109 protein-coding genes (1 of these 109 only partly in view) are annotated in these 113,302 nt (G+C 57.4%); 54 read left to right on the forward strand and 55 right to left on the reverse strand.

Annotation, left to right across the window (positions count from 1 at the left end; genetic code table 11):
- The 5 genes from U2949_RS12210 to U2949_RS12230 form a co-directional block, all read right to left on the reverse strand.
- Positions 1-198, reverse strand: a 198-nt coding sequence (locus U2949_RS12210; protein WP_321288002.1) for a hypothetical protein, incomplete at its 3' end; no start/stop codon positions are given.
- A 122-nt stretch (positions 199-320) separates the two neighbouring features.
- Complete coding sequence (locus U2949_RS12215) at positions 321-962, reverse strand: thiol:disulfide interchange protein DsbA/DsbL (RefSeq protein WP_086061244.1); 642 nt, start codon at positions 960-962, stop codon at positions 321-323.
- Positions 963-1,051: 89 nt separating this feature from the next.
- Positions 1,052-1,795, reverse strand: coding sequence for an SPOR domain-containing protein (locus U2949_RS12220; protein ID WP_257723369.1), 744 nt, complete (start codon positions 1,793-1,795; stop codon positions 1,052-1,054).
- Between the two features lie 14 nt (positions 1,796-1,809).
- The gene (gene argS, locus U2949_RS12225) at positions 1,810-3,495 is read right to left on the reverse strand and encodes an arginine--tRNA ligase (RefSeq protein ID WP_153228728.1); all 1,686 of its coding nucleotides are present in this window, start codon (positions 3,493-3,495) and stop codon (positions 1,810-1,812) included.
- A 121-nt stretch (positions 3,496-3,616) separates the two neighbouring features.
- A complete protein-coding gene (locus U2949_RS12230) occupies positions 3,617-7,378 on the reverse strand; it encodes a phospholipase effector Tle1 domain-containing protein (protein WP_321288007.1) in 3,762 nt (1,253 codons plus the stop codon).
- Between the two features lie 97 nt (positions 7,379-7,475).
- Here U2949_RS12230 and U2949_RS12235 point away from each other — a divergent pair, with 97 nt between their 5' ends.
- The 3 genes from U2949_RS12235 to U2949_RS12245 all read left to right on the forward strand — a co-directional run bounded on the left by U2949_RS12235 (position 7,476) and on the right by U2949_RS12245 (position 9,129).
- Positions 7,476-7,823, forward strand: a complete 348-nt coding sequence (locus tag U2949_RS12235) for a DUF1840 domain-containing protein (RefSeq protein ID WP_026483854.1) — start codon at positions 7,476-7,478, stop codon at positions 7,821-7,823.
- 86 nt (positions 7,824-7,909) lie between these two features.
- Positions 7,910-8,230 carry a hypothetical protein gene (locus tag U2949_RS12240; RefSeq protein WP_009463574.1) on the forward strand — a complete coding sequence of 107 codons (321 nt, stop codon included), beginning with the start codon at positions 7,910-7,912 and terminating at the stop codon, positions 8,228-8,230.
- A gap of 134 nt (positions 8,231-8,364) precedes the next feature.
- Positions 8,365-9,129: a YwqG family protein gene (locus tag U2949_RS12245; RefSeq protein WP_321288009.1), complete on the forward strand. Its 765-nt coding sequence runs from the start codon at positions 8,365-8,367 to the stop codon at positions 9,127-9,129.
- A gap of 373 nt (positions 9,130-9,502) precedes the next feature.
- Here U2949_RS12245 and leuA read toward each other — a convergent pair whose 3' ends face one another.
- The 3 genes from leuA to U2949_RS12260 form a co-directional block, all read right to left on the reverse strand.
- On the reverse strand, positions 9,503-11,197 hold the full coding sequence (leuA, locus tag U2949_RS12250) for a 2-isopropylmalate synthase (protein WP_026483852.1): 1,695 nt from the start codon (positions 11,195-11,197) through the stop codon (positions 9,503-9,505).
- A 138-nt stretch (positions 11,198-11,335) separates the two neighbouring features.
- The gene (locus U2949_RS12255) at positions 11,336-11,488 is read right to left on the reverse strand and encodes a hypothetical protein (RefSeq protein ID WP_155624357.1); all 153 of its coding nucleotides are present in this window, start codon (positions 11,486-11,488) and stop codon (positions 11,336-11,338) included.
- 39 nt (positions 11,489-11,527) lie between these two features.
- Positions 11,528-12,082, reverse strand: a complete 555-nt coding sequence (locus tag U2949_RS12260) for a hypothetical protein (RefSeq protein ID WP_009460264.1) — start codon at positions 12,080-12,082, stop codon at positions 11,528-11,530.
- 16 nt (positions 12,083-12,098) lie between these two features.
- Here U2949_RS12260 and rpoN point away from each other — a divergent pair, with 16 nt between their 5' ends.
- Positions 12,099-13,484: an RNA polymerase factor sigma-54 gene (gene rpoN / locus U2949_RS12265; RefSeq protein ID WP_321288015.1), complete on the forward strand. Its 1,386-nt coding sequence runs from the start codon at positions 12,099-12,101 to the stop codon at positions 13,482-13,484.
- Between the two features lie 147 nt (positions 13,485-13,631).
- Here rpoN and leuD read toward each other — a convergent pair whose 3' ends face one another.
- The 8 genes from leuD to U2949_RS12305 form a co-directional block, all read right to left on the reverse strand.
- On the reverse strand, positions 13,632-14,270 hold the full coding sequence (gene leuD, locus U2949_RS12270; protein ID WP_321288017.1) for a 3-isopropylmalate dehydratase small subunit: 639 nt from the start codon (positions 14,268-14,270) through the stop codon (positions 13,632-13,634).
- The gene (gene leuC, locus U2949_RS12275) at positions 14,267-15,679 is read right to left on the reverse strand and encodes a 3-isopropylmalate dehydratase large subunit (protein WP_321288019.1); all 1,413 of its coding nucleotides are present in this window, start codon (positions 15,677-15,679) and stop codon (positions 14,267-14,269) included. Before leuC ends, leuD begins: the two co-directional genes overlap by 4 nt.
- Entirely contained in the window at positions 15,676-16,581 is a 906-nt protein-coding gene (locus U2949_RS12280) for a hydroxymethylglutaryl-CoA lyase (RefSeq protein WP_321288021.1), read from the reverse strand. The genes leuC and U2949_RS12280 overlap by 4 nt, the downstream gene beginning before the upstream one ends.
- Positions 16,578-17,789 carry a CaiB/BaiF CoA transferase family protein gene (locus U2949_RS12285; protein ID WP_026483847.1) on the reverse strand — a complete coding sequence of 404 codons (1,212 nt, stop codon included), beginning with the start codon at positions 17,787-17,789 and terminating at the stop codon, positions 16,578-16,580. The genes U2949_RS12280 and U2949_RS12285 overlap by 4 nt, the downstream gene beginning before the upstream one ends.
- Positions 17,790-17,917: 128 nt before the next feature.
- A complete protein-coding gene (locus tag U2949_RS12290; RefSeq protein WP_026483846.1) occupies positions 17,918-19,216 on the reverse strand; it encodes a TRAP transporter large permease in 1,299 nt (432 codons plus the stop codon).
- Between the two features lies 1 nt (position 19,217).
- The gene (locus U2949_RS12295) at positions 19,218-19,736 is read right to left on the reverse strand and encodes a TRAP transporter small permease (RefSeq protein WP_026483845.1); all 519 of its coding nucleotides are present in this window, start codon (positions 19,734-19,736) and stop codon (positions 19,218-19,220) included.
- 58 nt (positions 19,737-19,794) lie between these two features.
- Positions 19,795-20,796, reverse strand: coding sequence for a TRAP transporter substrate-binding protein (locus tag U2949_RS12300; protein ID WP_009460256.1), 1,002 nt, complete (start codon positions 20,794-20,796; stop codon positions 19,795-19,797).
- Positions 20,797-20,831: 35 nt separating this feature from the next.
- A complete protein-coding gene (locus U2949_RS12305) occupies positions 20,832-21,452 on the reverse strand; it encodes an isochorismatase family protein (RefSeq protein WP_026483844.1) in 621 nt (206 codons plus the stop codon).
- A 173-nt stretch (positions 21,453-21,625) separates the two neighbouring features.
- Between U2949_RS12305 and U2949_RS12310 the strand changes: the two genes are divergently transcribed.
- From U2949_RS12310 to bfr, 3 genes are all read left to right on the forward strand, one after another.
- Positions 21,626-22,510, forward strand: a complete 885-nt coding sequence (locus tag U2949_RS12310) for a LysR family transcriptional regulator (RefSeq protein WP_026483843.1) — start codon at positions 21,626-21,628, stop codon at positions 22,508-22,510.
- A 131-nt stretch (positions 22,511-22,641) separates the two neighbouring features.
- The gene (locus U2949_RS12315; RefSeq protein ID WP_009460253.1) at positions 22,642-22,911 is read left to right on the forward strand and encodes a (2Fe-2S)-binding protein; all 270 of its coding nucleotides are present in this window, start codon (positions 22,642-22,644) and stop codon (positions 22,909-22,911) included.
- A 270-nt stretch (positions 22,912-23,181) separates the two neighbouring features.
- Positions 23,182-23,658, forward strand: coding sequence for a bacterioferritin (gene bfr / locus U2949_RS12320; RefSeq protein ID WP_009460252.1), 477 nt, complete (start codon positions 23,182-23,184; stop codon positions 23,656-23,658).
- Between the two features lie 136 nt (positions 23,659-23,794).
- Here bfr and U2949_RS12325 read toward each other — a convergent pair whose 3' ends face one another.
- From U2949_RS12325 to U2949_RS12340, 4 genes are all read right to left on the reverse strand, one after another.
- Entirely contained in the window at positions 23,795-24,418 is a 624-nt protein-coding gene (locus U2949_RS12325) for a hypothetical protein (protein ID WP_009460251.1), read from the reverse strand.
- A 108-nt stretch (positions 24,419-24,526) separates the two neighbouring features.
- Positions 24,527-26,140 (reverse strand): peptide chain release factor 3, encoded by a 1,614-nt coding sequence (locus tag U2949_RS12330; protein WP_257723376.1) that lies wholly within the window; start codon positions 26,138-26,140, stop codon positions 24,527-24,529.
- 97 nt (positions 26,141-26,237) lie between these two features.
- Positions 26,238-26,861 carry a LysE family transporter gene (locus U2949_RS12335; RefSeq protein ID WP_009460249.1) on the reverse strand — a complete coding sequence of 208 codons (624 nt, stop codon included), beginning with the start codon at positions 26,859-26,861 and terminating at the stop codon, positions 26,238-26,240.
- 64 nt (positions 26,862-26,925) lie between these two features.
- Positions 26,926-28,389: a DEAD/DEAH box helicase gene (locus U2949_RS12340; RefSeq protein WP_026483840.1), complete on the reverse strand. Its 1,464-nt coding sequence runs from the start codon at positions 28,387-28,389 to the stop codon at positions 26,926-26,928.
- 426 nt (positions 28,390-28,815) lie between these two features.
- On the opposite strand from U2949_RS12340, the gene U2949_RS12345 reads away from it, so the two are divergent.
- From U2949_RS12345 to U2949_RS12365, 5 genes are read left to right on the forward strand one after another with little or no spacing between them, the layout of a single operon-like run.
- A complete protein-coding gene (locus tag U2949_RS12345) occupies positions 28,816-29,436 on the forward strand; it encodes a LemA family protein (RefSeq protein WP_026483839.1) in 621 nt (206 codons plus the stop codon).
- A gap of 20 nt (positions 29,437-29,456) precedes the next feature.
- Positions 29,457-30,416 carry a TPM domain-containing protein gene (locus tag U2949_RS12350; protein ID WP_257723377.1) on the forward strand — a complete coding sequence of 320 codons (960 nt, stop codon included), beginning with the start codon at positions 29,457-29,459 and terminating at the stop codon, positions 30,414-30,416.
- Between the two features lie 17 nt (positions 30,417-30,433).
- Positions 30,434-30,931: a TPM domain-containing protein gene (locus tag U2949_RS12355; RefSeq protein ID WP_257723378.1), complete on the forward strand. Its 498-nt coding sequence runs from the start codon at positions 30,434-30,436 to the stop codon at positions 30,929-30,931.
- Between the two features lie 15 nt (positions 30,932-30,946).
- Positions 30,947-32,353, forward strand: coding sequence for a DUF2868 domain-containing protein (locus U2949_RS12360; protein WP_257723379.1), 1,407 nt, complete (start codon positions 30,947-30,949; stop codon positions 32,351-32,353).
- Complete coding sequence (locus U2949_RS12365; RefSeq protein WP_321288037.1) at positions 32,350-33,798, forward strand: DUF3482 domain-containing protein; 1,449 nt, start codon at positions 32,350-32,352, stop codon at positions 33,796-33,798. Before U2949_RS12360 ends, U2949_RS12365 begins: the two co-directional genes overlap by 4 nt.
- A gap of 11 nt (positions 33,799-33,809) precedes the next feature.
- On the opposite strand, the gene U2949_RS12370 is transcribed toward U2949_RS12365, so the two are convergent.
- The 3 genes from U2949_RS12370 to U2949_RS12380 all read right to left on the reverse strand — a co-directional run bounded on the left by U2949_RS12370 (position 33,810) and on the right by U2949_RS12380 (position 36,484).
- Positions 33,810-34,253, reverse strand: coding sequence for a DUF488 domain-containing protein (locus U2949_RS12370; RefSeq protein ID WP_257723381.1), 444 nt, complete (start codon positions 34,251-34,253; stop codon positions 33,810-33,812).
- 226 nt (positions 34,254-34,479) lie between these two features.
- Positions 34,480-34,728 carry a GlsB/YeaQ/YmgE family stress response membrane protein gene (locus tag U2949_RS12375; protein ID WP_026483834.1) on the reverse strand — a complete coding sequence of 83 codons (249 nt, stop codon included), beginning with the start codon at positions 34,726-34,728 and terminating at the stop codon, positions 34,480-34,482.
- Between the two features lie 187 nt (positions 34,729-34,915).
- Positions 34,916-36,484 (reverse strand): amidase, encoded by a 1,569-nt coding sequence (locus tag U2949_RS12380; RefSeq protein ID WP_321288040.1) that lies wholly within the window; start codon positions 36,482-36,484, stop codon positions 34,916-34,918.
- A 142-nt stretch (positions 36,485-36,626) separates the two neighbouring features.
- Between U2949_RS12380 and U2949_RS12385 the strand changes: the two genes are divergently transcribed.
- From U2949_RS12385 to U2949_RS12420, 8 genes are all read left to right on the forward strand, one after another.
- Positions 36,627-37,523, forward strand: coding sequence for a LysR family transcriptional regulator (locus tag U2949_RS12385; protein WP_257723383.1), 897 nt, complete (start codon positions 36,627-36,629; stop codon positions 37,521-37,523).
- Positions 37,524-37,568: 45 nt separating this feature from the next.
- Positions 37,569-38,168, forward strand: a complete 600-nt coding sequence (gene thpR, locus U2949_RS12390; protein ID WP_257723384.1) for an RNA 2',3'-cyclic phosphodiesterase — start codon at positions 37,569-37,571, stop codon at positions 38,166-38,168.
- Entirely contained in the window at positions 38,165-39,103 is a 939-nt protein-coding gene (locus U2949_RS12395; protein ID WP_257723385.1) for a LysR family transcriptional regulator, read from the forward strand. The genes thpR and U2949_RS12395 overlap by 4 nt, the downstream gene beginning before the upstream one ends.
- Positions 39,104-39,299: 196 nt before the next feature.
- Complete coding sequence (locus U2949_RS12400) at positions 39,300-39,974, forward strand: DUF4286 family protein (protein WP_257723386.1); 675 nt, start codon at positions 39,300-39,302, stop codon at positions 39,972-39,974.
- A gap of 37 nt (positions 39,975-40,011) precedes the next feature.
- Positions 40,012-40,980: a TRAP transporter substrate-binding protein gene (locus U2949_RS12405; protein WP_035274876.1), complete on the forward strand. Its 969-nt coding sequence runs from the start codon at positions 40,012-40,014 to the stop codon at positions 40,978-40,980.
- Between the two features lie 15 nt (positions 40,981-40,995).
- Complete coding sequence (locus U2949_RS12410) at positions 40,996-41,487, forward strand: TRAP transporter small permease (protein WP_321288045.1); 492 nt, start codon at positions 40,996-40,998, stop codon at positions 41,485-41,487.
- A complete protein-coding gene (locus U2949_RS12415) occupies positions 41,480-42,775 on the forward strand; it encodes a TRAP transporter large permease (RefSeq protein WP_026483827.1) in 1,296 nt (431 codons plus the stop codon). Before U2949_RS12410 ends, U2949_RS12415 begins: the two co-directional genes overlap by 8 nt.
- A gap of 18 nt (positions 42,776-42,793) precedes the next feature.
- Positions 42,794-43,612, forward strand: a complete 819-nt coding sequence (locus tag U2949_RS12420) for an outer membrane protein assembly factor BamB family protein (RefSeq protein WP_321288048.1) — start codon at positions 42,794-42,796, stop codon at positions 43,610-43,612.
- A 42-nt stretch (positions 43,613-43,654) separates the two neighbouring features.
- On the opposite strand, the gene U2949_RS12425 is transcribed toward U2949_RS12420, so the two are convergent.
- Positions 43,655-45,289 carry a DNA cytosine methyltransferase gene (locus tag U2949_RS12425; RefSeq protein ID WP_321288050.1) on the reverse strand — a complete coding sequence of 545 codons (1,635 nt, stop codon included), beginning with the start codon at positions 45,287-45,289 and terminating at the stop codon, positions 43,655-43,657.
- A 56-nt stretch (positions 45,290-45,345) separates the two neighbouring features.
- Here U2949_RS12425 and U2949_RS12430 point away from each other — a divergent pair, with 56 nt between their 5' ends.
- From U2949_RS12430 to U2949_RS12455, 6 genes are all read left to right on the forward strand, one after another.
- Positions 45,346-45,771 carry a very short patch repair endonuclease gene (locus U2949_RS12430; protein ID WP_321288052.1) on the forward strand — a complete coding sequence of 142 codons (426 nt, stop codon included), beginning with the start codon at positions 45,346-45,348 and terminating at the stop codon, positions 45,769-45,771.
- 97 nt (positions 45,772-45,868) lie between these two features.
- Positions 45,869-47,005, forward strand: coding sequence for an ABC transporter permease (locus U2949_RS12435; protein ID WP_035274873.1), 1,137 nt, complete (start codon positions 45,869-45,871; stop codon positions 47,003-47,005).
- Complete coding sequence (locus U2949_RS12440; RefSeq protein ID WP_042484690.1) at positions 46,999-47,796, forward strand: ABC transporter ATP-binding protein; 798 nt, start codon at positions 46,999-47,001, stop codon at positions 47,794-47,796. The genes U2949_RS12435 and U2949_RS12440 overlap by 7 nt, the downstream gene beginning before the upstream one ends.
- Positions 47,796-48,713 (forward strand): MlaD family protein, encoded by a 918-nt coding sequence (locus tag U2949_RS12445; protein WP_035268619.1) that lies wholly within the window; start codon positions 47,796-47,798, stop codon positions 48,711-48,713. The genes U2949_RS12440 and U2949_RS12445 overlap by 1 nt, the downstream gene beginning before the upstream one ends.
- Positions 48,710-49,345, forward strand: a complete 636-nt coding sequence (locus U2949_RS12450; protein ID WP_026483822.1) for an ABC-type transport auxiliary lipoprotein family protein — start codon at positions 48,710-48,712, stop codon at positions 49,343-49,345. The genes U2949_RS12445 and U2949_RS12450 overlap by 4 nt, the downstream gene beginning before the upstream one ends.
- A gap of 4 nt (positions 49,346-49,349) precedes the next feature.
- Positions 49,350-49,691 (forward strand): hypothetical protein, encoded by a 342-nt coding sequence (locus tag U2949_RS12455; RefSeq protein WP_026483821.1) that lies wholly within the window; start codon positions 49,350-49,352, stop codon positions 49,689-49,691.
- Positions 49,692-49,887: 196 nt separating this feature from the next.
- Here the strand turns inward: U2949_RS12455 and U2949_RS12460 are convergent, their stop codons facing one another.
- Positions 49,888-50,568, reverse strand: coding sequence for an HAD family hydrolase (locus tag U2949_RS12460; RefSeq protein WP_009460180.1), 681 nt, complete (start codon positions 50,566-50,568; stop codon positions 49,888-49,890).
- A 206-nt stretch (positions 50,569-50,774) separates the two neighbouring features.
- Here U2949_RS12460 and dctP point away from each other — a divergent pair, with 206 nt between their 5' ends.
- From dctP to U2949_RS12475, 3 genes are all read left to right on the forward strand, one after another.
- The gene (gene dctP, locus U2949_RS12465) at positions 50,775-51,749 is read left to right on the forward strand and encodes a TRAP transporter substrate-binding protein DctP (protein WP_026483820.1); all 975 of its coding nucleotides are present in this window, start codon (positions 50,775-50,777) and stop codon (positions 51,747-51,749) included.
- A gap of 132 nt (positions 51,750-51,881) precedes the next feature.
- Positions 51,882-52,406, forward strand: a complete 525-nt coding sequence (locus tag U2949_RS12470) for a TRAP transporter small permease (RefSeq protein ID WP_321288057.1) — start codon at positions 51,882-51,884, stop codon at positions 52,404-52,406.
- A 2-nt stretch (positions 52,407-52,408) separates the two neighbouring features.
- A complete protein-coding gene (locus U2949_RS12475) occupies positions 52,409-53,731 on the forward strand; it encodes a TRAP transporter large permease (protein ID WP_009460177.1) in 1,323 nt (440 codons plus the stop codon).
- Between the two features lie 895 nt (positions 53,732-54,626).
- Here the strand turns inward: U2949_RS12475 and U2949_RS12480 are convergent.
- The 3 genes from U2949_RS12480 to U2949_RS12490 are packed head-to-tail and all read right to left on the reverse strand — an operon-like array spanning position 54,627 to position 57,727.
- Positions 54,627-54,929: a PhlB family protein gene (locus U2949_RS12480; RefSeq protein WP_026483818.1), complete on the reverse strand. Its 303-nt coding sequence runs from the start codon at positions 54,927-54,929 to the stop codon at positions 54,627-54,629.
- The gene (locus tag U2949_RS12485) at positions 54,929-56,089 is read right to left on the reverse strand and encodes a thiolase family protein (protein WP_026483817.1); all 1,161 of its coding nucleotides are present in this window, start codon (positions 56,087-56,089) and stop codon (positions 54,929-54,931) included. Before U2949_RS12485 ends, U2949_RS12480 begins: the two co-directional genes overlap by 1 nt.
- 21 nt (positions 56,090-56,110) lie before the next feature.
- On the reverse strand, positions 56,111-57,727 hold the full coding sequence (locus U2949_RS12490; protein WP_035274870.1) for an ATP-dependent acyl-CoA ligase: 1,617 nt from the start codon (positions 57,725-57,727) through the stop codon (positions 56,111-56,113).
- 357 nt (positions 57,728-58,084) lie between these two features.
- Between U2949_RS12490 and U2949_RS12495 the strand changes: the two genes are divergently transcribed.
- Complete coding sequence (locus tag U2949_RS12495) at positions 58,085-59,041, forward strand: Bug family tripartite tricarboxylate transporter substrate binding protein (protein ID WP_026483815.1); 957 nt, start codon at positions 58,085-58,087, stop codon at positions 59,039-59,041.
- A 236-nt stretch (positions 59,042-59,277) separates the two neighbouring features.
- On the opposite strand, the gene U2949_RS12500 is transcribed toward U2949_RS12495, so the two are convergent.
- On the reverse strand, positions 59,278-59,946 hold the full coding sequence (locus tag U2949_RS12500; RefSeq protein ID WP_321288060.1) for a GntR family transcriptional regulator: 669 nt from the start codon (positions 59,944-59,946) through the stop codon (positions 59,278-59,280).
- 147 nt (positions 59,947-60,093) lie between these two features.
- Here U2949_RS12500 and U2949_RS12505 point away from each other — a divergent pair, with 147 nt between their 5' ends.
- Positions 60,094-60,978, forward strand: a complete 885-nt coding sequence (locus U2949_RS12505; protein WP_321288062.1) for a LysR family transcriptional regulator — start codon at positions 60,094-60,096, stop codon at positions 60,976-60,978.
- A gap of 106 nt (positions 60,979-61,084) precedes the next feature.
- Entirely contained in the window at positions 61,085-62,332 is a 1,248-nt protein-coding gene (locus tag U2949_RS12510; protein WP_321288064.1) for a D-amino acid dehydrogenase, read from the forward strand.
- Between the two features lie 198 nt (positions 62,333-62,530).
- On the opposite strand, the gene U2949_RS12515 is transcribed toward U2949_RS12510, so the two are convergent.
- On the reverse strand, positions 62,531-63,541 hold the full coding sequence (locus tag U2949_RS12515) for an acyltransferase (RefSeq protein ID WP_321288066.1): 1,011 nt from the start codon (positions 63,539-63,541) through the stop codon (positions 62,531-62,533).
- A 278-nt stretch (positions 63,542-63,819) separates the two neighbouring features.
- Between U2949_RS12515 and U2949_RS12520 the strand changes: the two genes are divergently transcribed.
- On the forward strand, positions 63,820-65,187 hold the full coding sequence (locus U2949_RS12520; RefSeq protein WP_321288069.1) for a DNA recombination protein RmuC: 1,368 nt from the start codon (positions 63,820-63,822) through the stop codon (positions 65,185-65,187).
- A 110-nt stretch (positions 65,188-65,297) separates the two neighbouring features.
- Here U2949_RS12520 and U2949_RS12525 read toward each other — a convergent pair whose 3' ends face one another.
- The 3 genes from U2949_RS12525 to U2949_RS12535 all read right to left on the reverse strand — a co-directional run bounded on the left by U2949_RS12525 (position 65,298) and on the right by U2949_RS12535 (position 68,572).
- The gene (locus U2949_RS12525) at positions 65,298-65,582 is read right to left on the reverse strand and encodes a HigA family addiction module antitoxin (RefSeq protein WP_026483809.1); all 285 of its coding nucleotides are present in this window, start codon (positions 65,580-65,582) and stop codon (positions 65,298-65,300) included.
- A gap of 9 nt (positions 65,583-65,591) precedes the next feature.
- Positions 65,592-65,888: a type II toxin-antitoxin system RelE/ParE family toxin gene (locus U2949_RS12530; RefSeq protein ID WP_026483808.1), complete on the reverse strand. Its 297-nt coding sequence runs from the start codon at positions 65,886-65,888 to the stop codon at positions 65,592-65,594.
- Positions 65,889-66,022: 134 nt separating this feature from the next.
- Complete coding sequence (locus tag U2949_RS12535; protein WP_321288073.1) at positions 66,023-68,572, reverse strand: EAL domain-containing protein; 2,550 nt, start codon at positions 68,570-68,572, stop codon at positions 66,023-66,025.
- A gap of 192 nt (positions 68,573-68,764) precedes the next feature.
- Between U2949_RS12535 and U2949_RS12540 the strand changes: the two genes are divergently transcribed.
- The 5 genes from U2949_RS12540 to U2949_RS12560 all read left to right on the forward strand — a co-directional run bounded on the left by U2949_RS12540 (position 68,765) and on the right by U2949_RS12560 (position 75,025).
- On the forward strand, positions 68,765-69,043 hold the full coding sequence (locus U2949_RS12540) for an acylphosphatase (RefSeq protein ID WP_009460160.1): 279 nt from the start codon (positions 68,765-68,767) through the stop codon (positions 69,041-69,043).
- 164 nt (positions 69,044-69,207) lie between these two features.
- Complete coding sequence (locus U2949_RS12545; RefSeq protein WP_254500078.1) at positions 69,208-70,101, forward strand: MurR/RpiR family transcriptional regulator; 894 nt, start codon at positions 69,208-69,210, stop codon at positions 70,099-70,101.
- Between the two features lie 69 nt (positions 70,102-70,170).
- The gene (locus U2949_RS12550; RefSeq protein WP_009460158.1) at positions 70,171-71,169 is read left to right on the forward strand and encodes a TAXI family TRAP transporter solute-binding subunit; all 999 of its coding nucleotides are present in this window, start codon (positions 70,171-70,173) and stop codon (positions 71,167-71,169) included.
- A 202-nt stretch (positions 71,170-71,371) separates the two neighbouring features.
- Positions 71,372-74,002: a TRAP transporter permease gene (locus U2949_RS12555; protein ID WP_407654185.1), complete on the forward strand. Its 2,631-nt coding sequence runs from the start codon at positions 71,372-71,374 to the stop codon at positions 74,000-74,002.
- Between the two features lie 96 nt (positions 74,003-74,098).
- The gene (locus U2949_RS12560) at positions 74,099-75,025 is read left to right on the forward strand and encodes a pseudouridine synthase (RefSeq protein ID WP_321288080.1); all 927 of its coding nucleotides are present in this window, start codon (positions 74,099-74,101) and stop codon (positions 75,023-75,025) included.
- A 256-nt stretch (positions 75,026-75,281) separates the two neighbouring features.
- On the opposite strand, the gene U2949_RS12565 is transcribed toward U2949_RS12560, so the two are convergent.
- The 6 genes from U2949_RS12565 to U2949_RS12590 all read right to left on the reverse strand — a co-directional run bounded on the left by U2949_RS12565 (position 75,282) and on the right by U2949_RS12590 (position 80,873).
- Positions 75,282-76,271, reverse strand: coding sequence for an asparaginase (locus tag U2949_RS12565; protein ID WP_321288082.1), 990 nt, complete (start codon positions 76,269-76,271; stop codon positions 75,282-75,284).
- A gap of 63 nt (positions 76,272-76,334) precedes the next feature.
- On the reverse strand, positions 76,335-77,018 hold the full coding sequence (locus U2949_RS12570) for an ABC transporter permease (protein WP_021447100.1): 684 nt from the start codon (positions 77,016-77,018) through the stop codon (positions 76,335-76,337).
- On the reverse strand, positions 77,015-77,728 hold the full coding sequence (locus U2949_RS12575; protein ID WP_321288084.1) for an ABC transporter permease: 714 nt from the start codon (positions 77,726-77,728) through the stop codon (positions 77,015-77,017). Before U2949_RS12575 ends, U2949_RS12570 begins: the two co-directional genes overlap by 4 nt.
- A gap of 18 nt (positions 77,729-77,746) precedes the next feature.
- Positions 77,747-78,556 (reverse strand): transporter substrate-binding domain-containing protein, encoded by an 810-nt coding sequence (locus U2949_RS12580; RefSeq protein WP_042484623.1) that lies wholly within the window; start codon positions 78,554-78,556, stop codon positions 77,747-77,749.
- 89 nt (positions 78,557-78,645) lie between these two features.
- Positions 78,646-79,425: an ABC transporter ATP-binding protein gene (locus U2949_RS12585; protein ID WP_009460150.1), complete on the reverse strand. Its 780-nt coding sequence runs from the start codon at positions 79,423-79,425 to the stop codon at positions 78,646-78,648.
- 158 nt (positions 79,426-79,583) lie between these two features.
- A complete protein-coding gene (locus U2949_RS12590) occupies positions 79,584-80,873 on the reverse strand; it encodes a Glu/Leu/Phe/Val family dehydrogenase (RefSeq protein WP_026483801.1) in 1,290 nt (429 codons plus the stop codon).
- Between the two features lie 193 nt (positions 80,874-81,066).
- Between U2949_RS12590 and U2949_RS12595 the strand changes: the two genes are divergently transcribed.
- Positions 81,067-81,771, forward strand: a complete 705-nt coding sequence (locus U2949_RS12595) for a YggS family pyridoxal phosphate-dependent enzyme (RefSeq protein WP_257723414.1) — start codon at positions 81,067-81,069, stop codon at positions 81,769-81,771.
- Between the two features lie 134 nt (positions 81,772-81,905).
- Entirely contained in the window at positions 81,906-82,874 is a 969-nt protein-coding gene (locus tag U2949_RS12600; RefSeq protein WP_321288087.1) for a Bug family tripartite tricarboxylate transporter substrate binding protein, read from the forward strand.
- 29 nt (positions 82,875-82,903) lie between these two features.
- On the opposite strand, the gene U2949_RS12605 is transcribed toward U2949_RS12600, so the two are convergent.
- Positions 82,904-83,590: a Crp/Fnr family transcriptional regulator gene (locus tag U2949_RS12605; protein ID WP_009460136.1), complete on the reverse strand. Its 687-nt coding sequence runs from the start codon at positions 83,588-83,590 to the stop codon at positions 82,904-82,906.
- Positions 83,591-83,765: 175 nt separating this feature from the next.
- Between U2949_RS12605 and U2949_RS12610 the strand changes: the two genes are divergently transcribed.
- From U2949_RS12610 to U2949_RS12645, 8 genes are all read left to right on the forward strand, one after another.
- Entirely contained in the window at positions 83,766-85,733 is a 1,968-nt protein-coding gene (locus tag U2949_RS12610) for an AMP-dependent synthetase/ligase (protein ID WP_042484610.1), read from the forward strand.
- A gap of 14 nt (positions 85,734-85,747) precedes the next feature.
- Positions 85,748-86,533, forward strand: a complete 786-nt coding sequence (locus tag U2949_RS12615) for an ABC transporter ATP-binding protein (RefSeq protein ID WP_009460135.1) — start codon at positions 85,748-85,750, stop codon at positions 86,531-86,533.
- Positions 86,534-86,544: 11 nt separating this feature from the next.
- Entirely contained in the window at positions 86,545-87,474 is a 930-nt protein-coding gene (locus U2949_RS12620) for a branched-chain amino acid ABC transporter permease (RefSeq protein WP_009460134.1), read from the forward strand.
- A gap of 12 nt (positions 87,475-87,486) precedes the next feature.
- Positions 87,487-88,551, forward strand: coding sequence for a branched-chain amino acid ABC transporter permease (locus tag U2949_RS12625; protein WP_009460133.1), 1,065 nt, complete (start codon positions 87,487-87,489; stop codon positions 88,549-88,551).
- A gap of 137 nt (positions 88,552-88,688) precedes the next feature.
- Positions 88,689-89,957 carry an ABC transporter substrate-binding protein gene (locus U2949_RS12630; protein ID WP_407654186.1) on the forward strand — a complete coding sequence of 423 codons (1,269 nt, stop codon included), beginning with the start codon at positions 88,689-88,691 and terminating at the stop codon, positions 89,955-89,957.
- Between the two features lie 50 nt (positions 89,958-90,007).
- Positions 90,008-90,841: an ABC transporter ATP-binding protein gene (locus tag U2949_RS12635; RefSeq protein ID WP_026483795.1), complete on the forward strand. Its 834-nt coding sequence runs from the start codon at positions 90,008-90,010 to the stop codon at positions 90,839-90,841.
- Positions 90,842-91,094: 253 nt separating this feature from the next.
- Positions 91,095-92,375 (forward strand): phenylacetate--CoA ligase family protein, encoded by a 1,281-nt coding sequence (locus U2949_RS12640; protein ID WP_321288091.1) that lies wholly within the window; start codon positions 91,095-91,097, stop codon positions 92,373-92,375.
- An 89-nt stretch (positions 92,376-92,464) separates the two neighbouring features.
- Positions 92,465-93,481, forward strand: a complete 1,017-nt coding sequence (locus U2949_RS12645) for an amino acid ABC transporter substrate-binding protein (protein WP_021447094.1) — start codon at positions 92,465-92,467, stop codon at positions 93,479-93,481.
- Positions 93,482-93,751: 270 nt separating this feature from the next.
- On the opposite strand, the gene U2949_RS12650 is transcribed toward U2949_RS12645, so the two are convergent.
- The 3 genes from U2949_RS12650 to dprA all read right to left on the reverse strand — a co-directional run bounded on the left by U2949_RS12650 (position 93,752) and on the right by dprA (position 96,473).
- On the reverse strand, positions 93,752-94,219 hold the full coding sequence (locus U2949_RS12650; RefSeq protein ID WP_257723400.1) for a hypothetical protein: 468 nt from the start codon (positions 94,217-94,219) through the stop codon (positions 93,752-93,754).
- Positions 94,219-95,139 (reverse strand): hydroxymethylglutaryl-CoA lyase, encoded by a 921-nt coding sequence (locus U2949_RS12655; RefSeq protein ID WP_026483792.1) that lies wholly within the window; start codon positions 95,137-95,139, stop codon positions 94,219-94,221. Before U2949_RS12655 ends, U2949_RS12650 begins: the two co-directional genes overlap by 1 nt.
- 167 nt (positions 95,140-95,306) lie before the next feature.
- Entirely contained in the window at positions 95,307-96,473 is a 1,167-nt protein-coding gene (gene dprA, locus U2949_RS12660) for a DNA-processing protein DprA (protein WP_321288095.1), read from the reverse strand.
- A 167-nt stretch (positions 96,474-96,640) separates the two neighbouring features.
- On the opposite strand from dprA, the gene def reads away from it, so the two are divergent.
- Positions 96,641-97,159 (forward strand): peptide deformylase, encoded by a 519-nt coding sequence (gene def, locus U2949_RS12665; RefSeq protein ID WP_026483790.1) that lies wholly within the window; start codon positions 96,641-96,643, stop codon positions 97,157-97,159.
- 5 nt (positions 97,160-97,164) lie between these two features.
- Positions 97,165-98,106: a methionyl-tRNA formyltransferase gene (fmt, locus tag U2949_RS12670; protein WP_321288098.1), complete on the forward strand. Its 942-nt coding sequence runs from the start codon at positions 97,165-97,167 to the stop codon at positions 98,104-98,106.
- Between the two features lie 12 nt (positions 98,107-98,118).
- Here the strand turns inward: fmt and U2949_RS12675 are convergent, their stop codons facing one another.
- The 8 genes from U2949_RS12675 to U2949_RS12710 all read right to left on the reverse strand — a co-directional run bounded on the left by U2949_RS12675 (position 98,119) and on the right by U2949_RS12710 (position 106,233).
- Positions 98,119-99,054, reverse strand: a complete 936-nt coding sequence (locus U2949_RS12675; RefSeq protein ID WP_026483788.1) for a DMT family transporter — start codon at positions 99,052-99,054, stop codon at positions 98,119-98,121.
- 70 nt (positions 99,055-99,124) lie between these two features.
- Positions 99,125-100,480, reverse strand: a complete 1,356-nt coding sequence (locus U2949_RS12680; RefSeq protein WP_035268539.1) for an amidase — start codon at positions 100,478-100,480, stop codon at positions 99,125-99,127.
- 42 nt (positions 100,481-100,522) lie between these two features.
- Positions 100,523-101,206 carry a DUF2848 domain-containing protein gene (locus tag U2949_RS12685; RefSeq protein WP_009460123.1) on the reverse strand — a complete coding sequence of 228 codons (684 nt, stop codon included), beginning with the start codon at positions 101,204-101,206 and terminating at the stop codon, positions 100,523-100,525.
- Between the two features lie 33 nt (positions 101,207-101,239).
- Positions 101,240-102,523 (reverse strand): TRAP transporter large permease, encoded by a 1,284-nt coding sequence (locus tag U2949_RS12690; RefSeq protein ID WP_321288101.1) that lies wholly within the window; start codon positions 102,521-102,523, stop codon positions 101,240-101,242.
- Positions 102,520-103,140 carry a TRAP transporter small permease subunit gene (locus U2949_RS12695; protein WP_026483785.1) on the reverse strand — a complete coding sequence of 207 codons (621 nt, stop codon included), beginning with the start codon at positions 103,138-103,140 and terminating at the stop codon, positions 102,520-102,522. The genes U2949_RS12690 and U2949_RS12695 overlap by 4 nt, the downstream gene beginning before the upstream one ends.
- Before the next feature lie 131 nt (positions 103,141-103,271).
- Complete coding sequence (locus tag U2949_RS12700; protein ID WP_026483784.1) at positions 103,272-104,318, reverse strand: TRAP transporter substrate-binding protein; 1,047 nt, start codon at positions 104,316-104,318, stop codon at positions 103,272-103,274.
- 111 nt (positions 104,319-104,429) lie between these two features.
- Positions 104,430-105,233 (reverse strand): putative hydro-lyase, encoded by an 804-nt coding sequence (locus U2949_RS12705; protein ID WP_026483783.1) that lies wholly within the window; start codon positions 105,231-105,233, stop codon positions 104,430-104,432.
- Positions 105,234-105,333: 100 nt separating this feature from the next.
- Positions 105,334-106,233: a LysR family transcriptional regulator gene (locus U2949_RS12710; RefSeq protein ID WP_026483782.1), complete on the reverse strand. Its 900-nt coding sequence runs from the start codon at positions 106,231-106,233 to the stop codon at positions 105,334-105,336.
- Between the two features lie 124 nt (positions 106,234-106,357).
- Between U2949_RS12710 and waaC the strand changes: the two genes are divergently transcribed.
- Together waaC and U2949_RS12720 are read left to right on the forward strand one after the other, a co-directional pair.
- Entirely contained in the window at positions 106,358-107,359 is a 1,002-nt protein-coding gene (gene waaC, locus U2949_RS12715; RefSeq protein ID WP_026483781.1) for a lipopolysaccharide heptosyltransferase I, read from the forward strand.
- A gap of 185 nt (positions 107,360-107,544) precedes the next feature.
- The gene (locus U2949_RS12720; protein ID WP_321288104.1) at positions 107,545-108,870 is read left to right on the forward strand and encodes a 3-deoxy-D-manno-octulosonic acid transferase; all 1,326 of its coding nucleotides are present in this window, start codon (positions 107,545-107,547) and stop codon (positions 108,868-108,870) included.
- Between the two features lie 155 nt (positions 108,871-109,025).
- Here the strand turns inward: U2949_RS12720 and U2949_RS12725 are convergent, their stop codons facing one another.
- The 4 genes from U2949_RS12725 to U2949_RS12740 form a co-directional block, all read right to left on the reverse strand.
- The gene (locus U2949_RS12725; protein ID WP_026483779.1) at positions 109,026-109,235 is read right to left on the reverse strand and encodes a cold-shock protein; all 210 of its coding nucleotides are present in this window, start codon (positions 109,233-109,235) and stop codon (positions 109,026-109,028) included.
- 254 nt (positions 109,236-109,489) lie between these two features.
- A complete protein-coding gene (gene galU / locus U2949_RS12730; protein WP_026483778.1) occupies positions 109,490-110,320 on the reverse strand; it encodes a UTP--glucose-1-phosphate uridylyltransferase GalU in 831 nt (276 codons plus the stop codon).
- 343 nt (positions 110,321-110,663) lie between these two features.
- Positions 110,664-111,500 (reverse strand): type III pantothenate kinase, encoded by an 837-nt coding sequence (locus tag U2949_RS12735; protein ID WP_321288106.1) that lies wholly within the window; start codon positions 111,498-111,500, stop codon positions 110,664-110,666.
- 38 nt (positions 111,501-111,538) lie between these two features.
- Entirely contained in the window at positions 111,539-112,408 is an 870-nt protein-coding gene (locus U2949_RS12740) for a biotin--[acetyl-CoA-carboxylase] ligase (RefSeq protein WP_009460113.1), read from the reverse strand.
- A gap of 57 nt (positions 112,409-112,465) precedes the next feature.
- On the opposite strand from U2949_RS12740, the gene U2949_RS12745 reads away from it, so the two are divergent.
- Positions 112,466-113,116: an alpha/beta hydrolase gene (locus U2949_RS12745; RefSeq protein ID WP_321288109.1), complete on the forward strand. Its 651-nt coding sequence runs from the start codon at positions 112,466-112,468 to the stop codon at positions 113,114-113,116.
- 125 nt (positions 113,117-113,241) lie between these two features.
- Positions 113,242-113,302 carry the 5' portion of a D-alanyl-D-alanine carboxypeptidase family protein gene (locus U2949_RS12750; protein ID WP_321288111.1) on the forward strand. The gene runs 1,169 nt beyond the window's last position, so the window shows 61 of its 1,230 coding nt (coding positions 1-61); its start codon is at positions 113,242-113,244; the stop codon falls past the right edge of the window.

Genomic DNA, 113,302 nt, shown 5'->3' on the forward strand with positions numbered 1-113,302 from the left:
AGCAACAGCAACAGCAACAGCAACAGCAACAGCAACAGCAACAGCAACAGCAACAGCAACAACTGCTGCTGCAATAGCAGTCGCACTAGCACTAGCAATAGTTGTAGCCGTCCTAGCAGCAAGGATGCGCTCCACTGTTGCTTTCAGTGCTACGACCAACGTTGACGCAGGAACCATCGTTTTCTGATGGTTTGTCATACCGAATGGCAGCCATCGTCAGCCCGTACCAAACAACCAGCCCGGAAACACCAAGGGCCCTCAAAACCGGAGCGAATCCAGTCTTGAGGGCCCTTGGCTGTATGGTTCAGCCAGATCGCTGATTAGCCATTGGTGACCATTTTCAGCAGCTCTTGAGCCTTGGTGATGCTTTCGTCGTAGCCATTGGCCAGTGCAGGCGAAGTCACAAACTTGCCACCCACGGCCAGGCTGGGTGTGCCCTGGATCTGGTAGGTGTTGGACAGTTCGTTGGCTTTATTGGCCTTGGTCTGTACGCCAAAAGAGTTGAAGGTCTGCTCGAAGCGGGCCTTGTCCACGCCTTGCTGGGCTGCCCAGGCCGTGATGGTCTTGGCATCAAAAATGCGCTCACGTTTCTGGTGAATGGCTTCAAACACCTTGGGATGCAGGTCCAGACGGTCCATGGCTTCCAGGGTGTAGTACAGCTTTTGCAGATCGGTCATGCCGGCATTGAAGGCAACAGGCACACGGCGCAGCACGACATTGTCTGGCAGGCTCTTGGCCCAGGCTTCGACCTTGGGTTCCAGAATGGCGCAGTGTGGGCAGCTGTAGGAGAAGAACTCCAGCACTTCGGTTTTACCGACGCTGTCCGAGGGCTGAGCCGCAGGCAGGGTAACGTAGCCTTGGTCGGCTTGTTGAGCCAGCGCGCTGGTGGCGGGCAACAAGGTCGCCCCAGCCAACAGACTGGCACCGACCAGGGATCGTACAAACAATGCGTTCAGCTTCATGAATCAATTTCCTTAATGGGGAAGATGAGGTCTATGACCTGTGCAATGGCGGAAAAGTTCACCTTGGGGCTGCCTTGGGCACAAATTGCTTAGGGTCGTACCACCGAAGTATCAATTTTTTCCTCGGCCAGACGGCTGCGTGCCCGGTTCATTTCGTCTATGCCCTTGAAGGGACCCATACGTACCCGGTTCACGGTACCGCCATTGACCTGAGCACTTTGCACCGAGGCATCAAAGCCCAACATCAACAAGCGCGCTTTCATGGCTTCAGCGTCTGCATTGTTGCGGAAGGCACCTGCTTGCAGGTAGTAAGGGGTAGAAGTGGTGGCTGGCTTGGTCGCTGGCGGGGGCGCAGCAGGAGCCGGTGTGGCTGGTTTGCTGGTGGCCGGTGTCGGGGTGTTGGGAGCGGCAGGCGCTGTGGCCGGAGGCGTTACCGCAGGAGCGGTATTGCGAGACTCTGGCTGGCGAGCTGGTTCCGTACCCATGGCGGGCAAGGTGGCGATCAGATCACCCAAGGCGTCCGGTGCAGCAGGCTTGGACGGGATGCTGGGCAAATTCACGGGGGGCAAGGTCAAACCGGGAATGGTGTCGCCCGGCGGAGGAGTTTGTCCACTGGAGCTGCCATACAGGTCCCGGTTCGGGTCCAGCAAGTCTCGCCCTTCAGGCAAGGCAACGGTCGGTTTGTCCCGGCTGGCCTTGTCCACAAAGGGCATGGGCACTTTGGTGACAAACAGGGCAACGGCGACTGCCGCGCCCAGACCCAGAATCAGGCCAATCAGAATGCCGGTATAGGTACCGCCGGAACTACTGGATTTTTTACGTGCTCTTGCCATATCTGCCTATGGGTTTACATACGTTCGGGTGCGGACACACCCAGCAGGTTCAGACCATTGCGAATGACTTGAGCGCAGGCCTGGGCCAGACGCAGACGGGCCAGACGCAAGGCGGTGTCGTCTACCGACACGCGCTCGGCGTTGTACCAGGAGTGGAAGTCCGCAGCGCAGTCGCGCAGCCAGAAGGCAATGTGGTGAGGAGCCAATTCGCGAGCGGATTGGGCCAGCACATCGGGGTATTCGGACAGACGCTGCATCAGGGCGATTTCGGTGGGGGCGGTCAAAGGCGTGATGTCGGCCTGAGGCACCTGATCCAGCAGTTCTGCAGACTGGTTCAACATGGAGTTGATACGGGCATGAGCGTACTGGATGTAGTAAACCGGGTTTTCTTCGCTCTTGGACAGGGCCAGATCGATATCGAATACGAATTCGGAGTCGGCACGACGCTGGATCAGGAAGAAGCGCACGGCGTCCTGGCCTACCCATTCGATCAGGTCACGCAAGGTGACGTAGCTGCCTGCGCGCTTGGAAATTTTCACTTCCTGGCCATTGCGCATGACTTTGACCATCTTGTGCAGGATGTAGGCCGGAAATTCCTTGGGAATACCCAGACCCAGACCTTGCAGGCCAGCGCGTACACGGGCGATGGTGCCGTGGTGGTCGGAGCCTTGAATATTGATAGCGTGGTGGAAACCGCGTTCCCACTTGGCCACGTGGTAGGCCACGTCCGGCACGAAGTAGGTGTAACCGCCTTCGGATTTGCGCATTACGCGGTCTTTGTCGTCGCCTGTGCCCAGTTCGGTGGTGCGCAGCCACAGTGCGCCGTCCAGCTCGTAGGTGTGACCGGCGTCGATCAGGGCCTGCACGGTTTTTTCAACCTTGCCGGAGGTGTACAGCGAGCTTTCCAGGTAGAAGTTGTCGAACTTCAGGCCGAAAGCCTGCAAGTCCAGATCCTGTTCGCGGCGCAGGTAGGCCACGGCAAAGCGGCGGATGTCTTCCAGATTGTCCAGATCACCACTGGCGGTGACGGAGGCGCCATCGGCAGCCTGAACGGTTGCACCGGCCTGGTAGTCGCGGGCGATATCCAGAATGTAGTCGCCTTTGTAGCCGTCAGCGGGGAATTGCTCGCTGTCGGGCTCGATGCCACGGGCACGGGCATGCACGCTGGTGGTCAGGTTGTCGATCTGGTTACCGGCGTCGTTGTAGTAAAACTCGCGGGTAACGTCGTAGCCTTGCGAGCTGAACACGCGGCACAGGGAGTCGCCCAGCGCGGCCTGGCGGGCGTGGCCTACGTGCAAGGGGCCGGTCGGGTTGGCCGACACGAACTCCACCATCAGCTTTTCCTGGGTAGGAGCGACGTGGCCGAAGTTCTCGCCCTGCTCGGCAATGGTCTTCAGGACAGCCTGATGCGTGGCGGTGGACAGACGGAAGTTGATAAAGCCCGGGCCTGCAATTTCCGCGCCTGCCAGCAAAGCGGCGGCATTCGGATCGGCCAACAGGGTATCGACGATTTGCTGAGCCAGCTCGCGCGGGTTGCGACCGGCTGGTTTGGCCAATTGCATGGCAATATTGCAGGCGGCATCACCGTGCGCAGCCACTTTGGGGCGCTCCAGCGTGATGTTGGGTTCAGCCTGGGGCAAGATGGCACGGACGGCAGCCTGGAGGCAGGCGATTAATTGAGATTGTTGCTCAGCAAGCATAGGAAAGGTCTGGATTGGTAGAAAGACAACTGCGGCGTGTGGAACACGCCCCAGATGGAAGGCGCGACATTGGCCCGCCGGATAGCCCCACATGATAGCGTGATTTGACGCCAAATTCTTTTCAAGAAGCCTGGCGCTCCCATCCCAGGTGGTTATGTAACCACGTATCGTAAGCGTCCATGTCTACCCAACCCACTTGATTTCCGGGACGGATGCGCCAGCTGTTATGGCGTTTGATCACGGATTCCATGGATTGTTGGGTAGCCTGCCCCAGACGTGGATGCAGGTCTTGATACATCAGGTTTCGACCCGCTCCGTGATAGTCCACACCTCGCAAACTGCCTTTAGTCAGTCGCAGCCCAGGCAGGCGCATGTCCAGTAATACGGGGTGAAGGACGCTAAGGTCTGTGTGCGCCAGTTCCGCCAGCGTCAGACCCGTCGCCCTGGCCTGCCAGTGCATCCAGGCCAGCGCTACCTTATCCAGATCGCTGATGGTTTCTTCGTTTTCATCAGGCAGCACACCGCCGCCAATTTGGCTGTGTGCGCCGATAAAAGGCATTTCCACGGTGTTCATGGCTTCTGCCAGGGCGCTTAAAGGGAAGTAGGCGCGGTGTTCATGCAGGGCGACGGCATGAGCAACCCAGCTCCAGGCGTCAGACACGCCCAGGCGGTATCGGGAGTTGCTGCCGCCTCCCAGCCCGAACTGGGCCACGGTGTCGAACAGCCCTAAAAAACGGGGCGTGATGCAGGCACGGATGGCGCCGCGCTGCGGATCATTCAGCACAAACCAGCCCTGCTGCACGTGGTCCAGAATTCGATTGGAAAAGTCTCGAGCCAGTGCCGCTCCCCGAGAGAAACCCAGCAAGTCCACGGGTACAGCGCTAGGAGCCGGGCCTTGTTCCTGCATGCGATTCAGAAAATTGTTCCATTGCGACTCTAGAATCTGCCCTGCTCGCCAAGCAGTCAGTGCATCCCAGTTAAGGGTGACTGGATCACCCGGCCCTGCGGCGTAATGCACCGCCCCATCCTGATACAACTGCGACAGTTTCCACACATTGCTATTGGTAATAGGAGCTTGTCGAGTGCCATCAAAGGCGAACAGGAGCAGGCCGGTGGGGTCAATATGACGCAAAGGCTGTTGCTGTGCGTAACCCACGGCCTGGGTTTGTGGCCAGGGCCCCAACGGATCCACTTCCAGATACTGTCCGTGATCGGGTAGATAGGTACGCAAGAGATTGTCGTGCCAGCCGGTAGCCGATTCCGCGTACTGCCCCGGCAGACGTAGATTGAATTCCAGGGTTTCAAGCAAAGGCTCGGCCCGTCCTAAAGGGTTCAGGTCGGCAGCCCAAACCGGCTGGGTTTGCTGATCGCTAATCAGCCGCACAGCTCCCATCAAATCACTATGCAGGTAATACAACTGCCCTTGTCCGTCTGGCTGATAAACAATCATGCCTATTGGGGTCAGCCCGGCATACAGATAGCGCCGGGAAATGAGCTTGCCGGGTGTAGCTGGTAAATCCAGTTCAGCCATTAATTGCTGGCCGTGAAAGAAGAAGGCACGCTCCTGATTGCCTTGCTTGCGCCAGATGCGTTGGCCAAAGGCATCGTGCCGGTATTCGACCAGTGTGGAGCTTGCTGTTTGCACACGCTTCAAGCGGCGGTTAGGGCCGTAGTCCAGATTCAGGTTTCCGACGGCTTTCGCCGTGCCGGAGGAAGAACGCTGAATGGAGGCGACTGGCTTCGGGTGGCGTGCAGCTAGTTCACCGTTGTGGCTCCAGGCCAGCCACTGTTCGGGTTCTGTCTTGTCTTGGCGGAAAGCGATTAGCCGGCTTTGGGCGTCGTAGTGCAAGAGCCAATGACGGGTTTGCTGTAGCCGCGGGTAATCATGACGATCCTCCAGCACCCTGCCTTGGTCATCCAGACGGCGGGCTTGTGTCCAGACAGGTTTGCCATCCGGCTGCAAAAGCATCAAATCCACCGCTTGCCCGGTGCTGTTCGCATGGCTGATCAGTTGCAGGCCATTGCCCCAGGCATAGCCCACCTCTTGTGCGTGGATCACGGTCTGGCTTTGCCCGGTTTGCTTGATCCACTCCAGAGACAGCAATCGTCCGCTTTTGTCCCAGTGATAGCGTAGCTGGCCACCTTCCGGCAGGGTGTGCCGCGTCAGCTTGCGCTGCTCGTCGTACTCAAAGCGCTCGGTCCAGTGTTGGCCGGGACTATGGCGGCGTTCCAAGCGGCGCTCTTGTAGTAAACCGGCCCGCAGTTTGAGCCATTGCGTTTCTGTGGGATGACGAATGCGCAGCGCGCCAGGCCCGAGCCAGTCCAGCTCACTGCGTTCAGTGTCCTGACCTTGTTGATGTTCCAGACTGCTCAGGCGTCCCTGTTGGTCGTACTGAATTTGGAGCGCGCCTCCTTCGGCATATTCGAGGTGCGTCAGTTTGCCATTCGGGTTCCAGCGCCGTGTTTCGCTTCCATGCTGGCTGGTAGCCCAGCTTTGCAAGCGCCCTTTTTCATCCAGCTCCAAACGTAATGCTCCCCAGCCGCCCTGCCTTTTCTCCAGTCGAGAGAGCGTTCCATTTGCCCGGCGTTGCGCTGTCCAAGGTCCGGCCTGCAACCAGCGCCCTTGTGGGTCATATTGCCATTCCGTGCTGTGGGCCGGGCAGTCCCTACACAAGCGGCTTTCCAGTTTTTGTAGCCGCTGCTGGCCTTGATAGTCTCGGTAATGGAAGCGATGTCGCTCCGTACCTATGGACCATTCACTCAGACCTGGCTCATAGCGTGCCGTCCAGTCTTGATTGAAGGCGTGGGAGATCAAACGATTGACTCGGCCTTGGGCGTCGTACTCCCATTGTTGGATTGGCTGAGGGGCTTGCCCCGGTGCTTGCAGGCTGCTGCCACCCAAACGGTGCAACCAAGGTGCGGGGGCTGGATGATAGAGGCGTTGCATGCCGTCCGGACGGCTGACGCTGGCCAGCCAGATTTGTTGATCCTGCTGTTCCAGAAGCACGCGAAACGGCCCGGCCGGGGTTTTAATATTGATAGCCGTAGCCGTAGCCGTAGCCGTAGCCGTAGCCGTAGCCGTAGCCGTAGCCGTAGCCGCCCCCGTCGTCGCTGCTGCTACCGCGGCCGTTCCCGCTGCCCTTACCGCCCTTGTGACATGGGTTAGGGAACTGGTTTGGGTTTGGGAGTGAACCTGTCTTGAAGCCTGAGCCTGAGTTTGGTTTTGTCCTGGTTCTTGGCCCTGCTCCGGCCCTGGTAGCGACACCGACTCCTGCGTTTGGCTTTCCCAGTCAAACACCAGCGCTTGGCCCAAATGATTACGGACAGTGTTAACTGCATACGCCTGCGGATGCGTGCCCGCAAAACGTTCTATATCCAGCCACTGCTGGGTAGATATACGCACATGGATTAACCAGCCCTGCTCATCAAACCGCAGAATCAAACCATTCGGCCCTTGCCAGAACCAGCCCGAACTTTGCCGCTGTGCAGGTGGGTACAAGCGCGTTTGTCTTCCATCCGGCATGAACAAGGCATGGCCTTGCTGCCGCAATTGCAGGTCGTAACTCAAGGCCCAGCCAGTTTGCCCAAGTGTCGGAGTGGGGTCTCGCCCCTGCCCATTCCAATGACGCTGCAATTGCAGCAAAGGCCAGGCCTGGCTTAGCGGCAGATCCGTATCGCTTTGGTATTTTTGTCCGCTGAGCAAATCCACTGGATTGAGCAAACCCATATCCGTCGCAGGCTCGGCCTGTTCTCCCAAGGCGGCCGCAGGTGCGCAGCGGGTGGAAGACGGAGGCAATGGGCATTCGAGCGAGCTTTGTGACCAGGCCAGGGACGGCAAGGTGGTCAAGAGCAAGATTAACCATGACAGAAACGCGGCAGGCATGAAGGACTCTCCAAGACGGGGAAAATCCTGCTATCTTGCAGGGGTGTGTATCCTGAAAGTCGAATCGGAAACACAAAGATCCATAAGGAGAAACCGTATGCTAGTCGTCTTTAAAAGCAAAGCCGCCGCCGATGTTCTGATGTTCTCTGAACATGCCATGCCTATTCTCCGGGCCGCGGGGCGTTCCTATCCTGATGGTTTGCCCGAGCGTGGCGTGTTCACGGCAGAGCAACTGTCCGAAGCTATTGGCAATATTGAGCGAGCGATCGGGCAGGACCGGGAAAACAAGCATTCGCCCCACGAGGACGAAGACGATGAAAAGGAACACCCGATGTCGCAGGCCGTGAGTTTCAGCCAACGCGCCTATCCTTTGCTGGATATGTTGCGTCAGGCGAATAACACTGGCGTGCCGGTGATGTGGGAACCGGCAGATAGCTCCTGGTAGTCCCTGGAATGTCGGCCTGCCGACAATTTGGCAGGCCTTCTTTGCTTAAGCTCCAAAGTTGATCTATTTTTTTTCGGAGATCGTCTATGAGCGCTATGGTGCTTGTGATCTTTAGTCCTCGCCAGCACATAGAGCTGGTCACTCCTATACAAACCATTGATGCGGACAGCGGCAAGCAATCGCGTGACTGGTTTGATCGCACCTGGCAAGAGCTTGGCTGTGAACCCCTGCGGGCCAGCGGCAAAGTGCTGTTGCTGGACAAGATTATGGGCGTGGCCGATGCCCTGGGTTACACGCTGCTGTCGCAAGACGATGAGCGCGCCCAGGAATTTGCACGCCATTGCTTGCAAGCGGTGGGCTCCATGCAAGTTACCGTGGATTTGCCGGGTTTGGCGGTCACGTACTGATCTGCGGCAAGGCAAACGAAAACCGGCTCTTGGGCCGGTTTTTTTCCTTCTGATTCTTCGGCAAGGGTTGCCGTGTGTGCTGTGACACCCTTATCCTTGCCTGCACCATCTTCAACTTCTTCCTTCCCAGCGCCATGGATCTGAACACGCTAGAAAAGTACCTTGATGCCTCACCTGTGCTGCAAGCGCATAAACAGTATTTCCTGGACCTGGCGCAATCGGCGGTTGCCATCCGTTTGGGGAAAGGCCAGGGTCAGCCTTTGCAAAGCCGCTTTGGTGGCCAACCTATGGTTCCTCCAGGCTTTACTTGGCCCGAGCATCCGGACGGTGAATATTTATTTGTCGGCCAGATCAATTTTGCGGAGCTTCCGGAAGGACCGGATCGCCCAGCGGACTTGCCCACGGGCGGGCTGCTGTCGCTGTTTTACGGTATGGATCAGGAAGACGTCATTTTCTGGCGCGACGAGGACTATCTGAAGGCTTTTTACTGGCCGGAAACCACTGACTTTCAAGAACTTCAGGCCCCTCATGATTGGGGTACAGCAAGTCGGGAAGTGCTGTTCGAAAACTGCATTGATATTCCTCGCCATGAAGAGCTGCGCAAGGATTGGCCAGTGGATATGGACGAGCTGTATGGCTGGTTTGAGGAGCTGGAAGAAAGCGGCGATTTGCCGCGCGACTATCTGCTGGGTCGCCCCTCTTGGGACAGCCTGGGCTATGACCCTACGCCGACGCAGGACGACTATCCCAGTCAGTCGCCATGGCGTTCACTGCTGACCCTGCAGTCCCATGATGAGTTGAACTGGTGCTGGCAGGATGGTGCCCGCTTGATGGCCTTTATTGAAGAGGACAAGCTGCGCGCCAAGGACTTCAGCCGTCTTCAAGTGGATTGCGGCTAAATAGCGGGCAAGCGCCGTGTGGTGAGATTGGCCGTTTAGAGGCATATTGGCACAGCCATTTGTACTGTGCCGCGAGCATTGGCTTTACGCTCTGGTGCCGAACAGCCGAACAGCCGAACAGCCGAATAGCTGAGCCAACTGGGCCAGTCAAACTGACCAGGTCTGGTCAGGTCCGGTCCGACCTGGCCGAGTCCGGTTTATCTACGGGGTGGGGCCACAATCTAATGGCCCGCCCACGAAAAACCCGCCTTGTGGGCGGGTTGCGGACAGAGCGACGATAAGCCGGGCTGCGAAAGCGGGTCAGGCGCGGTTATGGTGAACCGGGCGGGCGCTTGGGTGGGATCACCACCCAAGTCGCGACATGAAGACGGTATTAAGCCGTGGTGGCCTCGGCTTCTTGCTGGGCGATGGTGTGGCGGTTAACCGCACTCAAGATCGCCAGGAAGGAAGAAGTCACGATGTCGGCGTGGATGCCCACACCAAAGCCCGATGGGCTGTCACCGATACGCATTTCCACGTAAGCGGCAGCGCGGGTTTCAGCACCGGAACCGATGGCGTGCTCGTTGTAGTCCATGATCTTGATGGACAGATCCAGGGCATTCACAAAGGCAGAGATCGCGCCTTCGCCCGAGCCCTTCAAGGTGCGAACCTGGCCGTCGTGCTCCACATCCACTTCAATCGTGAATTGCTGGCCGCTGTCGGCGTGAGGCTGGCTGATGATGTTGTGCTTGAGCAGCCTGTAGTGCTTCTTGCAGTTCAGGTATTCAGATTCGAAAATGCCGTACACATCTGCAGGCGTCACTTCCTTGCCGGAAGAGTCGGTCACGCGCTGAATGGCGCGGCTGAATTCGATTTGCATGCGGCGTGGCAATACCAGACCGTGCTCTTGTTCCAGCAAGTAGGACACACCACCCTTGCCCGACTGGCTGTTGACGCGGATCACCGCATCGTAGCTGCGGCCCAGATCGGCCGGGTCGATAGGCAGGTAAGGGACTTCCCAGATTTCGTCGGCTTTTTGTTGAGCCAAACCTTTCTTGATGGCGTCCTGGTGGGAGCCGGAGAAGGCGGTAAAGACCAGGTCGCCTGCGTAAGGGTGGCGTGGGTGCACGGGCAACTGGTTGCAGTACTCGGCGGTGCGACGCACTTCGTCGATGTCCGAGAAGTCCAGTTCAGGGTCCACGCCCTGGGTGTACAAGTTCAGGGCCAAGGTCACCAGGCAAACGTTGCCGGTGCGCTCGCCGCTACCGAACAAGCAGCCTTCGATACGGTCCGCGCCAGCCATCACAGCCAGTTCAGCGGCAGCGACCGCAGTGCCACGGTCGTTGTGCGGGTGCACGCTCAAGGTGACGTTGTTGCGCTGTTCCAGATTGTTGTGCATCCATTCGATCTGGTCGGCGTACATATTGGGTGTGGTGGCCTCAATCGTAGCGGGCAAGTTCAGGATGACACGTTCGTCAGCGGCTGGGCCCCAGGCTTTCACGACGGCGTTGCACACCTCCAGAGCAAATTCGGGCTCGGTAGTGCTGAACACTTCGGGGGAGTATTCGTAACCCCATTGGGTTTGCGGATACTTGGCCACTTCGTTCTTGACCAGGCGTGTACCGGTCAAGGCAATTTCCTTGATCTCGTCCTTGCTCAAGTTGAAAACAATCTTGCGAAAGGCGGGTGCACAAGCGTTGTACAAGTGAATGATGGCGCGTTTGGCACCGGCAGCCGCTTCAGCCGTGCGTTTGATCAGGTCTTCACGCGACTGCGTCAAGACGATGATGGTGACATCTTCAGGAATGCGGTTTTCGTCGATCAGCTTGCGAACGAAATCGAAGTCGGTCTGCGATGCGGAAGGGAAACCGACCTCGATTTCCTTGAAACCGATTTTGACGAGTTGCTCGAAAAAGCGCAGTTTGCGAGCCACGTTCATGGGCTCGATCAGGGATTGGTTGCCGTCACGCAAGTCTGTGCTCATCCAGATGGGCGCTTTGGTAATGCGCTTGGAAGGCCAGGTGCGTTCAGCGAAGTCGCGATCAAAGGCGACAAAAGGACGATACTTTTGAGAGGGGGTTTTCAGCATTGCCATGGGGATACCTGTCGGACAAAAAGTGTTGATTACTTCTTGCCGTCACCAGCGATTGCAGCATTTACGTAGGCCGGTGGCGGCACAAATGACGTAGATGTGGCTGAGTATTGGCTGCCGAACTGCCACGGGACACTAGGCCCGGCAACCGGACGCTAGTAGTAGCAGCTGGGATAGGCTGGAGGCAGGGGCCGAAGAACGGCCTTCACGCACGGAACGCGACAAGGCTGCTTCAGCGGCGGGGCTGAAACCTTGGCATGCGTAGGAGAATTGGCGTGCGTGAGTCATGACCGTAAGTCAAACACAAAAAAAACAGGAAGGCAAGCTTTAGGCTTGTGGCTCGTGGCGTTCGTAGTCGGCTTGCAGCAGGCGGCTTTGCTGCTCGGCCAGTTCGATTTTGCTAAAACGTCCGGAGCGCAACTCGCTATGGGCTCGTTGTAAATCGCCCACAGTCAACGGGCTGCGCTGGTCGGGCCAGCACCACAAAATCACTTCACGGGCCGGACGGCTGAGCGATCGGGCCAGTTGAGCCACCGTGGACTCGTCGATAATGCGTTGCTGGTTGCGTCGCATGACCCCTTGTACGAAGCCATACAAAAGATAGGCAATAATGAGGGTTATGACGCCCACTACCGTCCACCAGAAAAACGGGTTGTATTGCTTGATCAGCGCCAGGTTTTGAATGCTCAAGGCCTGCAGGCCGGAGTAATCCAGGCCACGCCCAAAGCTGATAAGACGGTTGAGCAGGTCCCACCAGATAATGGCGACCACGATAGTGACTACGGTGCAGATAATAGTGGCCGTGGCGCACAGCTTGAACAGTGTGCTGCGCAGAGCCTGACTATCGTTGGCGGTGGGTGTCTGGGCGTTGTCAGTTTTCATGGAAACGATTGTACCTATGCTTACGCGTCAGTCACTAGATTTACGCCAGCAGCAAACGCTGGTTTTGACGCCGCAATTGCAACAGTCTATTAAAGTGTTGCAGCTATCGGGGGCCGAGCTGGAGCAGGAGTTGGCTCAAGCTTTGCTGGATAACCCCTTGCTGGAACGTCTGGACGTGCAGACGGATGTCGCCGCCGAGCCATTGCCCGAAGCCGCTTCGGGCGAGGCGGAATCCTCGTGGGCGAGCCTTGAGTTTCCCAAACATCAGGGGGATTCGGACGACCCTGACTGGACCCCTGAATCGGCCATTGCCCAGGACCTGGCTGCTTATTTAAGCGAGCAGCTGGGACTGTTGCGTTTGAGCGACCGTGACCGCGCTTTGGCTCAGTTATTGATCGATGAACTGGACGATAACGGCTACCTGCCCGTCTCGCTGGAAGAGGTGCTGGACTGCCTGCCCGACGAGCTGGATATTGATGAAAGTGACTTGCGCTGTGCGCTGGCCCAGGTGCAGTCTCTGGACCCGGCCGGTGTCGGTGCGCGGGATCTGGCCGAGTGCCTGGACTTGCAGCTGATGCAACAGGCTCAGCAGTTGGAACCGGCCTTGCTCGATTGCGCCCGCTATCTGGTGCGCGAGCATGTCGGCATTCTGGCCTCTCCCAGTCAGTTGCGTCAGCGCTGTGCCGGCCGCTATTCGGCCGAGCTGGTCGAGCGCGCCCATCATCTGGTCTTGAAGCTGGACCCCAAACCGGGGCGGGCCTGGACACAGAACGTCTCGGCCTATGTGGTGCCGGATGTGTTGCTGATTCGTGGCAAGGAGAGTTGGCAGGCGGCCTTGAATCCCCTGGCTGTGCCGCGCCTGCAATTGGTGAATCTGCACGATTACGAAATTGAAGCGCACCCTGCCTTGCTGGCAGAGCGCCAAAAAGCGACCGGCTTGCTGCGCAGCGTTAACAGCCGTTTCGTGACGATTTTGCGGGTGGCTCAAGCGATTGTGCAGATGCAGCAGGACTTCTTCACGCAAGGTGTGTCGGCGCTCAAACCCATGCAATTGGCCGATCTGGCAGCCGAGCTGGATTTGCACGAGTCCACGATTTCTCGTGCAACGCGGCAAAAGTACATGCAAACACCGCATGGGGTGATGGAGCTTAAACAGTTCTTTACCGTGGCCTTGGCCAGTGCTGATGGCAAGGCTGATCTGTCGGCGGCTTCGGTACGGGCACAGATCGCACAGATGATTCGTGACGAGTCGCCAGCCAAGCCTTTGTCGGATCAGCAGATTACCGATCTCTTGCAGGCTCAGGGCCTGACTTTGGCACGCCGTACGGTGGCTAAATATCGGGAAGCGGAAGGTTTGGCGCCGGCATCCCAGCGCAAGATGCGGGCAGCGGCTGGGGTCTAGGAAAACGGGCTACAGCAGGTTAAAGGTTCCTGGTGAGCCTGGCCGAGCAACTCGCAGCCTTGGACGTCAAAACAATAAACAAACAGGGCCTGCGCGCACATATGAACAGGCCCTGTAAAAGCCCTCCTTTGCAGCCATCTGCTCCGCTCAATTAAATAGCCAAGGCTCCTGCTTCTTGCGCTGCTGTTCGTAAGCCCGAATAGTTTCCAGCTTTTGCTCCGTCACGCTGACGTCATCCAGCGCTAGCAGCAAACGGCGTCGGCGTTCCGGTTCTATCTGGAAGTGAATGTGCTGATCAGGGCCGATCAACATGCCCGCCTCCAGATCGACCGTCCATTCAGCCCAGGGATGATTGGTGGCGGTGACAAACAGGGCATCTACCTGGTCGGTGTTGAGTTGTAATGGCAGCAGGCCGTTTTTAAAGCAGTTATTGCGAAAGATGTCTGCAAATGAAGTGGCGATCAGCACCGATATACCCAAATCCTTCAGTGCCCAAACTGCGTGTTCGCGGCTGGACCCGCAGCCAAAGTTCTCGCGTCCCAGCAGAATCCGGGCTCCTTGTGCATGCGGTTGATGAAGGCAAAAACTGTTGATGGGTTCACGCTCGTCCAGTGGTTTGCCGGGGTAGCCAATGTCCGCGTACCGCCAGTTGTCGAAGGCATATTGACCAAAGCCAGTGCGCGACAAGGATGTCATGTACTGCTTGGGCAAGATCGCGTCGGTGTCTACATTAGCGCGGTCCAGCGCAATCAGGCGCGAGCGCACGGAAGTAAAAGGTGTGTTCATGCGGCGTCCCAGTTGCGGATATCGACAAGATGGCCCGCAATTGCAGCGGCAGCAGCCATGGCGGGGCTCATCAGGTGTGTACGCCCCAAGGCACCCTGCCTGCCTTCGAAATTACGGTTGGAGGTGGAGGCGCAGCGCTCGCCCGGACTCAGGCGGTCTTCGTTCATGCCCAGGCACATGGAGCAGCCCGGTTCGCGCCATTCAAAGCCAGCTTGCGTGAAGATCTGGTCCAGGCCTTCCTGCTCGGCCTGACGGCGTACCAGACCCGAGCCGGGTACGACCAAAGCTTGCAGCACTGTGCTAGCTACGCGTTTGCCTTTGACCATGGCAGCGGCGCTGCGCAGGTCCTCAATACGCGCATTGGTACAGGAACCGATGAACACCCGGTCTATGGTGATGCCTGCCAGCGGCTGGCCAGCCTGCAAAGCCATATAGTTCAAGGCGCGTTGGGCATCAGCTTGTTTGCCGGTGGCAGCGGCTAATGGATCAGGTACCAGCTGGTCGATGGCTGACGCCATATCGGGAGACGTGCCCCAGGTAACCGTGGGGGCAACCTGCGTGGCGTCGATCAGCAAGTGCTGATCGTATTGGCAGCCGTCATCGCTGACCAGTGTGCGCCAGTACTGTTCCGCCTTGTCCCATGCTTCACCCTTAGGTGCCAAAGGTCGGCCGCGCACATAGTCCAGGGTCTTGTCGTCCACAGCGACCAGGCCAATACGGGCACCGGCTTCGATCGCCATATTGCACAAGGTCATACGCCCTTCCATGGACAAGGCACGGATGGCAGGGCCAGTAAATTCGATGGCACAGTCCCGCCCGCCATCCGCACCCATGCGGGCAATGATGTGCAGGATCAGATCCTTGGCGGTGCTGGTGGCAGGCAATTCGCCTTGCACATCGACCTGCAGGCTGCGCATGCGTTTTGCAACCAAACATTGTGTGGCCAGAACATGCTCCACTTCGGAGGTGCCGATGCCAAAGGCCAAGGCGGCAAACGCGCCATGCGTGCTGGTATGGGAATCTCCCGCCACGATGCTGGAGCCGGGCAAGGTCATGCCCTGCTCGGGTCCGATCACGTGGATGATGCCCTGGCGCTCGTCATCCAGGCCAAAGTAGCGCAGGCCAAACTCCCGGCTATTGATCTCCATCTGGTCGATCTGTGCCTGCGCCAACGGATCTTCCAGACGCTGATTGCGGCGGCGCGTGGGCACGTTGTGGTCCACCGTGCTCAGCGCAGTTTCCGGGCGACGCACTTGGCGTCTGGCCAAGCGCAAGCTCTCGAAGGCTTGCGGACTGGTGACTTCGTACAACAACTGGCGGTCTATGTAGATCAGATCATGCTCATCGTCTACCGTCGCAACGCGATGTGCATCCCAGAGCTTTTGAAAAAGGGTGCGGGCCGTTCTCATGGTTGGCACACCTTCAAGGCGTAGGCTGGCCCGGCTTTGTGCAGGCGACTTTGAATGGGCTCTTGCGTCAGGGCTGCGATTTCTTCGGCCAAGGGCTGGAGCGCTTCCAGACTCAAGCCTGTTTCCACACCGCTGATCTGGAACATATGGGCCAGATCTTCCAGGCTGGCATTGCCGCTGGCACCGGGGGCGTAAGGGCAACCGCCCAAACCGGCCAAGGCTGCGTCAAACCGACGCCCTCCTTCGCGATACGCGGCCCAGGCATTGGCCAGGGCCAGCCCGCGGGTGTCATGGAAATGGCCGGTGACGCCTTGTTCACCATACAAGCTCAAGGCAGCCTGAGTCAGGCGTTCTACATCCACGGGTGAACCCATGCCGGTGGTATCGCACAGGCTGACGGAGCTGGCTCCCATGTGCTGCACTTGCTGCATCAGTGCAATCACGTGCGCGGGGGCGACGGAGCCGGTAAAGGGGCAGCCAAAAGCGGTGGACAGGGACACGTTCACAGGCGTTTTGCCCGCCGCTTCCAGCACCTGCTCCAGCTGGGCCAGCGATTGCGCAATGTTCATGCGCAGATTGGCCTGGTTATGCGCTTCAGAGGCCGAAAATACAAAGTTCAGCTCGTCCATATGGGCTGCTAAAGCACGCTGTGCACCGCGCAGATTGGGGACCAGTGCGGTGTAGCAAACCTGAGGGTCGCGCGCGGTCAGGCTAGCCAGCTCGTCGGCATCCGCCAGGGATAGAATGGCTTTGGGCGAGGTAAAGGACGTCAGTTCTATCTTGCGCACGCCGCATCGAGGCAGTGCTTGCGCGATACGCAGCTTGTCCGGCGTAGGTACCCAGCGTGGCACGATTTGCAGGCCGTCACGCAAGGTGACGTCGGTGATCAAGACGGTACTCATTCCACGATTCCTTGTTCGCGCAGGGCTTGGCGGCGCTCCGGGCTCATGCCCAGTTCTTGCAGGATGCTGTCTGTGTGTTCGCCCAACTCCGGCCCCAACCATTGGGTGGCACCGGGGCTGCGGCTTAGCTTGGGCACGATGCCGGGTATGGTCAGTTCCTGGCCGTCTTCCAGTGTGTGTTTCTCCAGCATGCCGCGGGCCTGGTAATGCGGGTCATCAAGAATGTCGGCGGCGGTGTAGATGCTGCCGCTGGGGACTTCCGCCTGATCCAGCACGCTCAACACCTCTTCCAGGCTGCGGGCCCCTGTCCAGTCGCCAATCGTCTGGTCCAGCATGACGCTGTGTTCCACCCGTCCGGCGTTGTCGGATAAGCGTGGGTCGTTGGCCAGATCAGGACGGTTCATGGCCTGCATCAGACGGATGAAAATCGCGTCACTATTGGCGGCAATCACTACCCATTTGCCGTCGCCGGTGGGATAGGTGTTGGAGGGGGCGATGCCGGGCAGGCTGGCCCCGGTACGTTCGCGCTGATGACCGTTCAGTTGATAGTCTGGAATCAGGCTTTCCATGATGGCAAAGACAGATTCATACAAGGCCACATCAATCATCTGCCCCTGCCCGCCTTCCTGACGTAGATGGTGCATGGCCAGCAGCGCGCCAATCGTGCCGTACAGCGAAGCCAGCGTATCGCCCAGGCTGACACCGGCCCGTACGGGGGGGCGATCCGGATAGCCGGTGCCATAACGCAGGCCACCCATACATTCCGCGATGGCGGCAAAGCCGGGGCGACGGTGATAGGGGCCGTCCTGTCCATAGCCAGAGACGCGCACCATGATCAGGCGCGGGTTCAGTGCGTGCAGTGTTTCCCAGCCCAGGCCCCAGCGTTCCAGCACGCCGGGGCGGAAATTTTCAATGACGATATCGCTTTGCAGGGCCAGTTCACGAGCAATCTCCTGGCCTTCGGGCTGGCGTAGATCCAGCGCAATGGAGCGCTTGTTGCGACTTTGTACGCGCCACCACAGGGAGGTGTCCTTGTGCAACTGCCGCCAGCGGCGTAGCGGGTCGCCCTTGCCAGGCGGTTCGATCTTGATGACATCGGCCCCGAATTGGGCCAGCAGGCTACCGGCATAGGGGCCGGCAATCAATGAACCCAGCTCCAGGACTTTGATGCCTTTGAGCGGGGGTTCGGTAAAGCTGTTCTTATCCATTTCTGTTTCCTCCAGCTATGGATTCTGGAATAGAAAAAGAAAGTGGAAAAGCAATCAAATATTATGCTGCCATCGTAAAAAACGTGGATGGAAAATTAAAAAAACCCGCATGAAGCGGGTTTTGTTTTTTAAAGCGTTCTGGGTAGCCAAAGAATAATTTCGGGGAAGACTGTCAAAATAACAATCGCCAAAATTTCCAGTGCCACAAAGGGCAGAGCCCCGCGTGTAATCTGCTGTAGCGATATTTGTGGGGCAATGCCCTTGATTACATACAGGTTCAAACCCACCGGCGGCGTAATGACGGCCATTTCGCAGGCGATAATCATCACAATGCCAAACCATAATGGATCGTAGCCCAGCGCCACAATAACGGGAAGTAAAACAGGTGTGGTGATCAGGATAAGGGAAACAATATCCAGGAACATGCCCACGGCGATCAGGAACAGCAGCACGAACAGGAGAATGACCCAGGCTGGCTGAGACGATGCCGTAATCAGGGCCACCAGCTTTTGCGGAATCATCAAGCGGGTCATGATGTAGCCAAACAGCAGCGCTGCGGCCAGAATCAGCAAAATCATGCCACTGGTGACGGCGGTGGAGCGCAGAATCTGCAAGGCCGTGCGCCAGTTCATTTCCTTGTAGGCAATGGCAATGATGAACGCACCTGCAGCACCAATACCGGCAGCTTCTGTCGGAGTAGCAATACCCAGATAGATTGTGCCCAGCACCAGCAGAATCAGCAAGGAAGCGGCCCAGATGTCTTTCAGGGCGGCCAGTTTCTGTGCCCAGGTAACGACTTCCGAATTGCGCGGTGCGGACTCTGGTTTGAATATCGCAACCAGAGCTACATAGATCACCATCATGACGGTGACCATCAAGGCGGGTAGCAAGGCACCAATGAACAGCTTGCCGATGGATTGGTCAGCCATTTCGCCATACAGCACAAAGCCAATGCTGGGTGGAATCAGCAAAGCCAGGGCACCGGCCGCAGCAATCGTGCCGCCAGACAGGCTGGGCGAGTAACCACGTTTGAGCATTTCTGGAATGGCAAAGCGACCAATCGTGGCGGCACCCGCCACGCTGACCCCGCTCATGGCACCGAAAACGGCCGAGCTGCCCACACTGGCTACAGCCAAACCACCGGGCAGGCGGTTCAGCCACAGATAGAACAGCTGATACAGCTTGCCGCCAATACTGGTGCGGGCAATGACCTCACCCATCAGAATGAACAGCGGAATGGCGATCAGGGAATAGCTGGCCATGCCTCGGTGCAAGGTGGCGGGAATGACGTCCAGGCCGCCCAGGCCGGATTTCATCAGAATGCCGGAAATACTGGCGACACCCAGTGCGGCAAAAATGGGGGTGCCGATAACCATCAGGATGGCAAAGCAGGCCATCATCAGGCTGAAAATGAGCATGGAATCCATGTCAGAACTCCTTGATGCTGTCGTTGGATTCCACACTGTTCGGGATGAACAGCTGGCGCAGGGTAGCCAGGCCCAGCAAGGTGCCACCCAATGGGATCATGCCGTAGGCAATCCACAGGGGGAAACGCAGCATGGAGGCCGAGCGGTAGTTACGGGCAATCGCGGTTTCCACCACGGAAATACCGGCCCACAACAGCACCAGGCAGAAGAACAAGATGCACAGCTGCGAAATGCAGGTGGCCAGGCGCTGGCCGCGTGGCGAGAAGCGCATGTGGAAGGCTTCGACACTGACGTGGCGGTTTTCCAGGTGAACCCAGCCGATGGATAGCCAGGAGCAGACCAGCAGCAAGTACACGCACACTTCGGTGATGTAGATGCTGGGACTGTTAAAGACGTAGCGCGCAATGACGCCGTAGGTGCAGGCAATCATCAGGGCGGCCAGTGCAACTTCGGCCACCAGAATGGCGAGCCGGTTGCTACCGCGCGCAAATGCGCCCAGAAAATGAATAAGTGGATTCATGGTGTCTCCACACGAGGGATGCGCGCCGGTTGGTGGTCCGGCGCGCAGTCACGCGTGATCAGGGCTGGCGGGTTTTCTCGATCAGTTCCAGATAGGCGGGACCGTTCTCAACCTGCTTGCTCCATTCATCAATGGCGGCTTGGGTTTGCTGACGCATTTCGGCCAGTTGAGCGGGCTCAACACGGTTGATGGTCACACCGGCTTGCTCGTAGCGTTGCAGGGCCTGGCCTACAAAGGCGTTTACGCGCTCAAACTGTTCTTCGTCGCGCTGGTGGGCGGCCTTGCTGATGATCTCTTGCAGATCAGGGGGCAGGGATTCCCACTTCTTGCGGTTGATGGTCAGCACGGACACATCGATACCGAAGTTGGCGATGGACAGGTATTTGGCCACCTCGTACAGGTTGCGGCCGATGCCGGTCAGCAATGGACGTGGGGTGGCGTCGATCACGCCACGGTCAAAGGCCAGGTACAGCTCGGAAGACGGCATGCCAGTAGGCGAGCCCCCCAGCAGTTGCAGGGCGCGTGCGTCCATGGAACTGGTCGATGCCCAGACTTTGCCCTTGATGTCAGCGGCGGAGTTGATGGGGGCCTTGCGGCTGTAGAACTCGTACGGATCCCAAGGGGCCAGGCCCAGTACCACGGCATCGTGGGTGTCGCGCAGTTCCTGCTCGGCACCCAGCTTGAACAGGCCTTGATCCAGAGCACGCTTCAGGTGAGCCGTGCTGTCAAACAGGAATGGCAAGGTAAAGATGTTCAGCGCTGGCACGGTGCCGCTGGGATAAGTGCTGGTCATGTTCACGATGTCCACGTCACCGCGCGACAAGGCTGGCAGCTCCTCGTAGCCATCGAACAACTGACCGGAATGGAACACGTTGATCTTGATGCGACCCTGGCTTTCTTTTTCCACGGTCTGAACGAAGTTCTCGATGGGTTTCCAGGCGTATTCGTAGGCCGGAGGCAAATAGGTTGAGAAAGTCAGCTCAACTTCTTGGGCTTGGGCGGGCGAGATGCCCAGCGCCAGGGTGCAGGCGGCCATCGCCGCTGTCAGGGCTTTTTTCATGAGAGTCTCCTGTGGTTTCTTTTTTTGTTGCGCGTTTAAAGCGTGTGTAGATGAGCGATCAAGTCTGCCGAGGGCAGGACTTCGGCGTACTTGCTGGCCATATCGATCAGATTGCTGCGATGTTGGGCTGCCGAGCGGTCAGCCACCGCATCTTCAGCCACGAACGGGGCAAATCCCGACTGCAAGCTGTCCACCACGCTGGCACGCACGCAACCGCTGGTAGTGGCACCGGCCACAATCAGCATGTCGCAGCCCTGATGGGCCAGCAAGGCGGGCAGCGGCGTGCCGTAAAAGGCGGAAGCCTGGGTCTTGTACAGGATGATGTCTTGTTCGGGGTCGTAGTCCAGCCGCGGGTCCAGCTCACAGGCAGGCGAACCACGCAGCAGGCAGCGCAAGGACGAGGCCTTGGTCAGCCACAGATTGGCGTCGGCCAGATGGGCTTCGTAGCCGATGATGGTGAAAATAACGCGACCCTTGCCACGCATGGCGCGAATCAGGGTGTTGGTTTGTTCGATCTGGCTGTCGCAGTTCGAGGCCAGTGGTGTCAAGCCAGGCTCGGTAAAGCCGCGTTGAAAATCGATAACGACCAAAGCTGGTTGTTGCCCCATGGGCAGGGTGCCGTCAAAGCCCCCTTTCAGATTGTCGCTGTCGCGCATCTTGTTTCTCCCCTCACTCTCTATTCCTGACTTAAATAATCAGGTTCCGTATTATGTGTGTAGTCTGTCATCGCTAATGACGTGAGTACAGCGTCAAATTGCGATGGTGCTATCGCAATTGATGATGGCAGAGTGCTTGTCGACCCGCCCTTCCTAGGATGGAATACTGGCTTATGAACATCGATCCCAAATCTTTACGGCTGTTTTTATTGGTGCTGGAACGCGGCACCATCTCGGGGGCGGCCGAGCAGTTTCATATTGCGCCTGCCGCGGTCAGCAAGCGCCTGAGCGATCTGGAGCAGCAACTGGGCGCAGCCCTGATCGAGCGCAGCAACAAGGGTGTGTATCCGACGGCAGCGGGCAAATCATTGGCGGCCATGTCCCAGCGCCTGCTGGACGATATGGATGCCATGGGCGCGCTGATGCGCGACTTTGCCGGCGGGGCCACTGGGCATGTGCGGATTGCGGCCAACCTGTCGTCCATCACGCAGTTTTTGCCGCAGGCTTTGAGCTCTTTTATGGCGCGTCACCCCAAAGTGCGGGTGTCCTTGGAGGAACGTATCAGTGCTGGAGTCGCCCAGGCGGTGGCCGATAATAATGCTGATCTGGGCGTACTGATTCGAGGCGTAGGCAGTGCCGAGGTGGAGTACTACGACTATCGCCAGGACGAGCTGGTGTTGCTGGTGCCTGCTACCCATCCTTTGGCAGGACGGGGGGAGCTGGCCTTTGCCGACACGCTGGATTTCGACTATGTGGGGATGCACACCGGCAGTCACCCCAATTTGCTGCTGTTACGTGCCGCTAGCGAACTGGAGCGCACCTGGCGTTGCCGCGTGCAGGTGACCAGTTACGATGCCCAGTGCCGCATGATTGAGGCGGGGCTTGGCATTGGCGTGTTGCCGCGTTCCGTGGCCGAATCCTATGTGCAAAGCCTGGGCCTGGCCTTGTGCGTGATCAAGGAACCCTGGACCTCTCGCCGCGTGGCCTTGTGTGTGCGTAGCCGCTATAGCTTGTCGCCTGCCGCGCGCTTGTTGATGGATCATCTGTTGCAGAATTGATGCGACTGTCGTTTTCAGACCAAGACCGCAAAGGCAGGCCGCAAGCCGTTTTCAAGGCGATATCGGTGTAATACAGTTCTTAATGAGAATGACTCTTGATATTTTCAGGTTTCTTGATAATAATGGTTCTCATGTTTATCTGCATATGTAACGCGATCACCGAGCGTCAAGTACAAGAAGCAGTACGTGGCGGCGCTTCCAGCCTGGCAGACCTGCAGGGTCAGCTTGGCGTGGCGTCTTGCTGTGGCTGCTGCGCGGAGACGGCTCAGGACTATTTGCCCGGCGGACGTTATGCCAATCAGACCATGATTGCCAGTCTTGAAACCGCCCGGGTGGATTACGCTGCCAACGACAGCCTGATCCCTGCTCCTGAGTTCGGCCGTCTTGTTTGTCGCGCCTAAGCGCGTGTTTTTGATCAGGATTTTCCATTCCCGCTATTGCTAGTGGGAATGATTGTTATTGGTCCTGTTACTAACCCAAAAGTGCAACGCTTTCTGGGTGTTTAGCTGTTTTTTAAGCCATGGCACATGCGTGCATGGTAGCCTGTCACATTCATCCCCCATTGTTTTTTTGCCTGCATCGCGCCTGCGTGCGATCTGTGGCGTGAGCAGTATTTGTGGGGGCTCGGCGGCTCCTTGGGGGGAGCGCCGTCAGATTTACAGGAGAACAGCATGTTTGGCGATAAAGTGGTAATTCAGCATCTGAACAAGCAGCTAAAGAACGAACTAACAGCAATCAATCAATACTTCTTGCACGCTCGCATGTTGAACCATTGGGGCTTTAACAAGCTGGGCAAACACGAGTATGACGAGTCCATCGGCGAGATGAAGCACGCCGATATGCTGATCGAACGCATCTTCATGCTGGACGGCTTGCCCAACCTGCAGGACATGCACAAGATCATGATCGGTGAGAACGTGCCTGAACTGCTGGGCTGTGACCTGAAGCTGGAGCAGGCTGCCCGTCAGACCGTGGTAGAGGCGATCGAGTACTGTGAGTCCACCCGCGACTACGTGTCGCGTGATTTGTTCTTGAAGATTCTGGACGACACCGAAGAGCACATCGATTGGCTGGGTACACAGCTGGAGCTGATCGAAAAAGTGGGCCTGCAAAACTACCTGCAATCGCAGATGGGCGACCACGAATAAGTCTTTGTTTGGTCAGACCCAAAAAAAGCACCCGTTACTAACGGGTGCTTTTTTATTGTCCTTGGCAGCTTCCTGCTCTGGAAACGAAGCCTTCAATTGCAAAGGCAGCGTAGCCTGGGAAGCGACTACAGACAGCTTAGAAGGACTTGCTTGGGCAGCCAGGCACCTTGCCCCAGGCATTGTTCGGACCGCAGTACTTGTTGCGGGCATCCCAGGAACAACTTGGGCGATCGAAAAAGCCTTTTTGGCTACAGGCATTCAACTCTTGCTGCAGCTGTGCCTGCCAGGCACCGTTATTGTTGCCGGCCACTTGAATATCTTGTGGTGGCGGTGGTGGGGGCGTGCCTACATCTACCGGCTGGATAGGCTCGGAGCCGCCCAGGTTTACACGGGCAATCCCTTGCAACTCCCGGTTCTGCTCGGTCATGGCAATTTGAATGGCCTGCTCCAGCGAAATGGATGTGGTGGCCAAGGCAATAGGTGGCTTTTCTTCCGTCAGCGTAGACGTGTCGATTTCCCAAGCGATCGGTGTGGGTGCTTGTGGCACGCCCAGGCGACCATTGGGTAAAGGCTGCGGCGGCTGCGCGGTAAAGGGTTTGCCATCGGCATCGAGCGTAGGCAAGTCTGACGGGTCGGGGGTGCTGACCGCCATGGACTTTTCAGGGCCGTGCGCGATTAGCCAGTTCCCCAGTTCCAGGCCGCCCCACACTGAAGCACCTGCGGCCAGCAGCAAGACAGCAATGATAAAACGCCAGGGCATAAGCGATGTCTCGGTTGAATCAGGGGCAATCCGGTCGGCCGGATGCGCGTAATTAAAAGAAAAGAGCCGTCATTGTAGCGAAATGTCGGCCCTGCTCTTGTGACAGAATTAGACGGCATCCCCGAAAACGTGTCCACCATGTTCACGTAATGCGTGGAATTCAATGCCTGGATTCAGCTCCTGAGCCACGCGCAACTGCGCAGGCGAGGTTGCTAAAAAGGCAATGGCCTCGACCACGTCATAAGCAATATTGCCCGCGTTGGTCTCGATAAACTTCTTCATGTCCTTGGGGTCTTTGGCTGTTACCCAGCGAGCCATATTGAAGCGGCTGGACGACAGGCGCGCTTCCACACCGTACTCCGTTTTCAGGCGGTGGGCCACCACTTCAAACTGCAGTTGGCCAACCGCGCCCAGCAGCATCATGCCGCCTGCCATATGGGGACGGAACACCTGAATGGCGCCCTCTTCACCCAGCTGGGTCAGGCCGGTACGCAATTGCTTGGTGCGCAAAGGATCTTTGACCTCAATGGACTGGAACAGTTCGGGGGCGAAGAAAGGCAGCCCGGTAAATTGCAGGTTTTCGCCTTCGGTCAGCACATCGCCCAATTGCAGGATGCCGTGGTTGGGTACACCGATAATGTCGCCAGCAAAGGCATCGTCCAGAAGTTCACGGCGTTGCGACAGGAAGGACACCACGTTATTGGGGCGAATTTCCTTGCCGGTACGCGACACTTTCAGTTTCATCCCGCGCTTGAAATGGCCGGAGCTGACGCGTACAAAGGCCACGCGGTCACGGTGGGCGGGGTCCATATTGGCTTGCACCTTGAACACCACACCACTGAACTTGGGCTCGTCCGGCTGCACTTCACGCTGCAAGGCAGCGCGTGGGCCAGGAGAAGGAGCCAGATCAACCAGTGCGTCCAGCACTTCCTGCACACCAAAGTTGTTGATGGCCGAGCCAAAGAAAACGGGGGTTTGCTTGCCAGCCAGGAACAGGTCCAGATCGAATTCGGGGGCTGCAGCGTTCAGCAGCTCGATTTCTTCCTGAGCCTTTGCAAAGGGCTCGCCAAAACGTTCGGCAATCACAGGGTTGTCCAGGCCGGGGATGATTTCATCCTCGCCATGACGTTCCTGACCGGGCTTGAACACACGCATATGATTGGCACGCAGATTGAACACACCGCCAAAGCGACGTGCCATCCCGATAGGCCAGGAAAACGGCACCACTTCCATGCCCAGGTGCGATTCGATTTCCGACAGCACATCCAGCGGCTCTTGAACTTCGCGGTCCAGCTTGTTCACGAAAGTGATGATGGGCGTATTGCGGGCCCGGCACACTTGCAAGAGGCGAATGGTTTGCGGTTCCACACCGTTGGCCGCGTCAATCACCATCAAGGCGGCGTCCACGGCGGTCAGCACACGGTAGGTGTCTTCGGAGAAGTCCTGGTGACCGGGGGTGTCCAGCAAGTTGATCACGCAGTCGCGGTATTCCATCTGCATGACCGAGGAGGCCACCGAAATACCACGTTGCTTTTCAATTTCCATCCAGTCCGAGGAGGCGTGACGGCTGGCTTTACGGGCCTTGACGCTACCTGCAATCTGAATCGCACCCGCGAACAACAGCAGTTTTTCTGTCAGTGTGGTCTTACCCGCGTCAGGGTGAGAAATAATGGCAAAGGTGCGGCGTTTCTTGACTTCAGAGCGTATGTCACCGGACGACATTGAAAATCCTTGTGGCAGCGCCAGTCTGGCGCGTGGAAAACAGTGAGCGAATTATCCGTAAAGCAGGGCTTGGGGGCAAGCTGATGCGTGCACAAGGCTAACGCGACACGCTGGCCAATACCGTCCCTGCCAGAATAAATAGCGAACCGAACACGCGGTTCAGCAGCCGTACATGGCTGGCCTGACGCAGCAAATGCAACATGCGAGCGGCCAGCGACGTGTAGCAACCCATGGCCACCAGATCCGTAAAGCACAGGGTCATGGCGATCAGCAGGTATTGCAGCGGCATGGGCCGATTCAAGTCCAGAAACTGGGGCATGATGGCCAGTAAAAATACCAGACCCTTGGGGTTGGTGATATTGATCAGGCAACCCCGTATCAACAAATCGCGAATACGAAAGTCGCTGGGTTCCTGACCTGTGACCTGCACCGGCATGGCGTCGGTGCGCAATTGCTTCCAGCCCAGATAAATCAGGTAGGCGGCACCCAACCATTTAAGCGTGGTAAACGCCAGTTCCGAGCGCGCCAGGACTTGGCCCAATCCCAGGCTGATGATGAATATCTGGATCATGATCCCGATATTCAGGCCTATAGCCATCCAGTAGCCACGCTTGAAGCCGTATTTCAGGCCGGAGGACATGGAGGAAATCGCACCTGGGCCAGGTGAAAACGAAATAACCCAGGAAGCCGCGAAAAAGGCGAGCCAGGTGCTCAGTGCCATGGTGTGCTCGGTTCGAAGGCGGGCGCTGTGCCCGCCTTTGGCAGGCACAGCCCCTTTGCAGGGTTTAGGCTTTGGCTTGTGCGGAACTGCGGTTGCTGCGGTTCGGGCCGCGGCTGTCCTGACGGCCACCGGGGCGACCTTGGCCTGCACGGGCTGCGCCACCGCCTGCACCGCCAGGAGCGGCGCTGCGACGTGGGCGGTTGTCGTTGCCTGGACGGCGCGGACGGCTTTCGCCATTGCCACCACGGCCTTCAGCGGAGCGACCTTGACCACCACCGTTAGGGCGACGGGTACCAGGAGCACGAGCGCCAGGAGCGCTGTTGAAGCGGCGCTCTGCGTAGGTGTCTTCCTTGGCTTCTTCAGCCAGAGCGGCGCGCGAAGGAGGCGTCCAGCCTTCCACCACGATGCGCTCGATAGGATTGCGGGTCATGCGCTCGATCTGCTTGAGCAAACGCATTTCGCTGCGATCCACCAGCGACAGGGCCACGCCTTCGCTACCGGCACGGCCAGTACGGCCAATGCGGTGAACGTAGTCTTCAGGAACGTTAGGCAGTTCGAAGTTGACCACGTAAGGCAGTTGATCAATGTCCAGACCACGTGCGGCGATGTCGGTGGCAACCAGCACCACAACCTTGCCGTTCTTGAAGCCGGCCAACGCACGGGTACGAGCCGCCTGGCTCTTGTTGCCGTGCAGGGCTTCAGCGGCCATACCGTCCTTGGACAGTTTTTCGGCCAAACGGTTGGCGCCGTGCTTGGTGCGGCAGAACACCAGAACCTGGTTCCAGCCGCTTTCGCGGATGATGTGGCTCAGCAGGTCACGCTTGTGTGCCTGGTCAGCCAGAATCACTTGCTGGGTAATCAGTTCGTTGGTGGTGTTGCGGGCAGCAACGGCCACTTCGTCAGGGTTGTTCAGCGAACCACGGGCCAGTTCACGGATTTCGTCCGAGAAAGTCGCCGAGAACAGCAGAGTCTGACGATCAACCGGCATCAGGCTGATGATCTTGCGAATGTCGCGGATAAAGCCCATGTCCAGCATGCGGTCGGCTTCGTCCAGTACCAGGATTTCCACGCCGGTCAGGTCCACGGTGCGTTGACGCACGTGGTCCAGCAAACGGCCAGGAGTAGCCACCAGAATGTCCAGGGGCTTGCGCAGCGCATGGAACTGGGGGTTGATGTTCACGCCACCAAACATGACCATCGAGCGCAGACGAGTGTGCTGGCTGTACAAACGTACCGATTCTTCAACCTGGGCGGCCAGTTCACGGGTCGGGGCCAGGATCAGCGCACGTGGGCGGCCTGGTTTACGGTTTTGCTGAGGGTTGTTCAGCAGACGGTGCAAGATAGGCAGGGTAAAGCCTGCGGTTTTGCCGGTGCCGGTTTGAGCGGCAGCCAACAGGTCGCCACCTTCAATGACCTTGGGGATGGCCTGGGCTTGAATAGGGGTGGGGTGGGTATAGCCTGCGTCGGTTACAGCACGCAACAGAGGTTCTGCCAGCTCAAGAGAGGCAAAAGTGATTTGAGAGTCCAAGAATTTTCCAGTGACTAGCCCAAAAGCCCTCTTTGGGGCCCTACCAATCCAGGCTAAGGTGTTTTGTTATGGCGACAATGCCACGGCAGGGGCAAGAACGCCGCCTGCTGCAAGAGGCGCAGTGATTGGTGCGCTGCGCAATCTGCCATTATAGCGTGAAATTAGTAAAAATCCTCATTGACCATCTTGTATCATTTTGAGCGGTAGCGTTAAAACAACCTGCTTCAAGCGTAAACGGTCAGGCGGATTGCCCTGCCGGATTTGACAGAAATTGTTAAGCGTCGCCATAGACGTACTTGTTATGCTGCGGTACGCGGTTTACGCTTGGCGTGCACGGACCGCCGGGCTCTGTTTGGCACGTGCCCGAGCAAATGGGTCGTAACCCGTTTTTGTTGTTTATCTGCTTATTTTTGCAGGAAAAAAATCATGACATCATGGATACGATGGGTCTTTATCAGCAGCGTGGCGGTTTTGCTGTCTGGTTGTGGGTATAACGAGATCCAGCGCCTGGACGAGCAGGTCAAGGCCGCTTGGTCGCAAACCTTGAATCAATACGAGCGCCGCGCCGAACTGGTGCCCAAGCTGGTCAGCTCGGTCAATGCCTACATGGTGAACGAGCGCGCGGTGCTGACGCAGGTTACCGAGGCGCGCGCCAAGGTCGGCACCATTCAGATGAAAGTGGATGATCTGGACAACCCCGAAGTGATGGCTCGCTTCCAGGAAGCCCAGAATCAGTTGTCTTCGGCGCTATCGCGTCTGATCGCCGTGTCGGAAAACTACCCGCAACTGAAAAGCGATGGCCTGTTCCGCGACTTGATGACGCAGCTGGAAGGCACGGAAAACCGTATTGCCACCGAACGTGGCCGCTATGTACAGACGGTGCAGGAATACAACCTGTTCATCCGTCAGTTCCCTACCCTGATTACCGCCAAGCTGTTTGGCTACAAGGTCAAGGAAAACTACGGTGTGGATCGTCAAGGCGAAATCACGCGTGACCCCGAGGTCAAGTTTGATATCCCTGCGACTCCCGCTCCTGCCGGGTCTTGATTAATTCTGGAGGTGGCACCATGAACGTGCACGATCTTGCACTGACTGCTGGGCCTGGGTCTGCACGTTCTGGCAGGCTGGCCTGGGCCTGTGGCTTGTTGATGGCCTTGTTATTGCTGTGCTGGCCCTGGACGCAGGCGCAGGCCAAACCTGAACCTGTTCCCGCCATTGCGGGGTGGGTGACGGATACCACGGGTACTCTCAGCCCGGATCAAAAAGAAGCCCTGAACCAGCAGCTCAAAGCCGTGGAGCAGGAAAAGGGCGCACAAGTCGTGATCCTGATGGTGCCCACTACGGGCGAAGAAACCATCGAACAATACGCGTTGCGTGTCTTTGATCAGTGGGAAATTGGCCGCAAGAAAGTGGACGATGGCATCTTGCTGCTAGTGGCCAAGGATGATCGCCGCATGCGTATCCAGACCGGCTATGGCCTGGAAGGTGCGGTCACGGACTTGCAGGCTGGGCGCATCATTCGCGAACAGATGACGCCTCGTTTTATCGAAGGTAATTTTTACGCCGGTATCCAGGCCGCAGCCGATAGTCTGGTGGGTCTGGTCAACGGCGAAGAGCTTCCCCCCCCTCCTGAAAATGCACCTGTCACCTCGTCGGGTGAAGAAGGCGTGTTCTGGGAACCTTTGCTGGCTGTAGGCGCGATTGTATTTTTTGCTTCGCCTTTGTTTGCCGCCTTTGCTGCTGGTGTGTTCACGCTGGTGGTGTCGGGCAGTATTGGCCTGGCCCTGCTTGCGGCTGTTGTTGGTGCAGGCTTGAGCATGATTGGCCGGCTCTTTGGGGCAGGCGGCAAGTCCAGTTCCGGGCGCGCCTCGCGCCGTGGTGGCGTCATTGGCGGCTTGGGCGGTTATTCCTCCGGTGGTTTTGGCGGGAATGGTGGCAGCAGCGGTGGTGGCTTCGGCGGTTTTGGCGGGGGCAGCGGCGGTGGTGGTGGCGGTAGCGGAGGCGGTGGCGCTTCCGGTAGTTGGTAAGGCCACAGGGGAGCGACATGAGTGTGAATTGGAAAGAGCTGTCGGGTTGGGCATCGGTGCAAGGCCAATGGCTACGCCGTCGTTATTTCAATGCCGAAATGCTGGGCCATCTGGCTGAACAGATCCGCAAGGGTGAAGAAAACCATAGCGGCGAACTGGTCGTAGCGATTGAAGCGGTTTTACCTGCCCATGAAGCCGACAGCGCCCAGCGTGCCCTGGAAGTTTTTGGTCGTTTGCGTGTCTGGGACACGCCCTTGAACTCCGGCGTCTTGCTGTATCTGGCCTTGGGTCAGCGTCGTATCCACATCATTGCAGACCGGGGTATCAAGGCCGATCAGGCTCAATGGGCGCAGATCTGTCAGCAGTTGGAAAAAGATCTGGCCTCGCGTGAGTATTTGTCGGGTTTGCTGTCCGCTGTCAGCGCGATTGAAACCGTCTTGCAGCAAGGAGCTCCAGCGCAGACTCCGGGCGCGGCGGCAGTCAATGCCTTGCCTGACGAACCTGTACTTCTTTAAGTGATGGCCAGTGCCATGAAACCGTCTGAATCCGTCGGCTCCTGGCAGCAGCAAACTCTGGTTGAAGCCATACGTTTGCGCGAGACCCTGTGGGGGCCTGTTGAAGACCTGTCTGAATCGCGCCGTGCGCGGGCGGCAGGCGGCTCCTTTGCCCAACGTGTGTCGGCTCGGGCCTTGGCGCTGGCGCGACGCGATGGGCTGGAACAAGCCTGGACGCGCTGGTGGCGTGTTGCCCGCCTTCTATTGATTGCCATGGCGGTGCTGGCCTTGCTGGCCGGGGCCGGTACAGCCGCGGGTGCATTGGGCGATGGCAGTCGAGCCGTGAATGTAGTGACGGCTTTGGGTGCGTTGCTGGGTCTGCACATACTGACTTTTATTTTCTGGCTGTTCAGCCTGGCCTGGTCGGGCAAAAGTAGCGGCACAGGCAGTTGGGCCGGGGATGCCTGGTGGTGGCTCAGTCGCCGCTTCGTCAAAGGCGATGCCAGTCTGGTTCCCCAGGCTTTTGCCGCTGTGTTGGCGCGCCGGGGCAGCCAGTCCTGGCTAGCAGGCCTGATCAGCCATAGCTTGTGGGTGTTGGCCTTTTTGTCGGCTCTGAGCACCCTGCTGTTACTGCTGGCTTCACGCCGCTACCACTTCAATTGGGAAACCACGCTTTTGACGCCGGATACCTTTGTCTGGCTGGTTGAAGGCCTGGGCGCCCTGCCATCCTTATTGGGCTTTGCCCTGCCCGATACCCTCACCATACGTAGCAGCGATGGCCTGCAAATGCTCGATGCCCAGGCTCAGGCCCTATGGTCCAGCTGGCTGTTGGGCGCGGTGGTGACTTATGGTTTGCTGCCTCGTGTGCTGGCTTTGGCCTGGAGCCTGTGGCAATGGCGTAAGCACACGGCTCGCTTGAGCCTGGACGACAGCTTGCCGGGTTTGGCAGAGCTGCGTCCTCGTTTGATGCCCGTTAGCGAGCCGACGGGTGTGGACGAATTGGCGTCGCCGGACAGAGTGGCGCGCATGCAAAACCAGCCAAGCACGCCTTTGGCGGCCAATGCACTGTGTGTGGTGGGGTTGGAGCTTCCACCAGAACAGAGCTGGCCCCCTGCTTTCATGCAGGCGCAGATGCAGGATCTGGGGCGGGTGGACTCGCGGGCCGAGCGTCTGGATATTCTGGGCCGCTTGCAGTCTGCCAGCCCTCGTCATTTGTTGATGGTCTGTGATGCCGCTCAGACGCCGGATCGCGGGGTGGTGGCGACGCTGGTTGAGTGGGCGCAGTTGGCTCAGCAGTCCGATGTGGTGCTGTTGGATGAAGCCTTGGCCGACCCGGATCAAACGCGTCGTCGTAGCTGGCATGAGCGTTTGGTGGCGGCAGGCTTTGCGCCTGGGCAGATTCACGATCAATGGCCTGATTTGTCTTTGAAGGAGCCATCATGAGTGCTGCGGCTTTGACGCTGGCGGTGGTGGGTCACACCAATACGGGCAAGACCTCTTTGCTGCGTACCCTGACACGGGACACGGAGTTCGGTCAGGTCAGCAATAGCCCTGGCACCACACGGCATGTGGAAGGCGCCAGGCTGACGGTGGACGGCGAGGCTTTGGTGGAGTTGTTCGACACCCCTGGTCTGGAAGACAGCATGGCCTTGCTGGACTTCATGGATCAGCTCAGCCAAGCCGGTGAACGTATTGATGGGCCAGAGCGGGTACGTCGTTTTCTGGAATCCCCAGCGGCACAGGGCCGTTTCGAGCAAGAAGCGCGCGTGTTGCGCAAGCTGCAATCCTGCGATGCAGGCTTGTATGTGGTGGATGCGCGCGATCCGGTCTTGAGCAAGCATAAGGACGAGCTGACCTTGCTGGCCTATAGCGGGCGGCCTTTGCTGCCTGTACTCAATTTCGTTCGTAGCCCGCAGGCGCGGGTGCAGGAATGGCGCAGTGCCTTGGCGCGCTTGGGTCTTCATGCCTTGGCGGAATTCGATACAGTGGCACCGGCTTTGGATGGCGAGGCCTTGCTGTACGACAAGCTGGCGGTGCTGCTGGAGACGCATGCTGGGGTGTTGCAGCAGTTGAAGGTGGATTTGGCGCAGCAGGCAGTATTGCGGCGTCGGGATGCCTTGCGCTTGCTGGCAGAGCTGTTGATTGATGTGGCTGCCTGGCGTGTCAGTACACCCTCGGACAAGGAGTCCATGGAGCTGGCGGCACAGCAGCTAAGGGAGCCGGTGTTGGCGCGCGAAGCCAAGAGCGTGCAGGCTTTGCTCAAGCGCTACAGCTTTGGCCGTCAGGATGTGGTGGCGGATTTGCTGCATTTCGAGGGCGGCCGTTGGGGCATGGACTTGTTCGATCCCCAGGCTTTGAAGGAATTTGGCGTGCAGTTGGGCAAGGGTGTGGCCGCAGGTGCCATGGCAGGCGCCACGCTGGATGTGATGACAGGTGGCCTGAGCCTGGGAACCGGGACGGTTCTGGGTGCCTTGGCCGGTGGTTTGTGGCAAGGCGCGGATAAGTGGGGCCAGCGTTTGATGGGCAAGTTGCGGGGCGAGACGGAACTTAGCGTGGATGATGCCGTGCTGCGTTTGCTGGCCGTGCGGCAGCTAAGCTTGATTGCGGCTTTGGAGCGGCGCGGTCATGCCGCACAGACGCCGATTCGCCTGGGCGAGATTGATGCCGAGAATTTCGATCAGGCCTTGCAGCGGGAATTGAATGTCTGGCGGGCGCAAGGCCTGCCGGAGGAACTGGCGCAGGCACGGATACATTCGACCTGGTCTACCTTGCGCTCAGACTATGCGCCGGATTCGCGGCGGGAGACGTGTGTGCAGAGCTTGGTGCAGCGTTTGTTGGGGGCGCGCAATGCGCCGAATGCTAACCCTGTCGGGCAGTCGCAGGGGTAGCAAGCTCTGGCTTATTTCTTTTCATCTTTCATTAAGTGCGCATAGCAAACCGGCGAGCTGGGTTCATTGCCGTCGTGTATGCGGTCTTCTTCAAGCAAAGCCTGGATCACAGCCTGTTTGAGCACCGTCAGGTACGAGGTTTGCGGGTCGTGGGTGGCGGTTAGCAATTGTAGTTCGCCTTTGCGGGCCAGCTTCATCAAGGAGAGCAAGGAATCAGGATCATGCTCTAGCTGTTCTTGATAGCGACGCTGGAATTGCTCGGGCGAAATATCGCCGCTATGAAAGCTTTTGCGCAATTCGCTTGCGGGGCTGGCCTCGTGCAGCCACTGGATGTCGCCCAATTCGTCTTTGCTCAGGCCGCGTGGCCAAAGACGGTCTGTAAGTACACGGGCCGCTTTGCCGGTAGGCTCATGGACGGCGTCGTAAATGCGACTCAAGGTGATGGTGTAGGGCATGACTGGCTCCGGGAGCGTCAGGCTTTTTTGTTCACGTGCTGGCGGTCAATGTCTTGTCGTCTATTTTTCTGTGAGTCAGGGTCGCTATATCGACAGGCATCCGTGAATCGCGCCTCATGCACAGTAGCAAACTGCTGTGTCGCAGCCTTGCAGCCGTGTGTGGTGATGTTTCGGATCCCCAATCACATAAGCTGCAAGGCTGCCGTTTTGTGTCTGATGTGACGTCTTACGCTTTCTTGCTGACCAATCCGTAGACAAACAGGACGATGATGGCACCCACAATGGAACCGATCCAGCCTGCGCCTTCACCAGGCACGTACCAGCCCATGGTTTGTCCCAGGTAGCCTGCGACAAAGGAGCCGACAATACCCAGGATGGTGGTCATTATCCATCCCATTTTTTGATCGCCAGGCATGATGGCTCGTGCCAGCAAACCTACGATAAAGCCCACAATAATCATGGAGATAATACCCATCGTGCTACTCCTGTTCTGTGTTTGCCGGTCTGGGATTCGGACCGCTCTGCTTATCTTAGGTATGGCGTTTTTAGGCGTCTATCGTTTTGCGTTTTTGAAACAGTTAAAAACGTCAGGTTTTGTAAATGGATGGCCTTGTAATTCGCTTTTCTATGTCGTGTGATAGATCCCGCTCCCCGGGATCGGTCTAGCCCAGCAAGGCGGGTTTGCGTTTTTGCACCCACTGCGTGGCCTGCTCATACGCGTAGGACAGTTGCAGCACCGCCATATCGGCCTGTGCAGGGCCCATGATCTGCAAGCCCATGGGCAATCCGGCTTCGTTAAAGCCGGCAGGCACGTTCATGACGGGCAGCCCTGCCAGAGAGCCGCCGATCACGATTTCCATCCAGCGGTGGTAGGTGTCCATTTTGCGCCCGGCGATTTCGCCAGGCCAGTGGGTGGTGCCAGCAAAGGGGAAGACCTGGGCGGTAGGCAGCACTAGATAGTCGTAGGTCTGGAACAGCTTGCGCAGGCTTTCGTACCATTTGCTGCGGTTGATGGAGGCTTGATAGACCTGCGCCCCGCTCAGGTTCAGGCCCCCCGCTACTTCCCAGATCGCCTCAGGCTTCATTTGGGCGCGCAGTTCCGGCTTGGCGTACAGGCCTTGTGCGGTTCCGGCTACGGTGAAGTGGCGCAGCGTCAGCCAGGTTTGCCAGAGCTGCTCCATGGAGTAGTCGGGCTGGGCTGCTTCGACGGTGCAGCCTATGGCCTCAAAGCTCTTCAAGGCGCTTTGGCACAGGTCCATGATGCCGGCTTCCATAGGCAGGTAACCGTTGTAGTCGCCCAGCCAGCCGATGCGGGTCCCCTTGAAGTCGCGTTGCAGTTTGCCGGCGAATTGTTGTGGGTCCTGGCTGATGCTAAGCGGGCTGCGGGCATCGAATCCGGCCTGGGTGGACAGCAGCATGGCCAGGTCGGACACGGTACGGCCCATGGGGCCTTCGTAGCCCATTTGCTGAAAGAACACTTCAGAGGTCGGGCCATAGGGCACGCGGCCTTGGGAGGGGCGAAAGCCGTAGACGTTGTTGAAGGCACCGGGGTTGCGCAGGGAGCCCATCATGTCGCTACCGTCAGCCACGGGCAGCATGCGGGTAGCCAGGGCGACGGCGGCCCCGCCACTGCTGCCGCCAGCACACAGATCGGGCTGGTAGGCATTGCCGGTGGTACCGAACACGGAGTTGTAGGTGTGCGACCCCAGGCCAAATTCCGGGGTATTGGTTTTACCGATCAGAATGGCACCCGATTGCCGCATGCGCTCCACGACGATGGCATCTTGTTTGGGCAGATAGTCCTTGAAAATCGGTGAACCGCTGGTGGTGACAATATCGACCGTGGCCGCCAGATCTTTGGGTGCCTGGGGCATGCCGTGCATCCAGCCCATGTACTGACCTGCTTTCAGTTGCTGATCGCGCTTGTCGGCCTGGGCCAGCAGGCCGCTGCGCTCTTGCAGGGACACAATGGCGTTGACCTTGGGGTTCACACGGTCGATGTGGTCCAGATAGGCCCCCATCACTTCGCGGCAGGAGACTTGGCGTTGTGCGATCCAGCCCGACAGAGTCAACGCGTCGGCCATGATGATGTCTTGAGCCGTGCCCGGACCGGGAGCGGTTTTTGCGAAGGCCTGGCGTCCCAAGGAAGGGGCCATACCCGCCAGCGAAAGCAGTCCGGTGGTTTTCAAAAAGCGGCGGCGTGTACCCAGTGGCGTTGGGGAATCAGTCATGTTTGTCTCCGGTGTTTTTGTAGGGCCATCCAAGTGGCCAAGCCATTCTATGCAGGTACAATGCGCGGCTCAAACGCCAAAAAATCATCAAGTTGATGCGGTCTGTGCATAAGCCGACTCAAGCGTCAGCAAGGGGACAAGCATGGACTTTCGCAAGCTACGGCACTTTGTGGCCGTTTGCGAACACGGTACGTTTCACCGGGCCGCGCAAGCTGTCCATTTAAGCCAGTCGGCCTTGAGTCGCAGCATTCAGGCTCTTGAGCAGGAGCTGGGTGTGCCGCTGTTTGATCGCAGCAGTCAGCGCATTTTCTTGACGCCTTATGGACGGGTACTGCTGGAGCGAGCACACCGGGTTTTGCAGGAGGGCCGTGCCTTGCAGCGCGAGCTGGCCTTGCTGCAGGGCGAGGACGCGGGCAGTCTGCGTTTGGGCTTAAGCTCTACCCCCGCTGCGGTCTTGCTGCATCCGTGCATGGTGGCGCTGCTGGAGGAGTACCCTCGTTTGCGTGTCGATGCTGTGATTGGCCGCACGCTGGAACTGATCGAGGGTTTGCGCCGGGAACGCTACGATATGGTGGTGCTGGACGTCAGTGCGGTGACCGATGTGCGTGGCCTGGATATTGAGTATTTGCCCGCCATGCAAGGCGATATGCTGGTCCGCCAGGGCCACCCGCTGTTGCAGCTGGAGTCGCTGGACTTTGCAGCGATCAGCCAGTATCCCGTGGCCTGCTCCGTAATCAGCGATGATTTGACCGAACGCCTGATTGCCGAGTTTGGCGCCCAAGGTCATCCCGACAGCTTTGTACGCTTTTGTTGTGATAGCTTCAGCATTCAGCGCGATGTGGTGCTGGATAGCGATATGGTTTTGATGAGTGTACTCGCGGCGGTACGGCGCGATATTGACGCTGGTGATCTGGTGCCGCTGGGTCTGTTTTCTTCATCCTTGTCAGGTCACTATGCCTTGGTGCGGCTGTCGGGCCGTACGCAACTGCCAGCTCTGGATATTGTTTACGATCTGGCGCGTCGCCTGTGCAGGGCCTAGGCTGGACGCCCCGCTTTCTGATCTGCCTTGTTTGAGGGTTTGCTGATGACGATTCCCTTGCCCATTCTGGACCTGAAGCAGTCAGGTGCCGAACACGTTTTTCGCGCTTTCATTGGCTGGTGGCCAGACGCGCAAACCCGCGCCTGGCTGGCGGAGCAGGCGCTGCACGCACATGCGATTTATGGCGGGCTGATGATGCAGCCTGATCACTTTCACTTGACCCTGGCGTTTCTGGACGGCAGCCGTGTGTCGGATCTGCAGACTTTGGCGACACAGATGGCGCAATGGACGGTGCCGCAGATCAAGTTGGATCTGACCATACGGGATGTATTCGAGAAACCAAGGGTAGTGTGGGCCGGGCCGGACGAGTCGCAAACTCAGGCACTGGCGGCCTTGCAGCAGTGGCATGACGAACTCTGGGCCAAGCTGACGGCCTTGGGCTGGACGCAGCCGCCGCGTCGTTTTCGCCCGCATGTGTCCTTGCTGCGCCATGCGCGGATTGCCGCCGATCAGTCCCATTGCCATGCTTTGCCCACGCAGGCCTTTGTGGGTGATGGTGCCGGTCTGATCGTGTCCGTTCCCGGTGAGCTGCGTAGCCAATATCATCTGGCCGCCCTGATGAAGCCTGAAAGGACAGGTGCATGAATATCCGCTTTTTAGAAACCTTTATCTGGATTGCCCGTTTGGGCAGTTTCCGTGCGGCAGCGAACAAGCAGCATCTGACACAAGCCGCCGTGTCGGGGCGGATTGCAGCCCTGGAAGCCGAGTTCCAGAAAACCCTGTTCGAGCGGGGCCACCGCGATCTACGCCTGACTCCCGCAGGTCGAAAATTGATGCAGTACGCCGAGCAGATGCTGGGCATGGAACACGATTTGCGTGAAGCACTGGCAGGCTCCAGCCGCTTGAGTGGACGGGTGCGCTTGGGCGTGGTCGAGTCCATTGTGCATACCTGGTTCAAGGATTTGATTCGTCAGCTGCATGCGCTCTACCCCGAACTGGAAATTGAGCTGACCGCCGAGTCCACCTTGCGCCTTCACGACTTGCTCAAGCGCGGCACCATTGATGTGGCCTTGCAGACCGACCCCATCATGGGGGACGGCATACGCAACTTGCCCATGGGCTCCATGCGCATGGGCTGGGTATGCATGGCCGATGAGTCGATGCCGGTACGCAGCGGTTTGCAGGAGCTGGTGCAACGCTGGCCTTTGGTGACCTTCCCTCGTGGTTCCCAGCCGCATCTGGCCTTGGTGCAACTGCTTGAACCCTTGCCTGTGGATCAGGCCCGGATTCACTACGTTTCTTCAATTGCCGCCAGCACGCAATTGATCGAAGCCCAGCCTTGCATTGCCACCTTGCCCCTGGCGGCAGTCAGCCGTCAGCTGGATAGCGGTCTGTACCAGGAAATTGTTTGCGAACATGCCTTGCCTGATTTGCGCCTGGTCGCCAGTTGGCGGCCCGATCCTTTAACGCAGACCGCCCAGGCGGTGATTGGAGTGGCTTTGGAGCGCATGCACCATTTTGCGGCCGAGCATCCTGGGCTGGCTTTACCCCCGCCAGACACGCGTGTCTTCGCGATTTAGCGTTTGAGGGTTTTCCCCTTGCCTGCGCATGTGTACTGAGCGTGGGCTTGCTTGATAATCTATATACCGCGCCACTCGCTTGAATTGATCGCTTTTTCCTATTGCCCCAGGCTGAAATAAACCGTTTGGAATCCGCCCAGAAGCCGTTGGACACTCCCATAAAGAGTGTGCAATGACTTTGATTCAGGAGGCTTTCGTGTCTGCTACTTTTCGTACTGATCGTGATGCGCCGGGGGAACTGTTCATCTGGACGGATATCGCCCCTGAGCATGAGCAGGATTTCAATCAATGGTATGAGCGCGAGCACATGGCTGAACGTGCGGCCATACCCGGCTTTCAATGGTCGCGCCGTTATGTGCGCCAAGGTGCCGGGCGCAAGTATCTGGCCTTGTATCGCACCGAGTCCCTGCGGGTTTTTGGGACGGCAGAATACAAGAAGGCCTTTGAGCAGCAAACGGATTGGTCCAATACCAACTTTGCTCGCATGAGCAATACCCAGCGGCGCGTGATGGCGGTGTCCTTGCTGGGAGGGGTTGGCACTGGGGCCGTGGTCTTGCTGGTGCGTTTGCCGGAGGCAGCACAACTGGATGTGCTGGCAGCTCAGAGTTCAGCGTATCTGAAGCAAACCGATGGCCTGCTGGCCTTGCGTGTGCTGACGCCAGACCCAGAGCTTTCTACCCCTTTGCCGTCCGAGGATACGCAGCAGCGCAGCCTGGACCCCTACCTGGTGGCGGATCTGACCACCTTGAATGCTGCTCGTACCCTGGCTGCCCGCTTGCAGCAGGATCTGGGAGTGGCGACCAACGATGTATCCGAGTTTTCTTTGTTGTGGGATCTGCAGTCACGGGATCTGAATGCAAGCCGCTCATAAGGCGGCCATCACCTCAATTCTTGGGAGAAGCGATATCATGATCAAAAAACTACTTTCCATGGCTTGCGTTCTAGCGCTGGCTGGCACCGCGCAGGCGGCGACCAACTGGAACATGAGTACCGAGCAGCCTGATAACAACTTCCTGACGCAAAACGCGCGTGAGTTTGCGGCGGACATCAAGGCGGCCACCAACGGCGAACTGAATATCAACGTGCAATCGAACTCGGTGCTGCTCAAGCGCCCCGAGGTCAAGCGTGGTGTACAGCAAGGCGTGGTGCAGGCTGGTGAAATGCTGGTGGCGGCCATTGGCAATGAAGACCCTTTGTTCGAGGTCGATAGTGTGCCGTTCCTGGCCTCATCCTTCGATCAGTCGGAAAAACTGTGGAAAGCCACTCGCCCCTTCCTGGCTGAGCGTCTGGACAAGCAGGGTATTGTCCTGGTTTATGGTTCGCCCTGGCCACCGCAAGGCATTTACACCAAAAAGCCGGTGGAACAGTTGTCTGATCTGGCCGGTGTCCGTTTTCGTGCCTACAGCCCCGCTACCAGCCGCCTGGTTTCCTTGATGGGGGCAGTGCCCACCACGGTGCAAACACCCGAAGTGCCTCAGGCGTTTTCTACCGGCATTATTGATGCCATGTTGACTTCGCCCGCAACCGGGGTGGATTCGCAGGCTTGGGACTACGTGAAATACTACTACGACGCCCAGGTCTTCATCCCACAAAGCTTTGTGATCATCAATAAGCGCGCCTTCCAGCGCCTGCCGGAGAACGTCCAGAAAGCGGTTCTGGAGGCGGGTGAACGTGCTGAACAACGTGGCTGGGCCATGTCGCGCGAGCAGACTTCCAAGCTGACTCAGACCATGGCTGACAAGGGCATGGTCGTCGGCCAGTTAAGCGAGAAGCTGGCTGGCGAGCTTCATGCCATTGGCCAGACCATGACCGAAGAGTGGCTGAAAAAGGCCGGTGCCGACGGCCAGAAGCTGCTTGATACCTACCGTCAGCCCTAAACAAGGAGTGCGTCCATGATTGTGCTGGAGCGTATGGCCAGAGTATGCGGCGCACTGGCCGCACTCTTTCTCTGTTTGATCGGGGTGGTGGTGACGGCGCAGATTGTGGCGCGCCTGTTTTCCATGCAAATACCCGCCTCGGATGACTTTGCGGGCTGGTTTATGGCGGCGTCTATTTTCCTGGCACTGCCTTATGCCATGTTGCGCGGGGATCATATCCGCGTCACGCTTTTGCTGCAGGTGATCCCCGAGCGTTTGCAGCGTCCTTACGAGCTGCTGGCCACCACGATTGGTTTGGTGCTGGCTGCCTGGTGCACCTGGGAGACCGCCCACTTTGTTTATGAGTCCTTCATCTACAAGGAAGTGGCCCAGGGCATGGTGGCCGTACCGCTGTGGATTCCGCAGTTGGGCATGCCGATTGGTCTGGGATTGTTGACCCTGATGCTGCTGCGACGCTTGCTGCACGCGGCGCAAGGTCAACCACTGGAGGCGACCGAACATGGCTGATTTATCTCAGGCAATTGTGCTGTTTGTTGTTCTGCTTGCCTTGCTGGCCAGTGGCGTGTGGGTGGCGCTGGTTCTGATCGCTTGCGGTATCTTGTCCATCATTTTGTATGCCGATGCACCGGCGGGCATTATCTTTGCCACCAAGGCGTGGGACTCTTCGGCCAGTTGGGCCTTGACGGCCTTGCCCCTGTTTATCTGGATGGGGGAAATTCTGTATCGAACGCGGTTGGCCGAAGATATGTTCAGCGGCCTGGGGCCTTGGGTACAGCGCTTGCCTGGGCGACTGGTGCATGTGAACACGTTTGGTTGCGGTATCTTTGCCGCGGTCAGTGGTTCCTCGGCGGCAACGGCGGCGACCATCGGGCGCATCTCCTTGCCCGAGCTGAAAGCGCGCGGCTACGACGACAGTATCAGCATTGGCTCCCTGGCCGGAGCAGGGACCTTGGGCCTGCTGATTCCACCGTCCATTGTGATGATTGTGTATGCCGTTGCTGCTCAGGTTTCCATCATCCGCCTGTTTGTGGCGGGTGTGCTGCCCGGCATCATGCTGATGTGCCTGTTCTCGCTGTACATCGCGATCTGGTCCTTGCGCCACCCGGACCGTGTGCCTGCGGATGTCGAAACCTTGACCTGGGGCGAGAAAATCCGCCGTCTGCGCTTGCTCTTGCCCGTGGTGCTGCTGATTGTGGCGGTGATCGGCTCGATCTACGGCGGTATCGCCACCGCCACCGAAGCCGCGGTGCTGGGTGTGATCGGCTCTTTGGTCATCGCTGCGTTTGGACGATCGCTTAACTGGAAGAATTTTGTGGAGAGTTTGCTGGGGGCGGCACGGACCTCCTGCATGATTTCCTTCATCCTGATCGGTGCGGCTTACCTGACCAGTGCCATGAGCTTTACCGGATTACCTGCGAATCTGGCCGCCTGGATCGGCTCCCTGGGTTTGAGCCAATACGCCTTGATTGCCGTATTGACTGTGTTCTTTGTGATTCTGGGTGCGTTCCTGGACGGTATCTCGATTGTGGTCCTGACTACCTCGGTCTTGCTGCCTGCCGTGATTGCCGCTGGCATTGATCCGATCTGGTTCGGTGTCTACCTGATTCTGACAGTGGAAATGGCCCAGATCACTCCGCCTATTGGTTTTAACCTGTTCGTGATTCAGGGCATTACCGGGCGCAACCTGTTTGAGCTGGTACGCATGGCGTTCCCGTTTTTCCTGTTGCTGGTTCTGGCGACAGCCCTGGTGACGATATTCCCGCAAATCGTCATGGTCTTGCCTAACGCCATGTAAGGGGGAAGGGAGATGGCAATGGCTTACGTAACTCTGGGCTCGCAGCGCTACAAGGTAGAGCGCGCCTGGACTCAGGCGGACATCAGCAGTATCACCAGTGTGGCGGTGCTGGCTGATGGGCGCATCGCCGCCTTGCTGCGTCGCCCGGCCTGCGTGCTGGTGCTTGCTCCGGATGGGCAGGTGTCGGCGCGCTGGTCCCTGGAGGAAATCCTGTGTCCGCACCATATCAGCGCCCGCCCGCAAGGCGGGGTGCTGGTCACGGATCTGGACGGGCATCAGGTTCTGGCGCTGGACGCCCAAGGCAATGAGCAATGGCGTTTGGGCAAACCCGAGCAACCTCGCTGGCAGGATCCTTTCAACCATCCCACGCATGCGGTCGAGTGCACCGACGGGGGCTTATGGGTCACCGATGGCTACGGCAATACGGTGGTCCATCGCTTTGACCCGCAACGCCAATGGCTGGCGGCATTAGGCGCGCCGGGCTCCGGTCCCTTGCAGTTCAGCACGCCCCATATGCTGGCCTGTGCCGCCGACGGTTCGGTCTGGGTGGCGGACCGGGAAAACAACCGAGTCCAGCATCTGGATGCGCAAGGCCGTTATCTGGGCGAGCTGCGCCCCATGCACAAGCCCATGGCGGTAGCTGTGCAAACAGATGGTTCGGTGCTGGTTAGTGACCAAACAGCCAGCCTGTCTTTATTCGACCCGGATTCGGGCACCTTGGTGGGGCGCTGCCGGGTACAAGGCGTGTACGGACACGGCCTGTCCGCCGGTTTGGATGGGCGTATTTATATAGCCGAAATGTTGCCGGATTGTTTGACCTGCTTACAGCCTGCTTAATTGTCCACAAAGCAGAAGCAGTAATCGGCGCTATGGAGGCTCTCAGGGTAATTTCCCTTGTTCGTAAGGACGTAGTGTAGAACGCGGCTCTGCTTGCCCGATCTGTTGGAAGAAGGATTGCACTATTTTTGCGATCTTGTTGGCCAGGAGAGGTGGGACTGCATTACCTACCTGATGATATTGCTGAGTCCTGTTGCCCTGGAAGAAGTAGTTATCCGGGAATGTTTGCAGACGGGCTGCTTCCCTGACTGTCAGGCTGCGGCATTGGCTGGGATCGAAATGAATAAAGTAATGCCCGTCTTTAGATATATGGCTGGTTACGGTGGTAGCAGGCAAGTTTCCAAGTTGCACACGGAAGCGATCAGCAAATTTTCCGCTTTCCCAGTTGTCATGATTAGGGCGTAAACCGTCGAGTGTGAAGTCCTGATGTCCTTTTGGCGACCGTCCGACTACCTCAGCAAAAGCAGCAGCGTATACGTATCTGCGCAGATCACTCGTCATATGGCTACGCGCCTCGTGATTGAGCCATACAGTGAGATGCTCGTCCTCATACCAGCGATCGAGTTCTGATCGATCGGTACATGCTGATGAACGTTTGGGCATTCTCAGACCGCCTCGGGGAAGGACCTTGATGGTCTGGGATGTGCGTTTGAGTGCTTCCCTGATCCGGGTCATTTTTGGTCCTTCAATCAAGGACGCTGCATGTTCCAGCTCAACGAGGTGTTGGACGACAGTTTTTTTCCATTGTTCCGCATTATCTGTCTGCCTGCTTAAAGCGCTACGCAAGGGCGGCAAGTTGCCAATCGCATCCGAAACCGAAACGGGAGGTTCGACTACCAAGCAATCTGGCTGTATACCGAGTTTCAGAATATCTTCACGAATTCCCATGAGAATGACGCGATGTCGAGCCTGTGGAATTCCATGCTCTTCTGCCTTGACCACAAAGTCATGAGCGTTGATGGATGCAGGGTCGTCACCTCGACCGAAGGTTGTTTGACAGGACAGGGAGTAAATTCGATAGCCTTGGCCGGAGCATGGGGATTTCAATGCCGAGTCCGGATCCGTCAAGTCTTGCAGGATGGAGTGAAAGATCCGCTGCCCACCAACAGAGGAAGAAAGTATGCCCTTGACATTTTCCATGATGAAGACGGCAGGGCGATGTTTTTGCAGGATCCGCAGGTATTCCTTATAGAGAAAATGACGATGGTCCTCCTCTGGTATGTAGTCTACCTCTCCCCGATTTCGAGCTCTTCCGACAAGCGAGTATGCTTGACAGGGAGGGCCTCCTATCAGGACCCATGGTGTGCGCGAATCAATGCCCGCCTTGCTGATTTGCTCATCCAGCTTTTGATTATCGGCAGGTTTGCCAAGCGTCAGCCGCTGTGCTTCTGTTCCCGCTTCATCCCATATGTCCCGATTGCTAGCATCATAGGGAAGTGGCGTCAGCCCATGACAATATTGATAGTATGACTGCAGAAACTGGTCAGATTGCCGGCGCTTTAATAGACGGAAGAATGCCCTCAGTCTTAGTGTCGAGTGTGCTGCTTCATCCATTTCAGCGGACACGGCAATGCGGAATGGCTCGTCGGGCAGCGATGAAAAGCCTTCGCCCAAGCCGCCCGGGCCAGCAAAAAGGTCAACGATTGGAATTGGTTTTGTAAGTTTTTCGAAGTTCACTACAGTCTGCTTTGCTAAATGGATACCACAAGAATTTATCCAGGATACCAGGAACCATGGATGTAGTCGATGTTGCTACCCGTTCAAGAATGATGGCGGGGATACGCTCAAAAAACACACGGCCGGAAGTTCGCCTGCGGCGATTTCTGCACGGAAGAGGTTTTCGATACCGTTTACATGCCAGGAATCTGCCTGGAAGTCCTGATATTGTGCTCTCCAAGTACCGGGTTGTGATTTTTGTACATGGATGTTTTTGGCACCAGCACTCAGGGTGCAAGTACGCAACAATGCCACACACTAATAAGGAAAAGTGGCAAAAAAAATTTGCGGACAATGCTGTGCGTGACCAGAGAAATATGGATGACCTGATCGCGGCGGGCTGGCGCCCGATTGTAGTTTGGGAATGCGCGTTGCGAAACAAAGTCCCGGATCAGGATCTAGAGTGGATTATTGCCGAAATTCTGGCTGGACCGTGGAACTGAGCAGCTCCGTGCATGGTATCGATATTGGAAAGCTTTCATGCAAAGCATGAAAAAGTAGCCGGCGCTATGGAAGCTCTCAGAGCAAATCCATTAGACTATGCGCATGAATACGTCCGTGCCTCTGTATGTTCGTACAGATTCCTCCGGCCAGCTGCAATTGCTAGGCGATTGGTCCTTGCGTCACTACGAAGCGCTGCAAAGCAGTTTGCACTCGCTCAGTGACAAGCAGGGCCGTTGGTCTTTGGATTTCAGCGAACTGAAGTCGCTGGACACCACGGGTGCTCAAGTCCTGTGCGAATGGCTGGGTGCCGAGCGTGTGCAGGCGGCCTTGGACAGTGCGCAAGGCTTGTCCAAAGAGCGCCATCAACTATTGCAGACCGTTGCCAAGGCGATGAGCCGCATGGACCATGAGCAGTTGGTTCCGGCGCGCTGGGGCATTACGGATTTGTTCGAGCGCGTGGGCCTGTCCATGGTCCACATTTCGCGCAATGTGCGTGAGCTGCTGGGTTTTATCGGCCTGACGCTGGAAACCCTGATTCTGAACATGCTGCGGCCCAGCCAGTGGCGCGTTACCTCGATTGTGGCGCAGCTTGAAGAGACGGCCTTTAACGCCGTCCCTATTGTGGCCTTGCTGACTTTCCTGGTGGGCGCGGTGATCGCGTTTCTGGGGGCGACGGTGCTGGCGGACTTTGGTGCCACCATCTACACCGTAAACCTGGTCGGCTTTTCCTTTTTGCGTGAATTTGCAGTGCTCTTGACCGCCATCTTGATGGCAGGCCGCACCGCCAGTGCCTTTACCGCGCAGATCGGCTCCATGAAAGCGAACGAGGAAATCGACGCTTTGCGCGCCCAGGGCTTGAATCCCATGCTGATTCTGGTCATTCCGCGTGTACTAGCCATGCTGCTGGCCATGCCTATTTTGACCTTTGTGGGTATGGTGGCCGGGATCTTTGGCGGTGGGCTGGTCTGCGCCCTGATTCTGGATATTTCACCCACCATGTTCATCAATATCTTCAATCAGGATATTGATTTGCGGCACTTTGTGCTGGGCATGGCCAAGGCTCCGATCTTTGCCTTTTTGATCGCCGTGATTGGTTGCCAGGAGGGCTTTAAAGTCACCGGCAGCGCGCAGTCCGTGGGTGAGCACACGACCTCGGCGGTGGTGCAGTCCATCTTTATCGTGATCCTGATTGATGCGCTGGCCGCGCTGTTCTTCATGGAGATGGGATGGTAGACACCGCCGCTCGTCCCATTATTCAAGTACGTGACCTGGATAATCGCTTTGGCGATCACGTTGTGCACGAACATCTGGATATGGATGTGTACCCTGGCGAGATCGTCGGTGTGGTGGGCGGCTCCGGTACGGGCAAGTCCGTGCTGCTGCGCTCCATTCTGGGATTGCGCCCGCCTACTGGCGGCACAGTCCGCATTTTTGATCAGGAAATTGGCACCCTGTCGCCCGAAGATCGTTCGCGGCTGGAGCGCCGCTTGGGCGTGCTGTTCCAGCAAGGCGCCTTGTTCTCCTCGCTGACGGTGGTGGAGAACATTGCCATGCCCTTGATCGAACATATTGGGCTGTCCCGCTCCGACGCTGAGCATATCGCCGCCATGAAGATGTCCCTGGCGGGCTTGCCGGCCAATGCGGCCACCAAATATCCGGCCGAGCTGTCCGGTGGCATGATCAAGCGTGCCGCCCTGGCACGTGCTCTGGCGCTGGACCCGGAAATCCTGTTTCTGGACGAACCTACTGCCGGTCTGGACCCGGTGGGCGCGGGTGATTTCGACCAGCTTATTTTGACCTTGCGCGATGCGCTGGGATTGACCGTGTTTCTGGTTACACACGATCTGGATACGCTCTACACCATTTGTGACCGAGTTGCCGTGCTGGCGGAAAAGCGGGTGCTGGTCAACGACACATTGGCGCGGGTAGAGCAAGTTGATAACGACTGGATCCGGGAGTACTTCCACGGTCCACGGGGACGGGCTGCCGAACAGGCCCAAAACCGTCGTCAGGAGCATAGTTAATGGAACCGCGTGCCCATCATGTATTGATCGGGGTCTTTACCTTGGTAGTGGCTGTGGCTGCTGTCCTGTTCTCGCTTTGGCTGGCCAAGGCGGGGCAAGATGCCGAGACCCGCGATTACGATATTGTCTTTCTGGAAGGTGTGCGTGGTCTGTCTCGTGGCAGCGCCGTGCAGTACAACGGCTTGCGGGTTGGTGAGGTGCGCTCGCTGCGCCTGGACCCGAACGACTTGCAGCGTGTGCGTGCGCAAGTGTCAATTCAGGCGGCCATCCCTATTCACGAAGATACCCAGGCTCGCCTGGCACTGGCTGGCATTACCGGCCAATCCGTGATCGAACTTAGCGGGGGGACACCGAACAGCCCCTTGCTGGAAGCCACCGGCGATAACCTGCCCATGATTGTGGCTTCGCCTTCCCCTCTGGCCCAGTTGATGGCCGGTGGTGAAGAGTTGATGACGCAAATTTCCAAGCTGCTGGAGAACGCCAATACCTTCTTGTCGTCCGAGAACTCCAAGTCCCTGTCCGCCAGTTTGCAAAAGCTGGAAGCCTTGATGGGCCAGCTCTCGACCGCTAGCGAAGGCGTGCCATCCTTGGTCAAGGAGTTGTCCCAAGCCAGCCAGCAAGCCACCACCCTGCTGTCGTCTACACAAGGTCTGGTAGACCGCCAGGGTACGCAAGCCATGAATGCCATCCAGAAATCCATGGAGGATTTCAGCCGTGCCACACAAAGCTTGAACAAGCTGTTGGAGCAGAATTCGGCCGCTATTGGCCGGGGTGCTCAGGGTCTGACCGAGATCGAACCCGCCTTGCGTGAATTGCGTCAGGTGCTGGCCGGTTTCCGTGCCGTCACCTCCCGTCTGGAAGATAATCCAGCCGGCTACCTCTTGGGTCGCGACAAATTACAGGAGTTCACACCATGATGCCCACTGTTGTGCGTCGTTTCTTGCAGGTATCGCTAGTCGGTCTGGCCGTTTTGTCCACCGCCTGCTCGGTCCTGCCTCAGGCCGAATCCCTGACGTATTATCAGCTTCCCGCTACCAGCTTGAAGGCCCAGCAAGCGCCTGCTTCGCATAAGAGCCTGATTATTCAGGTGAACCGGCCCCACGCCGAGCGCCTGCTGGCCAGCTCGCGCATTACGGTTCTGCCTCAAGGTAACGAGCTAAGTGCCTACAAAGGCGTACGCTGGGGGGACGATGTGCCCGCCTTGTTGCGTAATCGACTGGCCGATGCCTTGCGTGACTCGGCTCAGTTCCGGGCGGTGGTGCTGGATACCGAATCTGTCATCGCTGATGTGGAAGTGGGCGGGACGTTGGGAGCTTTTCAGGTCGAATATATTCAGCGCGCCCCACGGGTACGGATTCAGTTTGATGCGTTAGTGCGCGATCAGCGCTCGGGCCAGTTGATTCAGACCCGTCGCTTTGTCGCTCAACAGGATGTTGTCGGCACGGCCGTGCCACAGGTGGTTGAAGCATTTGGGCAGGCCACGGATGCCTTGTCCTTGCAGGTCAGCCAATGGTTAGCTTCTTTAACGGTCCAGGCTAATACTCTTTAATGACATGTACGAGTCACGTGATGAGCCCCTGATTACGGGGTGGCAATTTGCCAAGCGCTTGTTGTCGCATGCCCTTATCGGCATTATTTTCGTGGCCTTTTCTCTGATGCTGGGGGCATTGGGCCATATGTGGTTTGAAGAGAATGTGCACTGGCACGATGCCGCCTTGAATGCGGCCATGATGGTCGGTGGGCTGGGGCCGATGGCCTTGCCTGAAACATGGGCTGGCAAGGTGTTCTTTGCCATTTATGGCGCGTATATCAGTCTGGTACTGGCCGCGACTTTCGGTCTGATTATTGCCCCTGTGCTGCATAGAATTTTGCACACCTTCCATCTGGAAGACTAAGCAACAGAAAAAAGGCCCCACACTACGCTTTTCGGTTTGCTGCCGCCTGAGGGGGCTTTTTATTGGCAGCACCGAGTCTTAATACGGACCGGCGGCAAAAAAGGCGCTGTGTTTTAGGCAGTTTCTTCAAAAGAGGGAGATCCCACCTTTTGGAACTGCTCAAAACACAGCGCCTTTTCTATTGCCTGGCTATGAATCAGCCTTGTACCCGTTCCTGCTCCAACTTGGCGATCAAAGCGGGTAGCTCGTCCATGCGGCGGAAGGTGTCACGCACACCCAGGCGGCGCAAATCCTCCTCCTTATCAGGAACCGGGCAGTAGCCCAGCACCGTGGCGCCTGCGGCCAGGCCTGCACTTGCGCCAGTCACGCTGTCTTCCACGACCAGGCATTGTTGCGGGTCAACGCCCAGCCCTTGAGCGGCGGCTAGATAGACATCCGGGTATGGCTTGTTGCGTGGCGTTTCAGCGCCGCTATAGATATGGGTGCCGAAGTAATCCAGCAGACCAGTCTGGCCTAGTTGCAGCACCAATTTGGCGCGGTCTGCGCCGGACGCGCAGGCAATCATGCCGGGCTTGTCGCGCAAGATCGCATCCAGCGTGTCCTGAATACCGGGAATGGCCATGACTTCATTGGTCAGTGCGTGGTTGCGACGCATGCGAAAGGCCATCACCCATTCCATATCCAGATCTTTACCTGTCATCTTGCGCACGGTGGGCAGCTCGTCGGGTAGTGCCTTGCCAATGAACCAGTCATAGCACTGCTCATACGTCATCACCCAGCCTTCCTCTTGCAACATATCCCGCAGTACACGAACCGTGATTGGTTCGCTGTCGACCAGCACACCGTCACAATCAAACAGCACAGCGGAAAATGTCATGGGTAATACCTTTTAAGCCAATAAAACTAGAAGTCTGTGATGATACAGCAGGCCGTCCGCATACAGAATTCAGGTGCAATATCGGCGCCAGACCTTATGGGCTCGTAGCGCGCCTAGTGAAAACCCCGACTTGTAAATAATTGATTATTGATATATTTATATCTAAACTAAAATTTCATAACAAACCTTTCTGCGGAAGTTCCGTCATGGTGAATAAAACAACTCGGGTGGTGGCAGCGGCCTTGCTGGCTTTGGGAATGGCTGGCGCACAGGCAGCGGAAGTAACGCTGAAAGCGGTGTCAGTCTTTACGATGGACACGTTCTTTACCAAGCGCTTCAAGCAATTCGTTGACAAGGTCAACACGGAAGGCAAGGGTCTGGTACAGATCAACGTCATTGGCGGGCCAGAGGCCATTCCTCCTTTCGAAGTAGGTAATGCACTGCGTTCCGGCGTGATTGATTTCGCCAATACCACCGCCGTATTCCACGCCAATCTAGTGCCTGAAGCATTGGCTTTGACGCTGACAGAAAAACCCATGAGCGAGCTGCGTCAGAACGGCGGCTACGAGCTGATGGACAAGATTCACCGCGAGAAAGCCAACATCACCTGGCTGGCTCGTACGACGGATGGTTTGCAATACCACATCTATACCAACAAGCCTGTGACCTCGGCAGACCTGTCGGGCTTCAAGCTGCGTGGCGTGCCCGTGTACCTGTCCTTCTTCCGCGAAATTGGCGCCACGCCGCTGCAGATTCCACCAGGCGAGGTCTACACCGCGCTGGAGCGTGGCGTGGTTGACGGCTATGGCTGGCCTTCCGTGGGTGTGATGGAAATGGGCTGGCATGAAAAGACCAAATACCGTGTCGAGCCAGGCTTCTACAACGTGGAAGTGGGTTTCTTCATGAACCAGAAGAGTTGGGAGAAACTGGACGAAGACCAGAAAGCCTTCATGCGCAAGCAAATCGAGTGGATGGAGTCGCAGAACGTGACTGAACACCAGATGGCAATTGATGAGAAAGCGGCTACCGAACAAGCCGGTGTGCAAGCCTTGGTTCTGGAACCTGACGTAGCTCGTGCCTTGCGTACCAAGGCTTACGAAGCAGGCTGGGCCGGTATCGATAAATCCAGCCCCAAATACGCCGCGCAACTGCGCGAACTGTTTGGTGGTTATCAGCCTTAAACAAGATTGCTGATTACGTAGTTTTTGACAGTGGACATTGTGCCCTTGGGGACAGTGTCCACTTTTTGATGGTGCCATACGGGCGGCAAGATGCCCGCCCTTTCAGTGACTTTGATCTGCGGAGAAGACGAGATGTCTGCTGCAACTGCCCCGGAAGGCCAGCCTTCCAACACGACCTGGGGGCGTCCTTACGCCCTGTTAATGAACGCTTGCGGAGCCGTTGCGGCGCTGACTTTCGGGCTGATGAGCCTGCTGGTTTGTGCCGACGTGGTGCTGCGCAACCTGGGTTACGACGCGCTGTCCACCAGCGTGGAAGTAACCGAATACATGCTGATTATTGCCACCTTCGTGGCAGCGCCATGGGTGCTGTACCTGGGCGGCCATATCCGTATCGACGTGCTGTTCAACAATCTGCCCATGCCTGTCCAGCGCTTGCTGGACCTGATCTCCAACCTGCTGGGTCTGGTGGTCTGTGGTGTGCTGGCCTGGCAATGCGCCGTCGTCGCTCTGGATGCTCACGAGCAAGGAGCCATGGTATTTAAAGCCCTGGTGTTCCCGGAGTGGTGGCTGAATCTGCCTTTGCTGTTCGGTGCATCCATGCTGGCGCTGGAATTCCTGCGTCGCCTGATTTCCCGTCCTGTTGAGCAAGGAGTCTGAGCATGGAATGGCACATGGCCTTGATCCTGCTGCTGGGATCACTTTTTCTCTTGATGGCCATCGGCACACCGGTGGTCTTTGCCTTCCTGTCCGTGAACTTGCTGGGCGCGTGGCTATTTCTAGGTGAAGCGGCTGGTTTGGCCCAATGGGCGCGTAACACCACCGCCTCTATTGGCAGCTTTTCCTTAACGCCCATCCCATTATTCGTCCTGATGGGCGAGGTGCTGTTCCACACCGGGCTGGCCTTCAAAGCCATCGACTCCATCGAGCGCATGATCTCGCGCGTGCCGGGCAAACTGTCCATCGTCAGTATTTTGGGCGGTACGACCTTCGCTACCCTGTCGGGTTCGTCCATTGCCAACACCGCCATGATGGGCGGCGTGATGCTGCCAGAAATGCTGCGTCGCGGCTATCACCCCACCATGGCCATGGGACCCATCATGGCAGTAGGCGGTATCGCCATGCTGATCCCACCTTCGGCATTGGCTGTCATGCTGGGTAGCCTGGCGGGCATCTCCATCGAACGACTACTGATCGGCGGCATCCTGCCCGGCATGTTGATGGCAGCCGGCTTCCTTGCCTACGTGGTCGTGCGCAGCCGCCTGCGTCCGCAAGACGCACCCATGAGCGACGAAGATCCAGCCACTCGCCTGAAAGGCTGGGCCTTGTGGAAACCTTTCGTGTTCAACGTCGTGCCATTGCTGGGTATCTTTATTGCGGTGGTTGGCTCGATGCTGGCCGGTTGGGCATCGCCCACTGAATCGGCCGCGATCGGCGTGGTGGCTTCGGTAATCGCTACCATCGCCTACCGTGCCCTGACCCTGAAAGCACTGTGGAAGAGCCTGATCGAAACCGCCAAAGTGTCGGTTGTGATCCTGTTCATCCTGGCCGCGTCCACCACTTTCGCACAACTGCTGAGTTTCTCCGGTGCCAGCGCAGGCTTCCTGGGCATGATCAAAGACTACGACCTGTCGCCCTTCGTGCTGGTTATCTGCATGCTCCTGGTGCTGCTGGTCATGGGCATGGTGCTGGACCAAATTTCCATGATGATGATCGCTTTGCCCTTCTTCATGCCCCTGGCCCTAGCCGCAGGTGTGGATACCGTCTGGCTGGGTGTCATGATCCTGATCGCACTGGAAATTGGCCTGCTGACCCCACCGTTCGGCCTGCTGCTGATCGTGATGCAAAGCGTGGCCCCGCCATCTATCCGCTTGCCCCACATCTACAGCGCCGCCGTGCCCTTCCTGGTCATAGAAGTCGGCATCCTGGCCCTGGTCTTGTTCGTTCCCTGGATTGCCGTGGGCTTGCCAGGACTGATCGGCTAAGACAGAGCAGGCAGTCTGAAAGTGGGACAACAAGTATGTTGTCCCGCGAAGAAAGCCAGAGTCTGGACAAGACTTTCAAACTAAAAAACCTCAGTTCGGCAGATGCCGAACTGAGGTTTTTTTATGCTCGATAGTGCTGATCATTTTTTGCCGCCTATTTATGTGCAGCAAAGTGATTGATTTGGAAGCGGCGCATAAAAACTTAAATGATTTTTCTGCCTGTTGCTGAGGTCGATTCTGGAGCCGAGCAGGACGCAGGCAGTGTGTGTATCGACAGCGTTCAAGTCAGTTTTTAAGGCTTAAGCGCATAAGCCGCTACGCTTTTAACCTGTGTGTAGTAAAGCGCACTCAGACATTGGCAAGTACGGGCTTAGGACAGCGATTGTCTACTCCCATCTTTCCAAGCAATTCCTTTTATCAAGCAGCTCTACGATCAATCATTTCTACGATCAGCGATCCCGTTAAGAACACTAACTCGGAGCATGCAAACCCCGATCAACAATCGTCCGATAAAAGATGCTGTGAGCTGATTGAGGGGCTGGCCCGGTGTTGGGGCGGATCAGGTGACTTGCCGCAGGCAGATAATTGCGCAGGGGTGCAAGCACCTTGCTGTTCGAGTCCGACGTTTGTGGTTTGTCCGGGGGACAAACCACCGGACGAGTTCAAGGTGCGCCCGTAGCGATTATCTGACCAGGGCACCGGCGCGCAGCGCCGGCAAGTTGCCAGCCCCGACACCGGGCCAGCCCCTTAATCAGCGTCTTATAGTCACCTTCTTCATCGCGTCGAACAGTTGCTGACTCCAAGCCTTGAGTCATACCGATCTCTACACGCTGGGCATCTAAACCCAACCCCCTCTAAACAGGCCATTCCAAAGAAAGTTGTTGAGAAAGTGCCTTTACTCCCGCACAGGATCAGCATAGATCCCGCTATCCCGCAGAACCAAAGCGACCTTATCCCCCCGCTGGACAGCCTCATCCAGCACACGAGCAATCAACACTGGCCCCGCATCGCTGGCCACCGTTGCCAGCATATACACCCCAGTCTCCTCGCCAGAAGAGGCACTACGCGTCAGTTCCGTCACCACACCAGACGCACACCCCTCAGCCAGAAACTCATCCCCATGACACTTCGGACACAAGAACCGCGCCGGAAACACCCGATGATCACACTGCACACAACGAAATACAGAAGGGCTCATCACAAGGCCTCCAAAACAAGCGCCGTCGAACACATGCCATAGCGATACTCCACCATGCCGTATCCCGTGACCAAACCGTAACGGGCCTGCGTTACCTGACGCTCCCCCGCCTGACCGCTCAACTGACGCATCACCTCCACCAGTCCATGCAGACTGCAAGCAGCCCCGGCCTGCCCAGCCGACAATTGCCCGCCAGAGGTATTCAAAGGCACACGTCCCGTCGCAATCGACTCGTGAATAAACTGCTTGGCGTTATCAGCCCGAAAGAAGCCCAAATCCTGCAATTGCGCCAGAACCATGACGGGGTAGTCATCATAAATACTGAGGACATCCATATCAGCCGGACTCAGTCCCGAATCCGCCCACAAAGTTGGAGCCAAAGCCGCCAAACCCGTGCTCAAACCATCGCCTTGCTGATCATCAATATTATGAAAGCTGCGTAAAGCCTTTACCGTAATCGCAGGCTGATTCTGCGCCGCCGGATGATCCGCGCGCATCACAATCAAGGCATTGGCTCCATCCACCACCGGCACACAATCCAGTCGCGTCAAAGGATCTGCCACTTGAGGCGCATTCAAGTACTCATCCAGACTCATGGGACTGCGATACGCAGCACCCGGATTCATGCTGGCCCATAGCCGCTGGCGCATCACCAGCGCTGCGTAGTCCTCTCGCTCCAAACCCAGCTTGCGCATTTGATTCGCCGTCAGCATGGCAAAGCGATGATTCGGACTGCCAGCCCCTAAAGGGCGCAAATGATCGTAAGTAGTCTGGTTATAGTTTTCGACCAGTTGCTGGAAGTCCCTGGCCTGAAAATGATCCCCGGCCACAATCGCAATACAGCGAGCATCACCTGCCTGAACCGCGCGAATAGCGTGCTGCAAAATGTTCAGACCACTGGCGCCGCCATTGCTGTCATCCATGATCCAGCCTACCTTCAGGCCCAGCTTCCAGGCCAGATCAATGGCCCGATCGGGAGCGTGGGTGAACGAGGCTACCCCTAAACCGTCAATATCACTGGCCTTTACGCCGGCAGCCGCAATGGCCTGTTTGAAAGCCTGGGCCAGCAGCTCGGAGGTGCCAAGCTGACCACGCCGGGTGTAGGTGACCTCGGTTGCGCCCAGCAGGCGCACCGTGTCCAGATTGAAATTAGGCGTCATCTTGAATTCCTGTGGCAGCCATTAGCGGCGAACCTGATAGCCCGCTTTTTCTCTATCCCAGGTGTCGGGACCAATGCCGCGATCACGCAGAGCAAACTTTTGAATCTTGCCATTTTCCGTAGTGGGCAAGACTTGGGCAAATTCAATAAAGCGCGGTACGGCAAAGTAAGGCAGACGGCGCTCGCAATGCTGCAGCAGCTCCTCGCAGCTGACCGTGCAATCCGGACGCAACACAATCATGGCCATGACCTCGTCTTCGGCCAGCTCGGACTTGGCAGCATAGACGGCAACCGTATGAACCGCAGGATGGCTGGCCAAAGCTTGCTCGACTTCGTAGGAAGAAATGTTTTCACCACGACGGCGAATCATGTCCTTCAGCCGGTCCACAAAGCGGTAGTAACCATCCGCATCGCGCACGACGCGGTCACCCGTGTGGAACCACAGATTTTTCCAGGTTTCTACTGTCTTGTCCGGTTGACCGTAATAGCCCAGCGCGAAGGCGTAGGGTTCATCGGCGCGCAATAACAGCTCGCCCACTTCACCGTCTGGCAAGGGATTGTCGTGCTCATCCACGACCAGCGCCTCAAAGCCTTCAGAGACGCGGCCCATATAGCCATTGCGCTGTTCCTGAATGCCACGGCCCATGACATAGTTAGTCTCGGTAGAACCAAAGCCATCCAGCAGATGCATGCGGCAGCGCTCCAGAAACTGGCTATGAAATTGCTCGGGAACACCGGGGCCTAATGCAATGCGCGTCTTGTGCAGCTTCTCTGCCGCCGTCTCAGGTTTGGACAGCAAGATAGGCACCATCGCGCCTAGCAGATAGGTAATCGTGGCGCCGGTTTCATACAGATTGTCGAAGAAACGGCTGGCCGAGAAACGCTTGTCCACCACCATGCAGGCGTCGCTGACCAGAGCCTGGAAAAACGTATTCAAGGCATTGGTGTGGAACATGGGCAGGCAGGTGTACAACACATCATCGGGCTTCATGCCCAGCTTGCTGGCGGTGTAAATGCCCCACCAGTAGAACTGGGCGTGCGGGCACTGAACGCCTTTGGAAGGGCCCGAGGTGCCGGAGGTGTACAGAATGGCTAGCGTATCGCCGGGGCCTATATCGGCAGGCTCGCAGTAATCGCCCAAAGCAGGCAGATCGCAGGTGCTCACCGCCAGTGTTTGTGCCGCTTCCTGGCCTTGAATCAACCAGGCTTGCTTGACGGCAGTGGCGCCAAGGTCGACATCGGCCAACAGCGGCGTCAGATCCGTTTCCACTACCAGCAAACTGGCCTGGCTATTGCACAAGATGTGCTGCAACTGCGCTCCGCGCGAGGCGGTATTGATAGGCACCACAATTGCGCCCAGCCAGCCGCAACCCAGAACCATATCCAGGAATTCGTGGCGGTTGGTGCACAGCAAGGCAACACGGTCACCACGTTTGATACCGGCGCGGCTCAATCGGCTGGCGCTGGCAGCGGCCGTCTGCAAGGTCTGCTGGCCGGTGTAATGAGTGTTGCGGTCTGAAAACAGCGGAGCATCACCCATGCGCTCTGCGCGCAGGCGCAACAAGGCGGGTACCGTGCGTTGCGTGGCAGGTATTGAAAACAGCGGCAATTCAGAAGCAGGAATGGAATGGGCGTGCATGATCTATCTGTCTCCCGGCCAACGCGCGATCAAGGCGGCAAGCCGATATGCATGGGTGAAATTACTAATATCCTGCAAACAGTATACTGCAATATATTATTTTGAAATTCCTGTCCTGCACCGGAAAAACCCGAAGTAGCTAAAGGCCACCAGGCAGTGGTATTTCGCGCAAACCAGGGGCGGCGCAAGGACAGAAAAGGGGGCGTTTTGCAGGCCGGAGCAGGATAGCCAGCAAGACGGTTGATCAGGTTTATGGACGACAGTCGATCAGCAACAAGCAGGCCAGGCTCACGTGTTTGAGCCAATGTGCTTCACAATGACTTTGAATAAGCCCACAGGGGCAACGGGGATAGAACAATGAAGGTATGGCTTAAATTGGCAACGTGTTGTGCGCTGATGTTGGGTGCACAGGCCCATGCTCAAAACAAGAATGTGACGCTGGTTGTGCCTTACCCACCGGGCGGTGCGGCTGACCAGTTGGCGCGGGTGATTTCCCAGGAAATGGGCACGCGCTTTGATCAGAAAGTCATTGTGGAAAACCGTCCGGGTGCGGGTGCCCAGGTTGCCATGAACGTAGTGAAAAACGCTAACCCCAGCTCCTTGGGTACGGTGTTGTTCCTGGCCGATAGCGGTGCTTACTCCTTGAACCGCCACCTGTACCAACGTCTGAATTACGACGTGGCTACCGACCTGATCCCCATGACGCTGGCTGCCAAGGCGCCGGTGTTCCTGCTGGTCAATAAAGACAGCCCCTTCAAGACGGTTCAGGATCTGGTTGCAGCTGGCCAGAAGCAGGAGCTGACATACGGCTCGCCCGGTATGGGTACGGGCACTCATCTTTTGGGCGAGATGCTGCGTAAAGAAACCGGCGCTCGTTTGGTGCACGTGCCTTACAAGGGCGCAGGCCCCGCTTTGATTGATGCCGTCAGCGGCCAGATCGACTTTATTTTTGACGTGCTGACGGGCAGCCGTGGCTTCCTGGAAGATGGCCGCCTGCGCGCGATTGCCGCAGCGACAACTGAGCGAAGCCCTCTGCGTCCAGACGTTCCTACGATTGCCGAAGCCGGTATCCCTAACGTGGCCTTCACCATCTGGTGGGGTATTTCGGCCAAAGCCGGTACGCCTGACGAAGACGTTGCTCGTCTGACCGAGCAACTGACGGCTGTCCTGAAAGAGGATGCAGTGGTCAAGAAATTCGTGGACTTCGGCATTCAGATCGAGCCTTCCACTCCCAAAGAGTTTGCTGACCTGATCGAGCACGATGCTCAAGCCATGGGACCAACCATCAAGGCCCTGGAAATCACGCTGGACTAAAGACGTGATGGCTTGAAGAAAAAAGGCGCTACGGCGCCTTTTTTTGTTGTGCGTGGGCTGTTCCGGAACCAAGAGGGGACACTGTTCTCAACAAACAAGACAGTTGCTTGGGCTGAAGGGCTAAACCTTGTCTATGGGTTACAGCCGGGGCTTTATATTGCCGGTGATTGAGCAGGAAGCATCGACGGCGGCAGCAATCACAGCCTCCTTCGCAGTTTCCTGCTTATGCTGAATCATTAAGCCAGCAATTCCGCCTGTTTGAGGCAGTAAGCCGAGCAGCAAATGACCAGATTTTTCATGATCAGATGGGCCGCCTGCTCTTCCTGACGCTCGCTGAAAGCCTGACAAATCGCCTTGGCTCGCTGCATGGTTTCCAGACGGAATTGAGGGTCTTGCAAGCAGGCAATCCGGGCCTGATCAGCCTGATCATGCAGGCGCTCCATCGTATCGACCAGTTGCTTGTTGGGCACCATGCTGATCCAGGCGCTGCGGAACGCCCAGTTGGCCTGAATATTGTCGATAGGGTCGCCCTGTTGATGCGTGGCTTCAATGCGGCCCAGGGCCTGTTCCATGGCCAGCATGCCCACTCTGCTTTGATTGACGCAAGCCAACTTGGCGGCTGGTGGCTCCAGTAGCAGGCGCACCGAGAAAATATCTTCAATATCCTGAGCGGTGTAGACCCGCAGCACAAAGCCGCGCGACGTCCCTTCCAGCACCCCTTCGTTTTTCAGTTGCAGCAAGGCTTCGCGCACCGGCATGCGCGAGACATTCAAGCTGGCGGCGATTTCGTTATCCACCAGCCGCACATCAAAACCGATTTTGCCCAAGGCGATGTCCTGGCGCAGCATGCCGTAGACTTGTTCACGGATATTGGGTTCGCGTTTTTTATAAGGATTGGCAGCCATAAGCTCGCCCGGCGCCTGGCGCACGGCAAAAGACTCGAAGGGCTATAGGATACCAAGTAAGCACCGGGGACTGACGCGTTTTATGTCAGGCCAAGTTGCAGGATAATAAGTCGTTTTCAGACCAGCACGTAGCAGGAGGGCCAGTCGATGCGGTGGCGGCATGTGGAAATTTTTGATGCGATTTGCCGTGGCGGCTCGTTGACGCAGGCCGCGCAGTTGCTGCATATCTCTCAGCCTGCGGCCAGCAAAATGTTGGCGACAGCAGAAATGCAGCTGGGCTTTCGATTGTTCGACCGTGTGCGCGGCCGCCTGATTCCTACGCGTGAGGCCAGCATTCTGGCCCCCTACGTTGCGCGTCTGCATCAGAATCTGGATGACGTCAGCCGACTGGCGCGTAATCTGCGCTCCCACCATGAAGGCTTGTGGCGTATTGGCAGCAGCCCGGCTTTTGGTTTGGAGCTATTGCCGGTGGCCTTGAGCCGTTGTCGTCGGGCTCACCCGGCCATGAGTTTCGAGCTGCGCACACACCATAGCGGGGAGCTACTGCAAGCGCTGGAAACGCGCGACCTGGATATGGTGATGAGCTTTGATCAGGGCGAGTCTTCCGGCGTGCAACAGCAGGTGCTGGCCCATACCGAGCTGGTGCACGTTACCTTGCCGGGCGTTGCACCCTTGCGTCATTGGGAAGAGATGGCCGAGCGTGCTTTCATCGCTTTGGATGCTGACGACCCCGTTGGCGCGATGGTGGAGGATCTGCTGCAAAGCTATGTCCCCGATGTTGCCCCCTTCATGCGTGTACAGACCCATTACGTGGCTTGTGGCCTGGTTTTACAACAGGTGGGCGAGGCCCTGGTGGATCTGGTCACGGCCCGAGCCATGCAGGGGCGAGGCCTTGCCATACACCGCCTGCCCGAGCCTTTGCCAATTCCAGTCAGCATTTTGACGGCTCATGACGATGTCGGTTCTGGCTCGCGTGAGCGTGTGCTGGATCACATCCGGCAGGCTCTGCTGGAATGCCGTTTTCCGGATTGAGCAGAACGCTGATTCCATAACCCAGGGTTATGGAGTGCGCCAACTATTCATTGGCGCTCTGCGGCGACCCCCAAGACAATAGAGGCCAGTTATTGGGGGTATTTCCATGCATGTATGTATTATCGGCGCCGGTGTCATTGGGATGAGCACCGCGTTCATGTTGCGCCAGAAAGGGGTGAAGGTCACGGTACTGGAAGCCGGTTCGCAAGTGGCCGGACAGACCAGCTTTGCCAACGGCGGACAGTTAAGCTACAGCTATGTGGCCCCCCTGGCCGATCCCGGTGTGTTCAAGGATTTGCCACGCTGGTTATTGAATAAAGACTCGCCTCTGCGCTTCAAGCCTGCGTTGAGCCCGCAGCAATGGCGTTGGCTGCTGCATTTTCTGAAAGCCTGCCGGAGCGATGTGGTGCGCCGTACTACCGCGCAGATGCTGACCTTGTCCTATCTAAGCCGCGATATCCTGCACGACTGGCAAGAGCGCTTCAATCTGGAATTTGCCCATCAAAACAATGGCAAGTTGATTGTGTTCCGCAGCCCCGGCCCATTCCAGCATGCGCGTGAACAGGCGCAATTGCAGGCGGATATGGGATCGTCACAACAAGTGCTGGAAGCGGCCCAAGTGCTGGAGCTGGAGCCTTCCTTGCAGGCGTTGGGCTCGCGCTTGCAGGGGGCGATTTACACCCCTAGCGAAGAAGCTGGCGATGCTTATCTGTTTTCCGTGGCCTTGCATGAGCGTATGCAAAACGACAGCGACTACCAGTTGAAGCTGAACACGCCGGTGCAGCGCTTTGTAATGGAAGGGCGCGATATCCGTGCGGTGCAAACCGCTGAAGGCGAGATACAGGCGGATCAGTTTGTTGTGGCCAGCGGTATGGGCACGGTGCCTTTGCTGCGTCAGCTGGGTGGCCGTCCTCTGATCTACCCCTTGAAGGGTTATAGCTTGAGCCTGCCTCTGGAAGGCTTGAATCAGGCCGTGCCGGCTATCAGCGTGACCGACTACGAACAGCGCATTGTGTATGCCCGTTTGGGTGAAGTGCTGCGTATGGCCGCGATGGTAGATATCGGTTTTGATGGCCTGGATATTCCCGCTGCCCGTATGGCGACTTTGAAGCAACAGGTGAAGGATCTATTCCCTGGCCTGCCGCTGGAGCAGGCGCAGACCTGGGCCGGTTTGCGTCCTGCTACGCCTTCGGGCAAGCCCGTTGTGGGGGCCAGCAAGCTGGCCGGTCGCTTGTGGGTGAATGCAGGCCAAGGCGCATTGGGCTTCACCTTGGCTTGCGGCAGCGCGGCGATTCTGGCGGCTCATCTGACGGGCGAGGCTTCGCCTATTGATGATGCTCCATTTCGTCCTTAGATCTTGAAGCGGATGATGGGTACGTGGCAATCAATTGTCCGTGGCCGGTCATGGGTTTACGGTAGCAGGGCGTGGTATTGAATGTTGGGTGCTGGGTAATTGGCCACTAGTAATCAGTAGCGATGATTGCGCACCAGTAGATGGAAATGGGCAAGTTTTCCCTTGGAAGCTTGCCCATTTTTTTTGACGTATTTGTTTTTAGACGGTTGCCCGCAAAACCGGCGTCGCTTTGAGGCCCGCCGTCAGCAAGAGGGATAGCCCATAAATAGCTACCGCCAGCACCGGAATCGACCACAGCGCATTGAAATCCAGTGCCGTGAACAGGTAGCGGTACATCAGGTCGATCAGCCAGGGGTGGATCAAATACACCCCCAAAGTCAGCTCCGCCAGATGGGCACTGATACGCGAGTTGATCAAGGGCTGATCCCAGTCACGCAGCAGCAGAATCAGCGCGATGGACATGGGGATGACGGTGATGCTCAGGTAATCATAAAAGTACGCACCCGTTTGTCTATCGTGCGTGATAGCCAGTGCATAAAAACCCCAGGCCGTTGCCACGATACTGCCCAGCAGCACCGTGATAGTCAGCCAGCGAGGCACGGTCACCGGCACTTTGCGCAGCAGATAGCCAAGCAGGAAATAGGGTAGATAGGACAGGAACCAGGTAAAGAAGGGCGCAGAGTGGGTGTTCAAGTCCGGATTGCTGAGGGTGCTAAGGGCAGACAGCACAAAGGCCGCCCCGGTCAGCGCAGCCAGCTGCTTCAAGTTGGTGTTCTGGACCATGCGACGCAAAAAGGGCGTGAACAGGTACAGGAACACAATCATGTACAGAAACCAGAGATGGAAATAAGGCCGACCCTGCAGCAGCCGCTCCAGATAGGGATAGGGGTCCGCTTCCGGCGTCCACCAATGCTGCTTGAAGGCCGTCCAGCCCAGATAGAAAGCGGTCCAGAACAGCAGCGGCAGCAAGACTCGCGATGCTCGCTTTCGATAGAACAGCTTCATGCCTTCCTGGGGACGAGGCTCCAGCAAGAGTGCGCCGCTGACCATGACGAATACCGGCACACACCAGCGGGTGGCGGCGTCGTAAAGATTGCCACTCCACCAGTTGGCAGTACCCAACTCGGCATTCAGGACGGCGTAGGCGGCGATATGCAGGCAGACGACGGAGAAAATCGCCACGATCCGTGCATTGCTGATCCAGTTCATGACAGGACATAAAAATCAGAGACCTCCCCATCCTAACGAGCAGACGTTTCTGATTTGTCCCCCAAATACGGGATTTAGCGTCCAGTTTTATCTGGATGTGACTGCATGGCTGCAGGTTTTCTGTGGATGCAGGCTGGATGAAAACATCCCGCTCTCTTTCGAAGAAGACTGAAAAAGGGTGTATAAATTACCAGCGTTATACGGTTAAATAGCAGGCTTAGCCAGACAGACCCGCCAGGGCATTCCTGAGCGGGCGGTGCTGGGCAGGAGTACGGTGGATGGAGCTGGATTTGAGGGGCTTGGATGTGCTGATTGCCCTGGTCGCCTTGGCGCTGGGTTTGCTGATCGGGCTGTGGCTGCGGGCACGCATTAGTGCGCCTATTGAGCAGGCCTTGGCGGATCGCTGCACACGTCTGGAACAAGATCTGGCCTCTGCTCAGGAGCAGACTCAGGATGCGCAGGATAGGGCGGTGGAGCTGGACAAAGAGCTGATACGCCGCGATGCCCAGTTGCAGGCTCAGGAGATGCGCAATCAGGCCATACAAGAGGACCTGGAGCATAGCCGCGAGCAGATGCGTTTGCAGTTCGAGTCTTTGGCCCAGCAGATTCTGGAGGCCAAAGGACAGACCTTGCGTCAGGATAGTCAGCGCACTTTGGATGAAATGCTGCGGCCGTTCCGGGAGCAATTGGCCGGTTTCCAGTTGCGCGTGAACCAAGTGCACGATGAGTCCGTCAAAGGCCAGACCGCCTTGAATCTGGAGCTGCAACGCATGCAGGAAATGGGCCTGCGCATGAGTGCCGAGGCTCACTCCCTGGCGGTGGCTCTGAAGGGCGATAAAAAGACCACCGGCAACTGGGGCGAAACGCAGCTGGAAAAAACGCTGGAAGTGGCCGGTTTGGTACGAGGTGTCCACTTTGACACACAATGGCAGGCCCGCGACGAGCAAGGCCGCTTGCGATACCCCGACTTCGTGGTGCACCTGCCGCAGGACAAGCATCTGGTGCTCGATTGCAAAGTGTCCCTGGTGGATTACGACCGTGCTATCCGCGCTGAGACTGACGAGGAACGTCAACAAAGCCTGCAAGCGCATGTGCAAGCGCTACGCAATCATATTGATGATCTGGCCTCCAAGGATTACAGCGCCTTGGCAGGCTTGAACAGCCCCGGCTTCGTGTTCATGTACGTGCCCATTGAAGCGGCCTATATGCAGGCTTTGCAGCATCATCATGGCCTGTTTGACTACGGCCTGGGCAAGAACGTCCTGATGGTCTCGCACACAACCTTGCTGCCTATTCTGCGTACCGTAGCCAATATCTGGATGATGGTGCGCAGCAACGAGCAAGCCCATGAATTAAGTCAGCGCGCAGGTGATATCTACAACCAGGTATCCATCCTGGCCGAGCGCCTGAAAAAGCTGGGTGAAACCTTGGGACAGGCGGGCAAGCACTACAACAGCGCGGTGACTGCACTGGCCGGCCAGCAAGGCTTGTACGGGAAAGTCAGCCGCTTTGCCGAGCTATCGGCCAGGGCTAAACGCACCCAACCTGGCATTGAGCCCTTGCATACGGATATAGAGCACGAACGTCTGGATTGGGTCTTGCCGGAAGAGGCAGAGCCAGTTCAGGACAAAGAGCCAGATACCTAATCTGGAGCAGGCTTGAGGATATAGGGTAGATTGCAGGCCGAAAAAGCACATGGCGTCCGAGTACGCCGTGTAGCTCACATCGATTTATTGTTTATTCCGCGCGTCGTCGCTCAGGCATGAGCAGGTCCATGAAAGGACACGACTTTGGGCCTTGGCTTTTGCTCTGCCTGCCACAGATCGTAGTGGGACTGCATATTGATCCACATCTCGGCGCTGGTTCCAAGCGCGTCGCGCAGACGTAAGGCCATGTCTGCCGAAATACCGGCAGAACCATTGAGGATGCGCGATAAGGCTGCACGCGTTACGCCAAGACGGGATGCCGCCTCTGTGACACTGAGTTCGCCCAAGTATTCCCGCAAGACTGGGCCGGGGTGGGATGGGTTGTGCATACGCATAGTGTTTTCCTAGTGATAGTCCTGGTAGTCCACCAAAACAGCGTCTTCGCCTTCAAAGTAAAAGGTTAGACGCCAGTTTCCGCTAACCGATATTGTGTAGTGATCTTGTACAGATTGGCCTTTGGTGTTTTTGCCAGATAACTTGTGGAGCTTCCATCCGGGGGCGTTCATATCTTCCGCTTGAGTAGCAGAGTGCAGGGCCGTTAACTGAATCTGAAGGCGAACAGCATGCTTGGCTTGGATGCCGGATTTGGAGCCGGTTTCAAAGTAAGCCTGAAGACCCTTGTGTCGGAAGCTCTTAATCATTTGTATAGTGTATATGATCGCTATACGATATGCAAATATTGACGTTATTCTTGGCCTATTTGCTGTTTCGCCTGGGGTTGAGTTTTTGAACTGGCTGAGGGGCGTTGAGGCTGGTTTAGTGCGGTCGATGGCTTTTATGGTTGAGCGCCATCATCCTGCTCAATAAGCTCCAGCCACTGCTCCACCAATTGCGGTGCACTGAACAGATAGCCTTGCAGCGCATGGCAGCCGCGACGCAGCAGGAATTCTTTTTGCTGCTCGTTTTCCACGCCCTCGGCCACGACATGCAGCCCTAGCTGTCTTGCCATGGCCAGCACCGTGCGCACAATGGCGTTGGCTTCTTGTTCCATGGGTACGCCCAGGATCAGGCTGCGGTCCATTTTCAGCTCATACAGAGGCAGGCGGCGGATGGCGGCCAGGTTGGAGTAGCCTGTGCCAAAGTCGTCCATGGAAAAGCGGATGCCCAGGTCTTTCAGTTCTCGCATCATGCTGTTGGCGGAGGCAAAGTCCTCCATCAGCACGCCCTCGGTAATTTCAAAGATCAGGCGGTGGGCGGGTGCGCCGCTGCTCTCCAGAATCTGGCGGGTGCGGCGAGCAAAGTCGGGTCGACGGAATTGAATCGGGCTGACGTTGATGGAAATCGGGAACTGACATTGCTGAGTTTGCAGCAGCAAGGCACACACCGAAGCCATGATCCAGTCGCCCAATGGAGTGATCAAGTCCGTGCTTTCCGCCAAGGGAATGAACAGATTGGGTGTCAGCATGCCACGAGTAGGATGCAGCCAGCGCAGCAGCACTTCGGCCCCGCACATGCGGTTTTGCTTGTCGTATTGGGACTGGACGAACAGGCGTAGTTGATCCGAGCCGATAGCAAAACGCAGATCGTGCTGCAGGTTCAAATGCTCCTCGACGGCCTCCTGCATGCCGGGCTCGTACAAGGTGATCTGGTTGCGACCATTTTCCTTGGAGCGATACATGGCCGTGTCGGCCTGTCGCATCAGATCTTCCGAGGTCAGGGTGCTGTCGGTGATCAGGGCCAGGCCGATACTGCTGCTACTCAGGTAGGAGTGGCCTTCGATGCTGTAGGGCTCTTCCAGACGGGTGCGCACCAGCTCGGCAAACTCCAGGGCCTCCTTGTAGCAGTCACGCACAGTGCCGGGATGCAGGATTTTCAGGATGACGAATTCATCTCCGCCCAGGCGGGCCACGATGTCCTGGGGATCAATCATCAAGGACAGACGGCGCGCGACTTTGCGCAGCAAGGCATCGCCAATCGCGTGCCCTCGTGCATCGTTAATGTGCTTGAAGCGGTCCAGATCCAGAAAGTACAGCGCACCGGGTCGTTTGTACGGTTCTATGGTCTGCAGGTGACGTTCCAGACGCTGCAGCAGCAGGCGGCGGTTGGGCAGCTCGGTGAGCGGGTCATAGAAAGCCAGCCGGTAGTTCTCTGACTGCGTGGCTTTCAGGGCCGAGATATTCGTGGAGATACAGTACAGACTGGTCTGCCGGGTCTCGGGGTCATTCACCGGCATTTTGATGGAAAAGAACGTGGCGCGTATATCGCCTTTCCGGTCGCGTACCACTTCTTCCACGGCCAGGCGTTCACCGCTGTACAGCACCTGCTCGTCATTATGGCGAAACTCGTTAATAGTCTGCTTGTTAGCGTACAAATCCTGGTCGGTTTTGCCCACAATGCTGACGGTCGTGTAGTTCAGGTCTTCGCACAGCTTGCGGTTGGCGTACTGATAACGAAACTGATCGTCCTTGATGTAGACGTACGCATCAATCGCATCCAGCACCGTATGCAGATGGTGCTCGGTACGGACCAGCTTCTTGCGTTGACGACGCAGGCCAATGCGCATCAGGGTGACGGTCAGCAGGGCAATAGTCAGCAAGACACCCAGTGTCAGCAAGGCGGGGATAATCCAGGGCTTGGTCGGTTTCTCGATCAGGCGCAGGCCCCATTGGTTCAGTGTTTCTGTGTAAAACGGGTCGTTATTGTCTTGCCATTGCTTGATGTGGGTATCAATGGCGGCCAGCAGGTCCAGGTGGCGGTCCTTGGCCGTGACAAAGTAGGTATTGGTTGGCTCCAGCCGGATGGGGGCGGTTTTCAGGCCGTGCTCGCCCGCATGGCGCACTCCAAATAAATGGCCGACTACGGCGGCGTCGGCCTGTTTGCTTTGGACCAGTTTCAGGGCATTGTATTGGGAGTCAGTAATGACCAGCTTGGAACCCAACTCCAGTTTCTGCAAAATATTGTAGAGCTGGGTTAGTTGCAGGGTTCCGCTCATGACGGCAATGCGTTTGCCATTCAAATCGTTCAGCGCACCGATATGGGTGGTTTTGCCGGTGAAGATCTGAGACCAGTCCTCCAGCACGGCACGATTGTGAAAGCTGTACAGGGCGGCGCGCTCAGGGGAATAAGCCAGGCCGGGCACAATGTCCAGCAAGTCATTTTGCAGGGCATTCAAGCATTGCTGCCAGTCGCATTGCACGGCTTCCAGAGTCCAGCCTTCACGCTTGGCAATCTCCAGCAGCAGCTCGCCCATGATGCCGCCGGGCCTGGCTTGGCTGTCCAGCAGCAGTTTGGGCGGGTTTTCGTAAATACCCACGCGCACAATATGCTGCTGGGAATGCGGTGCAGCATGGGCGGCGGGGGCGACGAAACCCAGAGTGGCCAGCATGCCTAGCACGTACATTGCCCTGCGCAGCGATAGAGTAAAAAGGCGGGGCAAATTCATAGGGTAGAGGCTGCACAAAGCAGGTAAGCGGGGGCGGGTGCGGTCATGCAACAATGATGCGACTAATTTAACTGAATATTGAGATGCGGGGCGGATGCTGCCACATTTCGGGCACAAATAGCAGGGAGCAGGCTAATGGCGGATTGTGAAACGGTAGAAGTGTGTGTTAAAGGCCGGGTGCAGGGGGTGGGGTTTCGGGCAAGTGCGCTGCGCCATGCTCATCTATACGGCGTCAAAGGTTGGGTCAGTAACGCGGCCAATGGGTCGGTTGAGCTGGTGTTGCAGGGCAGTACGGATGCGATTGACCAGATGGTCAGCTGGCTGCATATTGGCCCTGAACAGGCCCAGGTCGAGCAGGTAGATATCCAGCGTTCTTACACAGACAAACGCTACGATTTTTTTGATATACGCTAGCGCGGCAGCGTTGACGGCAGAAGCTGGTGGGGCGCATTTCACCGACAAACAAGTGATTACGTGCCGGATAGTTTGCGGGCAAACCCTAGGAAAACACTTGTTTTTTTTTAGTCGGTTCAGATTACCATTCGTTTTATTTCCAGCAGAACGTCGATGGAAGCCGAATGGAACCTTTGCTGCGACTGCAACGCATTTTGCCAGAATTGACGCCTGAGTTGCTTCGGGCTGCCCAGTGGGTCGAGCGCCATCCTGTTGAGGTCAGCCTTTGGTCCATGCGCAGGCAAGCTCAGGCCTTGTCAGTGGCTCCCGCCACAATGCTGCGTTTGGCACGGGCTGCCGGTTATGACAGCTATGATCGTTTCCGGGCGCCGTTTCAACAAGCCTTGCATCGCAATGACGATACCATGGCTTCGCGGGCTCAATCTTTGCAAGGTAGTCGCGCTGCCGAACAGCAGACCCAGGCCTTGGGCCAGCAGCAGGAGGCCGCGGTGGAGTCTGTCCTTCGGCTTAACCCGGCAGGTAGCCTGGATGCATGTGCCAAAGCTATTCTGGCGGCACCCAAGGTTGGCTTTCTAGGGGCGGGCGCCAGCTTTGCCTGTGCCTTCCAGATGCATTACGCCTATCAACTGATGTGTGGCAACGGGGTGTTGCTTAACCGTGCCGCAGATGTATTGGTGGAGCTGGAGACTGGCCTGGAAAGTGGTGGTGTGCTGCTTGTGATCAGCCAGGCCCCGTATGTGAAGGCCGTCGTGAACAGCGTTCGCTCTGCGGTGGAGCGTGGCACGACTGTGGTGGCCCTGACCGACAGTGTCTTGTCACCCATTGCACAAGGTGCCAAGCATGTATTGCTGTTTGATCCTCATACGGGCAAGCAGCCCATGGCCAGCTTTTTTCATTCCTTGGTAGGGCCTGTGACCGTAGCCGAACATCTGCTGGCTCGTATCGCTGCACAGGGCGGCAAGACAGTGGTAGAGCGTCTTGCGCAGCTGGAGTCCTCATTTCGCCGTCAGGAGATTTATTGGCAGGAGGGTGATGTTGCTGTCACCAATCCGCCTTGAGCACCACGATAGAAAGTAAACCGGACATTCCGGCAATTCAAATGGGGTCCACCCCAAGGGAGACAAAAGATGAAGCACACTGCAAAGAAAACAGGTAAGAAACTGGTGTTGGCATCAAGCACAGCAGCCGCTTTATGTGCCATGTTATTGAGCCCTTTGCCGGCCAGTGCCCAGCAAAAATTTGTCAGCATTGGAACGGGTGGGGTGACAGGGGTGTATTACGCGGCCGGCGGAGCTATTTGCCGGTTGGTGAATAAAGACCGTGGGACCGATGGCGTGCGATGCTCTGTCGAGTCTACCGGCGGTTCGGTGTTTAACGTCAATACCATCAAGGCGGGCGAACTGGATCTGGGGGTGGTGCAGTCCGACGTGGGCTACAACGCCTATAACGGCGAAGGGCAGTTCAAGGACGGCGGTGCCTACACCAAGCTGCGCTCGGTGTTTTCTATCCATCCCGAACCCTTTACGGTGTTGTCGCGCAAAGAAGCCAATATCAGTACCTTTGACGACTTCAAGGGCAAACGGTTTAACGTAGGCAATCCGGGTTCGGGCACACGAGCATCGATGGATCAGTTGTTGCAGGCAATGGGCCTGGATAACAGCTTTTTCTCGCTGGCCTCCGAACTGCGCCCGGACGAACATGGTCCAGCCCTGTGTGATGGCAAGATTGATGGGTTTATCTATGGAGTCGGGCACCCTTCGGCCAATATTCAGGACCCGACCACATCTTGTGGCGCCAAGCTGGTTCCTCTGACGGGGCCTGCTGTAGAAAAACTGGTCGAAACCTATCCTTACTATGCCAAGGCCGTCATTCCGGGTGGTCTGTACCCCAACAACCCAGACGATGTCCAAACTTACGGTGTTTTAGCGACTTTTGTGACGTCGGAGGATGTCCCTGAAGAGTCCGTTTATAACGTCGTCAAAGCCGTGTTCGACAACTTTGATGATTTCAAGCGTTTGCATCCTGCATTGGCAAACTTGAAAAAAGAAGACATGGTCAAGAACGGCCTGTCTGCTCCTTTGCACAAAGGGGCCGAAAAGTACTTCAAGGAAAAAGGGCTGCTGTAAGGCGGCCTGATATTGACCAGGCTGGCTACGCTGGCCTGGTCGCAAGTGCCACCGCACCGGCAGTGGTCTTGCTTCTGGTTTGGAGTTCCTGGGCTGCCTGGCCCAGGTGATCGGTGCTTGGTCGTTTGACCCGGCTGCATCGGTGCTTCAAACCAGGCTTTCCTGGAGACATATGCAAATGACACAACAAGAACAGAAGAAAATGGGGCCGGACGTCGCCCTGACACAGGATGAAACGGCAGAACTGGAAAAGCTGGTTGCAGACGTAGACAGGGGCGGGCGCACTGTTGCGGGTGCAGCGGGCATGGTTTTGTTTCTGGCGGCCATAGGCTGGTCCTTGTTTCAGCTTTGGTACGCTTCCCCGCTGCCCTTTGCCCTGAATCTGGGCATTTTCAATGACACTGAAGCGCGAGCCCTGCATTTGGGCATTGCCATGTTTCTGGCCTATCTGGCTTTCCCTGCCCGCAAAAAGTCGGCTCGGGACCGTATTCCAATTCATGACTGGGTCCTGGCCCTGATCGCTGCCTTTTGCGGCTCATATTTGTTCTTTTTCTATAAAGAACTGGCCATGCGCCCCGGCATCCCGACCACAATGGATGTGGTCGTGGCCAGTGTTGGCCTGGTGTTATTGCTGGAGGCTACACGTCGCTCTTTGGGGGCGCCGATGGCCGTATTGGCACTGATCTTTATCGCTTATATTTTTCTCGGCCCCTGGCTGCCGGATGCTCTGTCTCATCGCGGAGCTTCATTGCAGCGCCTGGTCTCGCATATGTGGCTGACTACCGAAGGGGTTTATGGGGTCGCACTGGGCGTTTCGGTTTCTTATATCTTTATTTTTGTATTGCTGGGCTCCTTGCTGGATCGTTGCGGGGCGGGCAATTACATGATGCAGGTCTCGTTTGCCTTGCTGGGGCATTTGCGTGGTGGGCCTGCCAAGGTTGCCGTGGTGTCCTCGGCGGTGAATGGCATTGTGTCTGCGTCCTCCGTTGCCAATGTGGTGACGGGCGGTATTTTCACGATTCCCTTGATGAAGAAAGCCGGTTACGGCGGTATTCGGGCCGGGGCCATTGAAACGGCCTCTTCCGTCAATGGTCAGATCATGCCGCCTGTCATGGGAGCGGCGGCCTTCCTGATGATTGAGTATGTTGGCATTCCCTATACCGACATCATTCGACATGCGCTGCTGCCCGCGGTAATTTCGTATATCGCGTTGTTTTATATCGTGCATCTGGAAGCGCTCAAGCTGGGAATACAACCGATGATGGCATCGGGCAAACCCAGAACGTTTATGCAGAAGCTGGCCGGCTGGGGCATGGGTACGGCGGGCACCTTGATTGTGATGGGACTGGTGTACTGGATAGGCGTAGGGGTTCAGGCGGTAGCCGGTGCCGCCGCTATCTGGATCCTGTTGTTCCTGCTGCTGGTTCTGTATGTGTTCTTGCTGAAAGTGGCCGCAGACCACGAGGACCTGCCCACCGATATCAATGTCAACACACCGGTGCGCCCCGAGCCTTGGCCAACGGTGCGAGCCGGTTTGTATTTTCTGATCCCTATCGGCATTCTGGTCTGGTGTCTGACGGTAGAAGTGATGTCTGCGGGCCTGTCGGCCTTCTGGGCCGTTGTGGCCATGTTGTTCCAGATGGCAACCCAGCGTCCCATCATTGCCTGGTTCCGCAAGCAGGCGACAGCTCAGCCATTGCGCCAAGGCGTCAGTGAAGTCTGGGTGGGGCTGCAGGAAGGTGCCCGCAATATGGTGGGCATCGGCATTGCTTGCGGGACGGCCGGCTTGATTGTGGGTGCCATTACCTTGACGGGTCTGGGCCTGCGCATGACAGCTTTTGTGGAGCTGGTCTCCATGGGCAATGTGCTGGTCATGCTGTTTTTTACCGCTGCTGTGTGTCTGGTTCTGGGCCTGGGTATGCCGACCACCGCCAACTACATTCTGATGGCGACCTTGATGGCGCCGGTAGTGGTGGAGCTGGGGGCGCAAAGCGGCATGATCATTCCGCTGATTGCCGTCCATATGTTCGTGTTTTATTACGGGATCATGGCGGACATCACCCCGCCTGTGGGCTTGGCTACCTTTGCAGCCGCTGCCATTTCAGGGGAGGACCCGATCAAGACAGGGGTGCAGGGCGTGACCTATGCCATGCGTACGGCCGTGCTGCCCTTCATGTTCATCTTCAATCCCATGCTCTTGTTGATCGGCATACATGGTGTCTGGGAGTTGATTATGGTCGTGGTGGGTGCGACCGTGGCTTCCCTGACATTTGCGGCGGCAACCATGGGATGGCTGCGCATCAAAACAAGCTGGCTGGAGACCGTCTTGCTCCTGTTGGTGACGTTCATGCTGTTCCGACCGGACTGGTTCATGGACCATATCAGCGAGAAGTACCAGAGTCGCCCCGCGTCAGAGTTGATGCAGATTGTTCAGAACACGCCAGACGGAGGCAATCTGGTGGTGCAACTAGCGGGGATGAATCTGGAGGGTAAAGACTTGCAGAAAACAGTGGCTGTATCATTGCCCGGCTTGCCGCAAGGAGATGGGGCGACCGGCTTGGCAGCGGCGAGCAAGCGTTTGTCTCAGGCAGGGCTGACGGTGATGGCTTTCGGCGATACGGCGCAAATTGCCTCGGTGGCTTTTGGCAGTTCAGCGCGGCGGGCCGGATGGGAGCAGGGCTGGGATATCCAGCAGGTGAAAGTGCCTCATCCAGATCGTCCTTCCGAGTTTTGGGTTTATATTCCTGCTTTTCTGATTCTGCTCTGGTTGTGGCTAAGGCAAGGCCGCCGGATCCGTCATGATGCCGCCCCACAAGGTGCTGTCCAGAGTTGAGCGAGCCAGCAGCCTCGGCGGCGGCTGGTAGTACACTGACGCCACTGGATGGCTGGCCCGCTGCAATAGCGGGCCATTTTCTATTTTGTTTTTGTAATGACATCAATAACAAGTGCGCCGCCCCTGCCTTCACGCAATGGGGTCAGCCCCAGCAAGGTATGGTGCCCACGCGGGCCCTGGATTTTGCTGGAGGAGTTCTTGCTGGAACGCTTTCCTCACGTCAGCCCCGAGGTCCTGCTGGACAGACTGGCACGAGGCGACATTCTGGATCAGGCAGGAGTGGCACAACAGCCAGGCTCGCCTTATCAGCCCGATCGCTGGCTGTGGTACTTCCGCATGGTAGAGAATGAAGCGGCCGTGCCCTTCGAGATGCCTGTTCTATATGCGGACGAGCGCCTGATTGCGGTGGACAAACCGCACTTCCTGGCTACAACGCCGGGCGGTCGCTACTTGTACGAAACCGCGCTGACTCGCTTGCGGCGGGACTTCGGAGAGGATGACATCAGCCCCATTCACAGGTTGGACAGGGAAACAGCAGGTATCTTGCTGTTTTGTCGTGATCCTGCGGCTCGCGGGGCCTATCAGTCCTTGTTTCAGCAGGGCGGGATCGAGAAAGAATATGAAGCGGTCGCGCCGTTTCAGGAAAAGCTGGCAAATGGGCTGCTGTACAGCAGCTGCATGAAAGAAGTGCCCGGCAAGTTTGTCATGTGTGAGGTTGAGGGCGAGGCCAATAGCAGCACCGAAATTATTTGCGAACGCCACTGGCAGGGTGAGCAGGGTCAGGAGCTTGCCTTGTACCGCCTGCGTCCCAAAAGTGGCCGCAAGCACCAGCTACGCGTGCATTTGAGCAGCCTGGGGGCACCTATTGTCCATGATGTGTTCTACCCCGAACTCTTGCCGGAGCGTGGCGCGGACGATTTCAGCCAGCCCTTGCAGTTGCTGGCTCGGCACATTGCCTTTGTGGACCCCATAACGGGTGAGCAAAGACGCTTCAGCAGTCAGCGGCAGCTGGAATTGGCGTGAGTCTATTGGCATTGCGCTTGAGTACGCTATTGCCGAAAAGCCGAAAAGCCGAAAAGCCGAAAAGCCGAAAAGCCGAAAAGCCGAAAAGCCGAACAGTGTTGGCGTAGTCACTTGATGGGTATCGGCCGTAGCATCTGACAGCCACAGCCACAGCCACAGCCACAGCCACAGCCACAGCCACAGCCACAGCCAGCCTTGCCGCCCCTGGCCGTTACTTAGCCACCGTGTCCAAGGGACGACGGCGAAAGCCCGAACCTTAATAGTCGCGGAAAGCCGCCTCTATCTCATCGTGCTCCAGCTGAGCAGCCAGACACAGCATTAATAAAATTCGGGCCTTTTGAGCAGGCAAGTAATGCGCGGCAATGGTGTGGTGATCCTGGTCATAAGCACTGTCTGTCACAGGTCCTGCATGAATGCGAGAGGCCCGCACACACACTACGCCCAGTCGGTGTGCCCGGCTGACACCTTCCAAGGCGCCGGGGGTCAGGCTGCCGTTGCCAGTCGCCGCCACCACAATGCCTCGCACACCGCTTTGTGCGGCGTGGCGGTACAGTTCGGCCAAAGTATCGGGGTGATCATAAAAAATCTGCACTTTAGGCAGGCTGTGCAAAGAGCGCACATCGAACAGGCTGCTGTGAGTGTGGGGCAGCAGTGTACGCATCATGAAGCGCGGCTGGCCTCCTGATACCAGGCCCAGCGGGCCTGCATCGGGTGAACCAAAGGCGCTGGTCTGGGTGGTGTGCTGCTTGCTCAGAAAGCGGGCGCTGTGGATTTGATCATTCAGCAGCACCAGCACACCTTGGTCGTTGGCCAAGGGCGAGCAGGCCACTTGCACGGCCTGATACAGATTCAGTGGCCCGTCCGCACTCAAGGCTGAAGCCGGGCGCATCGCCGCCACCATAACCACGGGTGTGTCAGTTTTCAGGGTCAGGTGCAGGAAAAAAGCGCTTTCTTCCAGCGTATCGGTGCCGTGGGTAATGACGACCCCGTTGATGTCCGGTCGTGCGAGCAGTGCATTGAGCTTGTGGGACAGCTCCAGCAGCATCAGCGAGCCCATGGCCCGGCTGTCCACGTTGAAAATCTGGTGGCACTCCAGGTCAGCCAGCTCGGTTATGCCGGGCACGGCTTGCAATAGCGTTTCTACGCCCTGGGTGATGTCGTAGTCCGTCAGGCCAAGATTGGATTGGGTTGTGGCGGCAATGGTGCCGCCGGTGCCCACCAGGGCCAGTTTGGGGCGTGTCGGCATGTGAGGGTGCTCCGCGTCCAGTTGTTGCGCTAGGGGGTGCGGAGAGCCTGGGGTGGCGCCGGGTTAACGGCGCACTTTCAACCAGCGCTCGACCAGGTGCACCACCGATAGCAGGGTAAAGTTGATCAGCAGGTACAGCAGACCCGCAATAACAAAGGTCTCGATGATGGCGTAGTTCTGGTTCATCAAGCGTTTGGCATGGCCGGTCAGGTCCATGACAGCAATGGTCGAGGCCAGACTGGTGCCTTTGATGGCCAGCACAATTTCATTACTGTACGCGGGCAAGGCCTGGCGAATCGCCAAAGGAAACGCCACGCGACGAAAGCGCATCCAGGCGGACATGCCGATGGACTTGGCTGCCTCGATCTGGCCCACTGGCACAGCCTGAAAACCGCCCCGGAAGACTTCACTGACGTAGGCGCCACTGTTCAGACCAATGGCCAGAATCGCGCAGCGCATGCCGTCGCTGAACAGCCACCACAACGTGGGTGAGTCCTTTACAAAACTCAGGGTGCCCACACCGTAGTACAGCAGGAACAACTGCACCAGCAATGGGGTGCCACGAAATACCGTGCTGTAGCTAAAGGCAAAGCTGCGCAAAATGCGGCTATGGGACTGGCGCATCAGGGCCAGTGACAGGCCGATGAACAGCGACAGCACAATGCCCCACAGACCGATATAGACGCTCATGCCGAACCCCTTGAACAGGGTTTCGACGGTGGTATTGAATAATTCCAGATCAATCATGCCTGGGCTCTCATGCCTTTGCCGGTATAGCGTTCGGCCAGCAAAAACAGGGCCTGACTACAGGCACCAATCAGAAAATAAAGCACGCCTGCAATCAGGTACATGGCCATGGGTTCGCGCGTGTTGGCGGCACCCAGGGTAGCCGCACGCATGATCTCGACCAGACCCACCAGGGAGATCAGGGCCGTGTCTTTCAATGCGGTTTGCCAGACGTTATTGGCGCCGGGCAGGGCGTACCAGAACATTTGCGGCAGGATAATGCGGCGCAGGCGCTGCCAGGGGGACATGCCAATGGCTTTGGCGGCCTCGATCTGGCCTTCGGGAATGGCTTGCAAGGCACCGCGAAACACTTCCACGCTGTACGAGCCTGCAATCAGGCCGATGGCCAGAATACCAACCAGCGCGGGGAACCAGCGCGTCATGACATCTTCCATGCGCATGAGATCGGCCAGATCGGAGACGACTTGGACCGAGCCAAAGAACAGCAGGTAGATGATGAGCAGCTCGGGGATACTGCGAACAACCGTGGTGTACAGGCTAACGGGGCCACGCAGCCAGCGTGGCCCGTTGGTCTTGATGCTGGCTCCTGTAATCCCAATGACTACGCCCAGGGCCATGCCCAAAACGGAGATCAGCAAGGTCATTGCTGCTCCGCGAAGGAACATCCAGCCCCAGCCTTCGCGCAGCACATTAAAAATGGTCTCTAGCATCAAGTGGTACTTCTCGACTTATTTCTTGCAGATCTCGTAGTTGGCGATGTCGATGTCAAACCACTTTTCGCTGGCGGTCTTGACGGTGCCATCGTCGATCAGCTTGCACAGGGCAGCGTCAACCTTGGCTTTCAGTTCTGCATTGTCTTTGTGAATACCGACGGCAATGCCATAACCCAGAGTTTCAGGGTCGGAAGAGCCTTTGATGACCAGCTTGGACAGGGCAAAGTTGTCCTCGCCGACTTTATGCAGGAACTTGGACTGGGAGGTCAGATCGGCAAAGGTGCCGTTCAGACGACCGGCGTCCAGATCGATTTGCATCTGGTCCAGGGTCTCGTAGTTCTTGATGGTGGTCTTGGGGGCTTTCTTGGCCAGGAAAGCGCCGTGAGTGGTGCCACCTTGAACGCCAATGGTTTTGCCGGCCAGGCCATCAAAAATAGCTTGTTCGTTGTCCGCGCCAACCAGATCGCTGTTCTTGGGCAGAACGAAAATGGCGTCTTCAACGGCGTAAGGAATACTGAAATTCACGCGCTTGGCACGCTCGGGGGTGTAGGACATGCCCGAGATGATCAGGTCAAAGCGTTTGGCATCCAGCGAAGGAATCAGGCTGTCAAAGGCTTGCACGATGAATTTGCAATCGCTGTTCAGCTCCTTGCACAGGGCAGCGCCCACGTCGGCGTCAAAGCCGGTGACTTTACCGGCTGCGTCCACCATGCTCCATGGTGGGTAACCGCCTTCGGTACCGATTTTCAGGGTGTCTGCCATTGCAGCCTGGGAGCCCAACAGGGCCAGGCTGGCACAGATCAGGGTCTTGCTGAGGAAACTCATGGTCTGGCTCTCCTTTGTGGATAGGCTGGTCAGAGCCGTATTGGCCCTGCTGGTTTTCCAGCCTGTGTCGTATTCACGAAGCGATGATCTTACTGCATTGGTTGTAGAAACTGCTGTAGACGCTCGGATTGTGGCCTATCGAACAGATCTTTGGGATGGCCACGTTCTTCAATCAGGCCGTTGTGCATGAAAATGGTCTCGGAAGAGACGTCACGCGCAAAATTCATTTCGTGGGTGACCAGGATCATGGTGCGGCCTTCCTGGGCCAGCTGGCGAATTACGCGCAGTACTTCGCCCACCATTTCCGGGTCCAGCGCCGAAGTCGGTTCGTCAAACAGCAGGACATCCGGGTCCATGGCCAGGGCACGGGCAATGGCCACGCGCTGCTGCTGGCCGCCGGACAGTTCGGCCGGGTAAGCATCGCATTTATTGCTCAGGCCTACCTTGCCCAGCAGTTCGCGGGCGTATTCAGCCGCTTCACGGGCCGGGCGGCCTTTGACGTGGATGGGGCCCTCGGTGACGTTTTGCAGCACCGTGCGGTGCGACCACAGGTTGAAGTTCTGAAACACCATCCCCAAGCGGGCGCGGACTTGTTCCAACAGGCGTGGATTGTCTGTCTGGCAAATGCCCTTGCGATTGCGATGGCTGCGCAAAATGTCATTGCCGATCTGGATTTCGCCCTGATCGGGGACGACCAGGTGGTTAATGCAGCGCAGCAGGGTACTTTTGCCCGAGCCGGAGGCTCCAATAATGGAGAGCACATCGCCCTTGTGAGCTTGCAGGGAAATGCCCTTGAGCACCTCGTTGGTGCCAAAGCGTTTGTGGATGTCGCGTACCTGGACCGCCGCGTTCAGGTCATTGTTATTCACAGCAACGTCCTTGCGGTCAAAGAGAAAGGGGGTAAGGGTTTCATACGGGTGTCATATCCTGGATGCCCGATTCTACCGCTTTCCCCCTGTTTTTTTTGCACAAGCGCTGTATTTTGCTCATAAAAAGCGGCATAAACCGGGTACGCCGCCTTATGACCTTATGGATACAGGCCGCGTACCTGACGAGATTCCAGAATGCGGGCGCAACCCACGATAAAGGCAGCCGTACGCAAGGTGACGTTGTGCTCTTTGGCAACCGCCGCCACCGTGGTGTAGGCCGAGCGCATCATCATTTCCAGACGGTTGTTGATTTCGTCTTCGGTCCAGAAGAAGCTGGAGAAGTCCTGGACCCACTCGAAGTAGGACACGGTCACGCCACCGGCGTTGGCCACCACGTCCGGAACAATGGTCACGCCCTTGTCGTTCAGGATGTCGTCGGCTTCGGGGGTGGTGGGGCCATTGGCGCCTTCGATCACAATGCGGGCGCGGATGCGGTCGGCATTGTTCTTGTTGATCTGACCCTCCAGAGCGGCCGGGATCAACAGATCGGTTTCGATATGCCAGAAGTCTTCGTTGGAAATGGCCTCGGCATTGGGCGCTCCGGCCAGACCTTTGTGCTGTTCCATGTGGTTCAGCAAGGCCAGTACGTCCAGACCGTTGGGGTTGTATACCGTGCCGGTGTGATCCTGTACGGCCAGCACCTTGGCACCGGCTTCCTGGAACAGGCGGGCAGCGGTGCCACCCACGTTACCGAAGCCTTGCACAATGACGCGGGCACCATTCAGGTCGATACCGGCGTCGCGGGCCGCTTCACAACCCACGGTATACACGCCGCGGCCAGTGGCTTCCACACGGCCCAGGCTACCGCCCAGGGAGACAGGCTTGCCGGTGACCACGCCGGTGCTGGTGCCACCGACATTCATGGAGTAGGTGTCCATCATCCAGGCCATGGTCTGGGCGTTGGTGTTCACGTCCGGGGCTGGAATGTCCTTGTTGGGGCCAATAATCACACCGATTTCGCTGGTGTAGCGGCGGGTGATGCGCTCCAGTTCGGCCTGGGAGTGGTTGCGCGGGTCAATACGAATACCGCCCTTGGCACCGCCAAAGGGCAGGTTCACGGCAGCCGATTTGATCGACATCCAGGCAGCCAGAGCCATCACTTCGGACAGGGTGACATCCTGGTGGTAGCGCACGCCGCCCTTGCCTGGGCCACGGGAAGTATTGTGCTGAACGCGGTAGCCCTCGAAGTGGGCCACGGTGCCGTTATCCAGTTCAATGGGTACGTCGACAATCAGCGTGCGCTTGGGGCGCTTGAGTGTTTCAACCCATCGGGACAATTTGCCCAGATACGGAGTGACTCGCTCCACTTGTTCGAGATAAATACCCCACGGGCCGACGTCGTCGGCGTTCAGGTATGACGGCAAAGCATGGGTGGGACGATCTGTCATGAGCTCCTCGATAAGGTTGGGGAAACGGGATACGAGTACACAGTGAAGACGCAAAATGCGCACAGACGCAGAACCTGGCAAACACGCTGTGGATTGGCTTAGCGGTGGCCGTGTGCAACAGTTATGCTATCGGAAATGGCCGCTGTTGTGTTTGCAGCGTTTGCGATGGTTTTATCTGGGTGCTGGTGCATTGATGGCTTCTTCTGACTCTTCCCTTTCTGGTCGCTTGGCGCAATTGCGCCAACGTATCGAACAGGCTTGCTTGCAGGCCGGCCGCCCTGCGGATGCGGTGGCTCTTTTACCGGTAAGCAAAACCTTTCCTGTGCCCGTGCTGGCTCAAGCCCTGGATTTGGGTTTGTCACGAATGGGTGAGAACAAGGTTCAGGAGATTCGGGACAAGCAGGCCGAGCTGGCCGATCGCGCGGTGCAGTGGGTGATGATAGGCCATCTGCAGAGCAATAAGGCCAAAGATATTGCGCGTTTGGCCAGCGAAGTACAGTCTTTGGACCGTTTGTCCCTGGCCCAGGCCCTGGATCGGCACCTGCAAATCGAGCAGCGCAGCCTGGATGTGCTGATCCAGGTCAAGACTTCGTCTGAGCCCAGCAAGTTTGGGCTGGCACCCGAGGAGTTGCCGGCTTTCATGCAGTCCTTGCGTTCGCTGGATACCCTGAAAGTGCGGGGTCTGATGACCATGGCTGTCAATAGCGAAGACCCTCAGGCGATACGCGCCTGCTTTGCGACTTTGCGCCAGTGGCGCGATCGTCTGGTGGAGCTGGGCCATGAACAGGTGCAAGGCCTGTCCATGGGCATGAGCGGGGATTTCGAGCTGGCGATTCAGGAAGGCTCCACTGAAGTTCGGGTCGGCTCGGCCCTGTTTGGCGCACGCGATTACAGCTAATCGATATCCGCATCGTTACTAATGCCCTGTGCAGGGCTGTCCGCGCATAATGTCTCTGCGCATCCCGGACGGGATGCTTAAAACTTACAAAAAATAGCGCCAAAAGCGCTGTCTACACGCATGGAGGAGACATCATGCATTGGAAGAACTTTGGAGCCGGTGTGCTGTTGCTAAGCGCCAGTCTGACAGGAACGGCCTTGGCAGCAGACTGGCCCCAGTCTGCCGTCACCTGGGTAGTACCTTATCCCGCAGGCGGCGGTTCAGATGTGATTGCCCGGCTGGTCGCCAAGCAGCTGGAAAGCAGCCTGGGCCAGACCTTGATTGTGGAAAATAAACCGGGGGCTGCCACCATTATCGGTGCGACCTATGTCGGCAATGCCAAGCCGGATGGCTATACCGTGGGTACTGCTGATTCGGGCACATTGGCCTTTAACTCCTCTTTGTACAGCAAGCTGCAATACGACCCGGCTGCCTTCACCTATGTGGGCGGTCTGGCCCGCTTCCCCCTGATGCTGGCAGTGCCACAGGAGTCGCCCTATAAAACCGTGGCCGATCTACTGGAAGCAGCGCGTAAACAGCCTGAAAAGCTGACGTCCTCGTCCGCTGGCAGTGGCTCCCCACACCATTTGGCTCTGGAGATGTTCAAGCAGCGCACGGACACCAAGATCGTGCACGTTCCTTACAAGGGAGCTGCACCCGCCATCCAGGATTTGCTGGGCGGTCAGGTAGATATGTCCTTTGTGGATTCTGCCGCAGCGCTATCCAATATCAAGGCTGGCAAATTGCGGGTGCTGGCGGTTGCCACGCCTGAGCGCAGTAGTCTGTTGCCTGATGTGCCAACCATGGCCGAAGCTGGTATTGCCGACTTCTACGCCTATGCCTGGCAAGGTTTGGTGGGCCCACCCAAGATGGACGAGGGCGCTCGTCAACGCTTGAGCCAGGACTTGATGCAGGCCCTGAAAGCGCCCGAGCTGGACCAGCGCATTCGCGAGATGGGGGTGGAACCCATGCCCATGACGCCCGATGAATTCCAGGCTTACGCCCAGCGTGAACGCGCTGAATGGGCCACGGTTATCGAGCGTGCGGGCATCCGTATGGATTGACCTTGATGCAGCCCACAGTGGCCGCATAGTCAGGCGGCATACTCATCGCCGTAACGTTTCAGGCCGTCCAGGTCCAGTACCTGGACGCCACCATACTTGATCAACAACAGCCCTTCGTTTTCCAGTTGACGCAGGGCCTGATTGGCTCGTTGGCGCGACACACGCGCCAGGTAGCCGATCTCTTCCTGGGTAATGTCCAGGCGCAGACCTTTTCCGGGGTAGAGCAGCGGGTTGAACAGCTCTGCCAGACAGCGTGCCACGCGGGCATCGGGGGTAGACAGGCTGTTGTATTCCGCCTTGCCGATAAATTGCGCCACACGTTCATTGAGCTGATGCAGGAGGTAGCGGTTGAAAGCAATGCTCTGGTCCAGCAAATCGTTAAAACTGTGTACGGGCAAGCGGGCCACCTGGCTGTCGCGCAAGGCGACTACATCGTATTTGCGCTCTTCGTTTTTCAGCAAGGAGCCTTCGCCTATCCATCCACCGGCAGGTACCCCGGTCATGGAAGCGATCTTGCCTTCGGAATTACCCACCGACACTTTGAGCAAACCCGAGAGCACGCCAATCCACGCGGTGGCGCGTTCTCCCTTGCGTTCGACGATGGCCCCGGCCTCGTATGCGGTGATCAGTGTGTCGCGGCGGACACGCTCTTGCAGCTCGGGTGTCAACAAGCGAAACCAGGCGGCTCGCTCCGATAAAGCATCTACAACATGCATGAGGATTAACCCTCGATAAAGGTCGAATGTCATGTCCGTGACAATCTTCGGGACGGGCAGCCGATAACTTGATTATTAACAGGCTGCAAATAGCTTGAGGGCATAACATCTGCCTTCTGCCGCAATCATAAGCAGCCTCCTGGACCATAACAAGCCGGGAAAATTCGGAGGAGACATGGTTGTGCGGATGGATAAAGAGCAGGTAGCGGGTTTACCCGGCACCTTCCCAGCCTGGATAGAACACCATGCCCAGGTGCGCGGCAACAAAGTTGCCATGCGCGAAAAAGACCTGGGAATCTGGCAGACCTGGACGTGGCAGGAGCTGGCCGAACAGGCCGAGCAACTGGCTGCGGGCCTGGCCGGGCTGGGTGTCAAGGACGGTCAGCACGTCGCGGTGATCGGTGAAAACCGCCCGCGCCTGTACCTGGCCATGATGGCGGCGCAAATGCTGGGCGCTGTGCCCGTGCCTTTGTATCAGGATGCGGTAGCCCAGGAAATGCTGCACGTATTGCTGGATGCCAGCATACGCGTGGCCGTGGTCGAGGACCAGGAGCAGGTCGACAAGCTGCTGGAAGTCTGGGATCAGTGTCCCGATCTGGATGCGCTGATCTATGACGACCCACGCGGTCTGCGCAATTATCAGCAAGAACAGCTGCAATACATCGAGCAGGTCATGGAGCAGGGCCGCCTGCAATTGGCGCGGGATCCGGACTGTGTGCGACGCATCTGGAAGGCCATTACGCCTGACCATGCCGCCGCCATGTTCTACACCTCCGGCACCACCGGCAAGCCCAAGGGTGTGGTGCTGACTCACGGCGCGCTGGTGGATCGTGGCCTGGCCATTCAGGAACTGGAATCGCTGACCGATGCCGAGGAAGTGCTGGCTTATCTGCCTCCCGCCTGGATCGGGCAGAACATGTTTTCCTACACACAGTTCCTGGTCACGGGCTTTACGGTGAATCACCCTGAGTCACCCGAAACCGTGTCCATCGACCTGCATGATATTGGCCCGACCTATTACTTTGCGCCTCCTCGCGTGCTGGAAGGCTTGCTGACACAAGTCACCATTCGCATGGAAGATGCCGGTGCCCTGAAGCGCGCCTTGTACAAACGTTTCATGTCTCTGGCGCACCGGGTGGGTGTGCAGATTCTGGACAAGCGCCCCGGCGTGGGAATGTGGGATCGCCTGTGCTATGGCCTGGGCAATATCCTGATTTACGGCCCCTTGCGTAATGCCCTGGGCATGAGCCGCGTGCGTGTGGCCTATACCGCTGGTGAAGCCATTGGCCCCGATCTGTTCGACTTTTACCGTTCCATTGGCATCAACCTGAAGCAGCTCTATGGCGCTACCGAGACCTCGGTATTCGTCTGCGTCCAGGAAGACGGCCATGTGCGTGCCGACACCGTAGGCCCACCTGTGAAAGGCGTGGAAATTCGTGTGGCCGATAACGGTGAGATTCAGGTACGCAGCCCCGGTTTGTTCAAGGAGTACTACCGCAATCCCGAGTCCACCGCCGAGTCCTTTACCGAGGACGGCTGGTATCACACGGGTGATGCCGGTTATCTGGATACCGATGGTCAGTTAAAGATCATCGACCGTGCCAAGGACGTGGGCAAACTGGCCGATGGCTCCTTGTTTGCACCCAAGTACATCGAGAACAAGCTCAAGTTCTTCCCTTTCATCAAGGAAGCCGTGGCTTTTGGCGATGGTCAGGAAGAGGTGTGTGCCTTTATCAATATTGATCTGGAAGCCGTGGGCAACTGGGCCGAGCGTCGCAACCTGCCTTATGCCGGTTATACCGATCTGGCCGGCAAACCCGAGGTCTATGCCTTGATTCGCGATTGCGTGGCGCAGGTCAATGCTGATCTGGCCAACGATCCCAAGCTGGCCGGCTCGCGTATCAGCGCCTTCCTGATTCTGCATAAAGAGCTGGACCCGGATGACGATGAATTGACCCGTACCCGCAAGGTACGTCGCGGCTTTATCGCGCAAAAGTACAAGGTTCTGGTCGACGCCCTGTTCAACGGTTTGGACAGGCAGTTTGTGGAGACAGAAGTGAAGTTTGAGGATGGGCGCAGCGGGCGCATTTCAGCAGACCTGCACATTGAGCGCATGACTGACGCAGCAGCAAGGAGCGCATGATGAGTGAGGCGCAAATGCCGGGCCGTCGCATTGGCCCAGTGGTACTGGATTTGAAGAATATTTCGCTGTCCTTTGGGGGGGTGAAGGCACTGACCGACATCTCGTTCAACATTCGTGAGCACGAGATCCGCTCCATCATTGGTCCGAACGGCGCAGGCAAAAGCTCCATGCTGAACGTCATCAACGGCGTGTATGCACCACAACAAGGCGAGATTGTCTTGCGTGACCAGAGTTATGCCCGCATGAACTCGCGTCACACCGCCGAGCAGGGCATTGCCCGTACTTTCCAGAACCTGGCTCTGTTCAAGGGCATGAGTGTGCTGGACAACATCATGACCGGCCGCAATCTGCACATGAAAAGCGGGGTGTTTGCCCAGGCTTTCCGACTGGGTGGTGCCGAGCGTGAAGAGATTCGCAACCGTGAATACGTGGAAGGCATCATCGACTTTCTGGAGATCCAGGCCTACCGCAAAACGCCGGTAGGACGCCTGCCTTACGGCCTGCAAAAGCGGGTTGACCTGGGTCGGGCGCTGGCGATGCAACCGAGCATTCTGCTGCTTGATGAGCCTATGGCGGGCATGAACATCGAAGAAAAGCAGGATATGTGCCGTTTCATTCTGGATGTGAACGAAGAGTACGGCACCACGATTGTTTTGATTGAACACGATATGGGCGTGGTCATGGATATTTCGGACCGCGTGGTGGTCCTGGACTATGGCAAGAAAATTGGTGACGGAGTACCGGACGAAGTACGACAAAACCCGGACGTCATCCGCGCCTATCTTGGCGCTGGCCATTGAGGGGAACGGACATGGCATTTTTTCTTGAAACCTTGCTGGGCGGCCTGATGAGCGGGATGTTGTACGCCCTGGTCGCGCTGGGCTTCGTCCTGATCTTCAAAGCATCGGGTGTCTTTAACTTTGCACAGGGTGCAATGGTGCTGGTGGCTGCATTGGCCATGGCCCGTCTGTCCCAGTGGATTCCGCAGTTGCTGGGCATGGAGCCGGGCATCCTGGGCAATGTGCTGGCGTTTATTGTCTCGGCCATTTTGATGTTTGTGTTGGCTGTTGTCATTGAGCGCTGGGTGCTGCGCTATCTGGTGAATCAGGAAGGCACAACCTTGCTGATGGCCACCATCGGTATCAGCTATCTGCTGGACGGTTTGGGTCAGATCGTGTTTGGCAGCTCCGTGTATTCCATTGATGTGGGCATGCCCAAAGATCCGGCTTTCATTCTGGAGTCCATGTTTGAAGGCGGCGTGCTGGTCAGCCTGGAAGACCTGAGCTCGGCCGTGGTTGCAGCCTTGCTGGTTGTGGCCCTGGCCATCTTCTTCCAATACACCAGCGTGGGCCGTGCCCTGCGTGCGGTGGCGGACGATCATCAGGCAGCGCAATCCATTGGTATTCCCTTGAACCGTATCTGGGTGGTGGTCTGGACCGTAGCCGGTTTGGTGGCTCTGGTTGCCGGCATTATCTGGGGCTCCAAATACGGGGTGCAGTTCACCTTGTCGACCGCAGCGCTGCGCGCCTTGCCGGTGGTGATTCTGGGTGGCCTGACCTCGGTGCCCGGCGCTATTGTGGGCGGCCTGATTATCGGTGTGGGCGAGAAAGTGTCCGAGGTTTACCTGGGCCCTTATGTAGGTGGCGGCATCGAGATCTGGTTTGCTTATGTGCTGGCCCTGGTGTTCCTGCTGTTCCGACCACAAGGTCTGTTCGGCGAGAAGATTATTGATCGCGTCTGAGGTGGAGTCGATATGATTTACCGCGAAAATGGTCAGTTCAAAAGCAGTTATCGGGCTGACCAGCAGATTTTTCCCATCCGCCAGGATCGCTATGTGGTGTTGGGCTTGTTGCTGGTGGCATTCCTGCTGGTGCCAGCCATGGCATCCAACTACTTCCTGCAAGCTATTCTGATCCCCTTTCTGATCCTGTCCCTGGCAGCGATTGGTCTGAACATTCTGGTGGGCTATTGCGGCCAGATTTCCATCGGTTCGGGTGCTTTCATGGCTGTGGGTGCGTATGCCGCCTGGAACTTTGGTGTCCGTATTCCGGAGCTGCCACTGGTCCTGCAGATCCTGCTGGGCGGCGTGTTCGCCACCTTGGTGGGCGTGGCTTTCGGTATTCCCAGCTTGCGTATCCGTGGCTTGTACCTGGCCGTCACAACCCTGGCCGCACAGTTCTTTGTGGATTGGGCTTTCCTGCGTATTGCCTTCTTCACGAACTACTCGCCCTCGGGCAACGTGTCGGTGCCTGCCTTGAGCGCCTTTGGCTTGCCGGTTCAAACTCCCATGCAAAAGTACCTGTTCGTGCTGATCTTCGTGGTGGTGTTTGCTCTGCTGGCCAAGAATCTGGTGCGTGGCGCGATTGGCCGCCAATGGATGGCCATTCGTGACATGGACGTGGCTGCAGAAGTGATTGGTATTCGCCCGGTCTACGCCAAGCTCACCGCCTTTGCGGTCAGCTCTTTCATCATCGGTGTGGCCGGTGCCTTGTGGGCCTTTGTGCACCTGGGTTCCTGGGAGCCGTTGGCTTTTGACCTGAACCGCTCCTTGCAGTTGCTGTTCATCGTCATCATCGGTGGTCTGGGTTCGATCGTAGGCAGCTTTTTCGGTGCCGCGTTCATGGTCCTGCTGCCCGTGTTCCTGACCAACGTGCCGCACTGGTTTGGTGTGTCCATTGGCGTGGATACCGCCTCGCATATTGAACACATGGTATTTGGTGCCCTGATCGTATTTTTCTTGATTGTGGAGCCACACGGTTTGGCTCGACTCTGGAGTATTGGTAAGGAAAAGCTGCGCTTGTGGCCCTTCCCCCATTAACAGCAGGTAGGCAGTTCATTACAACAACAGCCCCGCCAATCGGGACGGGGTACTTAGACAAATGGTACTTATCGGAGGACCAGGAGATGACAACACGACTGAAACGCGCTGTGCTCGGTTTGAGTGCTTGCGCTGCAATGCTGACCATGAGTACAGCCGCTGTAGCAGCCGAGGAACAGTACATTCCCTTGCTGACCTACCGCACCGGCTCCTTTGCCCCACTGGGTATCCCATGGGCGGACGGCAAGCTGGACTATCTGGCTCTGGTCAATGAACGTGACGGCGGTGTGAATGGCGTCAAGCTGGTATACGAGGAGTGTGAAACGGCGTACGCCACGGACCGTGGCGTAGAGTGCTACGAGCGCATGAAAGGCAAGAACGGTGGGGCGTCTGGTTTTGACACCCAGTCCACGGGCATTACGTTTGCGCTGACCGACAAGGCCTTTGTCGATGGCGTGACCATTGAAACCATGGGCTACGGCCTGTCGCACTCGGCTAACGGTGCGGTGTTCGAGTGGAACTTCCCGCTGCTGGGCACCTACTGGACGGCGGCTGACGTCATGATCCAGGACATCGCCAAGCAAGTGGGCGAGGACAAGCTGAAAGATCAACGCATTGCTCTGGTCTACCATGACTCGCCTTACGGTAAAGAGCCTATCGCCCTGTTGCAGGCACGCGCCAAGGAACAAGGCTTCAAGCTGGATCTGTACCCGGTGACCGCCCCTGGCGTGGAACAAAAATCCACCTGGCTGCAAGTGCGCAAGAACCGTCCTGACTTCGTTCTGCTGTGGAGCGCCGGGATCATGACGCCTACCGCCATCCGTGAAGCTCAGGCTGTGGGTTACCCACGCGACAAGATCTACGGTATCTGGTGGGCTGCTTCCGAGAGCGATGTGGTCGATCTGGGCCAGACCGCCAAGGGCTACAAGGGCATCACCATTCACAACAGTGCCGGAGATGGTCCAGTGCATGACGCTGTGCGCGAGATGCACGCCAAAGGCAAAGGCGCTGAAAACGGTGACAAGTACGTCGGCACGCTGGCTCACACCCGCGGCATGATGATTTCCATGATGCAGGTTGAAGCAATCCGCACCGCACAAGAGAAGTTCGGCAAAGGTCAGCACATGACTCCCGAGCAAGTGCGCTGGGGCTTCGAGAACCTGAATCTGGACGAAGCCCGTCTGAAAGAACTGGGCTTTGAAGGCATCATGCGTCCCGTCAAAACCTCGTGCAACAACCACATGGGTGATGACTGGGCCCGTATCGTGCAGTGGGACGGCAGCAAGTTTGACGTCGTGTCTGACTGGTATCAGTCCGACAAAAAATATGTCGATCCTTTAGTCAAGGAAATGTCGGCTAAATACGCCGCCGAGAAGAAAATTACGCCTCGCACCTGCGAAGGCTAAACCCAGGCGCCCAGGGTTCGCCCTGGGCACTGCATTGCGTGGGGAAGATTATGAGTGAGACCGTAGGCCAAGTGGATGAGACGCCCATCTTGTTGGACGTCAATGGCATCGAAGTGATTTACAACCACGTCATTCTGGTGCTCAAGGGCGTGTCCTTGCGTGTGCCAGAGGGGCGGATTGTTGCCTTGCTGGGTGCCAACGGTGCCGGTAAAACCACGACCTTGCGGGCCGTATCGAACTTGCTGCGTGCCGAGCGTGGCGATGTGACCAAAGGCCAGATCCATCTGCGTGGCGAACGTATTGATCAACTGACTCCAGCTGATCTGGTCAAGCGCGGCGTGGTGCAGGTGATGGAAGGGCGCCACTGTTTTGCGCACTTGAGCATTGAAGAAAATCTGCTGACCGGGGCTTATACACGGAACTTGTCACGCGGCGATTTAAGCGCCGAGCTGGACAAGGTGTACCAGTATTTTCCGCGTCTGAAGCAGCGCCGTACCAGTCAGGCCGGCTATACCTCGGGCGGGGAGCAGCAAATGTGTGCCATTGGCCGCGCCTTGATGGCCGATCCGGGCATGATCTTGCTGGATGAACCCTCCATGGGCCTGGCACCGCAGGTGGTGGAAGAAATTTTCGAGATCGTGCGTGACCTGAATCAGCGCGAGCGCGTCAGCTTCTTGCTGGCGGAGCAAAACACCAACGTGGCCCTGAAGTATGCCGACTACGGCTACATCCTGGAAAACGGCCGCGTCATGATGGATGGACCCTCCCAGGCCTTGGCCGAGAACGAAGACGTCAAGGAGTTCTATCTGGGTGTGTCCGGGGGCGAGCGCAAGAGCTTTCGCGACAATAAATTTTATCGACGACGCAAGCGCTGGTTGGCGTAGCTCCCAGGGATTTCCAATGTATCAGTAGGGCCTGGCCTGTATTGAAAGCGGCAGGATCAGCACGGGAGCAGGCCATCGATCGGGATGCACACGAAGTGCCGCCCTGACCCCTTTTGACGTTTTTAGTTTTGGGCAGCTTCTGGCTACACGGGGTGTGGTAGCAGAGCTTGGTATCGACACCTGTCTGTCTGCGGACAGAACGTCGGCTGGGCGCGGGAGTGTTTGAATGCCAATTCATCCCACTGGAGGAGAGATGAGCGAATATTACGACGAGCGCGAAACCCTGGAGCCGGACGAGCGCGAAGCCGATTTACTGTCCCGTTTGCCGCAGGTCTTGCAAGCGGCCGCAAAAGGGGCCCCTGCGATTGCCAAGCAACTGGGTTCGGTTGATCTGGCCGCCGTGCGCAGCCGCGAGGATCTGCTGGCCATTCCGGTGTTTCGTAAAAGCGAGCTGCTGAAAGCCCAGCTGGAAGCGCGCGAGCAGGCTCGCTCGGACGGATCATCGGCTGATTACGCGCAGTCCGTTTTTGGGGGCTTTTCCTCCATTGCCTGGGGTGCGGCCCGCAAAGTGTTTGCCTCGCCCGGTCCCATGTACGAGCCAGAAAGCCGTCGCCCGGATTATTGGGGCTTTGCGCGCGCACTGTACGCGGCTGGTTTCCGCCGCGAGGAACTGATTTTCAACTGCTTCTCCTACCACTTCACCCCGGCTGGCTCCATGATGGAAACCGCCGCACATGCCCTGGATTGCACGGTATTTCCAGGCGGGGTGGGTCAAACCGAACAGCAAGTGCAGGCCATGGCCGATTTGCGTCCGCATGGTTATACCGGCACCCCCAGTTTCCTGAAGATCATCATGGAAAAAGCCCAGTCCATGCAGATTGCACTGCCTGGGCTGAGCAAGGCCTTGTTCTCTGGCGAAGCTTATCCGCCTTCCTTGCAAAAGTGGTTCAGCGAGCACGGCGTGGCGGGCTATCAGGCCTACGGCAGCGCTGATCTGGGCATGATTGCCTATGAGACCCAGGCCCGCGAAGGCCTGGTACTCAATGAAAACCTGATTCTGGAAATTGTGCGTCCCGGCACCGGCCAGCCTGTTGCGCCGGGCGAAGTGGGCGAAGTTGTCGTGACCTCCTTTAACCCCGACTATCCGCTGGTGCGGTTCGGGACAGGAGATTTGTCTGCTGTCATGCCCGGCCAGTCTCCCTGCGGTCGTACCAACCAGCGTATTCGCGGCTGGATGGGGCGTGCTGACCAGACCACCAAGGTGCGCGGCATGTTTGTGCATCCAGGGCAGGTGGAGCAGATTCGTCTGCGTCACAAGGAACTGGGCCAGGCGCGCTTGGTGGTGCGTGGTGCCAGTGGACAAGACCAGATGGTGTTCCAGGTAGAAGTGGCGTCCAAGCCCGAAGGTCTGGAAAGCGCTTTGGCCGACTCGATTCGTGAAATTACCAAACTGCGTGCCCAGGTGGAGTTCATGGAGCCAGGAGCCTTGCCTCGGGATGGTAAAGTCATCGAGGACCAACGCAGCTACGATTAATTAGCCATGTAGATATGCACACAAGTAGCAGTCGGGCTGCGGTACTATGCTGGAAAATAGTCAATACCTATATCTTTGAGGAGAGCCCGATGCGCTTTGTGCCAGTTTCTGCTGTAGTCCTGGCCTTGATGGCCAGCATGCCTGCTGCCCAGGCCGATACCCTGGATAACGTCAAACAGCGCGGTCACGTGCTGTGTGGTGTGACCACCGGATTTGCCGGTTTTTCTGCCCCTGATGACAAGGGTACGTGGACGGGTCTGGATATCGACGTGTGTCGCTCGGTAGCCGCCGCCACCCTGGGCGACGCCAGCAAATTCAAGGCGGTGCCCTTGAACTCGCAGCAGCGCTTTACGGCTCTGCAGTCCGGTGAGATTGATCTGTTGGCCCGTAACACCACCGTGACTCAGCAACGTGACACCGCTGTCGGGGCGATCCACGCCGGTATCAACTTCTACGACGGTCAGGGCTTTTTGGTGTCCAAGAAACTGGGCGTATCCAGCGCCAAGGAATTGAACGGTGCGACGGTTTGTATGCAGACTGGCACGTCTAACGAGAACACCATGGCTGACTGGGCGCGTGCCAACAAGGTTGAGTACAAGCCTGTAGTGATCGAGCAGTTCAACGAAGTGGTTAACGCTTTCGTGGCTGGCCGCTGTGATGTGTTCTCTACCGACGCTTCCGGTCTGGCGTCGATCCGTATCTCCAAAATGGAGAACCCGGACGACTACCTGGTGCTGCCTGAAATCATTTCCAAAGAGCCGCTGGGCCCATTCGTCCGTCAGGGTGATGATGCCTGGCTGAACATTGTGAAATGGTCCATTCAGGCCAGCTTCAACGCCGAAGAGCTGGGTGTGACCGCTGCCAACGTGGACGAGAAGCTCAAGAGCAACAACCCCAATATCCAGCGTTTGCTGGGCGTGACTCCCGGTGCCGGTAAAAACCTGGGCCTGGACGAAAAATGGGCTTACAACATCATCAAGCAAGTTGGTAACTACGGTGAGTCCTTCGAGCGCAACGTGGGTAAAGGTAGCCCGTTGCAAATCGAACGTGGCCTGAACGCCTTGTGGATCGACGGTGGCCTGATCTACGGTCTGCCTATTCGTTAATTCTTTCGGGATTTGCGATATGCAAAAAGCAGCTCTCTTTGAGGGCTGCTTTTTTATTGACTGATCGATCTGAGGGTTATGACGTTGATGAGCTTTGTGCTTTTTGCCCCCTGGAGATATGGGCTGCCCTGAACCCTTGGTGTATGTATCGCCGTGTGTTGGAACACGGCGATAGATAGGCTACGTAACTGTAGTACACGGTTTTCGGATGGGAGACGTCCAGCATTGTTTCCCCCGATATGGCAAGCTGTATGGGGCAAACAGAGAGACTTAGCTCTTGCGCCGCAATACCAGCGAAATCTTGGCAAAGGCCACTTGCAGATCCTGTGTGGCACCCTGAAAAATCACAGGGCGGCCACGCCGGGTAAAGCAGATCAGGCGCTTTGAGTTGAATAGAGGTACAAATTTGGCAAAGTGAATATCCTGCCATTGCACCTCCCGTTTCATGATCCAGTTCTGGCGTATGCCATTCTGGTCAATCGTGGTGACGCCGTGCCACATGTGCCAGGCAATCAGAATCAGGCCGGTAAACAGCAGGACCAGACAGCCCGCCAGAACGGGGCTGATGGCGGCTCCTTGTGGGGAGCTGGCCACCAGCGCGAAACGCACGCCGATCAGGGCCAGCACAATCCAGGCGCTGGCCGCCACCCATTTGGGCCAGGAACGGCCTTGAATGGGGAGCGCGCCCAGATCCTTCAACATGGCATCAATTTCCTCTTTCGAGGGAGCTTGGCTCATCAGCACGCGGCGGCCCCTTGCTTGCGGGCTGCCAGGGCGTTACCGGCATTGCTGGCCGATTTGCGCTTCAAATGAGCCGAAATCCATTGGCCCGTGTCCACCACGGCGTTCAGATCAATGCCGGTTTCAATATCCAGGCCTTGCATCAGGAACAGCACGTCTTCGGTGGCGACGTTGCCGGTTGCGCCCTTGGCGTAGGGGCAGCCGCCCAGACCGGCCACGGAGCTGTGGAAAATATGGATGCCAGCCTGCATGGAAGCGACGATATTGGCGATGGCTTGGCCGTAGGTGTCGTGGAAGTGTCCGGACACATGAGCCGGGTCAATGTGCTCGGTCACCATGCGCATGACCTCATACACCTGGCGGGCCGTGCCTACGCCGATGGTGTCGGCCACGTCGATCTCGTCACAGCCCAGTTCGATCAGGCGTTTGCCCACTTTCAGCACATTGGACGGAGCCACAGCGCCTTCATAGGGACAGCCGAACGAGCAGCTGATGGAGCCGCGCAGGCGCATGCCGGCTTCTTTGGCGGCCTGGGCAACGGGGGCAAAGCGCTCCAGCGATTCTTCAATGCTGCAATTGATATTGCGCTGCGAAAATGCTTCGCTGGCAGCGGCGAAGATCACCACTTCGTCGGCCTTGGCAGCCAGGGCGCCTTCAAAACCACGCATATTGGGTGTCAGAACTGAATAGATCGTGCCGGGGCGACGGTCAATGGAAGCCATCACTTCCGCGCCGTCTGCCATTTGTGGCACCCATTTGGGCGATACAAAGGAAGCGGCTTCCACGTTCACAAAACCGGCGTGGGACAAGCGGTTGACCAGCTCGACCTTGATGTCGGTAGGGATGAATTCTTTTTCGTTCTGCAGGCCGTCCCGAGGGCCGACCTCCACAATCTTGACGCGCGAGGGGTATGACATGAAGTTTCCTGAAGGTAAGGGGCTGGGCCTGGAGGCCTTTACGTATTCGTCATGATACCTCTTGAAGGCCAGGGCTGGCCCCCTAGGAACAGCCCTATAAGCAGGCGACGTGGCCGGGGTTTCGATGTAAATGGGCAGACCATGCTGCAGTGTGGTCCTGCCGGCTCCTAGGGCTTGATGCGTTGGAATCGCCCGTCTGCCAGAGGCTCTATGCAGCCGGCCAGCTCCAGTTCGGCCAGGACAGCAGGCAACTCGGTCGCGAGCAGCCCTGTACGCCGCATCAGCTGTTCGGGGCTGAGTGGCGCAAAGTCGATACGCTCCAGAATAGGGCGCAATTCCTCGGGAAAGGCCTCATAGGGGTTGGGCTTTGCGCCAGATTGGGGAGCTGCATCCAGATTAAAGTCGCCTTGCACATTGCCCAGTTCATCCAGAATGTCCTGGGCGCTTTCCACCAGCTTGGCACCCTGACGTATCAAGGCATGGCAGCCGCGTGCCAAAGGGGAATGAATGGAACCTGGAATGGCAAAAACCTCTCGGCCTAGCTCTCCGGCCAGCCGGGCCGTGATCAGGGACCCGCTTTGTTTTGCGGCTTCTACCACCAGTACGCCTTTGGCCAGAGCCGCCACAATGCGGTTGCGGCGTGGGAAGTGGTGGGGCATGGCGCGGGTGCCCAAAGGAAACTCGCTTAGCAAGAGACCGTGAGCGCTGATTTGATGAGCCAGATCGCGGTGTGCTGCCGGGTAGACCAGGTCCAGCCCCGTCCCCATTACGGCAATAGTGCCTGCGGAAGAAGGGCCGGCTTTTAACGCTCCCTTGTGTGCCGCCTGGTCGATGCCGCTGGCCAGGCCGCTGATAATGCACCAACCCCTGGCTGCCAGAGTAGCTGCAAAATCTGTCGCAATTTCCTGACCGGATTGGGTGGCATTGCGGGCTCCCACAATAGCCAGTCCTTTGCGTTGCAAGACTCCCAGATCGCCGTTGGCATACAACAGCAAAGGTGCGTCGTGCAGGTCCAGCAAGGAGGCGGGATAGGTGGGGTCAGCTAGCGTCACGATATGGTGATTGGCTTGCTTGAGCCATGCCACCGCTTGTTCAATCTGCGCCTGCAGCTCGTCCAGTGGTTCCTGGCTTAGCTGCACAGCCAGTTCGGTTGGGATATGGCGCGACAGGGTTTGAACCGAACTTTGATAGATCTGCGGCGGCAGCCCGCAGGCAGCCAGCAATTGCCGGGCCTGGGCGGGCGCAAGTTCTGGCTCTAGCGACAGGCGCAACCAGGCACGCAATTCTTCCGAGATTTCATCCGAGGTTTCACCCGAGCTAAAATAATGAGACATAAGGTAGTGTGGCACGAAACCGATAATTGTTCTGTTTGGCCTGGACTGTTTCATCCAGGGTGAAGACCGTTTTTTTGCTAGGGCTTCGTGTGGTGCCGGGGCAATCGGGTGCCGCCCTGAAACTTGTTTTATTATATCGACTTATCGCTTTTTCTTCGGACATGACAATGGCTTTGCTTCCTATCCTTAAATTTCCTGACCCACGTCTGCACACGGTGGCCAAACCTGTGCAGGAGGTCGACGACCGTATTCGCAAACTGGTCAAGGATATGGCCGAGACCATGTATGACGCGCCCGGCGTAGGACTGGCCGCGACGCAGGTTGACGTGCACGAGCGCGTGGTGGTCATTGACGTATCGGAAAGCGGCAATGAATTGCTGGTGCTGATCAACCCGGAAATCACCTGGAAAAGCGAAGAGCTGAAGGTCTACGAAGAAGGCTGCCTGTCTGTCCCTGATACCTACGACAAGGTGGAGCGCGCCGCCAGTATTCGCTTCAAGGCTCAGAACGAAAAAGGCGAGTGGTACGAGAAAGAAGCCGATGGCCTGCTGGCCGTGTGTGTTCAGCATGAGCTGGACCACCTGGATGGCAAGGTATTTGTGGAGTACCTGTCCGTGCTCAAGCGTGAGCGTATCCGCAGCCGTCTGCGCAAGCAGCAGCGTGAAGCACTGAAGGCAGGACAATAGTCGCCATGCGTATTGTTTTTGCCGGCACCCCGGATTTTGCCCGTATCGCCCTGGAGGCCCTGTTAGCGCAGGGCTTTGATGTTCCTTTGGTCATGACGCAGCCAGACCGTCCAGCTGGCCGTGGCATGAAGCTTAGTCCCAGCCCGGTCAAGCAAGCCGCTGTGAACGCCAATATCCTGGTGCTGCAGCCGCATAGCTTGCGTCTGGATGGCAAGTATCCCGAGGAAGCAGCTCAGACCCGCCAGACCTTGCTGGATTTACAGCCGGATCTGATGGTGGTGGCCGCCTACGGCCTGATTTTGCCCAAGTGGACTTTGGAGCTGCCGCGCTACGGTTGCTTCAATATTCACGCCAGTCTCTTGCCTCGTTGGCGCGGTGCGGCACCGATTCAGCGTGCGATTCAGGCGGGTGATGCGGCCACGGGCATTACCATCATGCAGATGGATGAAGGCCTGGATACCGGCGATATGCTGGTGCGCAGCGAGCTGGCGATTCGTGATGATCACAGTGCCGCAGCCTTGCATGACGATTTGGCGCAGCTGGGGGCACAGGCCTTGCTGGAAGCCTTGCAGCAAGTGCGTGATGGCACCTTGCAAGCGACTCCTCAGCCAGAAGAAGGCGTGACCTACGCTGAGAAACTGTCCAAGGCGGAGTCAGTGCTGGATTTAAGCCAGCCGGCCAAGGAACTGGAGCGCCGTATTCGCGCGTTTGACCCGGTGCCTGGCTCTACCCTGTCCCTGCCCGGTTTGGAGCAGCCCGTGAAGGTTTGGCGCGCTCAGGCGCTAGAGCAGAAGCATTCAGCAGAACCTGGTCAGGTTATGAACGTCAGTGCCCAAGGTATTGATGTCGCTTGCGGTGAAGGTGTGTTGCGTTTGCTGGAGCTGCAAAAAGCCGGTTCCAAGCGTCAGCCCGTCGCCGTCTTTGTGCAGGGCTGGCAGTCTCGCTAAGTCCTGCAGGGGTCAGGCGCCAGCTCTGCTCTGGCGCCGCCACTCCAGAGTCCCAATCACAATGCCGCTGGTACACACCACGGCAATCCCGATCCAGGTAAAGATATCCGGAAACTGACCCCAGATCAGCCACCCCAGCGCGGCTGCGGCCACAATTTGCAGATACACAAATGGGGCCAGCAAAGACGCCGAGGCGCGTTGATAGGCCTGGATTTGCAGCAGATGGCCCAGACAACCCCACAGTCCGGTCGAAATCAGAATCAACCATTGGAAAAAGCTCAGCTCTTTCAGGGCAGGCAGGGCGGCGGGCAGTAAAAAGGGCAAGGCAATGGTCAGGCAGATACTGCCGACTGCACCGCTCCAGATCAGGGTGGTCAGCGAATTGTCCACGGCCACGCGACGTGTTGCGATAAATTGCGTGGCGAACAGACAGGCGGTCATCAAACCAAACAGCACCCCTATTGGGTGCAGGCCAGCAGTAGGCCGGATGATGATCAGCACGCCCAGAAAGCCGACTCCGGCAGCCACCCAGCGGCTGATGCGCGGCGGTTCCTTCAGAATCCAGGGAGCAACGGATAGCACCAGCAAAGGCGCCAGAAAGTTGATGGAGGTAGCTTCGGCTTGAGGCAGGTAGCTCAAGGCGTTGAAAAACGAGAAGGTGGACAGCATCATCACTGTGCCACGCAGAATTTGTGCTTTGGGGCGGGAGCTGCGCAGGATCTTGCGGCCCTTGACCGGCAATACCAGCGCCAGCACCAGTCCCAGGTGGACGACGTAGCGAAACCAGCACATCACCAGCAGTGGCACGCCAAAGCCCATGATCCATTTGCCGCTGGCATCCAGACCCGACAGGGCCCAGGAAGACAGAATCAGAATGAGCACCCCCGCCAATGGAAAGACCGTGGGTGTCAGGGTCTGGGGCAAGGAGGAGGACTGGGGTGTGCTCATGACAGGCTCCTGACGAAAAGCACAAGGACGGCCGGATGGCCGTCCTGGAACGAACGTAAATCTTACCGGATTAGCGTTTGCGCAGGGGTAATACCCGTTCGATTGCTGAACCTACTGCCAGCAGATGTTCGTCGTGGTAGGCAGGAGCTGCCACCATCAGGCCCACAGGGGCTTCATCAGCGGCATGACAAGGCAGCGACAGGGCGCAGCCGTCCAGGAAGTTGATCAGGGTGGGGTTGCGCAGGACCAGACCGTTGGTGGCGAAGTAGACGTCGTCCGATTCTTTCAGATCGGCAATGCGGGGCGCGACAACGGGCACGGTAGGCATCAGAACGGCGTCGTAGCGCTCCAGACGGCTTTCCACCGCACTGATCCAGGCCTGACGGGTGTCTTGCAGTTCGATGTAGTCGGCGCAATCGATGTCCTTGCCGCGCAGGATGCGGGAGGCTACGCGTGGGTCGTATTGCTCGCCCTTGCTTTGCAGGGTGTCGCGGTGCACGGACCAGGCTTCGGCGCAGACAAAGCCGCCTTTGCGGTTGATCTGTGGCAGCTGGTCAAATTCGGGCAAATTGATTTCTTCGACTACAGCGCCTTGCTCACGCAGCAGGGCGATAGCGCGGTCAAAGGCAGCACGCACGGTTTCATCAATGCCGTCAAACACAAAGGTCTTGGGCACGGCCAGACGCAAGGTGTCCAGGGCAGGCGTTGCCACGGGCACATAAGGCTGGTCGGTCAGGATGGAGTCCACAATGGCGCAACACTCTACCGAGGCAGCCAGAGGGCCATTGGAGTCCAGGCTGCGCGACAAAGGCATGGTGCCTTCGCTGGGAACGCGCTCGGCGGTGGGTTTGAAGCCGGTCAGGCCGTTAAAGGCCGAAGGAATACGGATGGAGCCGCCCGTGTCGGTACCAATGGAGAAAACCGACATGCCCTGGGCAACCGCGACACCGGCGCCGGAGGACGAACCACCCGGGATGCGGGCATTGTCACGGTCCCAAACGGAACGAGGCGTACCGTAGTGGGGGTTGATGCCCAGACCGGAGAAGGCAAACTCGGTCATATTGGTGGAGCCGATCAGAATGGCACCGGCGCGCAGCAGGCGCTCCACAATGGTGGCGTTCTGTTCGGCCGGTTCGGCGTCTTTCAGTACAGCCGACCCACCCAGAGTGATGCAGCCCGCGATGTCATGCAGGTTCTTGACCGACATGGGCAGACCTTCAACCAGCGAGCGGCTTAAACCGGCAGCGCGCAAAATGTCGGAGGCTTTGGCGGCGGCCAGAGCCTGTTCAGCAAACACTTCGATGAACGTGGCAGCGCCGTCACGGCTTTCGTCCTGGATACGGTCCAGGGCTTGCTGAGTCAGTTCGACCGAGGTGGTTTCGCCACGATCAAGAGCACGTTGCAATTCGGTAATAGTCGCTAGCATGGGTCACTCGCAAAATAAATGGGTGGGGCGGGCTGGGCCAGTTTAGGCTACTTCAGGCAGGATTTCGGTTACGTAGGTATGACGGATGCTGCGTTCGCGGCGGGGGTCATACAGTTCCATGGTGAACTGGGTAGCAGGACGAATGCCACCGATGGCACCGACCGTACCGCAGGTCATGCCAAAGCCTTCAGGCATGGTGGTGGACTGGAAGTAGCCTTCGATCAGTTCCAGCGGATTCTTCAGGGTGGACAAGGGACCGTCCTGGTACAGGACTTCCTTGCCGTCTTCCTGAATGTAGGCGCGGATGATCAGCTCGTCCCAGTAGTCGGCCACGTCGCTGAACAACCAGGCTTCGCGGGCAACGGGCTTGGCGCAGATCTGCTTGGACAGGGCCACGCTGTGGGCTTCCAGTACGCGGTCCGTGTGGTCCGAGGCCAGGCTGACCAGCAGGCGACCCTGGTGGTTGAACACAAACACTTCGGTCTCGCCGGACGAACCGGAGCCCACGACCTGGATGTCGGCATCCTGGATCATCTGGTTGGCGGCGATGCGGTAGTACAAAGGCACCGAGCTAGGGCGCGGTACGCCCAGTTCGGCCAGCTCTTCAATGTGGTGCTCGATGGCAGCCAGATCGCGGCCAGCCCAGCCGGCCACGATGCAGTGCTGCAAATCAGCTTCGATGATTTCAGTGTGGGTGGCCTGGGCCAGTTCAAAGGTCAAACGCATAGCAGTACTCGTTTACTCAAAGACAGATTGGGATTAACCGAACAGGCGTGGCAGCCACAAAGCCAGATCCGGGAAGATAGCCAGCAGGCCCACCATGGCCAGCAGCATGATCACAAAGGGCAGGCTGCCCATCATGACGTCATTCATGCTGCCGCTCTTGCGCAGGCTCTGGACCACAAACAGGTTCAGACCAACAGGCGGAGTGATCAGCGCCACTTCCACCAGAATGATGATGGCAATACCCAGCCACACCGGATCAAAGCCCAGGGCGATCATGATGGGAGCCACGATAGGGATGGTGGTGATCATCATGGACAGGGTTTCCATGAAGCAGCCCAGCACCAGGTAGAACACTACGATGATCATCAGCATGACCATGGGCGAGACACCCAGGCCCGTGATGGCGTCGGTCAGCGCATTGGTCAGGCCAGTGGCGGACATGACAAAGTTCAGGAAGGCCGAACCGATCACGATCAGCATGATCATGGCGGTGGCTTTCATGGTGCCTTCCAGCACTTCCTTGATCATGTTCCAGCTCATACGGCCCGAGAAGGCAGCCAGAATCAGAGCACCGACCACACCCAGGGCAGCAGCCTCGGTCGGGGTGGCAACACCGGCGTAAATCGAGCCCACGACCAGCAGGAAAATACCCAGTGGTGGAACCAGGTGCACCAGGCTGGCAAAACGCTGGCCCCAGGAGGCCTGGATCTTCGCACCGCCCCATTTGGGTTTGACCATACATGCAGCAGCAATTGCCAACATGAACAGCAAGGCCATGCCCAAACCGGGGATGATGCCGGCCAGGTACAGCTTGGGCACAGAAGTATTGGTCAGTACACCGTAGATCACCAGGTTGATCGAAGGCGGAATCAGAATGCCCAAGGTACCGCCAGCGGCCAGGCTACCCAGGAACAGAGGCTCGTTATAGCCTTGTTTCTTGATTTGTGGCAGGGCCACGGTGCCCACGGTGGCGGCAGTGGCCACGCTGGAACCGGATGTGGCGGCAAACAGGGCGCTGGCACCAATGTTGGCGTGCATCAGGCCGCCGGGCAGCCAGGACAGCCACAGGCTCATGGCGTTGTACATGCGTTCAGCCATGCCCGAGCGCAGCAGAATCTCGCCCAGCATGATGAACAGGGGAATGGCCACCAGCAGGAATTCGTTGCTGGTGCCCCAGGAAATTTCGCCCAATGCGCCGGTCAGGGGCAGCATGGAATACAGCGGGTCCAGAATCAGGCCCAAAACACCCAGGGCAGCGCCCACGGGAATGCTCAGTCCGATCAGAACGAGCAGGAGAGTCAGTGCAGTACTAATCATTTGGTGTCTCCGTGGACCATGCGTTGGCCGGCCTCGGCTTCTTCAAGGGCTTCTTCCTGGGTGCTGCGAATGCCGCACAGGTTCTGGATGGCGTTCAGGTCACCCGTGATCAGGGCCAGGCTGGAGCGCAGCAGCATCAGTGCCAGGACGACACACAGCCAGATCAGGCCTGCGACCCACAGAAACTGGGGAATCCACAGGGGAGTGCCCATTGCTGTATTCGCCGTGGACTGGTTGGTCCAGGAAATGTCGGCCACGCTGGTGGCATACAGGGTCAGATACACAATAAAGACCGAAAGTGCGACCAGGGCAATCCAGTCCAGCAGGGCGGCAAGGCGCACGGGCAGATGCTGGTAGATGGCGTCGATACGGATATTGGCGCGTTGCAAGGTGGCAAAGGACAAGGCCCAGGAGATGCTGATGGCAAAGGCATAGCCAGACAACTCATCGGAGCCGCCTAGCGAGCGTCCGCTGAATTTACGGAACAGCACATCGGCCGTGATGTAGAGAGCGCTGATCAAGGTCAGGCTGCCAGCAAACCAGATGGCGTAGCGCGACAGATTGGTAGCACCAGCCAGCAGGCGGTTGAGCATGGCGAATTTTTCGGTATTTTCCATGGCGTCTAACCCGTATAGGGTTCAGGGAGCTTATAAATGGACGAGTAGGCCCTGGAGACAGGGTGGGCCCAGGTGCTGGGCCACCAACTGACGCGAGGGGTAGCGTCAGTTGGCAGTGACATCAAGTCAGATTACTTCTTGGCTTCAAAGCCCAGGATCGGGCTCAGGCTGGCGTTAAAGGCCGCCACAGTGTCAGCGGAGCTGCGATCGGCCCACTTGGGCACCACGGTTTCGCTCATGACTTTCTTCAGCAGTTCGCGGTCAGCGTCTGTAGGCTTGACCAGAGTCATCTTGCCTTTCAGAGGCTGCGTGCAAGTGTCGGCGCCAGTGTTGCAGTCATAGCCTTCTTGCGTTTCCTTGGCAGCGGCCGCCCAGATTTCTTCGGTCATGGCCTTGATGTTGCTGGCCAGGAATTCCTGAACTTTGGGGTCCAGCTTGTTCCAGGTGCCCAGGTTGGCTGCGTGAATCTGCTGATTCCAGTTGATGGGCATTTCGTACAGCTTGGAGCTGACTTCGTACCACTTGGCCGAGTAGCCGGACATGGAGCCGGTAATGGCGCAATCGACCACACCGTTTTGCAGGGCAGGAACCACTTCACCAAATGGGATGGTTACGCTGTTGCCGCCCAGAGCCTGAACGAATTCAGCCTGTGTACGGCTGCTGGTACGCACTTTCTTGCCTTTCAGATCGCTCAGGCCGTTGAAGTTGCCGTTGCAAAACAGAACCTGGGCCGGGTAGGTGGAGAAACCCAGTACCTTGACGTTGTTCTTGGCGTAGAACTGCTCGTAAGCAGGGGTGAAGGCGTCGGTCAGCTTCTTGGCCACTTCGATATCGGGAGCCAGGCCAGCCAGGTCGATGGCTTCGTTAATGGAGTTGTCGCTGGCGAAGTAAGCCAGGGTAGCCGTGCCAAAAGGAATCACGCCCTGACCGATCAAGCGCATGATTTCAGGACCTTTCAGGCCCATGTCGTTAAAGCCCTTGATATCAGCGGTGATCTGGCCACCGGACAGCTCAGGCACTTTCTTGGCCCAGAAGGGCTGCTCTGTGTTCTGGTAGGCGGTCAGGTTGCTCAAGCCACCGACAACTTTCAAAGAAGTCTTGGGCAGTTCCTGGGCCATGGCGGCAGAGCCCAGGGCCAGCGAGCCTAAAGCCAGGGAGGTCAGTACGATTTTTTTCATAAGGTGCTCCTAATAGCGGTCCAGCTGTATGGTTGATAGAGTGCGCTCCCTGTTTGCAGGGGCTGCATATTGAAACCAAAGGGGCGACCGGGGGTGCCGGTCAAATCTTGCTTACAGCGCGGCCAGCCGTGTGTTGGGCAGATCGGTAATCAACATATGGCCAGGGGCATGTGTGATACAAAACTGCGGCTTGGCCTGGGCAGCAACGGCTTGAGGGGTGACGCCGCAAGCCCAGAAAACGGGTAATTCGTCGGGGCCGACTGGCACAGCATCGCCATAGTCGGGTTGTTGCAGGTCGCTGATTCCAATCAGGGACGGGTCGCCGATATGAACCGGGGCGCCGTGCACGGACGGAAAGCGCGAAGTGATCTGAATGGCACGAATGGCATCGGCAGCACGCATGGGGCGCATCGACACCACCAACGGGCCGGACAGGCGCTGTGTGCCCTGGGTCTGGATCGAGCTGCGATACATGGGCACATTCACACCCGCGCTGATATGGCGCACATCAATTCCGTCGGCCAGCAGCGCTTCTTCAAAGGAGAAGGAGCAACCAATCAGAAAGGACACCAGATCATCGCGCCAGACATCTTCGATGTTCAGCGGCTCGGCGCTGAGCTCGCCGTTCTGCCAGACACGGTAACGAGGGAAGTCCGTGCGCAGATCAATCGAGCCCCCCAAGGTTGGAACCTGGAATTGACCCGGTTCGGTCACTGCCAATAAAGGGCAGGGTTTGGGGTTGCGCTGACAAAACAGCAAGAACTCATCGGCCCAGTCTTTGGGGAGGATCATCAGGTTGGCCTGCACATAGCCTGCCGCCAGTCCTGCAGTAGGACCAGTATGGGTTTCTTGACGGATCAGCTCGCGGCATTTTTCGGCCTCGGGCGCCAACACAGGCAGGGTTTGCAGGTTCATGAATGACCACTCGCACAAAAGGGGGTTGATCACAGCATCGGATTGCAACCGATCGGATAATGTGTGTCCAATCGTATGTTTGAATCCAAGGCCATAAAGATTACTTATCGGACTGCACGTATTGTTGGGCGATCGCTTGCGCATGATCGGCGACGACGCGGGCAATATGACTGTCCGGCGAGTCCATCCAACAGGCAAAAAATTCGATCGCCGGCAGTGGCTGATCAACCTTCAAAAGACGCAGTTTTCCCTCGGAAAGCTCGTCTTTTATGACGTCCGGTGCAAGTACGCTTGGACCCATTGCGTGGCGCGTCATTTGCACGATTGTGCTCAGGGATGCGCTGCCAAAAATACGGGGGGATTTGACGCCGGCACGCAGCAAAGCTTCGCGTGTGGCCAGGTAAGGAACACTACCCGAGGGATAGGTGATTACAGGGTAAACCCCTAGCTCTGAAACACTGACTTTTCGGCCGTGCAGCTTCAATTCGGGGCTGGCGACCCAGCCTAACTGATAAGCACAAAGTCGAATGCACTGCTCTTTGGGGTCCTGACCCACGCCCACAATCATGGCCATGTCGATCTGGAAACTGGCCAGTTGCTGGCGCAGCACGCTCGTTGTGTCCACGTGGATTTCAATGACCAGGGAGGGGTATTCCTGATGCAGCTTGTCGATCAGTTCATGCAACCAGGTCTGCACAATGGTTTCAGCCACCCCCAGACGCAGCAGGCCGCGGATGGCGTTCTGCTCTTTGGCGGCGCGCAGCATCTCGGTACGCAGATCCAGCATGCGCTGTGCGTGCGACAACAACTCCTGGCCTTTATCGGTCAGCTTGATGCCCCGGGCACCCCGATCAAACAAGCGCAGCTCCAGACTGGATTCCAGTCCGGCGATACGCTGAGAAATAGACGGTTGGGTCGTGTTGAGTTTTTCGGCAGCTGCCCGGAAACCGCCAAGCTCGGCAACCCATACAAAGGCTTCGATCTGTTTGAGATCAATCATGTTTCCGGTCCAGAAAATAGGCAGTCTTATTATGCCTGATGGCAATTGGCGGGCATAAGTAGAGCAGGCGGATATTTTTCTGCATCTTTGTTTGATTGGACGCGGCCACCACTATAATTCGCCCATGACTTGCAAGATACTGATTGTGCGTACGTCCTCTTTGGGAGATCTGGTGCATATGCTGCCAGCAATCTCGGACATTGCACGCCATGTGCCCGGTGCACAAATTGATTGGCTCGTAGAAGAGAGCTTTGCTCAGATTCCGGGCTGGCATCCGGCAGTAAATGAAGTGATCCCGGTGGCGCATCGGCGCTGGCGCAAACAATGGTGGTCTGCCCAGACGCGCCAGGAACGCGCCGCCTTGCGCGAACAACTGCAATCACGCCAATACGATGTTGTGCTGGATATGCAGGCGCTGATGAAATCCATCTGGCTGGTACGGCAGACTAAAGGCCGTCGTCATGGGCTGGATTGGAAGTCGGCGCGTGAACCGCTGGCCTCGCTGTTCTACGATGTGCGTCATCGCGTCGGTTTCTGGCAGCCTGCTGTGTTCCGTCAGCGCAGCTTGGCCGCGTCTGCCTTTGGCTATCAGTTTGAAGGCGCTCCTGATTTTGGTTTGCAGGGTTTGGCCGCGCAAGCCCCCAAGGACGAGGATCCTTACGCTATCATCATGCCGTCGGCCAGCCGCGACGATAAGCTCTGGGAGCCGGAGAACTGGCAACAGGTCTTTGATCGCCTGCAAGGGGAAGGGATGGCACTGCGCTTGTTGGCGGGCAGCCCTGCCGAGTCCGCCCGTGCCGAGGCGTTGATTGTCGGTCGCAGCCAGGCTCAGGTGATGCCACGAATGGATTTGACGCCTATCGCTCTGCAATTGGCTGGAGCGCAAGTCATGGTGGGTCTGGACAGTGGTCTGACGCATTTGTCAGCCGGTTTGGGCCGTCCTACCATTGGTATCTATAAAGCCTCGACCCCAGTGCGTACCCCCCTGGAAGGTTCCGCCTACACCGCCAGCCTGGGCGAGCGTGGGCATCCTCCTTCAGCGGAAACCGTGCTCTGTGCCATCGATCAGGCGCTGGGGCGGACAGGAGTGCCGGAGGCGGCCTTGTTGGACGCGCCAAAAGGCTAGTTCGGGTCTGATCGCCAATTCGTTTTTTTGTCAGCTGGCTTTGTGCTTACAATACGCGATGCTAAGGGGCCTGCAGCCCCGCCTGGGCGCAGGCCCTTTGTCTGCCTGACATTATTTTCTATTCGTCTTCCTGGTAGCGCCGAGCGTGGCTTGGCTGCTGCTGATTTCGTACTGAGGCTAAGCGGGTGAACCGATTTTTTTATACCGCCTCTATTCGCATATTGTCTCCAGCCTTGATGGCCTGGATGGGCTTGCGTGCCCGTCGAGCGGGTGGCGAATGGCAGGTGTTATCGGGTCCCCGCTTTGGTTTTTATGGTTCGCTGCCTGCGCCCAGGAAAGCCCCGGTGTGGGTGCATGCGGTCAGCCTGGGTGAAACGCGTGCGGCGCAGCCTTTGATTCGTGCTTTGCTGGATCAGGGGGAGACGGTCCTGTTAACCCATATGACAGTTACGGGCCGTACAGAAGGTGCGACTGCGTTTGCGGCTGAGATTGCCAGCGGGCAATTGCTGCAACAATGGCTACCCTACGACTTTCCCGGCTCGGTACGACGTTTTTTTGCCCATTACCGGCCATGTGCCGGGGTGCTGATTGAACGCGAGGTATGGCCCAATCTACTGGCTGCGGCACGCCGGCAAGGTGTTCCCATGATGTTGGCCAGTGCCCGGTTCTCGGAAAGTGCATTGCGTACCAGCCTGAAAGCAGGTTCGGTCATGCGAGAGGCCTACCGCTCCTTCAAGTTGATCTATGCCCAAAGCCTGGCTGATGCACAGCGTCTGGAGTTGGCGGGTGCACAAGGCGTGCGCGTGTCAGGGAATCTGAAGTTTGATGTGGTTTTGCCACAGGACAAGATTGCGCGTGGCCGTGGCTTTGCCAGCGATCTGGGGCGGCGTGTGGTGGTGATCGCCAGCACACGCGAGACTGAGCATGTCGATTTCATTGATGCCATTGCCCATTACCTGCGCCGTGAACGCAAGCATGGGAGCGAGCTGCATAGCCCAGTCCTGTTTGTTGTGATTCCACGTCACCCGGAGCGGTTTGAAGAAGCGGCAGATTATCTGAATCAGTTAGGCTTGCGTTCTGTGCGGCGTAGCGGGTTGCTGGAGCAGGGTGATACCAGCACCAGTGCTATCAAGGCTTGTCGTGAAGTGGATGTGCTGCTGGGCGACACCCTAGGTGAAATGCACTGGTATTACGGCCTGGCACGAGTCGCCATTGTGGCGGGCAGCTTCCAGCCCTTGGGCGGGCAGAACTTTATCGAGGCCTGCGCAGTGGGTGTCCCTGTGATTGTGGGTCCGCATACTCATAATTTTGCCCAAGCCATGCAAGATGCCATGCAGGCCGGCGCTGCGATACGTGCGGGTACGCCAGCCTTGGCGTTGCAGCAGGCACTGGAGCTAGTAGATGATCCAGCACGTCATCACAAAATGGCTGATGCGGGTTTGCATTGGGTTCAAATGCACGAAGGCGCAGTGCAGCGTGTACTTTCTGGATTGGCACAAATCCGCGATTAAATACGTGGCTGTTTATTAGCTAATAAGTATTTAGTTTTACGTGTTTTGGAATTTGTGGCGATTTGAGGACAGCTCGTCTTGAGTTGAATCAAGTTAAATAAAAAAGCCCGCATATAGCGGGCTTTTTTGAGATCTAAAAACTGATCGAGATCGATTTACAGTTTTTGGATGCTCTTAGCTTGTGGACCCTTTTGGCCTTCAGCCGACACGTACGAAACGCGCTGGTTTTCTTCCAAGGATTTAAAGCCCGTGCCCAAGATGTCGGAATGGTGAACGAAAAGATCTTTGCCACCGTTGTCGGGGGAGATAAAGCCGTAGCCTTTTTCGTTATTGAACCATTTCACGATACCGGTTTCTGTTTGCATTTCCTGCATTCCCTAAAAATGACGAGCAATCTGCTCAAAAAAGATTGTCAAGATGTAAAAATCAGGGCAATGAGTATTAGAAACAATACCGTATTGAACAAACTTCGACGAACTTGAAATCCTGCACCGCCAATCGTAGGGGGTATTTAACCTGTAAGTCAAGCTAAATCGACCCTCTGCGTGGTTTTAAGGCAGTGTTTGATCAACAATTGCAACCAAGCTTGTTATCGTAACGGACCCCTCTGCGCCCCTCGTTAAAGTCCGTGGTATTTACGACCAAATTCAAGCGTAGCATGAAAGAAACCGGACTTGCTACCACAGTCGTAACGTGTGCCTTCATATTCATATGCATATACCGCACGGCTTTCCAAAAGACTGGCAATTCCATCCGTTAATTGAATCTCTCCACCGACCCCTGCTTGAGTGCGTCGCAGGTGGTCAAATATTTCCGGTTCCAATACATAACGGCCTACAACGGCTTGTGTAGAAGGGGCTACTTCGGGTGCGGGCTTTTCAACAATTCCATTAAGTCGAGTTGCTTTTGAGTCGACTAAATTACCCGAAACAATTCCATATTTATTTGTTTCATTTCTATTTACATTTTGAGTTGCCACAATACTTCCGTTGTATTGATGCGCAGCCTCAACCAGCTGCCGCGATACAGGTGTGGTGGCGTCGATCAGGTCGTCCGCCAGCAGGACCAGGAAGGGCTCGTTGCCCACGATCGGTGCAGCGCACAGCACGGCATGGCCCAGACCCAGCGCGCGTGGCTGGCGGGTGTAAATACAGCTGACATGGCTGGGAATGATGTTTTGAACGGCATCCAGCAATTCCAGCTTGTTCTTGCCTTCCAGTTCGTGTTCCAGTTCCGGGATGCTGTCAAAGTGATCTTCAATAGCTCGCTTGTTGCGGCCAGTGATAAAGATCAGTTCTGTGACTCCAGCGGCGACAGCCTCTTCGACAGCGTACTGAATCAGTGGTTTGTCGACAATTGGCAACATTTCCTTGGGCATGGCCTTGGTGGCGGGCAGAAAACGTGTGCCTAGACCGGCGACGGGGAAAACTGCTTTGCGTATGGGTTTCATAGTGTCGTCAATCGAGGATCAAGGGGAAGCTGGCGTCGGATGGGCCGGGGTTCCAAGTTGAATGGCATCTTGGTTACGCTGCGAAAACTGTCTAGGCTCACGGCCTTGTTCGCTGGGGGGCGTGCCAAAAAAGCCTTGCCCAAAAGCCAGCAAGGCAAGGTTTGCCACCAGGATCAGTATGAAAAGCAGTCGCATCGCAAATGCCCTGAAAAGTACAGTTCAACCCAAGATTGTACGGGTAGGGGAGTTTAAGTTCATCCGTTTTAATGCCAATCGTATCTATGGGTCACCGGCAGTTCACGGGCAAGAGGGGGTAGAGGGACGGTTATAAGCTCGAATCGACTTACGGGTGCGCCGCAAACAGCGACAGACCCCGCAAGGCAGGAGTTTCCAGCTCGTGTAGATGGGGGGGCTCTATATTGAGCAAACGGCAATGATGACTTAATTGCTCTAACAGTTCTTGCTGAGCCAGTGCGCGGCCACCGCCCGCCAAAAAGACCAATGGGCTGTGTCCCAGATGCTGACGGCCTTTCTCCCATTGTCGCAACACGGCTCCAGCCTGTGCGGCAGCAACCCCGGTACTGATAGCTTCTTGAGTATTGCGTGGGAACGCCGCAGTTTGCCCATGCGCCTCAGGAAGCTGCGCCGTATTTTGCTTGAGTGAAGCCAGCATCAAGCTGGGACCGGGCAGAATGGAGCCACCTAAAAAGTGACGCACTCCATTTTGTGCAGGTCCCAGCAAGTCAATCGTGGTAGCAGTACCAAAGCTGATCAGCAAGGCGCCTTGGTCGACCGGGTATTCCTGGGCTAGCAAATCGCTTAAGCCTAATAAGGAGGCCCAGCGGTCGGCACCCAATTGGCCAGCCTGTTCATAATCGTTGTGCAGCCCGAAAGCCTGCTCTTGGGCCTGCAACCAGCGTACCGGGCCCAAGCCCAGACGGCTGACGGCCGCATCAATTTGCGCCTGGACCTGTGGCCCGGCCACATTCACCCCTAGTGCTTGCACACCTTTTTGTTGGGCGAATTCTTGCAGCGGGGCCTGGCCTGCCTCCAGCCAAACCGCCAATTGATCCAATTGGTCGGCATGCACGCTAACCGGCTGGCTTTCGCGCGCGCCGCTTAAAGGATGACACCACCCTAGTTTGATACGGGTATTGCCAGAGTCGATGAGCAGGGTCATGCCGGATCGTCAGAGCTAAAAAGAGTGCAGTATAGCGATCAGCGGTGAGCGCGAACGGAAACTTCGCCCACTGTGACCGCACGTTCGGAACCATCGGGGTGGCGCAATAATAATTGCCCCGAGGTATTGATGCCCGTCACGATGCCTGTATGCAGGACTTGGCCGTTGTCAATGATATGGACTTGCTGGCCAATCAGTGCGTCAACTTGCGCGTAGCGTGTAGGCAGATCAGCAAAACCGTGGGCTGTGACATGGTTCAGGCTCAGGTACAGGCTTTGCGCGACTTTGGCCACAAGGTCCGAGCAGCGTGCCAGAGACGCTTGCTGGGAGTGTTCAGCAATGCTGGTCCAGTCTGCAATGGCGCGTTGCGTGTTCTGGCTGATGGTCTCTGCTTCACGCAGGTTCAGGCCTATGCCGATAATCACCACATGATGGTCACTGGAGCTGGGCGCTGCACTGGCGCGGGTCGCCTCAACCAGAATGCCGGACAGTTTGGCCTGATCCCACAGCACGTCATTCGGCCATTTCATGGCCAGACGATTACGCACTGCCGGTTCCAGAAACTGGCGCAGCGCTTCCGTCGTTGCCAGACCGGACAGCGGCGAAAGAGTAGGCAGCTGCCGCGCAGGCAGAAAAATATCAAAGGCACAGGAAAACATCAGGTTTGCACCGACGCTGTTTTCCCATGTGCGTCCGGCACGCCCACGACCACGACTTTGCAGATGTGCGCCCAGCAACCAGGGACGCACACGCGGCCCGGATTCCTGACGAGCCAGGGCAAGCAAATCGGCGTTGGTCGATTCGGTCGAGTCTACCCAGCGTATCTGGGGAAAATGTGGCAAGCGCGTACGCAGCTCTGCCACCATATCGCGCGGGCTGGGTAGGGTGAATGCAGAAGAGGTATTCATGACAATCCGGTACACTGGATGAGTTAAACGTAATCTTATGTGATATTTGATCTGAGCATGTCTGAACGCGTAGATACAATCCAATTTTCCGGCCAGGCCGGTGTTATTGACTGTGCTCTGGACTGGCCAGCAGGCGAGCCCAAGGGTTGGGCCTTGTTGCTGCATCCTCACCCTTTGCATGGTGGGGCACGTAACAACAAAGTGGTGACAACCTTGTCGCGCAGTGCCACTCAACATGGTTTGCTGGCAGTACGCCCGGATTTCCGTGGTGTCGGCAAGTCTGCCGGGGAGTTCGATAGCAGCCGCGGCGAAACTGCCGATATGCTGGCTTTGATTGAGCAATTCCCATCACATTTCCCGCAGTGGAGCGCTGGCCCATCCATGTTGGCCGGGTTTTCATTTGGCACTGCAGTCGCTGCTCAAGTGTATGCCAGCCTGCAGGAAGCCCAGGCACCTTTGCCCGGCGCCTTCATCCTGACTGGTACTGCGGTCAATCGTTTCCGCTTCCGGGATGTCAGCCCTCCTGCCGATACCTTGCTAGTGCACGGTGAAACCGACGATGTCGTTCCCTTGTCGGAAGGCATGGACTTTGCGCGTGAGCATCAGTTGCCCATGGTTGTGCTGCCAGAGGCCGGCCACTTTTTTCATGGCAAGCTGATTCAGCTGCGTGAGTTGGTCAGCCGTCATTTGGCCGGGCTTGGAACCTAAGCCGGGTTTTGCTTTCAAATCGTTGCGTTTTCCTGTTCAGACTCAGGGGCCTTGCCCCTCACAGGCCCAGATGGCTCTGCCATAATGGGTTCTTTCCGCCACTGTCAAAGCAATCGATTTTTTCCATGACTTTTATTCAAAAATTTGCATCTCCAGTCCTCTCTCGTTGTGTGGTGGCACTTGCCC

This window comes from Alcaligenes phenolicus (assembly GCF_032063905.1).
Taxonomy (GTDB): Bacteria; Pseudomonadota; Gammaproteobacteria; order Burkholderiales; family Burkholderiaceae_B; genus Alcaligenes; species Alcaligenes phenolicus.

Coding starts and splice junctions, on each gene's coding strand:
- U2949_RS12215 (WP_086061244.1), bottom strand. CDS start 962: ATGAAGCTGAACGCATTGTTTGTACGATCCCTGGTCGGTGCCAGTCTG.
- U2949_RS12220 (WP_257723369.1), bottom strand. CDS start 1,795: ATGGCAAGAGCACGTAAAAAATCCAGTAGTTCCGGCGGTACCTATACC.
- argS (WP_153228728.1), bottom strand. CDS start 3,495: ATGCTTGCTGAGCAACAATCTCAATTAATCGCCTGCCTCCAGGCTGCC.
- U2949_RS12230 (WP_321288007.1), bottom strand. CDS start 7,378: ATGCCTGCCGCGTTTCTGTCATGGTTAATCTTGCTCTTGACCACCTTG.
- U2949_RS12235 (WP_026483854.1), top strand. CDS start 7,476: ATGCTAGTCGTCTTTAAAAGCAAAGCCGCCGCCGATGTTCTGATGTTC.
- U2949_RS12240 (WP_009463574.1), top strand. CDS start 7,910: ATGAGCGCTATGGTGCTTGTGATCTTTAGTCCTCGCCAGCACATAGAG.
- U2949_RS12245 (WP_321288009.1), top strand. CDS start 8,365: ATGGATCTGAACACGCTAGAAAAGTACCTTGATGCCTCACCTGTGCTG.
- leuA (WP_026483852.1), bottom strand. CDS start 11,197: ATGCTGAAAACCCCCTCTCAAAAGTATCGTCCTTTTGTCGCCTTTGAT.
- U2949_RS12255 (WP_155624357.1), bottom strand. CDS start 11,488: ATGACTCACGCACGCCAATTCTCCTACGCATGCCAAGGTTTCAGCCCC.
- U2949_RS12260 (WP_009460264.1), bottom strand. CDS start 12,082: ATGAAAACTGACAACGCCCAGACACCCACCGCCAACGATAGTCAGGCT.
- rpoN (WP_321288015.1), top strand. CDS start 12,099: ATGCTTACGCGTCAGTCACTAGATTTACGCCAGCAGCAAACGCTGGTT.
- leuD (WP_321288017.1), bottom strand. CDS start 14,270: ATGAACACACCTTTTACTTCCGTGCGCTCGCGCCTGATTGCGCTGGAC.
- leuC (WP_321288019.1), bottom strand. CDS start 15,679: ATGAGAACGGCCCGCACCCTTTTTCAAAAGCTCTGGGATGCACATCGC.
- U2949_RS12280 (WP_321288021.1), bottom strand. CDS start 16,581: ATGAGTACCGTCTTGATCACCGACGTCACCTTGCGTGACGGCCTGCAA.
- U2949_RS12285 (WP_026483847.1), bottom strand. CDS start 17,789: ATGGATAAGAACAGCTTTACCGAACCCCCGCTCAAAGGCATCAAAGTC.
- U2949_RS12290 (WP_026483846.1), bottom strand. CDS start 19,216: ATGGATTCCATGCTCATTTTCAGCCTGATGATGGCCTGCTTTGCCATC.
- U2949_RS12295 (WP_026483845.1), bottom strand. CDS start 19,736: ATGAATCCACTTATTCATTTTCTGGGCGCATTTGCGCGCGGTAGCAAC.
- U2949_RS12300 (WP_009460256.1), bottom strand. CDS start 20,796: ATGAAAAAAGCCCTGACAGCGGCGATGGCCGCCTGCACCCTGGCGCTG.
- U2949_RS12305 (WP_026483844.1), bottom strand. CDS start 21,452: ATGCGCGACAGCGACAATCTGAAAGGGGGCTTTGACGGCACCCTGCCC.
- U2949_RS12310 (WP_026483843.1), top strand. CDS start 21,626: ATGAACATCGATCCCAAATCTTTACGGCTGTTTTTATTGGTGCTGGAA.
- U2949_RS12315 (WP_009460253.1), top strand. CDS start 22,642: ATGTTTATCTGCATATGTAACGCGATCACCGAGCGTCAAGTACAAGAA.
- bfr (WP_009460252.1), top strand. CDS start 23,182: ATGTTTGGCGATAAAGTGGTAATTCAGCATCTGAACAAGCAGCTAAAG.
- U2949_RS12325 (WP_009460251.1), bottom strand. CDS start 24,418: ATGCCCTGGCGTTTTATCATTGCTGTCTTGCTGCTGGCCGCAGGTGCT.
- U2949_RS12330 (WP_257723376.1), bottom strand. CDS start 26,140: ATGTCGTCCGGTGACATACGCTCTGAAGTCAAGAAACGCCGCACCTTT.
- U2949_RS12335 (WP_009460249.1), bottom strand. CDS start 26,861: ATGGCACTGAGCACCTGGCTCGCCTTTTTCGCGGCTTCCTGGGTTATT.
- U2949_RS12345 (WP_026483839.1), top strand. CDS start 28,816: ATGACATCATGGATACGATGGGTCTTTATCAGCAGCGTGGCGGTTTTG.
- U2949_RS12350 (WP_257723377.1), top strand. CDS start 29,457: ATGAACGTGCACGATCTTGCACTGACTGCTGGGCCTGGGTCTGCACGT.
- U2949_RS12355 (WP_257723378.1), top strand. CDS start 30,434: ATGAGTGTGAATTGGAAAGAGCTGTCGGGTTGGGCATCGGTGCAAGGC.
- U2949_RS12360 (WP_257723379.1), top strand. CDS start 30,947: ATGAAACCGTCTGAATCCGTCGGCTCCTGGCAGCAGCAAACTCTGGTT.
- U2949_RS12365 (WP_321288037.1), top strand. CDS start 32,350: ATGAGTGCTGCGGCTTTGACGCTGGCGGTGGTGGGTCACACCAATACG.
- U2949_RS12370 (WP_257723381.1), bottom strand. CDS start 34,253: ATGCCCTACACCATCACCTTGAGTCGCATTTACGACGCCGTCCATGAG.
- U2949_RS12375 (WP_026483834.1), bottom strand. CDS start 34,728: ATGGGTATTATCTCCATGATTATTGTGGGCTTTATCGTAGGTTTGCTG.
- U2949_RS12380 (WP_321288040.1), bottom strand. CDS start 36,484: ATGACTGATTCCCCAACGCCACTGGGTACACGCCGCCGCTTTTTGAAA.
- U2949_RS12385 (WP_257723383.1), top strand. CDS start 36,627: ATGGACTTTCGCAAGCTACGGCACTTTGTGGCCGTTTGCGAACACGGT.
- thpR (WP_257723384.1), top strand. CDS start 37,569: ATGACGATTCCCTTGCCCATTCTGGACCTGAAGCAGTCAGGTGCCGAA.
- U2949_RS12395 (WP_257723385.1), top strand. CDS start 38,165: ATGAATATCCGCTTTTTAGAAACCTTTATCTGGATTGCCCGTTTGGGC.
- U2949_RS12405 (WP_035274876.1), top strand. CDS start 40,012: ATGATCAAAAAACTACTTTCCATGGCTTGCGTTCTAGCGCTGGCTGGC.
- U2949_RS12410 (WP_321288045.1), top strand. CDS start 40,996: ATGATTGTGCTGGAGCGTATGGCCAGAGTATGCGGCGCACTGGCCGCA.
- U2949_RS12415 (WP_026483827.1), top strand. CDS start 41,480: ATGGCTGATTTATCTCAGGCAATTGTGCTGTTTGTTGTTCTGCTTGCC.
- U2949_RS12420 (WP_321288048.1), top strand. CDS start 42,794: ATGGCTTACGTAACTCTGGGCTCGCAGCGCTACAAGGTAGAGCGCGCC.
- U2949_RS12430 (WP_321288052.1), top strand. CDS start 45,346: ATGGATGTAGTCGATGTTGCTACCCGTTCAAGAATGATGGCGGGGATA.
- U2949_RS12435 (WP_035274873.1), top strand. CDS start 45,869: ATGCGCATGAATACGTCCGTGCCTCTGTATGTTCGTACAGATTCCTCC.
- U2949_RS12440 (WP_042484690.1), top strand. CDS start 46,999: ATGGTAGACACCGCCGCTCGTCCCATTATTCAAGTACGTGACCTGGAT.
- U2949_RS12445 (WP_035268619.1), top strand. CDS start 47,796: ATGGAACCGCGTGCCCATCATGTATTGATCGGGGTCTTTACCTTGGTA.
- U2949_RS12450 (WP_026483822.1), top strand. CDS start 48,710: ATGATGCCCACTGTTGTGCGTCGTTTCTTGCAGGTATCGCTAGTCGGT.
- U2949_RS12455 (WP_026483821.1), top strand. CDS start 49,350: ATGTACGAGTCACGTGATGAGCCCCTGATTACGGGGTGGCAATTTGCC.
- U2949_RS12460 (WP_009460180.1), bottom strand. CDS start 50,568: ATGACATTTTCCGCTGTGCTGTTTGATTGTGACGGTGTGCTGGTCGAC.
- dctP (WP_026483820.1), top strand. CDS start 50,775: ATGGTGAATAAAACAACTCGGGTGGTGGCAGCGGCCTTGCTGGCTTTG.
- U2949_RS12470 (WP_321288057.1), top strand. CDS start 51,882: ATGTCTGCTGCAACTGCCCCGGAAGGCCAGCCTTCCAACACGACCTGG.
- U2949_RS12475 (WP_009460177.1), top strand. CDS start 52,409: ATGGAATGGCACATGGCCTTGATCCTGCTGCTGGGATCACTTTTTCTC.
- U2949_RS12480 (WP_026483818.1), bottom strand. CDS start 54,929: ATGAGCCCTTCTGTATTTCGTTGTGTGCAGTGTGATCATCGGGTGTTT.
- U2949_RS12485 (WP_026483817.1), bottom strand. CDS start 56,089: ATGACGCCTAATTTCAATCTGGACACGGTGCGCCTGCTGGGCGCAACC.
- U2949_RS12490 (WP_035274870.1), bottom strand. CDS start 57,727: ATGCACGCCCATTCCATTCCTGCTTCTGAATTGCCGCTGTTTTCAATA.
- U2949_RS12495 (WP_026483815.1), top strand. CDS start 58,085: ATGAAGGTATGGCTTAAATTGGCAACGTGTTGTGCGCTGATGTTGGGT.
- U2949_RS12500 (WP_321288060.1), bottom strand. CDS start 59,946: ATGGCTGCCAATCCTTATAAAAAACGCGAACCCAATATCCGTGAACAA.
- U2949_RS12505 (WP_321288062.1), top strand. CDS start 60,094: ATGCGGTGGCGGCATGTGGAAATTTTTGATGCGATTTGCCGTGGCGGC.
- U2949_RS12510 (WP_321288064.1), top strand. CDS start 61,085: ATGCATGTATGTATTATCGGCGCCGGTGTCATTGGGATGAGCACCGCG.
- U2949_RS12515 (WP_321288066.1), bottom strand. CDS start 63,541: ATGAACTGGATCAGCAATGCACGGATCGTGGCGATTTTCTCCGTCGTC.
- U2949_RS12520 (WP_321288069.1), top strand. CDS start 63,820: ATGGAGCTGGATTTGAGGGGCTTGGATGTGCTGATTGCCCTGGTCGCC.
- U2949_RS12525 (WP_026483809.1), bottom strand. CDS start 65,582: ATGCGTATGCACAACCCATCCCACCCCGGCCCAGTCTTGCGGGAATAC.
- U2949_RS12530 (WP_026483808.1), bottom strand. CDS start 65,888: ATGATTAAGAGCTTCCGACACAAGGGTCTTCAGGCTTACTTTGAAACC.
- U2949_RS12535 (WP_321288073.1), bottom strand. CDS start 68,572: ATGCTGGCCACTCTGGGTTTCGTCGCCCCCGCCGCCCATGCTGCACCG.
- U2949_RS12540 (WP_009460160.1), top strand. CDS start 68,765: ATGGCGGATTGTGAAACGGTAGAAGTGTGTGTTAAAGGCCGGGTGCAG.
- U2949_RS12545 (WP_254500078.1), top strand. CDS start 69,208: ATGGAACCTTTGCTGCGACTGCAACGCATTTTGCCAGAATTGACGCCT.
- U2949_RS12550 (WP_009460158.1), top strand. CDS start 70,171: ATGAAGCACACTGCAAAGAAAACAGGTAAGAAACTGGTGTTGGCATCA.
- U2949_RS12555 (WP_407654185.1), top strand. CDS start 71,372: ATGGGGCCGGACGTCGCCCTGACACAGGATGAAACGGCAGAACTGGAA.
- U2949_RS12560 (WP_321288080.1), top strand. CDS start 74,099: ATGACATCAATAACAAGTGCGCCGCCCCTGCCTTCACGCAATGGGGTC.
- U2949_RS12565 (WP_321288082.1), bottom strand. CDS start 76,271: ATGCCGACACGCCCCAAACTGGCCCTGGTGGGCACCGGCGGCACCATT.
- U2949_RS12570 (WP_021447100.1), bottom strand. CDS start 77,018: ATGATTGATCTGGAATTATTCAATACCACCGTCGAAACCCTGTTCAAG.
- U2949_RS12575 (WP_321288084.1), bottom strand. CDS start 77,728: ATGCTAGAGACCATTTTTAATGTGCTGCGCGAAGGCTGGGGCTGGATG.
- U2949_RS12580 (WP_042484623.1), bottom strand. CDS start 78,556: ATGAGTTTCCTCAGCAAGACCCTGATCTGTGCCAGCCTGGCCCTGTTG.
- U2949_RS12590 (WP_026483801.1), bottom strand. CDS start 80,873: ATGACAGATCGTCCCACCCATGCTTTGCCGTCATACCTGAACGCCGAC.
- U2949_RS12595 (WP_257723414.1), top strand. CDS start 81,067: ATGGCTTCTTCTGACTCTTCCCTTTCTGGTCGCTTGGCGCAATTGCGC.
- U2949_RS12600 (WP_321288087.1), top strand. CDS start 81,906: ATGCATTGGAAGAACTTTGGAGCCGGTGTGCTGTTGCTAAGCGCCAGT.
- U2949_RS12605 (WP_009460136.1), bottom strand. CDS start 83,590: ATGCATGTTGTAGATGCTTTATCGGAGCGAGCCGCCTGGTTTCGCTTG.
- U2949_RS12610 (WP_042484610.1), top strand. CDS start 83,766: ATGGTTGTGCGGATGGATAAAGAGCAGGTAGCGGGTTTACCCGGCACC.
- U2949_RS12615 (WP_009460135.1), top strand. CDS start 85,748: ATGCCGGGCCGTCGCATTGGCCCAGTGGTACTGGATTTGAAGAATATT.
- U2949_RS12620 (WP_009460134.1), top strand. CDS start 86,545: ATGGCATTTTTTCTTGAAACCTTGCTGGGCGGCCTGATGAGCGGGATG.
- U2949_RS12625 (WP_009460133.1), top strand. CDS start 87,487: ATGATTTACCGCGAAAATGGTCAGTTCAAAAGCAGTTATCGGGCTGAC.
- U2949_RS12630 (WP_407654186.1), top strand. CDS start 88,689: ATGCTGACCATGAGTACAGCCGCTGTAGCAGCCGAGGAACAGTACATT.
- U2949_RS12635 (WP_026483795.1), top strand. CDS start 90,008: ATGAGTGAGACCGTAGGCCAAGTGGATGAGACGCCCATCTTGTTGGAC.
- U2949_RS12640 (WP_321288091.1), top strand. CDS start 91,095: ATGAGCGAATATTACGACGAGCGCGAAACCCTGGAGCCGGACGAGCGC.
- U2949_RS12645 (WP_021447094.1), top strand. CDS start 92,465: ATGCGCTTTGTGCCAGTTTCTGCTGTAGTCCTGGCCTTGATGGCCAGC.
- U2949_RS12650 (WP_257723400.1), bottom strand. CDS start 94,219: ATGAGCCAAGCTCCCTCGAAAGAGGAAATTGATGCCATGTTGAAGGAT.
- U2949_RS12655 (WP_026483792.1), bottom strand. CDS start 95,139: ATGTCATACCCCTCGCGCGTCAAGATTGTGGAGGTCGGCCCTCGGGAC.
- dprA (WP_321288095.1), bottom strand. CDS start 96,473: ATGTCTCATTATTTTAGCTCGGGTGAAACCTCGGATGAAATCTCGGAA.
- def (WP_026483790.1), top strand. CDS start 96,641: ATGGCTTTGCTTCCTATCCTTAAATTTCCTGACCCACGTCTGCACACG.
- fmt (WP_321288098.1), top strand. CDS start 97,165: ATGCGTATTGTTTTTGCCGGCACCCCGGATTTTGCCCGTATCGCCCTG.
- U2949_RS12675 (WP_026483788.1), bottom strand. CDS start 99,054: ATGAGCACACCCCAGTCCTCCTCCTTGCCCCAGACCCTGACACCCACG.
- U2949_RS12680 (WP_035268539.1), bottom strand. CDS start 100,480: ATGCTAGCGACTATTACCGAATTGCAACGTGCTCTTGATCGTGGCGAA.
- U2949_RS12685 (WP_009460123.1), bottom strand. CDS start 101,206: ATGCGTTTGACCTTTGAACTGGCCCAGGCCACCCACACTGAAATCATC.
- U2949_RS12690 (WP_321288101.1), bottom strand. CDS start 102,523: ATGATTAGTACTGCACTGACTCTCCTGCTCGTTCTGATCGGACTGAGC.
- U2949_RS12695 (WP_026483785.1), bottom strand. CDS start 103,140: ATGGAAAATACCGAAAAATTCGCCATGCTCAACCGCCTGCTGGCTGGT.
- U2949_RS12700 (WP_026483784.1), bottom strand. CDS start 104,318: ATGAAAAAAATCGTACTGACCTCCCTGGCTTTAGGCTCGCTGGCCCTG.
- U2949_RS12705 (WP_026483783.1), bottom strand. CDS start 105,233: ATGAACCTGCAAACCCTGCCTGTGTTGGCGCCCGAGGCCGAAAAATGC.
- U2949_RS12710 (WP_026483782.1), bottom strand. CDS start 106,233: ATGATTGATCTCAAACAGATCGAAGCCTTTGTATGGGTTGCCGAGCTT.
- waaC (WP_026483781.1), top strand. CDS start 106,358: ATGACTTGCAAGATACTGATTGTGCGTACGTCCTCTTTGGGAGATCTG.
- U2949_RS12725 (WP_026483779.1), bottom strand. CDS start 109,235: ATGCAAACAGAAACCGGTATCGTGAAATGGTTCAATAACGAAAAAGGC.
- galU (WP_026483778.1), bottom strand. CDS start 110,320: ATGAAACCCATACGCAAAGCAGTTTTCCCCGTCGCCGGTCTAGGCACA.
- U2949_RS12735 (WP_321288106.1), bottom strand. CDS start 111,500: ATGACCCTGCTCATCGACTCTGGCAATACCCGTATCAAACTAGGGTGG.
- U2949_RS12740 (WP_009460113.1), bottom strand. CDS start 112,408: ATGAATACCTCTTCTGCATTCACCCTACCCAGCCCGCGCGATATGGTG.
- U2949_RS12745 (WP_321288109.1), top strand. CDS start 112,466: ATGTCTGAACGCGTAGATACAATCCAATTTTCCGGCCAGGCCGGTGTT.